At 71.6% G+C, this 100469-nt stretch carries 88 protein-coding genes; 37 read left to right on the plus strand and 51 right to left on the minus strand.

All coding sequences use genetic code 11. The features are described 5' to 3' along the window. Positions 1–671: 671 nt before the first annotated feature. Positions 672–1670: a tryptophan--tRNA ligase gene (gene trpS / locus ACFXOM_RS33230; RefSeq protein ID WP_384947071.1), complete on the plus strand. Its 999-nt coding sequence runs from the start codon at positions 672–674 to the stop codon at positions 1668–1670. Here trpS and ACFXOM_RS33235 read toward each other — a convergent pair. Continuing rightward, entirely contained in the window at positions 1637–2623 is a 987-nt protein-coding gene (locus tag ACFXOM_RS33235) for a GlxA family transcriptional regulator (protein ID WP_385041054.1), read from the minus strand. The two genes, trpS and ACFXOM_RS33235, sit on opposite strands and share 34 nt — an antisense overlap. An 86-nt stretch (positions 2624–2709) precedes the next feature. Between ACFXOM_RS33235 and ACFXOM_RS33240 the strand changes: the two genes are divergently transcribed. Continuing rightward, complete coding sequence (locus ACFXOM_RS33240; RefSeq protein ID WP_384940346.1) at positions 2710–3294, plus strand: cysteine hydrolase family protein; 585 nt, start codon at positions 2710–2712, stop codon at positions 3292–3294. A 4-nt stretch (positions 3295–3298) separates the two neighbouring features. Here ACFXOM_RS33240 and proC read toward each other — a convergent pair whose 3' ends face one another. The 6 genes from proC to ACFXOM_RS33270 all read right to left on the minus strand — a co-directional run bounded on the left by proC (position 3299) and on the right by ACFXOM_RS33270 (position 7990). Continuing rightward, positions 3299–4108 (minus strand): pyrroline-5-carboxylate reductase, encoded by an 810-nt coding sequence (gene proC / locus ACFXOM_RS33245; RefSeq protein WP_384940344.1) that lies wholly within the window; start codon positions 4106–4108, stop codon positions 3299–3301. Between the two features lie 167 nt (positions 4109–4275). Then, positions 4276–5052, minus strand: coding sequence for an ABC transporter permease (locus ACFXOM_RS33250; protein WP_384940342.1), 777 nt, complete (start codon positions 5050–5052; stop codon positions 4276–4278). Beyond that, entirely contained in the window at positions 5049–5831 is a 783-nt protein-coding gene (locus tag ACFXOM_RS33255; RefSeq protein ID WP_384940340.1) for an ABC transporter ATP-binding protein, read from the minus strand. The genes ACFXOM_RS33250 and ACFXOM_RS33255 overlap by 4 nt, the downstream gene beginning before the upstream one ends. 267 nt (positions 5832–6098) lie before the next feature. Beyond that, positions 6099–6974, minus strand: a complete 876-nt coding sequence (gene sigJ / locus ACFXOM_RS33260) for an RNA polymerase sigma factor SigJ (protein ID WP_384940338.1) — start codon at positions 6972–6974, stop codon at positions 6099–6101. Between the two features lie 106 nt (positions 6975–7080). Beyond that, positions 7081–7623: a hypothetical protein gene (locus ACFXOM_RS33265; RefSeq protein WP_384940336.1), complete on the minus strand. Its 543-nt coding sequence runs from the start codon at positions 7621–7623 to the stop codon at positions 7081–7083. 34 nt (positions 7624–7657) lie between these two features. After that, complete coding sequence (locus tag ACFXOM_RS33270) at positions 7658–7990, minus strand: SH3 domain-containing protein (protein ID WP_384940334.1); 333 nt, start codon at positions 7988–7990, stop codon at positions 7658–7660. 123 nt (positions 7991–8113) lie between these two features. Between ACFXOM_RS33270 and ACFXOM_RS33275 the strand changes: the two genes are divergently transcribed. Continuing rightward, the gene (locus tag ACFXOM_RS33275; protein ID WP_385041057.1) at positions 8114–10279 is read left to right on the plus strand and encodes a protein kinase; all 2166 of its coding nucleotides are present in this window, start codon (positions 8114–8116) and stop codon (positions 10277–10279) included. 138 nt (positions 10280–10417) lie between these two features. On the opposite strand, the gene ilvD is transcribed toward ACFXOM_RS33275, so the two are convergent. The 4 genes from ilvD to ACFXOM_RS33295 form a co-directional block, all read right to left on the minus strand. Continuing rightward, positions 10418–12268 carry a dihydroxy-acid dehydratase gene (gene ilvD, locus ACFXOM_RS33280; RefSeq protein WP_384940330.1) on the minus strand — a complete coding sequence of 617 codons (1851 nt, stop codon included), beginning with the start codon at positions 12266–12268 and terminating at the stop codon, positions 10418–10420. Positions 12269–12483: 215 nt separating this feature from the next. Next, on the minus strand, positions 12484–13095 hold the full coding sequence (locus ACFXOM_RS33285) for a TetR family transcriptional regulator (protein WP_384940328.1): 612 nt from the start codon (positions 13093–13095) through the stop codon (positions 12484–12486). Continuing rightward, the gene (locus tag ACFXOM_RS33290; protein WP_384940326.1) at positions 13092–13949 is read right to left on the minus strand and encodes a sugar phosphate isomerase/epimerase family protein; all 858 of its coding nucleotides are present in this window, start codon (positions 13947–13949) and stop codon (positions 13092–13094) included. Before ACFXOM_RS33290 ends, ACFXOM_RS33285 begins: the two co-directional genes overlap by 4 nt. A 23-nt stretch (positions 13950–13972) precedes the next feature. Beyond that, positions 13973–14905 carry a Ppx/GppA family phosphatase gene (locus ACFXOM_RS33295; RefSeq protein ID WP_384940324.1) on the minus strand — a complete coding sequence of 311 codons (933 nt, stop codon included), beginning with the start codon at positions 14903–14905 and terminating at the stop codon, positions 13973–13975. A 40-nt stretch (positions 14906–14945) separates the two neighbouring features. Here ACFXOM_RS33295 and ACFXOM_RS33300 point away from each other — a divergent pair, with 40 nt between their 5' ends. After that, positions 14946–15776, plus strand: a complete 831-nt coding sequence (locus tag ACFXOM_RS33300) for a hypothetical protein (RefSeq protein ID WP_384940322.1) — start codon at positions 14946–14948, stop codon at positions 15774–15776. A 176-nt stretch (positions 15777–15952) separates the two neighbouring features. Here the strand turns inward: ACFXOM_RS33300 and ACFXOM_RS33305 are convergent, their stop codons facing one another. Next, the gene (locus ACFXOM_RS33305; RefSeq protein ID WP_385041090.1) at positions 15953–17680 is read right to left on the minus strand and encodes a hypothetical protein; all 1728 of its coding nucleotides are present in this window, start codon (positions 17678–17680) and stop codon (positions 15953–15955) included. A 545-nt stretch (positions 17681–18225) separates the two neighbouring features. Here ACFXOM_RS33305 and radA point away from each other — a divergent pair. After that, the gene (radA, locus tag ACFXOM_RS33310; protein WP_384940320.1) at positions 18226–19635 is read left to right on the plus strand and encodes a DNA repair protein RadA; all 1410 of its coding nucleotides are present in this window, start codon (positions 18226–18228) and stop codon (positions 19633–19635) included. Between the two features lie 44 nt (positions 19636–19679). Continuing rightward, positions 19680–20813 (plus strand): DNA integrity scanning diadenylate cyclase DisA, encoded by a 1134-nt coding sequence (disA, locus tag ACFXOM_RS33315; RefSeq protein ID WP_384940318.1) that lies wholly within the window; start codon positions 19680–19682, stop codon positions 20811–20813. 170 nt (positions 20814–20983) lie between these two features. Here disA and ACFXOM_RS33320 read toward each other — a convergent pair whose 3' ends face one another. Further along, positions 20984–21808: a hypothetical protein gene (locus ACFXOM_RS33320; protein ID WP_384947065.1), complete on the minus strand. Its 825-nt coding sequence runs from the start codon at positions 21806–21808 to the stop codon at positions 20984–20986. Between the two features lie 551 nt (positions 21809–22359). Here ACFXOM_RS33320 and ACFXOM_RS33325 point away from each other — a divergent pair. From ACFXOM_RS33325 to cseC, 5 genes are all read left to right on the plus strand, one after another. Continuing rightward, the gene (locus tag ACFXOM_RS33325) at positions 22360–23310 is read left to right on the plus strand and encodes an A/G-specific adenine glycosylase (RefSeq protein WP_384940314.1); all 951 of its coding nucleotides are present in this window, start codon (positions 22360–22362) and stop codon (positions 23308–23310) included. Between the two features lie 168 nt (positions 23311–23478). Further along, positions 23479–24057 carry a SigE family RNA polymerase sigma factor gene (locus tag ACFXOM_RS33330; protein WP_384940312.1) on the plus strand — a complete coding sequence of 193 codons (579 nt, stop codon included), beginning with the start codon at positions 23479–23481 and terminating at the stop codon, positions 24055–24057. Beyond that, on the plus strand, positions 24045–24764 hold the full coding sequence (locus ACFXOM_RS33335; protein ID WP_384940310.1) for a hypothetical protein: 720 nt from the start codon (positions 24045–24047) through the stop codon (positions 24762–24764). Before ACFXOM_RS33330 ends, ACFXOM_RS33335 begins: the two co-directional genes overlap by 13 nt. A gap of 95 nt (positions 24765–24859) precedes the next feature. Further along, positions 24860–25564, plus strand: a complete 705-nt coding sequence (gene cseB, locus ACFXOM_RS33340) for a two-component system response regulator CseB (RefSeq protein WP_384940308.1) — start codon at positions 24860–24862, stop codon at positions 25562–25564. Between the two features lie 192 nt (positions 25565–25756). Then, positions 25757–27076 (plus strand): two-component system sensor histidine kinase CseC, encoded by a 1320-nt coding sequence (gene cseC, locus ACFXOM_RS33345; RefSeq protein WP_384940306.1) that lies wholly within the window; start codon positions 25757–25759, stop codon positions 27074–27076. A 339-nt stretch (positions 27077–27415) separates the two neighbouring features. On the opposite strand, the gene ACFXOM_RS33350 is transcribed toward cseC, so the two are convergent. Next, positions 27416–29071, minus strand: a complete 1656-nt coding sequence (locus tag ACFXOM_RS33350) for an MDR family MFS transporter (RefSeq protein ID WP_384940304.1) — start codon at positions 29069–29071, stop codon at positions 27416–27418. A 116-nt stretch (positions 29072–29187) separates the two neighbouring features. On the opposite strand from ACFXOM_RS33350, the gene ACFXOM_RS33355 reads away from it, so the two are divergent. After that, positions 29188–29754 (plus strand): TetR/AcrR family transcriptional regulator, encoded by a 567-nt coding sequence (locus ACFXOM_RS33355; protein ID WP_384940302.1) that lies wholly within the window; start codon positions 29188–29190, stop codon positions 29752–29754. Between the two features lie 5 nt (positions 29755–29759). Here the strand turns inward: ACFXOM_RS33355 and ACFXOM_RS33360 are convergent, their stop codons facing one another. Further along, positions 29760–30365: a M23 family metallopeptidase gene (locus ACFXOM_RS33360; RefSeq protein ID WP_384940300.1), complete on the minus strand. Its 606-nt coding sequence runs from the start codon at positions 30363–30365 to the stop codon at positions 29760–29762. Between the two features lie 954 nt (positions 30366–31319). On the opposite strand from ACFXOM_RS33360, the gene dacB (ACFXOM_RS33365) reads away from it, so the two are divergent. Beyond that, positions 31320–32933, plus strand: a complete 1614-nt coding sequence (gene dacB / locus ACFXOM_RS33365) for a D-alanyl-D-alanine carboxypeptidase/D-alanyl-D-alanine-endopeptidase (RefSeq protein ID WP_385041061.1) — start codon at positions 31320–31322, stop codon at positions 32931–32933. A 95-nt stretch (positions 32934–33028) separates the two neighbouring features. Here the strand turns inward: dacB (ACFXOM_RS33365) and ACFXOM_RS33370 are convergent, their stop codons facing one another. Then, complete coding sequence (locus ACFXOM_RS33370) at positions 33029–35557, minus strand: ATP-dependent Clp protease ATP-binding subunit (protein WP_384940296.1); 2529 nt, start codon at positions 35555–35557, stop codon at positions 33029–33031. A 429-nt stretch (positions 35558–35986) separates the two neighbouring features. Here ACFXOM_RS33370 and ACFXOM_RS33375 point away from each other — a divergent pair, with 429 nt between their 5' ends. Next, positions 35987–36634, plus strand: a complete 648-nt coding sequence (locus ACFXOM_RS33375; RefSeq protein ID WP_384940294.1) for an SCO3374 family protein — start codon at positions 35987–35989, stop codon at positions 36632–36634. On the opposite strand, the gene ACFXOM_RS33380 is transcribed toward ACFXOM_RS33375, so the two are convergent. The 10 genes from ACFXOM_RS33380 to ACFXOM_RS33425 form a co-directional block, all read right to left on the minus strand. Next, entirely contained in the window at positions 36565–36900 is a 336-nt protein-coding gene (locus ACFXOM_RS33380; RefSeq protein WP_384940292.1) for an Lsr2 family protein, read from the minus strand. The genes ACFXOM_RS33375 and ACFXOM_RS33380 overlap by 70 nt on opposite strands. A 167-nt stretch (positions 36901–37067) precedes the next feature. After that, a complete protein-coding gene (locus tag ACFXOM_RS33385; protein ID WP_384940290.1) occupies positions 37068–37607 on the minus strand; it encodes an amino-acid N-acetyltransferase in 540 nt (179 codons plus the stop codon). Between the two features lie 9 nt (positions 37608–37616). Then, a complete protein-coding gene (locus tag ACFXOM_RS33390; protein WP_384940288.1) occupies positions 37617–38066 on the minus strand; it encodes a BlaI/MecI/CopY family transcriptional regulator in 450 nt (149 codons plus the stop codon). Positions 38067–38182: 116 nt separating this feature from the next. Beyond that, on the minus strand, positions 38183–38371 hold the full coding sequence (locus ACFXOM_RS33395; RefSeq protein WP_384940286.1) for a hypothetical protein: 189 nt from the start codon (positions 38369–38371) through the stop codon (positions 38183–38185). Between the two features lie 14 nt (positions 38372–38385). Next, on the minus strand, positions 38386–39048 hold the full coding sequence (locus tag ACFXOM_RS33400; protein ID WP_384940284.1) for a hypothetical protein: 663 nt from the start codon (positions 39046–39048) through the stop codon (positions 38386–38388). A gap of 112 nt (positions 39049–39160) precedes the next feature. Then, positions 39161–39958 carry a type III pantothenate kinase gene (locus tag ACFXOM_RS33405; RefSeq protein WP_384940282.1) on the minus strand — a complete coding sequence of 266 codons (798 nt, stop codon included), beginning with the start codon at positions 39956–39958 and terminating at the stop codon, positions 39161–39163. Next, positions 39958–41001, minus strand: coding sequence for a carboxylating nicotinate-nucleotide diphosphorylase (nadC, locus tag ACFXOM_RS33410; protein WP_384947061.1), 1044 nt, complete (start codon positions 40999–41001; stop codon positions 39958–39960). Before nadC ends, ACFXOM_RS33405 begins: the two co-directional genes overlap by 1 nt. A gap of 2 nt (positions 41002–41003) precedes the next feature. Continuing rightward, entirely contained in the window at positions 41004–42836 is a 1833-nt protein-coding gene (locus tag ACFXOM_RS33415) for an L-aspartate oxidase (RefSeq protein ID WP_385041064.1), read from the minus strand. After that, entirely contained in the window at positions 42833–43831 is a 999-nt protein-coding gene (panC, locus tag ACFXOM_RS33420) for a pantoate--beta-alanine ligase (protein ID WP_384940276.1), read from the minus strand. The genes ACFXOM_RS33415 and panC overlap by 4 nt, the downstream gene beginning before the upstream one ends. Then, positions 43828–44781 (minus strand): Rossmann-like and DUF2520 domain-containing protein, encoded by a 954-nt coding sequence (locus ACFXOM_RS33425; protein ID WP_384940274.1) that lies wholly within the window; start codon positions 44779–44781, stop codon positions 43828–43830. Before ACFXOM_RS33425 ends, panC begins: the two co-directional genes overlap by 4 nt. 236 nt (positions 44782–45017) lie before the next feature. Between ACFXOM_RS33425 and ACFXOM_RS33430 the strand changes: the two genes are divergently transcribed. Continuing rightward, a complete protein-coding gene (locus ACFXOM_RS33430; RefSeq protein WP_385041066.1) occupies positions 45018–46223 on the plus strand; it encodes a threonine aldolase family protein in 1206 nt (401 codons plus the stop codon). A 61-nt stretch (positions 46224–46284) separates the two neighbouring features. On the opposite strand, the gene ACFXOM_RS33435 is transcribed toward ACFXOM_RS33430, so the two are convergent. Beyond that, positions 46285–46506 carry a hypothetical protein gene (locus ACFXOM_RS33435; RefSeq protein WP_384940270.1) on the minus strand — a complete coding sequence of 74 codons (222 nt, stop codon included), beginning with the start codon at positions 46504–46506 and terminating at the stop codon, positions 46285–46287. 101 nt (positions 46507–46607) lie between these two features. Between ACFXOM_RS33435 and ACFXOM_RS33440 the strand changes: the two genes are divergently transcribed. After that, positions 46608–47708 (plus strand): DUF5937 family protein, encoded by a 1101-nt coding sequence (locus ACFXOM_RS33440; RefSeq protein ID WP_385041069.1) that lies wholly within the window; start codon positions 46608–46610, stop codon positions 47706–47708. Positions 47709–47844: 136 nt separating this feature from the next. On the opposite strand, the gene ACFXOM_RS33445 is transcribed toward ACFXOM_RS33440, so the two are convergent. Both ACFXOM_RS33445 and ACFXOM_RS33450 read right to left on the minus strand, forming a co-directional pair. Further along, positions 47845–48522: a response regulator gene (locus ACFXOM_RS33445; protein WP_384940266.1), complete on the minus strand. Its 678-nt coding sequence runs from the start codon at positions 48520–48522 to the stop codon at positions 47845–47847. 48 nt (positions 48523–48570) lie between these two features. Beyond that, complete coding sequence (locus tag ACFXOM_RS33450; RefSeq protein ID WP_384940362.1) at positions 48571–49770, minus strand: sensor histidine kinase; 1200 nt, start codon at positions 49768–49770, stop codon at positions 48571–48573. An 87-nt stretch (positions 49771–49857) separates the two neighbouring features. Here ACFXOM_RS33450 and ACFXOM_RS33455 point away from each other — a divergent pair, with 87 nt between their 5' ends. Together ACFXOM_RS33455 and ACFXOM_RS33460 are read left to right on the plus strand one after the other, a co-directional pair. Beyond that, positions 49858–50862: an SAM-dependent methyltransferase gene (locus ACFXOM_RS33455; RefSeq protein WP_384940360.1), complete on the plus strand. Its 1005-nt coding sequence runs from the start codon at positions 49858–49860 to the stop codon at positions 50860–50862. A gap of 309 nt (positions 50863–51171) precedes the next feature. Then, positions 51172–52314: an NADH-quinone oxidoreductase subunit D gene (locus ACFXOM_RS33460; protein WP_384940264.1), complete on the plus strand. Its 1143-nt coding sequence runs from the start codon at positions 51172–51174 to the stop codon at positions 52312–52314. 312 nt (positions 52315–52626) lie between these two features. On the opposite strand, the gene ACFXOM_RS33465 is transcribed toward ACFXOM_RS33460, so the two are convergent. From ACFXOM_RS33465 to ACFXOM_RS33480, 4 genes are all read right to left on the minus strand, one after another. After that, the gene (locus tag ACFXOM_RS33465; RefSeq protein WP_384940262.1) at positions 52627–53673 is read right to left on the minus strand and encodes a hypothetical protein; all 1047 of its coding nucleotides are present in this window, start codon (positions 53671–53673) and stop codon (positions 52627–52629) included. Between the two features lie 123 nt (positions 53674–53796). Beyond that, the gene (locus tag ACFXOM_RS33470; RefSeq protein WP_384940260.1) at positions 53797–54771 is read right to left on the minus strand and encodes an ABC transporter substrate-binding protein; all 975 of its coding nucleotides are present in this window, start codon (positions 54769–54771) and stop codon (positions 53797–53799) included. A 27-nt stretch (positions 54772–54798) separates the two neighbouring features. Next, entirely contained in the window at positions 54799–55467 is a 669-nt protein-coding gene (locus ACFXOM_RS33475; protein WP_385041072.1) for an ABC transporter permease, read from the minus strand. Next, the gene (locus tag ACFXOM_RS33480) at positions 55467–56186 is read right to left on the minus strand and encodes an ABC transporter permease (protein WP_384940256.1); all 720 of its coding nucleotides are present in this window, start codon (positions 56184–56186) and stop codon (positions 55467–55469) included. Before ACFXOM_RS33480 ends, ACFXOM_RS33475 begins: the two co-directional genes overlap by 1 nt. Before the next feature lie 146 nt (positions 56187–56332). Between ACFXOM_RS33480 and ACFXOM_RS33485 the strand changes: the two genes are divergently transcribed. After that, positions 56333–57496, plus strand: a complete 1164-nt coding sequence (locus ACFXOM_RS33485) for an ABC transporter ATP-binding protein (RefSeq protein WP_384940254.1) — start codon at positions 56333–56335, stop codon at positions 57494–57496. On the opposite strand, the gene ACFXOM_RS33490 is transcribed toward ACFXOM_RS33485, so the two are convergent. Then, complete coding sequence (locus ACFXOM_RS33490) at positions 57483–58595, minus strand: alpha/beta hydrolase (RefSeq protein ID WP_384940252.1); 1113 nt, start codon at positions 58593–58595, stop codon at positions 57483–57485. The two genes, ACFXOM_RS33485 and ACFXOM_RS33490, sit on opposite strands and share 14 nt — an antisense overlap. A 146-nt stretch (positions 58596–58741) precedes the next feature. Here ACFXOM_RS33490 and ACFXOM_RS33495 point away from each other — a divergent pair, with 146 nt between their 5' ends. The 6 genes from ACFXOM_RS33495 (at position 58742) to ACFXOM_RS33520 (ending at position 63625) form a co-directional block, all read left to right on the plus strand. Further along, a complete protein-coding gene (locus tag ACFXOM_RS33495) occupies positions 58742–60580 on the plus strand; it encodes a phosphatidylglycerol lysyltransferase domain-containing protein (protein ID WP_384940250.1) in 1839 nt (612 codons plus the stop codon). A 93-nt stretch (positions 60581–60673) separates the two neighbouring features. Then, complete coding sequence (folP, locus tag ACFXOM_RS33500) at positions 60674–61471, plus strand: dihydropteroate synthase (RefSeq protein WP_384940358.1); 798 nt, start codon at positions 60674–60676, stop codon at positions 61469–61471. Continuing rightward, positions 61468–61929, plus strand: coding sequence for a nuclear transport factor 2 family protein (locus tag ACFXOM_RS33505; RefSeq protein ID WP_384940248.1), 462 nt, complete (start codon positions 61468–61470; stop codon positions 61927–61929). The genes folP and ACFXOM_RS33505 overlap by 4 nt, the downstream gene beginning before the upstream one ends. Positions 61930–62119: 190 nt before the next feature. After that, on the plus strand, positions 62120–62479 hold the full coding sequence (gene folB, locus ACFXOM_RS33510; RefSeq protein WP_384940246.1) for a dihydroneopterin aldolase: 360 nt from the start codon (positions 62120–62122) through the stop codon (positions 62477–62479). Beyond that, positions 62476–63063, plus strand: coding sequence for a 2-amino-4-hydroxy-6-hydroxymethyldihydropteridine diphosphokinase (folK, locus tag ACFXOM_RS33515; RefSeq protein ID WP_384940245.1), 588 nt, complete (start codon positions 62476–62478; stop codon positions 63061–63063). The genes folB and folK overlap by 4 nt, the downstream gene beginning before the upstream one ends. A gap of 76 nt (positions 63064–63139) precedes the next feature. Continuing rightward, the gene (locus ACFXOM_RS33520; protein ID WP_384940243.1) at positions 63140–63625 is read left to right on the plus strand and encodes a DUF3180 domain-containing protein; all 486 of its coding nucleotides are present in this window, start codon (positions 63140–63142) and stop codon (positions 63623–63625) included. A gap of 79 nt (positions 63626–63704) precedes the next feature. On the opposite strand, the gene folE is transcribed toward ACFXOM_RS33520, so the two are convergent. From folE to dacB (ACFXOM_RS33550), 6 genes are all read right to left on the minus strand, one after another. Further along, complete coding sequence (folE, locus tag ACFXOM_RS33525) at positions 63705–64310, minus strand: GTP cyclohydrolase I FolE (RefSeq protein ID WP_384940241.1); 606 nt, start codon at positions 64308–64310, stop codon at positions 63705–63707. 117 nt (positions 64311–64427) lie between these two features. Beyond that, positions 64428–66452 (minus strand): ATP-dependent zinc metalloprotease FtsH, encoded by a 2025-nt coding sequence (gene ftsH, locus ACFXOM_RS33530; RefSeq protein ID WP_384940239.1) that lies wholly within the window; start codon positions 66450–66452, stop codon positions 64428–64430. 149 nt (positions 66453–66601) lie between these two features. Next, entirely contained in the window at positions 66602–67141 is a 540-nt protein-coding gene (gene hpt / locus ACFXOM_RS33535; RefSeq protein ID WP_384940356.1) for a hypoxanthine phosphoribosyltransferase, read from the minus strand. An 80-nt stretch (positions 67142–67221) separates the two neighbouring features. After that, complete coding sequence (gene tilS / locus ACFXOM_RS33540) at positions 67222–68265, minus strand: tRNA lysidine(34) synthetase TilS (protein WP_384940237.1); 1044 nt, start codon at positions 68263–68265, stop codon at positions 67222–67224. A 185-nt stretch (positions 68266–68450) separates the two neighbouring features. Continuing rightward, positions 68451–69578 (minus strand): zinc-dependent metalloprotease, encoded by a 1128-nt coding sequence (locus ACFXOM_RS33545; protein ID WP_384940235.1) that lies wholly within the window; start codon positions 69576–69578, stop codon positions 68451–68453. A 65-nt stretch (positions 69579–69643) separates the two neighbouring features. Next, entirely contained in the window at positions 69644–71053 is a 1410-nt protein-coding gene (gene dacB / locus ACFXOM_RS33550) for a D-alanyl-D-alanine carboxypeptidase/D-alanyl-D-alanine-endopeptidase (RefSeq protein WP_384940233.1), read from the minus strand. Positions 71054–71162: 109 nt separating this feature from the next. Between dacB (ACFXOM_RS33550) and ACFXOM_RS33555 the strand changes: the two genes are divergently transcribed. Continuing rightward, positions 71163–71657: an inorganic diphosphatase gene (locus ACFXOM_RS33555; RefSeq protein ID WP_017949744.1), complete on the plus strand. Its 495-nt coding sequence runs from the start codon at positions 71163–71165 to the stop codon at positions 71655–71657. 216 nt (positions 71658–71873) lie between these two features. Continuing rightward, entirely contained in the window at positions 71874–73523 is a 1650-nt protein-coding gene (locus tag ACFXOM_RS33560) for a threonine/serine exporter ThrE family protein (protein WP_384947051.1), read from the plus strand. On the opposite strand, the gene ACFXOM_RS33565 is transcribed toward ACFXOM_RS33560, so the two are convergent. Then, a complete protein-coding gene (locus ACFXOM_RS33565) occupies positions 73520–74209 on the minus strand; it encodes a DedA family protein (RefSeq protein ID WP_384940229.1) in 690 nt (229 codons plus the stop codon). The genes ACFXOM_RS33560 and ACFXOM_RS33565 overlap by 4 nt on opposite strands. A 134-nt stretch (positions 74210–74343) precedes the next feature. Here ACFXOM_RS33565 and ACFXOM_RS33570 point away from each other — a divergent pair, with 134 nt between their 5' ends. The 3 genes from ACFXOM_RS33570 to ACFXOM_RS33580 all read left to right on the plus strand — a co-directional run bounded on the left by ACFXOM_RS33570 (position 74344) and on the right by ACFXOM_RS33580 (position 77721). Further along, entirely contained in the window at positions 74344–74709 is a 366-nt protein-coding gene (locus tag ACFXOM_RS33570) for a YbjQ family protein (RefSeq protein ID WP_384940227.1), read from the plus strand. Positions 74710–75011: 302 nt separating this feature from the next. After that, positions 75012–76283 (plus strand): ion channel protein, encoded by a 1272-nt coding sequence (locus tag ACFXOM_RS33575; RefSeq protein ID WP_384940226.1) that lies wholly within the window; start codon positions 75012–75014, stop codon positions 76281–76283. A 13-nt stretch (positions 76284–76296) separates the two neighbouring features. Further along, positions 76297–77721 (plus strand): glutamate decarboxylase, encoded by a 1425-nt coding sequence (locus ACFXOM_RS33580; RefSeq protein WP_385041075.1) that lies wholly within the window; start codon positions 76297–76299, stop codon positions 77719–77721. A 360-nt stretch (positions 77722–78081) separates the two neighbouring features. On the opposite strand, the gene ACFXOM_RS33585 is transcribed toward ACFXOM_RS33580, so the two are convergent. Beyond that, positions 78082–79590, minus strand: coding sequence for an alpha/beta hydrolase (locus ACFXOM_RS33585; protein WP_385041078.1), 1509 nt, complete (start codon positions 79588–79590; stop codon positions 78082–78084). 312 nt (positions 79591–79902) lie between these two features. Here ACFXOM_RS33585 and ACFXOM_RS33590 point away from each other — a divergent pair, with 312 nt between their 5' ends. Together ACFXOM_RS33590 and ACFXOM_RS33595 are read left to right on the plus strand one after the other, a co-directional pair. After that, entirely contained in the window at positions 79903–80781 is an 879-nt protein-coding gene (locus ACFXOM_RS33590; RefSeq protein ID WP_384940221.1) for an alpha/beta hydrolase, read from the plus strand. Continuing rightward, entirely contained in the window at positions 80778–82064 is a 1287-nt protein-coding gene (locus ACFXOM_RS33595) for an MFS transporter (RefSeq protein WP_385041081.1), read from the plus strand. The genes ACFXOM_RS33590 and ACFXOM_RS33595 overlap by 4 nt, the downstream gene beginning before the upstream one ends. Positions 82065–82262: 198 nt before the next feature. On the opposite strand, the gene ACFXOM_RS33600 is transcribed toward ACFXOM_RS33595, so the two are convergent. From ACFXOM_RS33600 to ACFXOM_RS33615, 4 genes are all read right to left on the minus strand, one after another. After that, on the minus strand, positions 82263–82487 hold the full coding sequence (locus tag ACFXOM_RS33600) for a hypothetical protein (protein WP_384940217.1): 225 nt from the start codon (positions 82485–82487) through the stop codon (positions 82263–82265). Between the two features lie 56 nt (positions 82488–82543). Further along, positions 82544–83095 (minus strand): DinB family protein, encoded by a 552-nt coding sequence (locus ACFXOM_RS33605; protein ID WP_384947042.1) that lies wholly within the window; start codon positions 83093–83095, stop codon positions 82544–82546. Between the two features lie 159 nt (positions 83096–83254). Beyond that, positions 83255–84715 carry an aldehyde dehydrogenase family protein gene (locus ACFXOM_RS33610; protein WP_384947040.1) on the minus strand — a complete coding sequence of 487 codons (1461 nt, stop codon included), beginning with the start codon at positions 84713–84715 and terminating at the stop codon, positions 83255–83257. A 63-nt stretch (positions 84716–84778) separates the two neighbouring features. Beyond that, positions 84779–85612 carry a helix-turn-helix domain-containing protein gene (locus tag ACFXOM_RS33615; protein ID WP_384947075.1) on the minus strand — a complete coding sequence of 278 codons (834 nt, stop codon included), beginning with the start codon at positions 85610–85612 and terminating at the stop codon, positions 84779–84781. A gap of 373 nt (positions 85613–85985) precedes the next feature. Between ACFXOM_RS33615 and ACFXOM_RS33620 the strand changes: the two genes are divergently transcribed. Further along, positions 85986–86498: an ATP-binding protein gene (locus tag ACFXOM_RS33620; RefSeq protein ID WP_384940211.1), complete on the plus strand. Its 513-nt coding sequence runs from the start codon at positions 85986–85988 to the stop codon at positions 86496–86498. A gap of 395 nt (positions 86499–86893) precedes the next feature. Here the strand turns inward: ACFXOM_RS33620 and ACFXOM_RS33625 are convergent, their stop codons facing one another. Then, on the minus strand, positions 86894–87130 hold the full coding sequence (locus ACFXOM_RS33625; protein ID WP_384940209.1) for a DUF397 domain-containing protein: 237 nt from the start codon (positions 87128–87130) through the stop codon (positions 86894–86896). 672 nt (positions 87131–87802) lie between these two features. Between ACFXOM_RS33625 and ACFXOM_RS33630 the strand changes: the two genes are divergently transcribed. Both ACFXOM_RS33630 and ACFXOM_RS33635 read left to right on the plus strand, forming a co-directional pair. Next, on the plus strand, positions 87803–88567 hold the full coding sequence (locus ACFXOM_RS33630; protein WP_384947038.1) for a GNAT family N-acetyltransferase: 765 nt from the start codon (positions 87803–87805) through the stop codon (positions 88565–88567). Between the two features lie 193 nt (positions 88568–88760). Beyond that, a complete protein-coding gene (locus ACFXOM_RS33635) occupies positions 88761–89252 on the plus strand; it encodes a hypothetical protein (RefSeq protein ID WP_385041084.1) in 492 nt (163 codons plus the stop codon). 157 nt (positions 89253–89409) lie between these two features. Here the strand turns inward: ACFXOM_RS33635 and ACFXOM_RS33640 are convergent, their stop codons facing one another. Next, positions 89410–90546 carry a DUF2786 domain-containing protein gene (locus ACFXOM_RS33640; protein ID WP_384940352.1) on the minus strand — a complete coding sequence of 379 codons (1137 nt, stop codon included), beginning with the start codon at positions 90544–90546 and terminating at the stop codon, positions 89410–89412. A gap of 190 nt (positions 90547–90736) precedes the next feature. Here ACFXOM_RS33640 and ACFXOM_RS33645 point away from each other — a divergent pair, with 190 nt between their 5' ends. Beyond that, positions 90737–91291, plus strand: coding sequence for a sugar O-acetyltransferase (locus ACFXOM_RS33645; protein ID WP_384940203.1), 555 nt, complete (start codon positions 90737–90739; stop codon positions 91289–91291). 326 nt (positions 91292–91617) lie between these two features. Continuing rightward, positions 91618–93303, plus strand: coding sequence for a bifunctional 3'-5' exonuclease/DNA polymerase (locus ACFXOM_RS33650; protein WP_384940201.1), 1686 nt, complete (start codon positions 91618–91620; stop codon positions 93301–93303). A gap of 38 nt (positions 93304–93341) precedes the next feature. Here ACFXOM_RS33650 and ACFXOM_RS33655 read toward each other — a convergent pair whose 3' ends face one another. The 3 genes from ACFXOM_RS33655 to ACFXOM_RS33665 all read right to left on the minus strand — a co-directional run. Further along, entirely contained in the window at positions 93342–96314 is a 2973-nt protein-coding gene (locus ACFXOM_RS33655) for a BTAD domain-containing putative transcriptional regulator (protein WP_384947033.1), read from the minus strand. Positions 96315–96686: 372 nt separating this feature from the next. Further along, positions 96687–96938: a hypothetical protein gene (locus tag ACFXOM_RS33660; RefSeq protein WP_384947030.1), complete on the minus strand. Its 252-nt coding sequence runs from the start codon at positions 96936–96938 to the stop codon at positions 96687–96689. Positions 96939–97363: 425 nt separating this feature from the next. Then, the coding region (locus ACFXOM_RS33665; RefSeq protein WP_385041087.1) for a type I polyketide synthase at positions 97364–100469 on the minus strand (3106 nt) is incomplete at its 5' end.

The following is a 100469-nucleotide window of genomic DNA, read 5'->3' on the forward strand; positions in this document are numbered from 1 at the left end:
CGTTGATTTTTGGCACGCTGTTGAGTTCTCAAGGAACGGACGCTTCCTTCGTACTCACCCTCTCGGGCTTTCCTCCGGGCGCTTCCCTTCGGTGTCTCCAGCCTAGCAGATCCGATTTCCGTTTCCGCCACCCGCTGGAGCGGGCTGCCGGACCGTTCCTCCGCTTTCGCGAATTCCCTTTCCGGCAGTTCCGACTCTACCAGACCCTTTCGGCCCTGATCCCCAGTCAGCAGGGGTTGTCTTTCCGACCTCCCGGCCGTTCCGACGAGTGAGACTCTAGCGGAATCATCAGGTCCGACGCTAATCGGCTGCATTCCTTCGAACGCGGATTCCTCATTTCGCAAAAGCGCACGGAAAGCGACGCGACAGCGCGTCGCTCGCTTGTGGTGGATCTTGCGGAATGGTTGTCCGGGGCCGACCTGGGCCGGTGCTCACGTCGGACAACTCGGAGAACACTACGGATGCGGGAATCCCATGTCAACCCGGGGCCACCGACGTACGCTGTCCCCATGACTTCGCACGCGTGCACCCTCCAGTGGTGGGCCGCCTGAGGGCGGCCGGCAGACACGCTTGCGTTCAGCGGCCGCCGCCTCGGCGGCCGTTCGTGCTTTCTCCCCCGGGGAGGCCGGTCGCTGGCCCGGCGGCTCCAACAGGAGAGGGAGAACGGACGGATGACACGGAGCTTCAGCGGCATCAAACCGACGGGGCATCTGACCCTGGGCAACTACCTCGGGGCCGTGCGTCGGTGGGCGGACGTCGACCAGTACGCATCCGACGCACTCATCAGCGTCGTGGACCTGCACGCGTTGACGGTCGAGCACGATCCTGCGCGGGTGCGCAGGCTCAGCAGGCAGGCGGCGTCGCTGTTGCTGGCGGCCGGGCTGGATCCGCAGCGGTGCACGGTATTCGTGCAGAGTCACGTGGATGAGCACGCCCGGCTGTCCTACCTGCTGGAGTGCACCGCCGCTGACGGCGAGATGCGGCGCATGATCCAGTACAAGGAGAAGGCTGCGCGGGCGCAGGCCATGGGGGAGAGCGTGCGCCTGTCACTGCTGACGTACCCGGTGCTGATGGCCGCCGACATCCTGGCGTACGGGACCGACGAGGTACCGGTCGGTCACGACCAGGTGCAGCACGTCGAGCTGACCCGGGACCTGGCGGTGCGGTTCAACCAGCGCTACGGGCACGTGTTCACCGTGCCGAAGGCGACACACCCCCGGGTCGCCGCGCGGGTGATGGATCTACAGGATCCGACGTCGAAGATGGGGAAGTCGCTCGGGAACGGTCCCGGGGTCGTGTTCCTGCTCGACGATGCGGATGCGGTCCGCCGCAAGGTGATGCGTGCCGTGACGGACAGCGGCCAGGACGTCGCGTACGACCGGGAGTCCCACCCCGGGGTGGCGAACCTCCTGGAAGTGCTCGCCGCCTGCGTACACGAAAGCCCACAGGTCCTTGCCGACCGGTATGCGTCGTACGGGGCACTGAAGAAGGACACGGCCGAGGCGGTCGTGGAGTTGTTGAGGCCCCTGCAGAAGCGCCATGCGGAGCTGGCGGCGGACCCGGCGTACGTGGACGAGGTGCTGCGGGTGGGTGCCGCGCGGGCAAGGGCCCTGGCCCGGCCCCTGGTGGACCGTGCCTATCGGGCCATCGGTCTTCTCCCGGCCTCCTGACGGAAGGCCGTCCGGTAGTCGCGCGGGCTGGTGGCGAGGTGGTTGGCGAAGTGCTGGCGCATGGTCACCTCGCTGCCGAAGCCCGTGCGACGGGCGACTTCCGGTATGGGGTGGTCGGTCAGCTCGAGCAGCTTCCGGGCAGCCGCGACGCGCTGGGTGATGAGCCAGTGCAGCGGGGTGGTGCCCGTGGTGGCCTGGAAGTGGCGGGCGAAGGAACGGGGGGACATACCGGCGCGTGCGGCGAGAGACGCGACGGTGTGCGGTTCCGCGAGGTGGTCGAGGGCGTAGGCGCGGAGTGCCGCCAGGGCGTCCGCGTCGCGGTCGGCGCGGGGCGTGGGGTGCTCGATGAACTGGGCCTGGGTGCCGGTGCGGAACGGGGCGGTGACCATCGACCGGGCGATGGCGGCGGCGGCTTCCGCCCCGTGGGTGGTGCGGACGAGGTGCAGGCAGAGGTCGATGCCCGCCGCGGTGCCCGCGGAGGTCCAGATGTCGCCGTCGTTCAGGAACAGCGCGTCGGGGACGACGGTGACGGCGGGATGGAGTTCGCGTAGGAGCTGGGTGAGGCCCCAGTGGGTGATCGCCCGCCGGCCGTCGAGCAGACCGGCCTGGGCGAGGGTGAAGGCGCCCGCGCAGAGTGCGGCGATCGGTGTGCCCCGGTCGTGGGCACGGCGGAGGGCGTCGAGGACCGCGGGGGGCGCCGGGGTGAGGTGGTCGTCGAGGCCGGGGACGACGATGAGGTCGGCACGGCCGAGCCAGGCGAGGGTGCGGTCGGGGCTGAGGCTGAGCCCGCCGCGCATGGGAACGGGGCCGTGTGCTGCGGCGACGCGGCGGAGTTCGAAGGCCGGTACCCCGCGGTCGGTGCGGTCGACGTCCCAGACCTCGCTGATGACGGCGACGTCGAAGGCGCGGATGCCCGGAGATGCGAGGAGTGCGATGCGCTGAGGTGCTGTCATGCCGGTCGCCATGCTGGCAGTAAACCATCGATCGCTGGCTTTCGTTCCCCTGTGGGTGCTGCCGCACCGGCAGCAGGATGGTGGCCATGGAGATCGCAGGGAACGCAGCGCTGGTGGTCGTCGACGTGCAGAAGGGCTTCGAGGAGGAGGATTTCTGGGGCCCGCGGAACAACCCGGGGGCCGATGGCAACATCGCCTCGCTGATCGAGGTGTGGCAGGCGACCGGGCGACCGGTCGTCTTCGTACGGCACGACTCGGTGGCCCCCGGGTCACCGCTGCGGCGGGGGTGCGCGGGGAACGGTTTCAAGGACTACGTGGAGCAGCGCAGGGGCCGGGGCGAGGGGCCCGAGCTGTTGGTGACCAAGTCCGTGAACTCGGCGTTCTACGGGACCCCGGACCTGCGGGAGTGGTTCGAGGCACAGGGTGTGCGGCAGTTCGTGGTGGCCGGGATCCAGACCAACATGTGTGCGGAGACGACGGCACGGATGGGCGGGAACCTGGGGTACGAGGTGCTCTTCGCGCTGGACGCGACGCACACCTTCGACCTTGCCGGGCCGTTCGGCTGGACGATGGGTGCGGAGGAGCTGGCGCGGGCCACCGCCGTGTCGCTGCACGGCGGTGGCTTCGCCACGGTGGTGACCACGGACGAGCTGGTCGCCGCCGCGGGGTGAGGCGTCAGCCGTTGCCGGAGGCGAGCTCGCGGCTGCGGTCGCGGGCTGCCTCCAGCGCGGCGATGAGGGCGGCGCGGACGCCGTGGTTCTCCAGCTCGCGGATGGCGCTGATGGTGGTACCTGCCGGGGAGGTGACGGCTTCGCGCAGCTTGACGGGGTGTTCGCCGGAGTCGCGGAGCATCACGGCCGCGCCGATCGCGGCCTGGACGATGAGGTCATGGGCTTGGGCACGGGGTAGGCCGAGGAGGATGCCCGCGTCGGTCATGGCCTCCACGAGGAAGTAGAAGTAGGCAGGCCCGGACCCGGAGAGCGCGGTGGCCGCGTCCTGCTGGGACTCCGGGACACGCAGGGTCTTGCCGACGCCGCCGAAGATCTCCTCGGTATGGACCAGGTGTTCGGAGGTGGCATGGCTGCCTGCCGAGATGACGGACATGCCTTCGTCAACGAGGACGGGCGTGTTCGGCATGACGCGCACGACGGGTGTGCCCGGCGCGAGCCGGTCCTCGATGGTGGCCGTGGTGATGCCCGCCGCCGCGCTGATGACGAGGCGTTCGGCCGTGACGTGGGGGGCCAGTTCGTCGAGGAGCTTGCTCATGTCCTGGGGCTTGACGGCCAGGATGAGGGTGTCGGCGCGCTTGGCGGCCTCGGCGTTGGTGACGGTGTCGACGCCGTAGCGGGCGCGGAGCTCCTCGGCACGTTCGGCGCGGCGGGCGGTGACCAGCAGCGCCGAGGCGGGCCAGCCGGCCCGGATCATGCCGCTGAGCAGGGCCTCGCCGATCTTGCCGGTTCCGAGGACTGCGACTGTCTGGGTCATGCGGGTCACCTCGCCGGGGGTGGTGCGTGTGCACGTACGAGTCGTCCACGTCCCGTGGACCGTTTCGTCCGGGGACATGAACATCCTTTCACCGGGTGCGGGCGGGCGTCGGCGGTGTCCGAGGGGCGGTCAGCGGCGCGCACCCCGGTCAGGCGGGGCTTACCCGGTCAGGCGGTGCGGCGGCGCAGCGTGGCCGCGCCGAGGCCGAGGACGAGGAGGGCGCAGCCGGCGACGACCAGGGTGTCGCGGACGAAGTCGGTGGTCATGTCGGTGTGCCTCATCACCTCGTTCATTCCGTCGACGGCGTACGACATCGGCAGGACGTCCGAGATGCCTTCGAGGACGGGCTGCATGCTGTCGCGCGAGGCGAACAGCCCGCAGAGCAGGAGCTGGGGGAAGATCACCGCCGGCATGAACTGGACCGCCTGGAATTCGGAGGCCGCGAAGGCGGAGACGAAGAGGCCGAGAGCGGTGCCGAGCAGGGCGTCCAGGAGGGCGACCAGGAGGAGCAACCACGGCGAGCCGATGACGTCCAGGCCGAGGAACCAGAGCGCGAGTCCGGTGGCGAGTGCGGACTGGATCACGGCGAGCATCCCGAAGGCCAGGGCGTATCCGGCGATCAGGTCGGCCTTGCCGAGCGGCATGGCGAGCAGGCGTTCGAGGGTGCCGGAGGTGCGTTCGCGCAGGGTGGCGATCGAGGTGATCAGGAACATCGTGATCAGGGGGAAGATGCCGAGCAGCGACGCGCCGATGGCGTCGAAGGTGCGTGGGCTGCCGTCGAAGACGTAGCGCAGCAGGAAGAGCATCACGCACGGCACCAGGAGCATCAGGGCGATCGAGCGCGGGTCGTGGCGCAGCTGGCGCAGGACGCGGGCGGCGGTGGCGATCGTGCGGGCGGTGGAGAACGCGGGGGCGGGCCGGTGGGTGGTGCTGCGGTCGTTCATCGAGTGCTCTCCTGGAGGGCGTTCGCCGCGTCGACGAGGTGGAGGAAGGCGCCTTCGACGGTGGGGGTGTCGTGTCGGCGCCGGAGGGCTTCGGGGGTGTCGTCGGCGAGGAGCTCGCCCAGCCGCAGGAGCAGCAGCCGGTGGCAGCGCTCGGCCTCGTCCATGACGTGCGAGGAGACCAGGATCGTGGTGCCGCGATCGGCCGCGATGCGATGGAAGAGGTCCCACAGGTCACGCCGGAGGACCGGGTCGAGGCCGACGGTGGGTTCGTCGAGCACGAGCAGGTCCGGGGTGCCGAGGAGGGCGACGGCGAGGGAGACGCGGCTGCGCTGGCCTCCGGAGAGCCTGCCGGCGAGGGAATGGGTGTACCCGGCGAGGTCGACGTCGGCGATGGCCCGGGTGACGTGCTGGCGGCGGCGCTCGGCGGCGGCGCGGCCGGGGTCGAGGACCGCGGCGAAGTAGTCGAGGTTCTGGCGGACGGTCAGGTCGTCGTAGACGGAGGGGGCTTGGGTGACGTAGCCGATGCGGGACCGCAGGGTGGCGTCACCGGCGGGGCGGCCGAGGACGTCAAGGGTGCCGGTGACCTTGGCCTGCGTGCCGACCACGGCCCGCATCAGCGTGGTCTTCCCGCAGCCCGAGGGGCCGAGGAGCCCGGTGATCTGGCCGCGCGGGACGTCGAAGTCGAGACCGCGCAGGACGGTGCGTCCGCCTCGGACGACGGTGAGACTCCGGCCGTGGACGGCTGCGGTAGGGGCGGCCTCCGGAGGGTTATTCATCATGCGGTGAATAATCCTCCGGCGTGGGACGGACCGTCAAGCGGTCGGACGGATTCCACGGACCGCCGCGGTGGGCGGCGGTGCACGCACCCCCTTGGACGGGCACGAGAGTCGACCGGCCCGGGAAGACCACCCCGGGGCTCCCCGGGACGTCGCCGAAACCCCCGACCCTGCTCCGGTGGAGCGCCCCGCACCGCGGAAGCGGCCAGGAGCATCCCCGTACCGGCCGCACGCGGCCGTCCTCGCGCCGCCCCGTACCGGACCCACCGGTCACGGCCTCGGCGGCGTCCCGGTCAGGTGGCGCAGCTTGTCGGGATTGACCACGGCACCGATCTCCGTGATGCGCCCGGCGTGCACCGCGAAGGCGAACACCGCGGACTGGCCACCGGCCTGATCGGCGAGGACGAGCCCCGGGGTGCCGTTGACGTCCCGTACGAGCACCTGGGCGGCCGGGTCGAGACCCCGGGTGAGGCGCAGTGCGAAGCGCGCGACCTTCTCGTGGCCGAGCACCGGCAGTCGTGCCGCCATGACCTTGCCACCGCCGTCCGAACGCCACACCACCTCGGGGTCGAGGACTTCCAGGAGCCCGTCGAAGTCACCTCCCGTGACGGCAGTGAGGAAGGCGTCGACGGCCCTGCGGTGCTCGTCGCGGTCGACGGACCGGCGCGGCGCCTCGGCGCGGACGCGTCGCCGGGCGCGCGACGCCAACTGCCGCACGGAGTCGGGGGTGCGCCCGACGACCTCGGCGATTTCGGGGAACGGCACGGCGAACACGTCGTGCAGCACGAATGCCGTGCGTTCGGCGGGGGTGAGTCGTTCCAGGACGGTCAGCAGCGCCATGCCGACCGATTCGTCGAGCGTCACCCGGTCCTCCGGACCGCCCTCGGTGACGACCGGCTCCGGCAGCCACGGGCCGGAGTACGACTCGCGACGGGCGCGGGCGGAGCCCAGCTGGTCGTAGCAGATCCTGCTGGTGACGGTCGTCAGGTACGCGCGCGGCTCCGCCGCCTCCCCGTCCTCCAGCCGCTCCCAGCGCAACCAGGCTTCCTGCACGGCGTCGTCGGCATCCGCGACCGAGCCGGTGATGCGGTAGGCGATGCCCCACAACCGGTCGCGCTGCTGCTCGAACAGGGACAGTTCTGCCATCGTCCGTCCTCCTCCTCCGTGGAGGGACCGGGCGGTGGTCCCCCTGGAGGAGGACGTCCCGGCGAGCCGGAACGTGACATCCGGGCCCGGAGAGCGCCAGCCGGAGCTACCGGCGGCCGGGCTTCTTCCTGCGTGCCGCCGGGTTCCCGGTGCGCCCACCGCGGCGCTTCGCGTACCGGGCGAGGGCCGCCTCGTACTCGGCGCGCAGCAGTTTCTCGCCGGGAGCCTCGACGAGCGACCGGCAGAAGTAGGCCAGTAGCGAGCCGATGAACCCGATGGCCTTCAGACTGCGCAGGGACTCGTCCCGGGCCGGATCTGCGGAGCGCCGGGTGAAGCCCTCCCAGGTCTTGCGGAATGCGATGGCACTGCAGATCGCGAACGTCACGATCATCAGGGTGTTGACGAAACCGCCGACCTGGGCGGTCTCCAGTCCCTGGTAGGCGAACCGCAGGACGAAAGCGCCGGCGGCTGCCGCGGCGAGCGAGCCGACGGCAACGGCGGCACGACGCAGCCCGTAGCCTCCGTCCCGGCTCACCCAGGTGGTCCCGAAGAACCGGATCGGCTCGGGCCGCGGGCCGGTGCCGACGGCGTCGGAGCGCTGCGGACCGGCGCCGGGGCCGCCCGGGGCGGCTCGGTGGTTTTCGCTCACGATGTCGATTATCCCCGGGACCGGTCGCGACGGATCAGGAACAGCGCGGTGCGACATAGCCGTCACGGCCCGTCTTCACGTACGCGTCGGAGACGTACTCGCCGTCGGCGATGTTGTCCCAGAGGACGCTCGTGCCGTACGGACCGGTGATCCGCTCGCCGGGCTTCTGGCAGTAGACCGGAACCTTGGCGCCATAGGGCAGGGTGCGGATCAGCCGGTACTGCCGGCCGGGACCCGATCTGACGTTGAGCCGGTAACCCGGAGCGACCGGGTACCTGACGACGCCACCGGAAGCGGTGCTGCGGACGGCGGTCTCCGCCTCCCCGGCGCCGGCACCGTCGTTCGCTTCGACTCCTTCAACGGCCATGTGGCCCTCCCCCGTTGGCGTTCATGCGTGCGACGCGCAGGCTAGCAAGCCGCCGGCGGCGGAAACGAGCCATCGAATAGGCTCCGTGAGTCGCGCTTGCAGGCGAGAACACGGGGGTGGGCGATGCCGCCGCTGCGAGAGAGCGGTACCGGCCCGGAAGCGGAACGTCCTCGCTACGCGGGACAGTACCGGCTCGAGGCGTGCCTCGGCTCCGGCGGCATGGGAGAGGTGCATCTCGCCCGCTCCGCGTCCGGCATGCGCCTCGCGGTCAAGGTGGTCCACGACCAGTACGCATCGGACCCCGAGTTCAGGGCCAGGTTCCGGCAGGAGGTCGCGGCCGTGCGCCGGGTGAGCGGGGCCTTCACCGCCTCCGTCGTGGACGCCGACCCGGATGCGGACAGCCCCTGGATGGCCACCCTCTACGTCCCCGGGCCCACGCTCGCCGACCATGTGAAGCGGAACGGCCCGATGTCCCCCGCCGAGCTGCGCAGACTCACCGCGGGTCTCGCCGAGGCACTCCGCGACATCCACCGTGCGGGGGTCGTGCACCGCGACCTCAAGCCGGGGAACGTGCTTCTGACGGACACCGGGCCGAAGGTCATCGACTTCGGGATCTCCCGGCCCATCGACAGCGACCTGCGGACCGAGACGGGGAAGCTGATCGGCTCGCCGCCCTTCATGGCGCCCGAGCAGTTCCAGCGGCCACGTGAAGTGGGGCCCGCGGCGGACGTGTTCGCCCTCGGGTCGGTGCTGGTGCACGCGGCGACGGGGCGCGGTCCGTTCGGCTCGGACAGCCCCTACATCGTGGCGTACCAAGTGGTGCACGACGAGGCCGATCTCGCCGGTGTTCCCCCCGAGCTCTCGCCGCTGATCGGCCGCTGCCTGGCCAAGGAGCCCGGTGACCGGCCCACACCGGACGAGATCATGGCGCAGCTGCGCCCACCGTCGTACGAGGCCGGGGCGTTCGTGCCGGCGCAGCGGCGGCGGCCGGCCCTTCCCCCGCGGGACGCCGGGACGTCGCGGGAACCCGCGAACGGTCCGGGGGACGGACGGCCGTCCGGTGACCGGCCGCCGCGGCGCCGGCGCCGCCTGCTCACGACGTGCGCCGCCCTGCTGCTGGTGCTCGCCGCTGCCGGCGGCGCCCTGGCCGTCCGCACCTACGGCGGGGGCACCGCCGGGGACGCGCCGGGTCCGTCGCCCCGTGCCACGGCCACCCCCTTCAGCCCCTGGCGGACCGCGCTGCGCGGGTCGGCGGGCTCCGTCCCCGCCTGCGCCTTCGCCGACGGAGCGCTGTACTGCTCCGCGCCCGGCGTGGGGACCGCACGGATCGATCCCGCCGACGGGCGGGTGGTGTGGACGGCCGCGGGGCCTGCCGCCCGCTCCGCGGAGGGCGACGCCCCGGCTGTCTCCGGGGGTCTGGTCCACACCCTCCCGGCGACGACGCGGACCGCGGACATCCGGACGTACCGCCCGGCCGACGGCACGCCGGGCTGGAGCGCCGACGTGTCCGCTTATCAGGGCGGCATCGGATACGCGGGCGACACCGTCCTGCTGCTGTCGCCGGACGGCCGGGTCAAGGCCCTGGACGGGGCCACGGGCGAGAGCCGCTGGCGCCGGGCGATCCCCGGGCACGGCCGTCCGGGGGTGGGCGCCTACGACGGGGCGACGGGACGGGTCCATCTCTTCGAGACCGATCCCGACGGTGGCCGCACCCTGGTCACCGCCGTGGACGTGAAGAGCGGCGCCGTCGCCTGGCAGCGCCGTCTCGCCGGGAACCTGGTGCCGGCGGTGGCCTCGGGGCACGTCCTCTTCCTGACGTCCACGGACCGGGACACCCAGACCGACGCGATCGTCCGCTACGACTCCGAGCGGCGTGCCGTCCAGCGTGTGCAGCTGCCGTTCCCGCTGGCGGAGCCGAAGCTCGCCGTGCGCGGCGACACGGCGTACCTACTGGCCCGGGGCGGCACGCTGTTGGCGATGGATGCCGGGCCCGTGCGGGCGGGCGGGAAGAGGGAGCTGTGGCGGCTCGAAACCGCGGCCGGGCGGGCGTCCCGCCCCGTGGTCGGTGGTCACGACCGCCTCTACTTCTCGACGGCCGACGGCCGACTGTTCGCCGTCGACACCGAGCGCGGCACGGTGCTCGGCCAGACGCGTCCCCGGCTGAAGGACGGCAGGCTGGGCTTCGCGGCGTCGGTGCCGCCACCGAACACCGCCCAGGGCAGGGTCTTCGGGACCGCCCCGGACGGGTCCGTCTTCGCCGTGGACGAGACGGACCCGGCACGCTGGTGAGATCGGGCCGTGGCGGTTCCGGACCGGGCGCGTCCCGGTGGAGGGGCCCCGCTCCGGGGCCCGGGGGAATCGGTCGGCTCCCCCCGAGGGTCGGTCGGCTCCCCCCGAAGGTCGGGCACGGCGGAGTTCGCCGGCCCCTCAGCCCAGCTTCGAGACGTCCCGGACGGCGCCCTTGTCTGCGCTGGTGGCCATCGCCGCGTAGGCACGCAGCGCCGCCGACACCTTCCGCTCGCGGTTCCGCGGGGCGTAGTTGCCGCCCAGGGCTTCGCGCCGGGCGGCCAGCGTGGCGTCGTCGACGAGGAGTTCGATCGAGCGGTTCGGGATGTCGATGCGGATGCGGTCACCGTCCTCGACGAGGGCGATGGCGCCGCCCGACGCGGCTTCCGGGGAGGCGTGGCCGATGGACAGGCCCGACGTGCCGCCGGAGAACCGGCCGTCGGTGATGAGCGCGCAGGCCTTGCCGAGGCCGCGTCCCTTCAGGAAGGACGTCGGGTAGAGCATCTCCTGCATGCCCGGGCCGCCCTTCGGGCCCTCGTAGCGGATCACGACGACGTCGCCCTCCGTGACGGCCTTGGAGAGGATCTTGTCGACGGCCTCCTCCTGCGACTCGCAGACGACGGCCGGGCCCTCGAAGGTCCAGATCGACTCGTCGACGCCGGCGGTCTTCACGACGCAGCCGTCCTCGGCGATGTTGCCCCTGAGGACGGCCAGACCGCCGTCCTTCGAATAGGCGTGCTCCACCGAGCGGATGCAGCCGCCCTCGGCGTCCACGTCGAGCGACTCCCAGCGCTCGGACTGGGAGAAGGCTGTGGCGGAGCGAACGCAGCCGGGGGCCGCGTGCCACAGCTCGACGGCTTCGGCCGACGGGGAGCCGCCGCGCACGTCCCAGGTCTTGAGCCACTCGGCGAGGGAGGCGGAGTGGACGGTGTGGACGTCTTCGTTGAGGAGGCCGCCGCGGTACAGCTCGCCGAGGATGGCGGGGATGCCACCGGCCCGGTGCACGTCCTCCATGTAGTACGTGCCGCCGGGGGCGACGTTCGGCGCGACCTTGGCCAGGCAGGGGACCCGGCGCGAGACGGCGTCGATGTCGGTCAGGTCGTAGTCGAGGCCGGCCTCCTGGGCGGCGGCGAGCAGGTGGAGGATCGTGTTGGTCGAGCCGCCCATGGCGATGTCGAGGGCCATGGCGTTCTCGAATGCCTCCCGGGTGGCGATGTTGCGGGGGAGGACGGACTCGTCGCCCTGCTCGTAGTAGCGCTTGGTGATCTCGACGACCGTGCGGCCCGCGTTCTCGTAGAGGGCGCGGCGCGCGGTGTGGGTGGCGAGCACCGAGCCGTTGCCCGGCAGGGAGAGGCCGATCGCCTCGGTGAGGCAGTTCATCGAGTTTGCCGTGAACATGCCGGAACACGAACCGCAGGTCGGGCAGGCGTTCTCCTCGATGCGCAGGACGTCCTCGTCCGAGACGCTCTCGTTGACCGAGTCCACGATGGCGTTGATGAGGTCGAGCTTGCGGACCGTGCCGTCGACGAGGGTGGCTTGGCCGGCCTCCATCGGGCCGCCGGAGACGAAGACCGCGGGGATGTTGAGGCGCATGGCGGCCATCAGCATGCCCGGGGTGATCTTGTCGCAGTTGGAGATGCAGATCAGGGCGTCCGCGCAGTGCGCCTCGACCATGTACTCGACCGAGTCGGCGATGAGGTCGCGGGACGGCAGCGAGTACAGCATGCCGCCGTGGCCCATCGCGATGCCGTCGTCCACGGCGATGGTGTTGAACTCGCGGGGCACCGCACCCGCCGCGAGGACGGCGTCGGAGACGATCCGGCCGACCGGGGCGAGGTGGGTGTGACCGGGCACGAACTCGGTGAAGGAGTTGGCGACCGCGATGACGGGTTTGCCGATGTCCGCGCTCGCTACGCCCGAGGCGCGCATCAGGGCGCGGGCGCCCGCCATGTTGCGGCCGTGGGTGACTGTGCGGGACCTCAGCTCGGGCATCGTCGCTCGCTCCTTCAGACAGTTCTGGCTCACTCGAGACTACGCCGGTGCTCCAGGATCCGGACAGCTGGTCCGGATCGCGGGACAGTAGTCCGCCTTTCGGTCATTCGCACGTCAGCCGGCGGATGACGACCGAGCGGGCCGACGCACGGGCCGGGACGCGCCCGGCTCCTCGCCACCGCACACCTCCCGCACGGCCCCGGTGAGCACCCGGCTCACGCCTCCGTCAGGTACCGCTGGAGCGTCGGTGCGACGAGCGCGACGATCTCCTCCGTGTCGACCGAGGCCAACGGCTCCGCCTTGATCACGTAACGCAGGACCGCGATGCCGATCATGTGGGACGCGGCGAGCTCCGCGCGGAACGTCGGATCCGGTACGTCCAGGTCTGCGGCCACCCGTTCCAGCAGCCGGCGCAGCACGACGCCGCGCAGCACCTTGGCCGCCGCGTCGTGCGTCAGCGCGGAACGGAGGATCGCCAGCAGGGGAGCGCGGGTCGCCGGGTTCTCCCAGACCCCGATGAAGTAGCGGGCCAGGCGTTCGCCGACGCCGTCCTTGCCTGCCCCGAGGATCGCCGGGACGACGAGCGCGGGCTCGAAGGAGACCTCGATGGCCGCGGCGAAGACCTCGTCCTTGGTACCGAAGTAGTGGTGGACGAGGGCGGGATCCACCCCGGCCGCCTTCGCGATGCCGCGGACGGACGTCTTGTCGTAACCTCGCTCGGCGAACTCCGTACGGGCCGCGTCGAGGATCCGCTCACGGGCGCCGGGGCCGGTGTCCGCCTCCGTGCGGGACGGGCGACCGCGCCGGCGGGGCGCCGCGCCGGTCACGACCCGGCCGCGGGATCCGCAGGGCCGCCCCGGCCCTGCACGGACGGACTCGGCGAGGCCAGGTGCAGCCGGGTGAAGGCCAGCGCCTCCGCGAGGTCCGCTTCGCGCTCCGCGGCGGACATCGCACGCCGGGTGTTGACCTCGATGACCACGTGGCCGTCGAAACCGCTCAGGGCGAGGCGCTCCAGCAGTTCGGCGCAGGGCTCGTCGCCCCGGCCCGGGACCAGGTGCTCGTCCTTCGCGGAGCCCTTGCCGTCCGCGAGGTGGACGTGGCCGAGCCGGTCTCCCATGCGGTCGACCATGGCCAGGGTGTCCGTACGGGACGTGGCCGTGTGCGACAGGTCCACCGTGAAGTGCCGGTAGTCCTCTTTGGTGACGTCCCAGTCCGGGGCGTACGCGAGCATCTCGCGGTCGCGGTAGCGCCACGGGTACATGTTCTCGACGGCGAACCGCACGTCCGTCTCGTTCGCCATCCGCCAGATCCCTGTGACGAAGTCCCGGGCGTACTGTCGCTGCCAGCGGAAGGGCGGGTGGACGACGACGGTCGAGGCCCCGAGCTTCTCGGCCGCTGCCTGCGCGCGCTGCAGCTTCACCCAGGGGTCGGTGGACCACACCCGCTGGGTGATCAGCAGACACGGCGCGTGGACGGCCAGGATGGGCACCTGGTGGTAGTCGGAGAGCCGGCGCAGCGCCTCGATGTCCTGGCTGACGGGATCCGTCCAGACCATGATCTCGACACCGTCGTATCCGAGGCGCGCCGCGATCTCGAAGGCCGTCGCCGTCGACTCCGGATACACCGAGGCCGTGGACAGCGCGACCTTCGCATCCGGGATGCGCACCACTGGTTCTGCCACGAAGGACAGATTACGGTCCCGCATCAGGGGGTGGGGAGGTGGTCCAGGCGGCGCAGGATCACGCCCTCGCGCAGTGCCCAGGGGCAGACCTCCAGCGCGTTGACGCCGAACAGGTCCATCGCCCCCTCCGCGACCATGGCTCCTGCCAGTATCTGGGCCGCCCGGCCGTCCGAGACGCCGGGCAGCGTGGCCCGCTGTGCGGAAGTCATGACGGCGAGCTTGGGAACCCACTGCTCCAGTGCGGCGCGGCTCAGATCGCGTTGGACGTACAGCCCCTCGCCGGAGCGTGCGGCGCCCGCGATCCGGGCGAGCTGCTTGAAGGTCTTGGACGTGGCGACGACGTGGTCGGGGCGTCCGAACCGGCTGAACTCGTGGACCGTGCGGGCGATCTCGGCCCTGACGTGCCGGCGCAGCGCCCTTACGTCCCCGGGGGACGGCGGATCACCCGGGAGCATCCCCGAGGTCAGTCGGCCCGCGCCGAGCGGCAGGCTGACTGCGGCGTCGGGTTCCTCGTCGATGCCGAACGCGATCTCCAGCGAGCCGCCACCGATGTCGAGGACGAGCAGCTTGCCGGCCGACCAACCGAACCACCGGCGAGCGGCGAGGAAGGTGAGGCGGGCCTCCTCCTCGCCGGTGAGGACCTGCAGGTCGACGCCGGTCACGGACTTGATGCGGGCCAGCACGTCGTCGACGTTGGTGGCCTCCCGCACCGCGGAGGTCGCGAACGGGAGCACGTCCTCGCAACCCTTGTCCTCGGCGGCTTGCAGCGCGCCCTCGACGGTGGCGATGAGCCGGTCGATGCCGTCGGGGCCGATGGCTCCGTCGGCGTCGAGCAGTTCGGCGAGGCGCAGCTCGGCCTTGTGGGAATGGGCGGGAAGCGGCCGTGCACCGGGGTGTGCGTCCACTACAAGCAGGTGCACCGTGTTCGAACCGACGTCGAGGACTCCGAGTCTCATGTACGGAACGCTACTGCGGCGGCGCGCATACGCTTGACTCGTGCCAAAGACGAAAAAGACGAAGCCGGGCAAAGTCTCGCCGGAGAAGCTCGACAGCAGCTCCCCGCGCGTCGAACCAGACGCTCCGGACGAGAAGGGGCTGGACTTTCCGCGCGCGTGGGTCGAATTCGCCGACCCCGCCGACGACGAACAGGTCTTCCGCTGCGACCTGACCTGGTTGACCTCGCGCTGGACCTGCATTTTCGGCAGCGGCTGCCAGGGCATCCAGGCGGGGCGGGCGGACGACGGCTGTTGCACGCTCGGCGCGCACTTCTCCGACGAGGACGACGAACAGCGGGTCGCTTCGCATGTGTCTCGACTCACACCCGACGTGTGGCAGTTCCACGACGTCGGCACGGGGTCCGGGTGGATCGAGGTCGACGAGGACGGCGAGCGCCAGACCCGTCGCTGGGAGGGCTCCTGCATCTTCCAGAACCGGCCGGGGTTCCCCGGCGGGGCCGGCTGCTCACTGCACATCCTGGCGCTGCGGGAGGGGCGCGAGCCGCTGGAGACCAAGCCGGACGTGTGCTGGCAGCTGCCGGTGCGCCGCACGTACGAGTGGATCGACCGGCCCGACGACACCCGCGTCCTGCAGGTGTCGATCGGCGAGTACGACCGCAGGGGCTGGGGCCCGGGAGGCCATGACCTGCACTGGTGGTGCACCTCTGCGACCTCGGCGCACGGCGCGGGCGACCCCGTCTACGTGACCTACCGCCCGGAATTGACGGAGCTGATGGGCAAAGCGGCGTACGACGTGCTGGTGGAGCTCTGCGAGGCCCGACTCGCATCGCAACTGCCGCTGGTCGCGCCGCACCCGGCGGATCCGCGCTGAGGCGCGCGGGAACCGGCGCCGTGTCGCGCGCGGCGGATCCGCACCGGCCCCCGCACGGCCGGCCACGGTATCGACCCGCGATCGCGCAGTTCTCACAGGGCAACGCGGAGAGCACCGGGTGGGCGGCACGGGCCCGCCCGGCCCTACGTAGACCGGCCTGACGCAGAATCGCTTCGTCAGTCGTTCGTCGCGGGGTCCGCGGACGGAGTGGCCGGCGGGGGCTCCGACGGGGACGGATCGGTGGCCGGCGGGGGCTCGGGGGGCGGCGACGGTTCCCCGGAGGGCTGCCCGGACGACGGGGAAGGATCCGGGGCGGGCGGCGGATCCGCCGACGGGGGCTGCTCCGGCTGCTGCGGAGGTGAGGGCGCGCCGTCGCCCGTGATCTGCACGACCGCCCCCGCGGGGTCGACGCCCACCCGCGCGCTCCACCGCCCGGACGGTTCCGCTCCGTGGTCCACGGAGATGCGGATGGTGACCGACTCCCCGGGACTCAGCGTGCCGTAGCTGGTGCTGGCGTGGAGCCAAGGGGCATCGCTCCACAGCGACCAGGAGACGGGGGCACCGCCGGACGCCGTGAGGGTGATCGACGTGACGTCGCCGAACGGTTGCGCCTCGACGGTGAGGCGGCCGGGTCCCCGCCCCGGAGCCGACGCGGTTCCCGGCGGTCCGGGGGGAAGGATCACCTCGACCGTGACTCCCCCCGCCCCGGTGCGCGGCATGCCGCCCGCGGCGTAGCCGAGCTCCTGCTCCTTGCGCGCGTTTCCCGCGTTCTCGTACTCCTCGTAGTCCTCGTAGTCCTCGTGCGGACTGCCGTGCAAGCCGTCGCGCCCGTCCGTCGCGCTCGCCGTCACCGAAGCGCCGTCGCGCCCCTCGCCGGCCTCCGGGGCACTCCGGTACGCCGCCCAGAGGGCGAGCACGGGCGCGGCCACGACCGTCGCGACGACGGTCGTCGTGATGGCACGGGCCCGGAGCCTGCCGCGGCGCGCGGCATGGTCTTTGGGGTCCATGGGGAAACCGTTACGGCCGAAGCGGGGGGTGTGGGCGCGGGCGCGGGGGACCCGCAGCATCGCCCGGTGGGCTTCGAGGCGAGGTGCGGCGACCAAGGGCAGTGGCGCCGCGGTCCCCGCGCCGGACGCGGCGGGCGCGACGCTCGATCCCGGCCAGGGGCCGGCCGCTCCGGCGTGCTCCGCGGCGCGGCGGCAACGCGGGCAGTCGTCGACGTGCCGGACGAGCTCGCGCCGCAGTGCGGCGGAGAGCAGCACCTGGTGGTCGTCGGCGAGCCGGGCGACGGACGGGCAGGTGCCGCTCTCGACGACGGCGAGCGCCGCGCGGGTGCGCTCCACCTCGCAGGCCGCGGAGGCGAGCAGTTCGCGCGCCGCGGTCTGCTCCATGCCGAGCACGGCGGCGACTTGGCGCGGGCCGAGCCGGTGGCGCACCGCGAGCTCCAGCGCCTCGCGCTGCTCGGGCGTGGTCCCCGCGGCCTCCGGCCAGGCCAACCGGGCCAGTTCGGCGCGGTGTCGTTCGGCAGCCTCGGCCGACGCCTGGGGCACCGTTTCTTCAGCCCGTGCGGAGGAGTCTGCGCCGTGCGTCCCCGCGCCCTGCCTCCGGCGGCGGCGCTGCTCGCTGAGCGCCCGCAGGCAGGACCACCTGGCGAGGGCGTACAGCCAAGCCTTGCCCTCGGCCTCATCTGCAGGGCAACGCCCCTGCTGTCGCTCGGAGATGGCCAGGACCTCACCGAGCACCGTCGTCGCCGACGCATGGTCACAGAGCACCGACAGGCAGTACGTGAACAGCCCGTCGAGGTGCTCCTCGTATCGCGCGGGCGGGGTCTGCCCGAGCGTCTGCCCGGGCGCACGGCGGTGGGCCCGGTGTGCGCCGGTGGTGTCCGCGGGGGGTTCCAGCATGCTGCTCGTCACTCGGTGACCGTAGGCAGTGCGAGGCACATTCTTCACGGCAGTTGGGGGCATTTAGCCCCTACGGGTGAATGTATCCCTCGAAAGAGGACAGGTGCACTTGCCGGCGAATCGGTAGTTGTGCTTACCGGTCGCCGACAGGTGTCCCAGACTCGGCTGAGGGTGTGATGCGGTTGGGTCGGTTGGGTGCGATCCACGGGGTGACGCCGACGGACAGCCCCGAGCCCCCGTGGACCCCGCAGGGGTGCGCACGCCGGTTCACGGGTCGGTCCGCCCGCAGCGCGGCCGTGGTGCGCCGACGAGCGGTCACGGCCGCGCAGCCCACGGGCCTCCCCGGCCGGACGGGACTCCGACGCGCGCCCGGTACCGCGCCGGTGCGGGAGCGAGGAACGACCGTCCACGCGTCCGCAACGCCGCCTGCTCGCACACGGCCACGGCGCGGGGCGATGTGGTTCGAGCAACGACTGGGGGCGGGGCCCGTATCCGGAATCGGCCGACCGCCACCGATGTCAGCGGGGCCCGCTACGGTTTCCCGCATGGCTGCCCGTACGAAGACTTCCAAGGACCGGCCGTCCTACCGTTGCACCGAATGCGGCTGGACGACCGCCAAGTGGCTCGGCCGCTGCCCCGAATGCCAGGCGTGGGGCACGGTCGAGGAGTACGGTGCGCCGGCGGTCCGGACGACCGCCGCGGGCCGGGTGACCAATGCCGCACTCCCCATCGGCCAGGTGGACGGGCGGCAGGCCACGGCCCGCACCACCGGCGTCGACGAGTTGGACCGCGTGCTCGGCGGCGGCCTCGTGCCGGGCGCCGTCGTCCTCCTGGCGGGCGAGCCGGGCGTCGGCAAGTCCACGCTCCTGCTGGACGTCGCCGCGAAGGCCGCGAGCGACGAACACCGCACGCTGTACGTCACGGGCGAGGAGTCCGCGAGCCAGGTCCGGCTGCGCGCGGACCGCATCAACGCGCTGAACGACCACCTGTACCTCGCCGCGGAGACCGACCTCTCAGCCGTCCTGGGCCATCTCGACGCCGTCAAGCCCTCGCTGCTCGTCCTCGACTCCGTGCAGACCGTCGCCTCCCCCGAGATCGACGGGGCGCCGGGCGGGATGGCCCAGGTCCGCGAGGTCGCCGGTGCACTGATCCGGGCGTCCAAGGAGCGGGGGATGTCCACGCTGCTGGTGGGCCACGTCACCAAGGACGGCGCGATCGCCGGTCCGCGCCTGCTGGAGCACCTCGTCGACGTGGTGCTGCACTTCGAAGGTGACCGGCACGCCCGCCTGCGCCTCGTCCGCGGCGTCAAGAACCGCTACGGGGCGACGGACGAGGTCGGTTGCTTCGAACTGCACGACGAAGGCATCACCGGGCTCGCCGACCCGAGCGGGCTGTTCCTGACCCGTCGCGACGAACCCGTCCCGGGCACCTGCCTCACGGTGACCCTGGAGGGCCGCCGTCCGCTCGTCGCCGAGGTGCAGGCACTGACGGTCGATTCACAGATCCCGTCACCCCGGCGCACCACCTCCGGCCTGGAGACTTCCCGCGTGTCGATGATGCTGGCCGTGCTGGAGCAGCGAGGCCGCATCAGCGCCCTCGGCAAGCGGGACATCTACAGCGCGACGGTGGGAGGCGTGAAGCTCTCCGAGCCCGCCGCGGACCTCGCTGTCGCCCTCGCGCTGGCTTCCGCGGCCAGTGACACCCCGCTCCCGAAGAACCTGGTGGCGATCGGCGAAGTGGGGCTCGCGGGCGAGGTGAGGCGGGTCACGGGCGTCCAGCGGCGGCTGGCCGAGGCACACCGCCTGGGCTTCACGCACGCCCTGGTTCCGTCCGATCCGGGCAAGGTACCTCTCGGTATGAAGGTCATAGAAGTCGCGGATATGGGTGATGCGCTCAGGGTCCTCCCGCGAGGGCGTCGGGCAGAGGCCCCACGGGGGGAGGACGCGCGCCGGTAGACTTTGCCCTGGTCTCGCCCATCCGTACGAGCCGGAGGAGTGCAGTGGCAGCCAACGACCGGGCAGCAGCACCCGGAAAGTCCGGCGGAGGCTCCGGGGGATCCGGCACGGAAGCGCTGATGCGCGCATCACTCAGTGCGGTCGCCCCGGGCACCGCGCTGCGCGACGGCCTGGAGCGCATCCTCCGGGGCAATACCGGCGGCCTGATCGTCCTAGGTATGGACAAAACGGTCGAATCGATGTGCACGGGCGGCTTCGTGCTGGACGTGGAGTTCACGGCCACCCGGCTGCGCGAGTTGTGCAAGCTCGACGGTGCCCTCATCCTCGACAAGGACATCACCAAGATCCTCCGGGCGGGGGTCCAACTCGTGCCCGACGCGTCGATCCCGACCGAGGAGACCGGCACCCGGCACCGCACCGCGGACCGCGTCTCCAGACAGTGCGGCTTCCCCGTCATCTCCGTGTCGCAGTCGATGCGGCTGATCGCGCTCTACGTCGACGGTGAGCGCCGGGTCCTGGAGGAGTCCGCGGCGATCCTGTCCCGGGCGAACCAGGCCCTGGCAACGCTGGAGCGGTACAAACTGCGGCTGGACGAGGTCGCCGGCACGCTCTCCGCGCTGGAGATCGAGGACCTGGTGACCGTGCGGGACGTCACCGCCGTTGCCCAGCGGTTGGAGATGGTGCGGCGTATCGCCACGGAGATCGCCGAGTACGTGGTCGAGCTGGGCACCGACGGCCGGCTGCTCGCACTCCAGCTCGACGAGTTGATCGCGGGCGTCGAGCCCGAGCGGGGTCTGGTGATCCGGGACTACGTGCCGGAGCCGACGGCGAAGCGGTCCCGCACCGTCGACGAGGCACTCGCCGAGCTGAACGACCTCACGCACGCAGAGCTGCTCGAACTGCCCATCGTGGCCAGGGCACTGGGCTACAGCGGATCGCCCGAGACACTCGACTCGGCAGTGTCGCCGCGCGGTTACCGGCTCCTCGCGAAGGTGCCCCGGCTGCCCGGTGCGATCATCGAGCGTCTCGTGGAGCACTTCGGCGGGCTCCAGAAGCTCCTCGCCGCGAGCGTCGACGACCTGCAGACGGTCGATGGCGTGGGCGAGGCACGCGCCCGCAGCGTCCGCGAGGGGCTGTCGCGCCTCGCGGAGTCCTCCATCCTGGAGCGCTACGTCTAGCTCTCACCCTGGAGCGCCACCTCTAGCACTCCGTCTGACGCTCCGTCTGAGGCTGGACCACGACACGGCTCGCGTCCGCCGTCGTGGTGTCGTACCGGTCCAGCCGGGCCGAACAGCGCCTCGTCGCCACCCTTCAGCTCCGTCAGGGGTCGGTTCCGACCGTCAGGCCGTCAGCTCTCCTCCAGGCGGAACGACGCGGGAGCCACCGTGACGCCCGGGAACGCGGCTTCCAGGAGGTACGACCCCGGGGCCGCGGCCCCGGGGGGCGGTGTGGCGCACTGCGGGGAGCTCTTGCGGCGGTCCCAGTCGATGGCGTGGGTGACGGTCCGGCCCGCGGGGACCTTGAGCAGCATGGTGCCGCTGCCGTCCGGGCAGTCCTTGGACGACCAGGTCCGGGCGTCCTTGCCGCTATTGATGGCCGACACCGTCAACACGGCTGTCTTCGGCCCGAGGTCGGCCTTGCAGGTGACCGTCGAGGTGTTGTGGACGGCGAACTCAAAACGCGGTTTCTCCCCCGGCCCATAGGTGGGTTGGAGGCTGCGCACCGTCAACTTCAGTGCACTCGGCGCGCATTCCGGGAGAGCGGATCCGACGGGAACCTGCTCCCCGACGCTCGTGCCGCCGCCGTTCGCCGCCCCTCCGGCACCCGGGTCGCCGTTCTTGCCGCCCGTGGTGCTCCCCGCGTTCGTACCCGCACCCGCGCCGGTGGACGTACCCGTGCCGCCGGTACCGCCGGAAGCACCCGACTCGTCCCGCCCGCCGGGCTGTTCGGTGATCGCGGTGCCCGAACTCTCGGGCCCGGGCGTGATGGAGGTCGCGGGTTTGCCGCCGCCCGGCTTGGCATCGTCGCCGCTCTTCTGCCCGCCGGTGTCGCCGGAAGTGACGGCCCATGCGATCAGCAGCGCGAGCAGCGCCAGCACGGACAGCGCTACGGCCCTCCGTCGCCAGTAGATGGAGGAGGGAAGCGGCCCGACCGGATTGCGCAGAGATCCCACGCACCGAACTGTACGAGAGATCGGCGCCAACTCCCGCCCCAACCGCCGCTCATGCGTCGCAATTGTGCCGATCATCATCACGGGCCGCCGGATTCGCCCCTTGCGAGTCCGGTTTCCGTCGCGCGACGCCACCGTGCACCCGCCCCCGCCCCACCCCGGCGGCTACGGCCGGCAGGGCCGTGTGCCGGAGGCTGCGCGGCACGGATGCCCGACGGGTGCCTCCCCGCCGACGCGGACGGAGCGCGCCAGGCCGCCTCCTCCCCCGCGGCCCGGCCGGAAGGGCCCGGCCGGGCCCGAGGAGAACGCGAACGGCGGCCGTGCTCACCACCGCACCCGTCTCGAGGGCCCCGACGACCCCGGTCGGGCGCGGGAGGCCGGACCCGCGGGGACACGTCCGCACCCTCCTGGTCGGTGGCGGCTCGTGGACCGCCCGGGACCGGTCGGCGGCGGTTCCTGGTCCGGCACCCTCCTGGCCGACACGCACGCCGCCCCGGCCGTCACGGAGCGCATACGTCGCGCACGGCGCTGAACATGCCAGGATCGGAACTGCCATGACTGCGACCGACATGCCCTCCCCCGCGACCGACGTCCCCTCCGACCCGGACGGCCTTGCCGGCGTTGCCGAAGCCGCCGCAGGCCTCCACGCCCCCGTCCTCGCCTGGTTCGACCAACACGCTCGTGACCTGCCCTGGCGCCGCCCCGAGGCAGGCGCATGGGGAGTGATGGTCAGTGAGTTCATGCTGCAACAGACACCCGTCAACCGGGTCCTGCCGGTGTACGAGCAGTGGCTGGCCCGCTGGCCCCGCCCGGCCGACCTCGCAGCCGAGGCACCGGGCGAAGCCGTGCGCGCCTGGGGGCGGCTCGGCTACCCCCGCCGCGCGCTGCGGCTGCACGGCGCCGCCGTGGCGATAACGGAGCGCCACGGCGGAGACGTACCGCGCGACCATGCGCAGCTGCTCGCACTGCCCGGCATCGGGGAGTACACGGCGGCGGCAGTGGCCTCGTTCGCGTACGGACAGCGGCACGCCGTCCTCGACACGAACGTCCGCCGGGTGTTCGCCCGCGTCAGCAGCGGTGTCCAGTACCCGCCGAACGCGACGACAGCGGCCGAACGCAGGCTGGCCCGCGCCCTGCTGCCCGAGGACGAGGCGACGGCGGCCCGTTGGGCTGCGGCGTCGATGGAGCTCGGCGCGCTCGTCTGCACGGCGCGCAACGAGGACTGCTCGCGCTGCCCGGTCACCCGGCTGTGCGCCTGGCGGGTGGCCGGGAAACCGGCGCACGACGGACCGCCCCGAAAGGGCCAGACCTACGCGGGTACGGACCGCCAGGTACGCGGAAAACTCCTGGCCGTGTTGCGCGAGGCGGTGGCGCCGGTCCCCCGTGCCACCCTTGACCGGGTCTGGGACGATCCGGTCCAGCGGGACCGCGCCCTGGATGGGCTGGTCTCGGACGGTTTGGTGGAGCCACTTGAGAATGATTGGTTCCGCTTGCCTCTCACCTGAGAATCACCGGCGACACGCCTGTTACACAACCGATGGATGGCCGTGCGCCCTCCGACGGCTTCTGCGCACAGCCCCGTGACAACTCGTCCGTAGCTTTCTTGCTCGTAAGAACGACCACGGAAACACACGGCTTGTCACGGGGCTTGGACGGGGACGGAGGCGGTTGGAATGGCGCACGGCGAGGTGCTCGAATTCGAAGAGTACGTGCGTACACGACAGGAGGCGCTGCTGCGCAGCGCACGGCGCCTCGTCCCCGACCCGATCGACGCCCAGGACCTGCTCCAGACCGCGCTGGTGCGCACCTACGGACGCTGGGACGGCATAGCCGACAAGTCCCTCGCGGACGCCTACCTGCGCCGCGTCATGATCAACACGCGGACCGAGTGGTGGCGTGCCCGCAAGCTCGAAGAGGTCCCGACGGAGCAGCTGCCGGACGCGAGCGTCGACGACGCCACCGAGCAGCACGCCGACCGGGCCCTGCTCATGGACGTGCTCAAGGTGCTCGCACCCAAGCAGCGCAGCGTCGTGGTGCTGCGGCATTGGGAGCAGATGAGCACCGAGGAGACAGCTGCCGCACTCGGCATGTCGACCGGTACGGTGAAGAGCACGCTGCACCGGGCGCTCGCCCGGCTCCGCCAGGAGCTGGAGAGCCGTGAGCTCGACGCCCGGACCCTGGAGCGCATGAACCGTACGGAGAAGACGCACGCACGTCGCGAGGAACGGGGGCGGGAGCGTTGCGCGGCCTAGCCAGTGACGACAGCAGCCCCGGGGACGGGATAGCCGCCGGCAGCGGCACCCGCAGGCGGGGAGGCTTCGGCCCGTGGGCGGCGAGTGGCACGGCGATGGCCGGGCTCGCCGCCCTCGGGCTGCTCACGGCCGGCTGCTCGGCGGGCGTCACGGGGGTACGCGACGAGGGCGTCGCCCGCAACGACCCGGTGGCGAAGTCGCCCGCGACCACGACGCCCTCGAGCTCCACCTCGTCGGTGAAGAAGGTCGACGTGGTCCGGCTCCTCAAGGAGGACCCGAAGGTCAGCAAGCGGGTGAAGGCCGACCTCAAGCCGTGCGTCGCGGACGCCTATCCGATCGACACGTCCTACGGGAGCCTGACCGACGGCCCCGTGCCGGACGTGGTGGTGAACGTGATGACGTGCGGTGACGCCGTGGGCGTTGCGACGTACGTTTACCGCAGGGACGGCGACGCATACAAGAATGTCTTCATGCAGGAGGAGCCGGCGGTCTACTCCACGATCGATCGCGGGGACCTCGTCGTCACCAAGCAGGTGTACGGCAACGGCGACACGGTGTCCTACCCCTCCGGCGAGATCGTGACCACCCATCGCTGGGCGGGCAGCAAGTTCACCGAAAGCGATCGGGTGGAGAACGAGTACAGCAAGGCGGTCGGCGGCGACGAGGAAGTGGACACGCCCCTACCGACCGCACAAAGCAACAATTGACCACCAGAAGATGATCGATGTCGATGGGAAAGTAATCGACTTTCGTCATCATTGATCATCACTGATCGAGAGAGAAGAACCGAGAGAGCTACGGGATGGCCGAGACACATGTCCTGTTCGTCGAAGACGACGACGTCATCCGCGAGGCCACCCAGCTCGCGCTGGAGCGCGACGGCTTCGTGGTGACCGCCATGCCGGACGGACTGACCGGTCTCGAGGCGTTCCGGGCGAACAGGCCGGACATCGCCCTCCTCGACGTGATGCTCCCGGGGCTGGACGGCGTCAGCCTGTGCCGCCGCATCAGGGACGAGTCCACCGTGCCGGTGATCATGCTGTCGGCCCGCGCCGACTCGATCGACGTCGTCCTCGGCCTGGAGGCGGGCGCGGACGACTACGTCACCAAGCCCTTCGACGGCGCGGTACTCGTCGCGCGGATCCGTGCCGTGCTGCGCCGCTTCGGTCATGCCGGAGGCGCGGCCGGCGACACCGGCGAGCAGGGCGAGTCCGATGAGCGCGGGGTGCTCACCTTCGGTGATCTGGAAGTCGACACCGAGGGCATGGAGGTACGGCGGGCCGGTGTACCGGTCGGTCTGACGCCGACGGAGATGCGGCTGCTACTGGAGTTCTCGTCCGCACCGGGCACGGTGCTGTCGCGGGACAAGCTGCTCGAACGCGTCTGGGACTACGGGTGGGGCGGGGACACGAGGGTCGTCGACGTCCACGTCCAGCGACTCCGTACGAAGATCGGCCAAGACCGCATCGAGACGGTCCGCGGCTTCGGCTACAAGCTCAAGGCATGATGCGACCCGCCCTGCAGACCCGGCCGCACGGCCCGGGGGCCGCACCCGCGCCCCGCGTCACCCACCGCCTTCCCCACACCCCAGAACAGGACCCCGCATGAAGCGCCTCGCCCTGCGCACCGGGGTCCGCCGGCTCCACCACCCGGGGGACACCCCCCGGCCCCCCGGCCACACCCCAGAACAGGACCCCGCATGAAGCGCCTCGCCCTGCGCACCGGGGTCCGCTGGAAGATCAGCATCGCCATCGCCGGGGTCGGCGCACTGATCGCCTTCGCTCTCAGCCTCGTCGTGCACAACGCGGCCCGCGTGTCCATGCTCGACAACGCGCGCGACCTGCAGATGAGCCGGCTGCTGCTGTCGCAGCGGATGTACGAGACCACCAAGCCGAAGACCGACCCCAAGCTCGGAGCCAAACTCAACGATCCCGACCTCCCCCGGCCGCTCCGCCACGTGCTGGCGGGTGGCCACCAGGCGACGTTCGTCCAAGAAGGCGGCGAAGCCCCCGAGATCTGGGCGGCCGTGCCGCTGGGCAACGGCGACGTGCTGTCGATGCACAGCCGCATCGCCAACCGCAGCACGGCAATCATGAATGATCTGGATCGTGCCCTCGTAATCGGCTCGGTGTCAGTGGTCTTCGGGGGCTGCGCGCTCGGCGTGCTGATCGGCGGCCAACTGTCCCGGCGCCTGCGGAAGGCCGCCGCGGCGGCGGGCAAGGTCGCGCAGGGCAACACGGACGTACGGGTACGCAAGGCGGTCGGCGGCGTCGTCCGGGACGAGACCGACGAGCTCGCGCGCGCCGTGGACGCACTGACCGACGCCCTGAACGAACGCATCGAGGCCGAACGCCGGGTCACCGCGGACATCGCGCACGAACTGCGCACGCCGGTGACCGGTCTGCTCACCGCTGCGGAACTGCTCCCGCCGGGACGCCCTACCGAACTGGTGCGCGACCGTGCGCGGGCCATGCGCACCCTGGTCGAGGACGTTCTGGAGGTGGCCAGACTCGACGGCGCATCGGAGCGGGCGGAACTCCAGGAGATCGCGCTCGGCGAGTTCGTCACGCGCCGCGTCACCGTGCTCGACCCCGACGTGCACGTGCGTGTGGTGCACGAGTCGTGGGTCAACACTGACCCGCGACGACTGGAGCGCATCCTCCTCAACCTGCTGACCAACGCGGCCAAGTACGGCCGGCCGCCGATCGAGGTGACCGTCGAGGGACGCGTGGTCCGGATCCGCGACCACGGGCCGGGCTTCCCCGAGGCACTGCTGCGCGAGGGCCCGAGCCGCTTCCGCACGGGTGCGAGCGACCGCGCCGGCACGGGCCACGGCCTGGGGCTGACCATCGCTGCCGGGCAAGCACGCGTCCTCGGAGCCCGACTGACCTTCCGCAACGCGGGCCCCAGCGGCGTCTTCGGCCCGGGCGAGGACCAGGGCGGGGCCATCGCCGTCCTCTGGCTGCCCGAACACGCACCGACGAACACCGGTAGCTTCCCGATGCTGCTCCAGGACTGACGCGCGGCCTTTCCCCCTCCGGGCCGTGCGGGAAGCATCGCCGTACGCCCTGCAGCGGGCTCCCCGGCGGGGTCCGGGGCTGCCACGGCACGTCGGAGCGGGTCCGCCACAACGCTGCGCGGTGCGACGTGGACGCACCGTGCAACCGCTGCCCCTCGTCGGGCGCGAACGTCGGCGAACGGCCGCACGCTTCAGGCGCCCGCCGATCCGCCGTCGCGCGGTCGTCGTCGCGTCCCGGCGGTCCGCCCCTTCCGGGCACCCACCGACAGCGGCCCCGGCGCCTGTGCACCGGGGCCGCTGTCCCGAGGGAACCGAGGGGCGGGGCCGAACCGCCAGAGGTCAGACCCGGTCGGCCAGCTCGGTGTCCGCCACCGCGCCGCCCTCCGGGTCCCGGCCGGCCGTACTGCTCTCGGCCGGCTTCGGCCCAGCGCCCTTCAGCGGCACCTCCTTGACGAAGAAGGCCGCCACGAAGCCGATCACCGCGACCGCCGAGCCGAGCAGGAACGCGGCGTGCGTTCCCGAAGCCACTGCGAACTGGTACGCCTCACGCACCTGCTCCGGCAGCTTGGCCAGACTCGCAGCGTCGAGTTGCGCGGACTTCGTGGTGATCGCGGCTCCGCCCCGGGCCGCCATCTCGTCCTGCACCCTCGAGGTGAAGAGCGCCCCCATGATCGCAACGCCGAACGACGATCCGAGGGTACGGAACAACGTGGTGGCGGAGGACGCCACACCCATGTCCTTCATCTCGACGCTGTTCTGTGCGACCAGCATCGTGATCTGCATCAGGAAGCCCATGCCCGCGCCGAGCACCGCCATGTAGAGGCCGGAGGTGAGCCGCGTGGTGCCGGTGTCCATCTGCGCCAGCAGGAAGAGGCCCACCACCATCAGGGCTCCGCCGACGATCGGGAAGATCTTGTACTTGCCGGAGTTGGTGGTGACCCGACCCGCGATCAGCGAGACGACCATCATCGACAGCAGCATCGGCAGGAGCAGCAGACCGGAGTTGGTGGCGGACGCGCCCTGCACCGACTGCTGGAAGAGCGGCAGGAACAGCACGGCGCCGAACATCACGAAGCCGGTCAGGAAGCCGATCGTCGACATGAGGCTGAAATTCCGGCTGCGGAAGATGTGCAACGGAATGATCGGCTCGGACGCCTTGGACTCCACGAGGACGAAGCCGACGAGCGCGGCGACGCCGATCGCGATGAGCTCCATGATCACTGCGGAACCCCAGGCGTATTCCGTACCGCCCCAGGTGGTGACGAGCACGATCGAAGTGATGCCGACCGTGAGCAGCACCGTACCCAGGTAGTCGATGCGCTGGGTGCCCCGCTGCTTCCTCGGCAGGTGCAGCACGATCGTGAGCATGGCCAGGGCGACGGCCCCCAGAGGCAGGTTGATGTAGAAGCTCCAGCGCCAGCCCCAGTGGTCCGTGATGGTGCCGCCGACCAGCGGCCCGCCGATCATGGCGAGGGCCATCACACCGGCCATCATCCCCTGGTACTTGCCGCGCTCCCGGGGCGGGATGAGGTCGCCGATGATCGCCATGACGCCGACCATCAGGCCGCCCGCACCGAGACCCTGCACGGCTCGGAAGCCGATCAGCTGCCCCATGTCCTGGGCCATACCGCTGAGCGCCGAGCCGGCCAGAAAGATCACGATCGAGGTGAGGAAGACGCCCTTGCGGCCGTACATGTCGCCGAGCTTGCCCCAGATGGGGGTGGAGGCTGCAGTGGCCAGGGTGTACGCGGTGACCACCCAGGACAGGTGCTCGAGTCCGCCGAGTTCACCGACGATCGTCGGCATCGCGGTGCCGATGATCATGTTGTCGAGCATGGCGAGCAGCATCGCGATCATGAGCGCGAGCAGGACGACGCGGACACTGCGGGCCTGCGGGGCGACGGTCACCCCTGCTGCTTCGGCTACGGACTCCCCGCCGGGTGCCCCGGGCACGCGCCCCGAGGGCACCGCCCCCTTCTCTTCGCGTCCAGCCATCGGCTCCACTCCCCCTACACGCACTTACTTGCCGCCCGGCAAGTTGACTACACTTGCGGACGGTAGCTTTGTAACTAGCCGGTCGTCAAGTAAGTATTCGTTTCAGGAGAGTCTCCATGGCCCGAGGCAACACCCGCCAGCGCATCCAGGACGTCGCCTTGGAACTCTTCGCCGAGCAGGGCTACGAGAAGACCTCGCTCCGGGAGATCGCCGAGAAGCTCGAGGTCACGAAAGCCGCGCTCTATTACCACTTCAAGACCAAGGAAGACATCGTCATCAGCCTCTTCGAGGACGGGACGCAGCCGATCGACGAGCTGATCGCCTGGGCCGGGGAGCAGCCGCACACCCTCGACACCAAGCAGGAGATCCTCCGGCGCTATCACGCGGCCCTGCTCGGGGCCGCGCCGCTCTTCCGCTTCGTGCAGGAGAACCAGGCGACCGTGCGCGAGCTGAGCATCGGCGACTCCTTCAAGGAACGCCTGTTCGCCCTGTTCCAGCTGATCCAGGAGCCCGAGTTCGCCACCGCCGACCGGGTCCGCTGCATCAGCGCCCTATTCACCCTGCACGCGGGCATGTTCTTCCTGCAGAACGTCGAGGGCGACCCCGAGGAGAAGCGCGAAGCCGTCCTCGAGGTCGCAGTCGATCTGGTGACCCAGGCCCATCGTCACGGGCGCCCGGAGTAGGTGAATCAGACCGTGACGCCCACGGAGCGCAGGAACGCCACCGGGTTGATGCCCGAGCCGTAGTTCGGAGTGGTCCGAATCTCGAAGTGCAGGTGCGGACCGGAAGAGTTGCCGGTGTTGCCGGACAGCGCGATGGTCTGGCCCGTCTTCACGCTCTGCCCGATGCTCACCTTGATCTTCGACAGGTGGGCGTACTGCGAGTACCGGCCGTTGGCGTGCTTGATCACGATGGCGTTGCCGTACGCGGAACCGTCGCCACCGCCGTACGGTCCGGCCTTGACGACCGTACCGCTGTGCGCGGCCTTGACGGTGGTACCGACCGGGACGGCGAAGTCCTGGCCGGAGTGCTTGTGGGACCACATGGCACCGCCCTGGTTGAAGCTGGCGGAGAGGGTGTAACCCACGACCGGCTTGACCCAGGACGAGCTCTTCTTGGCGGCCTTCGGCTTCGCGGCGGCGGCGGTCGCGGCCACGGCGGTCTTCGGCGCGTCGGCGGACGCGACACCGGCACCGGCTCCGACGACCATCACGGCGCCGAGACCGGCAGCGACGACGGCACCACGGGTACGGAGCGCGGACGGGCGGAAACGGTTGGTGGTGCGCTTCGACATGCGGGGGAACCTCCGGGCTGGACGGGCATGAATCGACCCGGCGCAGGAGCACCGGGCCAGACCTTGGTAACCCGGACCCACAATCCATCTCAAACCCCCCTGTCTACGACATTCCGTCGTAGACAGGGGAGTGTGACCGGAACCCTTGACGAAGACAAACCTTTAGTCCCGCAATGTCCGGAATCTACTGACACATAGCTGTTTAACCGCACGTAGCAGCCCTAGGGGCGCGACATCCGCCCCGGAAGGCGCCTCTGGCACATCACACAGGCCGAAGCCGCGCCCCGTCGGGGGCGCGAGGTCGTCCCGCGCCGCCCCACATTCCCCACTAAGCCGCCTAGTAGGGCCGGAATCGTCTGTGCGCCTTGTCACGGCCCGTGGGACCTAAGACCTTCCGATTCGGGACCTACGTCCCGTTGCTTTCGTTCGCCGCTCGGTGTGACGCAGGTCGCTCCACCTGTGCATTTCCACGCTTCTCGGGGCTTTCGACGGAGAAGGAGCCGCCCCCGTGGAGCCCGCCGACCGAGGCCGTTCCAGGTCCGGACCCGCCAGGTCACCGGGACGGAACTCCGAGGACGCCTCGGCGGGCCATCCGCCCTCCGCCCGCCCCTTCACGGGCAGCGCCCGCCAAGCGAGGAGGCGCTACACCGACGGTGTTCGGCGGCAACTGCGGTTCACGTCCGCGGCGCCCTCCCGCGGAGCCGAAATCCGAGACGGTGTGCGCTGCCCGCCCCCCTTCGGGAGGATCGGCGCCCCGATCCGTCCGGTCTCCACCGCCTCCGGAGCGTGCGCGTGCCCCACGGGCCGACGACAACCCGCCCCCGGCGAAAGGTCCGGTGACGGCCCACCCGGCGTCGGGGATAGGTTCACGGAATCGGCGTAGCGCCACGGGTCGGGCGTTCTTCCCGCCCCACCCCGCGTCCGTCATGCTCGTGAGGCATGAGCAGACCCGTGATGAGCACGAACCGCCGCGGGCACCGACCCCGCGGCCGTCTCCGCCGCACCTGGTCCTGGTCGCTGACCCTCGGCCTCGTGGCCGCCCTCACCTGGAACGCCGGCGGTACGCCCGCCGGAGCCGGCCCCTCGGACACCGGCCTCAAGGGCGCCATCGACGCGATCCTCGCAGACCCCCGCCTGGACGGTGGTGCCGCGAGCGTCGTCGTCACCGACGCGACCACCGGCCAGCGGCTCTACGAACACGCCGACGGCGACCGCCTCATGACCGCGTCCAACACCAAACTGGCCACGTCGACCGCGGCGATGGCCCTGCTCGGCCCCGACTACCGGTTCCGCACGGACGTCCTGACCACCGGCCGCCTCCAGCACTCCACCCTGACAGGCGACCTCTACCTCCGCGGTACCGGCGACCCGACCGCACTCGCCGCCGACTACGGTCGGCTCGCCGCCCGGTTGAGCGCCTTGGGCATCCGCAAGGTGACCGGGCGCATCGTCGCGGACGACACCCGCTTCGACCGCAACCGGCTCGGTTCCTGGGCGGCCGATGACGAGTCCGCGTACTACTCCGCGCAGATCTCACCGCTGACCGTCGCCCCCGACACCGACTACGACGCCGGTACGGTCATCGTCGAAGCCACCCCGGGCGCCAGACCGGGGGAGAGGCCGCGGGTGAAACTCACTCCGGCCACCGGATACGTGCGCGTCGACGTACGAGGCACGACGGTCCCCGCCGGGCAGGCCGACACCCTCTCCGTCGAGCGCGAGCACGGCACCAACACGATCGTCGTCAGCGGCGCCGTTCCCGTCGGTGGCGCCGCCACCAAGGAATGGATCAGCGTCTGGGAGCCGACCGGCTACGCAGCCGCCGTCTTCGCCGACGCCCTCGCCGGCCACGGGATCCGGGTCTCCGGCAGTCCGCGGCTCGGCAACGCCACGCCCGCCGGTGCGAAGCTCCTCGCCACCCACGCCTCCATGCCGCTCAAGGAGCTGATGCGCCCCTTCATGAAGCTGTCCAACAACATGCACGCCGAGGCGTTGGCCAAGGCGATCGGGTACGAGAAGTCCCACGTGGGCAGCTGGGACGCGGGCCTCACAGCCATCGGCGGATACCTGGAGGAGGAGGGTGTCGACATCGCCCAGCTCCGCCAGGTCGACGGCTCCGGGCTGTCCCGGAAGAACGTCTTCCCGGCCGAGCAGCTCACCCGGCTGCTGCTCACGGTCCGCAAGGCGCCCTGGTTCGCCGACTGGTACGCCTCACTGCCCGTCGCGTGCAACCCCGACCGCACGATCGGCGGCACCCTGCGCACCAGGATGTGCAACACCCCCGCCGCACTCAACGCCCGCGCCAAGACGGGCTCTTTGACGGGAGCCTCCGCCCTGTCCGGCTATGTCGACGACGCGGCCGGCCGACGGCTCGTCTTCAGCATCGTCCTCAACAACTACCTCGCTCCCTCCGTGAAGGGCATCGAGGACGCGATCGTGGTGACGCTCGCGAAGTCCGACACGGCCCGCGGGAAGATCGCCGCCGTACCGGTGCCCCACCCCCGGAGCGGCGCACACCCCGCTCCCGACGAGCTCGAATGCGCGTGGCGGAAGCCCGCGCCCTGCTGATCCGACCGCCCCGGCGGCACGACCACTCCCCATCACGGCGAAGGGGCTGTCCCGGACCAGAGGTCCGGGACAGCCCCTTCGAGCCTGGTGGCCGCTCAGGCGTCCTTGGAGAGGTTCGGCCCGGAGCCACCCGCCGCCGACTCGATCGGCGGGACGTCCGGGAGCGCGGACTTCTCCTCACCGCGGAAGGTGAACTTCTTCTCCTCACCCTCGCCCTCGGTGTCGACGACCACGATGTGACCGGGACGGAGCTCGCCGAAGAGGATCTTCTCCGACAGGACGTCCTCGATCTCGCGCTGGATCGTGCGGCGCAGCGGACGGGCGCCGAGCACGGGGTCGTAGCCCTTCTTGGCCAGGAGCGACTTGGCGGTCGAGCTGAGCTCGATGCCCATGTCGCGGTCCTTCAGGCGCTCGTCCACCTTAGCGATCATGAGGTCGACGATCTGGATGATGTCGCCCTCGGTGAGCTGGTGGAAGACGACCGTGTCGTCGACGCGGTTGAGGAACTCGGGCCGGAAGTGCTGCTTGAGCTCTTCGTTGACCTTGGCCTTCATCCGCTCGTATCCGGTCTTGACGTCGCCCTGGGCGGCGAAGCCCAGGTTGAATCCCTTGGAGATGTCCCTGGTCCCGAGGTTGGTCGTCATGATGATGACCGTGTTCTTGAAGTCCACGACCCGGCCCTGGGAGTCGGTCAAACGACCGTCCTCCAGGATCTGGAGAAGGGAATTGAAGATATCGGGGTGGGCCTTCTCGACCTCATCGAAGAGGACGACGGAGAACGGCTTCCGGCGGACCTTCTCGGTGAGCTGACCGCCCTCCTCGTAACCCACGTATCCGGGCGGGGATCCGAAGAGACGGGAAACCGTGTGCTTCTCACTGAACTCCGACATGTCGAGGGAGATCAGGGCGTCCTCGTCACCGAAGAGGAATTCGGCGAGCGTCTTCGAGAGCTCGGTCTTACCGACGCCGGACGGGCCGGCGAAGATGAACGAACCACCCGGGCGCTTCGGGTCCTTCAGACCGGCGCGGGTACGCCGGATCGCCTGGGACAGCGCCTTGATGGCGTCCTTCTGCCCGATGACGCGCTTGTGGAGCTCGTCCTCCATGCGCAGCAGCCGGGAGGACTCCTCCTCCGTCAGCTTGAAGACCGGGATGCCGGTCGCCGTGGCGAGGACCTCGGCGATCAGCTCGCCGTCGACCTCGGCGACGACGTCCATGTCGCCGGCCTTCCACTCCTTCTCCCGCTTGGTCTTCGCCGCCAGCAGCTGCTTCTCCTTGTCGCGCAGGGAGGCTGCCTTCTCGAAGTCCTGGGAGTCGATCGCGGACTCCTTGTCCCGGCGGACGCCGGCGATCTTCTCGTCGAACTCGCGCAGGTCCGGCGGCGCGGTCATCCGGCGGATGCGCATCCGGGAACCGGCCTCGTCGATCAGGTCGATCGCCTTGTCCGGCAGGAAGCGGTCCGAAATGTACCGGTCGGCCAGGGTCGCGGCCTGGACGAGCGCCTCGTCGGTGATGGAGACGCGGTGGTGCGCCTCGTAGCGGTCGCGCAGTCCCTTGAGGATCTCGATGGTGTGCGGCAGCGACGGCTCCGCGACCTGGATGGGCTGGAAGCGGCGCTCGAGGGCCGCGTCCTTCTCCAGGTGCTTGCGGTATTCGTCGAGCGTCGTCGCACCGATGGTCTGCAGCTCGCCGCGGGCCAGCATCGGCTTCAGGATGCTCGCGGCGTCGATCGCGCCCTCGGCGGCACCCGCACCCACGAGGGTGTGGAGCTCGTCGATGAACAGGATGATGTCGCCGCGGGTGCGGATCTCCTTGAGGACCTTCTTCAGGCGCTCCTCGAAGTCACCGCGGTAGCGGGAGCCGGCGACCAGTGCACCGAGGTCCAGGGTGTAGAGGTGCTTGTCCTTGAGGGTCTCGGGCACCTCGCCCTTGACGATGGCCTGGGCGAGGCCCTCGACGACCGCCGTCTTGCCGACGCCGGGCTCGCCGATGAGGACCGGGTTGTTCTTGGTACGGCGGGACAACACCTGCATGACCCGCTCGATCTCCTTCTCGCGCCCGATGACCGGGTCGAGCTTGGACTCACGAGCGGCCTGGGTGAGGTTCCGGCCGAACTGGTCGAGGACGAGGGAGGTCGAGGGGGTGCCCTCGGCCGGGCCGCCGGCGGTGGCGGCCTCCTTGCCCTGCTGGTATCCGGAGAGCAGCTGGATGACCTGCTGCCGCACCCGGTTGAGATCGGCGCCGAGCTTCACGAGGACCTGGGCTGCGACGCCCTCGCCCTCGCGGATCAGGCCCAGGAGGATGTGCTCCGTGCCGATGTAGTTGTGGCCCAGCTGAAGGGCCTCGCGGAGCGACAGCTCCAGCACCTTCTTGGCACGAGGGGTGAAGGGGATGTGCCCGGACGGGGCCTGCTGGCCCTGGCCGATGATCTCCTCCACCTGCTGGCGGACCGCCTCGAGCGAAATCCCGAGGCTCTCCAGGGCCTTAGCGGCGACACCCTCACCCTCGTGGATAAGGCCCAGGAGGATGTGCTCGGTGCCGATGTAGTTGTGGTTGAGCATCCGGGCTTCTTCCTGAGCCAGGACGACAACCCGCCGCGCGCGGTCGGTGAACCTCTCGAACATCGTTAATCGCTCCTCAGAGCGGTCAGTCAGTTAGGGGTCGATCCCCTCCCTGTCCTTCCGCAGCTTAGTCCCGCAAGCGGGGACCGCTCATTCCAACTGCCGACACCCGTCGCTGGCCTCCTGCCCCGAACGCCGACAAATGCTCCAACCTGATGGTGCGAGACGATGTTCCCGCAGGCCAGGCAGATACCCGCGCCATCAGTACGCCGATGGCGAACGCGAGACGCCGAAACCTGCGTGTCGCCCGTCCCCACAAGGGATGTCTTACCCGTAAGCGGGGACACTCCATGCCGAGCAGGGCGGTTCCCTCAGCTACGGGCGAACATCCTTGCGCCCCCGAACAGGCCCGGACTCCCCCTCATCCACCACTCCGTGCAACGCCCCACCCATCGTGCGTAACCACACGGGGGTCTGAGAAGTTCCCGGAGTATGGCCCACACCGTCCCACCACCCCGGATGCCGCTCGACAGCGGACGCAGGGCGCGGTGGTACGAGGACAGGCTCGGCTGGACGACGGCCGACGGGCCGCCGGTGCAGCTGTTCACCGGCCTGCACTTCGACGTTCTGGAGCTACCGGCCGACGCCGGTTTCCTGCTGCTGAAGCGCTGGGTAAGGACCGGCCCCGTGGCCCTCGAGGGGAACCGGATGCGGCTGCTGGTGGCCGCCGGCAGCGCTGAAGAGCTGCCGGGACTGCTGGGCTGGCTGGAGTGGGGCGGGATCGGCCTCGGCCTCTCCGCCCTCGGCCCGGGCGGGGTAATGGTCGCGCCCGCACCGCCCGGGATCACCGATCCTCACGCCCCCCGGGGGGCCGCGGTGTGGTTGCGGCCCCCGGAGCCGGGACGTGACGTGGAACCGTTGCTCCCGGCGCTCGCCCCCGTCGGGCACAGCGCCGGGCCCGGGGGCGGTGGGGGCACCCCCGACCTCGTGCGGCTGGTGGACGCGGCGGCGAACGCCTGCCACCGGGCCCGCCTGCTGCGCACGAACACGGCCCCGCCGAAGGCGCACGCTCAGGCGTTGGCCTTCTCGTATGCCTCTCGGATCTCCGCGGGAACACGGCCGCGGTCGTTGACGCTGTAGCCGTTCTCCTTCGCCCACTTGCGAATCTCAGCGGTGTCCTTGCTGCCTGTCGCGGCGGCACGGCCCTTTCCGCGGCTGGTCGTGGCACGACCGCCGGTACGCCGACCGCTCTTGGTGTACGGGTCGAGCAGGCCGCGGAGCTTGTCCGCATTGGCGGTGGTGAGGTCGATCTCGTAGGTCTTGCCGTCCAGAGCGAACGTCACGGTCTCGTCCGCCTCGCCACCGTCGAGGTCGTCGACAAGAAGGACCTGAACCTTCTGTGCCACCGGATTTCCTTTCATCGAAAATGCAGTACGCGGAAAGGAAACCGCTTTTCTCTGGAAAACACAAACCCTTGGCAGAGGTTCAGAACCTCGAGAACGCGGGAAACGTACGCGATTCGGACATAGGACTCCACCCCGGCGTTCGGCTCCGCTTCCCCGCGATGCGGCGGTCACAGGTGCAGAAGCATGCGACTGTTGCCCAAGGTGTTCGGCTTCACCCGTTCGAGACCGAGGAACTCGGCCACGCCCTCGTCATAGGAACGCAGCAGCTCACTGTAGACATCTCCGTCGACCGGAGTCTCCCCGATCTCGACGAAGCCGTGCTTCACGAAGAAGTCGACTTCGAAGGTGAGGCAGAATACGCGGCGCACACCCAGCCAGCGGGCCGTGTGGAGCAGCTTGTCCAGGACGTGGTGACCGACCCCGTGGCCCTTGAACTGGGGGTCGACGGCGAGCGTGCGCACTTCCGCGAGATCCTCCCACATGACGTGCAGGGCGCCGCATCCAACCACTCGGGCGTCGGAGTCCCGTTCCGCCACCCAGAACTCCTGGATGTCCTCGTAAAGCGTCACCGTTGCTTTGTCGAGCAGGATGCCTTCGCTCACGTACGGGTCCACGAGACGGCGTACCGCCGGTACATCACTGGTCCTGGCTCGCCGGACGGTGACGACATTTGCTGCGGCATTGGGAAGCGGAAGCACTGACGACATGACCGGACGCTATCGCCCCGTGCCGCCTCCGCCGTCGGCACCCTCGCTGTCCTGTTCGAGAGAGCCATCCGAGGCGACTTCGGGAGGCCCCTCGGGCGCGCGCCCCTGAACGACCCGGATCGCGTCCTGGAGCGCTTCGCGCTGCTCCGGGGACATCATGCCGAAGAAGGCGACAAGGGCTGCGGCCGGGTTGTCGCTCGTCGACCAGGCTTCGTTCATCAGTGCGGCCGAGTAGGCGGCTCGGGTGGAGACCGCGGTATATCGATAGGCGCGGCCTTCGACTTCCCTGCGCACCCAGCCCTTCTGATGGAGATTGTCCATTACGGTCATGACGGTGGTGTAGGCGATGGACCGTTCCTGCTGCAGATCTTCCAGGACTTCGCGCACCGTCACCGGGCGGTTCCATTGCCAGATGCGCGTCATGACGGCGTCTTCGAGCTCTCCCAATTGACGGGGCACAGCGCCACCATAGTAGGAGATGTCGTAATGGACGGCTATTGACGTAGTTCAGCTACGAAAAAGGACGTACGGCCGCGATGAGCCGTACGTCCTGGCGCAACCGGGTGGGTCGGGGCTCAGGCCTCGGTGGGACGTGCGTCCGGGGCGGGACTGCGGACGGCTTCCGCGCGCGCGATCGCCGCATCCACCGCGGCGTCTTCCTTGGCCTTGTTGGGGCCGCCCTGACTCTTGACGATCGTCACCACCAGGCCGATGAAGAAGGCGGCCATCACCACGGGGGGCAGGAGCGCGGATACGTATTCCATGCCCCCAAGAGTAGCTATCCGACGGCCTGCTTCTCCGGCGGGGGCGCGGGACGGCGGCGTGGCGGGAAGACCTCGCCGGGAGTCGGGATGGGCCGGTCCGGCCTCGGGGCCGGACCGGGGGCGGGCTTGGGCTCCGCGGGGCGGGGCTCTTGCTCGTCACCCGCCGCTCGGCCGCCGGGAAGCGCCCGCAGCCGGGTGCGCAACGGGGGCGCTGCGGGCGCGCCGGGGGCGACCGGGTCCGCGGGGTGGGTGTGCACGGACCGCTCGGCCTGCTCTCCGCAGTGCTCGAGCAGGACGATGGAGAGCGGCGTGCGGGGCAGCGAGCGCAGCGCGGAGAGGTCTTCCGGGCAGGGTTCGTACCCGGCGTCCAGCGCCTCCTGGAGGAGGCCCAGATAGCCGCGGGAGGCCCCGGGGAGGGCGTCCCGGTAGCGGGCGAGGTCGGCGAAGAGGAACGCGCGCAGGCGCCCCGCCTCACCGGCGGTCTCGTCCACGGACCGGGCGAGGTGCAGGCATGCGCGGACGAACCCAGCGGGACCGTCGGGGGCTTCGCCCGACTCTTCCGGCTCGTCGGTGCGGAACGGGGCGGGGTTGAGGGCGATGGCGAGGGCGCGGCGGAGCACACGCAGCTCCTCCGCGCTGAACGCCATGCCGCCGCGGGATCCGTATGGCGTGGGCATGGGCCGACGATACGCGCTAATCGGACAAAATTCGTTTAATGCCCTGCTTGCGGCGCGGCGGCAACCCCCGCCCCGCCCGGCGGCCGTCCGCGGCCGGACGGTCGGGACCCCGTCACCTACGCGAGACGTTCCGCTCGTACACCAGACGCAGACCGATCAGCGTCAGCCAGGGCTCGTGCTCGTCGATCGCCGAGGACTCGCCGAGGACCACCGGCGCCAGGCCACCGGTCGCGATCACGGTGACGTCGTCCGGATCGTCGGCCAGCTCGCGCTTCATGCGCTCGACGACACCGTCCACCTGGCCCGCGAACCCGTAGACGATGCCCGCCTGCATCGCTTCGACCGTGTTCTTCCCGATCACGCTGCGCGGCCGGGCCAGCTCGATCTTGCGCAGCTGGGCCCCCCGCACGCCGAGCGCGTCGACCGAGATCTCGATGCCGGGGGAGATGACGCCGCCGACGTACTCACCGCGCGCGCTCACCGCGTCGAACGTGGTGGCCGTACCGAAGTCGACGACGATCGCCGGGCCGCCGTAGAGCTCGACGGCGGCGACCGCGTTGATGATGCGGTCCGCCCCGACCTCCTTGGGGTGGTCCGTGAGGATCGGCACCCCCGTCTTGACACCGGGCTCCACGAGGACCGCGGGGACGTCGCCGTAGTAACGGCGGGTCACCTCGCGCAATTCGTGCAGTACCGACGGCACGGTGGCGCAGATGGCGATGCCCTCGATGCCGTCGCCCAGCTCCACGCCGAGCAGCGGGTGCATGCCCATCAGACCGTTGAGCAGCACCGCGAGCTCGTCCGCGGTGCGCCGCGGGTCGGTGGACACGCGCCAGTGCTCCACGATGTCCGCGCCGTCGAAGAGCCCCAGGACGGTGTGGCTGTTGCCGACGTCGATCGTGAGCAGCATCAGCCCCGTGCCTCTCCGGCGTCCGCGACGTCCCGCAGGTCGAGGCCGATGTCGAGGATGGCCGACGAGTGGGTGAGTGCCCCGACCGCCAGGAAGTCGACTCCCGTCTCCGCGTACGCGCGGGCATTGGCCAGGGTGAGCCGGCCGGAGGACTCCAGGACCGCGCGCTTCTTGACGAGGGCGACCGCCTCCTCGGTCTCGGTCGGGGTGAAGTTGTCCAGCAGGATCAGGTCGGCGCCGGCGTCCAGCACCTCGCGCACCTGGTGCAGGGTGTCGACTTCGACCTCGACGGGCAGGTCGGGGGTGCCCAGCTCGGCGAGGGTCTCGCGCACGGCCTTGAAGGCCTGGGCGACGCCGCCCGCGGCGACCACGTGGTTGTCCTTCACCAGGGCGGCGTCGGAGAGTGCCATGCGGTGGTTGACACCGCCGCCGCAGCGCACGGCGTACTTCTCCAGGGCGCGCAGGCCGGGCGTCGTCTTGCGGGTGTCGCGGACCCGCGCGTCGGTACCCTCGAGCGCGTCGGCCCAGGCGCGCGTGGCGGTGGCGATGCCGGAGAGGCGGCACAGGAGGTTGAGTGCGCTGCGCTCACCCGTGAGCAGATCGCGGGTGCGGGCGGTGACCGAAAGCAGCTTCTGGCCCGCTGACACGCGGTCGCCGTCCTCGACGTGCCGTTCCACCTCGAACTCGTCGGTACAGACGATGGACAGGACGGCCTCGGCGACGCGGAGGCCGGCGACGACGCCCGCCTCTCGCGCGGTGAAGTCACCGGTCGCGACGGCGTCCTCGGGGACGGTGGCGACGGTGGTCACGTCCACACCGCCGTCGAGATCCTCCTCGATCGCGAGGTGCGCGATGTCCTCGACCTGGACCGGGTCCAGGCCCGCCTCCGCCAGCAGTTCGGCCAGGGCGGGGTCCAGCCCGCACTCGTACACCTCGTCGGCGCAGCCGCAGTCGTCGCCGCAGCCGGTCTCGGCGGCGGCAGGCGCGCCGATCTGGATCAGCGGTACGTCCACGGGCTCCGGACGTTCTTCGGACGTGCTCACGGTTACGGCTCCCTGTCGGCGGTGAGGGTCGGGGTTGCGGGGGGAAATGCGGAGGTCGCGGTGCGGCGCACCACGAGACGGCGGTCCGGGGTGAGCCGTACGACGAGATGGCGCCGCCACTGAGCGTCGTCGCGGTCGGGGTGGTCCTCGCGCCAGTGACAGCCGCGGGTTTCGGCGCGGGCCCGGGCCTCCGCCACCAGCACCCGGGAGACGAGAAGGAGGTTGGCGGCCTCCCAGGATTCGACACCGGGTTCGGCCGTCTTGGGGCCCTCGACTTCCTCGGTGGCGGCCCGGGGGCTACCCGCAGTCCGGGCGTCCTCGGCGTCGTGCAGCGCGACCAGGTGCAGCGCTTCCAGCGCCCGCGCCGCGTCGTCGAGGCTCGCGGCGGAGCGGAGCACGCCTGCGCCGTGGGTCATGATCCGCTGGATCTGGTGCCGCGTCTCGGGCGCGAGCAGCGGCACGGGGGCGTCGTCCTCGGCGTGCTCCGGCCTCCCGTCGCCCACCGCGCGATCCGAGGCGTCCAGCCAACCGGCGTCGGTCGGGCCCGCTCCGGTGTGCGCCCAGGCCGCCCGGCAGTCCCCGGAGGCCGCCTCGGCTACGGCCGCCGCGATCCGCTCGGCGAAGACCAGACCCTCCAGGAGCGAGTTCGAGGCCAGGCGGTTGGCGCCGTGGACCCCGGTACAGGCGACTTCGCCGCAGGCGTAGAGCCCGGGGACCGTGGTGCGCCCGTGGAGGTCGGTGCGTACCCCGCCCGAAGCGTAGTGGGCGGCCGGGGCGACCGGGATCGGCTCGGTCACCGGGTCGATGCCGTGGCTGCGGCAGGCCGCGAGGATCGTGGGGAAGCGGTTCTCCCACATGTCCGCACCGAAGTGGCGGGCGTCCAGGTACATGTGCCGGGCGCCCTGCTCCTGCATCCGGCGCATGATGCCCTTCGCCACGATGTCGCGCGGCGCGAGCTCGGCCAGCTCGTGCTGCCCGACCATGAAGCGGGTGCCGGAGGCGTCGACGAGGTGCGCGCCCTCGCCCCGCACCGCCTCGGAGACCAGGGGCTGCTGGCCCTCGGAGTCCGGGCCCAGGTACAGCACGGTCGGGTGGAACTGGACGAATTCGAGGTCGCTGACCTCCGCGCCCGCCCGCAGGGCGAGCGCCACGCCGTCGCCGGTGGACACGGCCGGGTTGGTGGTGGCGGAGAAGACCTGGCCCATGCCGCCGGTCGCCAGGACCACGGCGGGCGCGTGCACCGCGCCGACGCCGTCGTGCTGGCCCTCCCCCATGACGTGCAGGGTGATGCCGGCGGTGCGGCCGGCGTCGTCGGTCAGCAGATCGAGCACCAGCGCGTGCTCGATGACCCGCACGGCACCGTCGCGTATTGCCGTGACCAGGGCGCGGGAGATCTCGGCGCCCGTCGCGTCACCACCCGCGTGGGCGATGCGGCGCCGGTGGTGGCCTCCCTCGCGGGTGAGGGCGATGCCGCCCTCCTCGTCCGAGTCGAAGCGGGCGCCCGTCGCGATCAGCCGGCGTACCGCGTCGGGTCCTTCGGTGACGAGGGTGCGGACGGCCGCCTCGTCGCACAACCCGGCGCCCGCGACCAGGGTGTCGTCCAGGTGCTGCTCCGGGCTGTCGCCCTCCCCGAGAGCCGCCGCGATTCCGCCCTGTGCCCAGCGGGTGGAGCCGTCGTCGAGCAGCGCCTTGGTGACCACCACCGTGCGCAGGCCCTCGGCCGTGCACCGGAGGGCCGCCGTCAGGCCCGCGACGCCGGATCCGACCACGACGACGTCGGCGTCGATGGCCCATCCCGGGGCGGGGGCGTTCAGCCGTATGCCGGTGCTCGTCACGAAGCGGCTCCGAAGGTCAGGTGGATGTTGTCGATCAGGCGCGTCGTGCCGACCCGGGCGGCGATCGCCATGATCGCCTCGCCGGTGTGACCGTCGGGAACCTCGGTGAAGTCGGCGGGGTCGACGAGCGCAAGGTAGTCCAGGGCCAGAGGTGACTCCGCCCCCGCCGCCTCGTCCAGTACGGCGAGGGCCGCGGCCCGTACGGCGTCGGCGCCCCCGCCCGGCTGGGCGGCCGCCACCGCGTGGGCGTCGGCGGCGGCACGGGCCTCGCCGAGCGCAGAGAGCGCGGCAGCGCGGGCAGTGGACGCGGGGGCGGACTCGGCGCGGGCCCGCAGGGCCTGCTGGGCCGCGAGCCGGTCGTGCGCCGCGAACAGCGCCCGGGAGAGCGCGAGCGCCGCCTCCCGCTCCCCCGGAGACAGGTAGCGGTTGCGACTGGAGAGCGCCAGGCCGTCGGCCTCCCGCACGGTCGGCACCCCCACGACCTCCACGGGGAAGTTCAGGTCCCGGGTCATCCGGCGGATCAGCGCGAGTTGCTGGGCGTCCTTCTGTCCGAACAGCGCGGCGTCCGGGCGGGTCAGGTGGAGCAGCTTGGCGACGACCGTGAGCACCCCGTCGAAGTGGCCCGGGCGGGAGGCGCCTTCGAGGAGCTCACCCACGGGACCGGCCGAGATCCGCACCTGCGGCTCGCCGCCCGGGTACACCTCCTCCACGGACGGGGCGAACACGACGTCGGCGCCGGCCTCCGCCGCCGTCTTCAGGTCCGCTTCGAGGGTGCGCGGGTAGCGGTCGAGGTCCTCGTCGGCCCCGAACTGCAGCGGGTTGACGAAGACGGTCACGACCACCTGGCCCTCGGGCCCGACGAGCGAGCGGGCCGCGCGGACCAGGGTGGCGTGGCCCTCGTGAAGGGCGCCCATGGTCATCACCACGGCCCGCCGGGCGGGGGCCGCGGGGGCGAGGGCGTGCAGTTCCGCAGCGGTGCGCAGCGGGGTGATCATCGGTTGCACTCTCCGTCCGCGTCCGAACCGTCCGCGAGGACCACCAGCAGGTCTTCGGCGAGCTCCGGCTTCAGCAGACCGTGCGCCAGGGCGCGGTCCGCGGTCGTACGGGCCATGGCCAGGTAGCCGGCGACCGTGGCCGGAGCGTGCTTGCGCAGCTCGGACACGTGCGCGGCGACGGTACCCGCGTCGCCGCGGGCCACCGGTCCGGTGAGCGCGGCGTCGCCCGAGCGCAGCGCGTTGTCGAGCGCGGCGCCCAGGAGGGGGCCGAGCATGCGGTCGGGGGCCGACACCCCGGCGGTGCGGAGCAGTTCCATGGCCTGGGCGACCAGGGTGACGAGGTGGTTCGCACCGAGTGCGAGGGCCGCGTGGTAGAGCGGCCGGGCCTCTTCGGCGATCCACTCCGGCTCCCCGCCCATCTCGATGACCAGGGCCTCGGCGGCCAGTCGCAGCTCCTCGGGCGCGGTCACGCCGAAGGAGCAGCCGGCCAGCCGCTGGACGTCCACGGAGGTGCCGGTGAAGGTCATGGCCGGGTGGAGGGCGAGCGGAAGCGCGCCGGCACGCCGGGCGGGGTCGAGGACTGCGGTTCCGTAGCGCCCGGACGTGTGCACCAGCAGTTGGCCCGGGCGGACCGCGCCGGTGCCCGCGAGACCCTCGACGAGACCGGGGAGGGCGTCGTCGGGGACGGTGAGCAGCACCAGCTCCGAGCGGGTGAGCACCTCGGCCGGGGTGACCACGGGCACGTCGGGCAGCAGCGCGGCGGCGCGGCGGCGTGACGCGTCGGAGACCCCGGAGACCGCGACCGGGCGGTGGCCGGCGAGCCGGAGGGACGCTGCGAGTACGGGCCCGACACGCCCTGCCCCGACGACGCCCACGGTGAGTCGGGCCGGACGGTCCTTGGGGTCGGCAGGCTGACGTGCCGGTGGTGGTACTGGCGGTGGTGCGTTCACTCGCGGCCTTCCCGTTCCAGTCCGCAGGGGGTACCGGACGATTCCTCGTCATGCTACGCCAGCGTTTCGACGGGCTCCCGCTCGTCCACAGGCCGTGGAGGCCACCGGGGTCCGCGAGGAGAAGGGCCTGTGGACAACGGCGTGCCGACGGCGGGCATGGGCGATGATCCAGGGGAGCGGACAACGCTGGGGACACCGGTCGGTCCGGGACGCCGAGCACGGGGAGGACGCACGACATGCAGAGCACGACGCGGACGGGCACCACGCTGGGGACGCCCCGGACGGCCGCCCCGTGGCCGGCTGACGAGCAGGCGCAGCGACGGCGCAGACTGGCCGCCTGGCGCGGTTCCGAGCGCGCGCTGTGGCGCGCCTCGACGGACGGGCTCATCGGCGAGCGCCTGGCTTCGCTCGCGGCCGACGCGGGCTCGGTCCACGACCTCGAGGACGGCGTGGACGTGTACGGGGACGGCGTGGTGGCCGAGTTGGAAGGCCGGGTGGCGGCACTGCTCGGCTTCCCGGCAGCGGCGTTCTTCCCGACGGGCACGATGGCCCAGCAGGTGGCACTGCGCTGCTGGGCCGGGCGCACCGGCAACCCCACGGTCGCGCTGCACCCCCTCGCCCATCCCGAGGTGCACGAGCGGGGCGCGCTCGGCTCGGTCAGCGGACTGCGCACGGTCCACCCGACCCGGGAACCGCGGATGCCGACGGCCGACGAGGTGCGAGCCCTCGACGAGCCCTTCGGGACGCTGATGCTGGAGCTGCCGCTGCGGGACGCGGGCTTCGTGCTGCCCGGGTGGGACGAGCTTGTGGAGGTCGTCCAGGCGGCTCGCGAGCGGGACGCCGTGGTGCATGTCGACGGCGCTCGGCTCTGGGAGTGCACCTCCCACTTCGGGCGGGCCCTCGACGAGGTCGCGGGGCTCGCCGACAGCGTGTACGTGTCCTTCTACAAGTCCCTCGACGGGCTGTCCGGGGCGGTGCTGGTGGGGCCCGATTCCCTGGTGGAGGAGGCGAGGGCCTGGCGGCACCGCTACGGCGGGCAGTTGTTCCAGCAGTATCCGGCGGCGCTGTCGGCACTGGTCGGACTGGACCGTGAGCTGCCCCGGCTGCCGCAGTACGTGGCGCACGCGAAGGTCGTCGCGGCGGCGCTCCGGGACGGGCTCGCCCAGGCGCCCGGCTCGCCGTGGTTCCGGGTGCACCCGGAACCACCTCACACCCACCAGTTCCAGGTGTGGCTGCCGTACCCTCCCCAGGTGCTGGACGAGGCCTCGGTGCTCCTGGCGGAGGAGACCGGCGTCAGCCTCTTCCGTCGGTGGTTCACCACCCCGGGCTGCCCGCCCGGCGTCTCCGTGACGGAGGTGACCGTGGCGTCCCAAGGCCTGTCCTGGACTCGGGACGACGTCCGTGCGGCGCTCGCCGGTTTCCTGTCCCGCATACCCACCTGACGGTGGCCGGCCCCGCCGCCTGCCCGGGGCGGCCGGCAGGGTGGGCAGGCCCCGGCCGTGGTCACGGACAGCGCGGCACCCGGCGCCTCCTCCGCAGCAGCCGGGCGAGCGCCGTGCGCAGGCTGGGGCGGACGGGGCATCCGTCCAGGACCCGGACGAATCGCTGGTGCTCGCGCACCGGCTTCAGCACGCTCAGGTCATGGCGACCGGGCAGGGGCGGCGCCAGTTCTCCGTGCTGGGCGGCACGGTAGGCGTCGATCATGTGTTGCTGGATGGCGTCCATGTGGTCCAGGCTCCGTCCGATCGGCGCCGGGTCGCGCACCGATTGACGATCAGCGTCAAACGGGGCGGCGAGCTACCGCGATCACCGCGCACCATGGGGGCGTGAGCGTCACCATCGACATCGCGGGACTGCCGCGGGAACGCATCGTCTTCGAGATCTCGCCCCTCGCCGAGCTGGGCGTGGCGCTGCATGCGCTGGCCACGCCGGGGCACCACCCCGGTCTACACGGCTGGGCCACGGCGACCGCCGCCGGCCTGAAGCCGCACCTCGCCGACCGGCTGCACGAGGCCGACTTCCTCTGGACGACGACATTCTCCGACGTGTTCATGCCCTACACCGGCATCCGCGGCGGCGACGGCCGCAGCGGCGCCACCCTGGCCGAGGAGCTGGACATGCTCGACCGCCTTGACGACGAGCGCTTCGTGGCGGCCACGCTGGAGTTCACGTGCTCCCGCACCTATGCGAGCGGCGGCGCCATCGACCGCGACCGCGCATTGGAGTTGGCGGCCACCCGCGGCCCGAAACAGCTCGACTTCGCGCGCCGGATCCTCGACGACCCCGCGGCCGTCCGCGCCTGGCTGCGTCGCCTGTTCGAGGACTGCGACCACGCGTTCTTCGCCGACACCTGGCAGCGGGTGAGCCAGCGGCTGGCCGCGGACGCCCGCCACAAGACGGAGCTGCTGCGCCGCAAGAGTCTGGCGGACGCGCTGCACGCCGTGTCCCCGGCGCTCACCCTCGACGAGGAGAACGGGCGGATAGCCGCGGACAAGCTGGCGGAGGGCCACACCACCGCGGTGGACCCGGCGGTCGGCGCCGGACTCTCGTTCATCCCCTCGCACTTCGGGTGGCCCCACCTGATGGTGCTGCACGCACCCGGCTGGCGGCCCGTCGTCCACTACCCCGTCGATGCACCCGACCTGCCCGGCGCCGCCTCGGTGCAGCTGCTCAAGCTGCGGATGGACGCACTGGCCCACCCGATGCGCATGCGGCTGTGCCGGAACCTCGCCCGCGCGCCGTACAGCACGGGCGAACTCGCGGATGCGCACGGCATCACCGCACCGGAGGTCTCCCGCCACCTGGCCGTGCTCAAGAAGGCGGGTCTGATCACTACCCGGCGGCGCGGCCGGTACGTGCTGCACCAGCTGGACGTCGCGAGCGTGGCCCGCCTCGGCAGCGACTTCCTCGAGACGGTCCTGCGCTAGGCGTTTCGGTCACGAGCGCCGAACGGCCGGGCGGACCTGCGGCACACGGTCCGGGACGCCGTGGCGCGGCGCCGGCCGGCGGCTCCGCCTCGGGAAGCGATCAGTTCGGACGACCGCCCGGCCGCCACTGCGCCCCTCAGGACGCCGCTCCGCCTCCGGCTCGCACCAGGCCCGTCTCGTAGGCGAGGACCACCACCTGCACCCGGTCCCGCAGACCGAGTTTGGTGAGGATCCGGCCCACGTGCGTCTTGACCGTGGCCTCGGACAGCACCAGCCGGGCCGCGATCTCGCCGTTGGACAGGCCCTGGGCCACGAGCATCATGACTTCGCGCTCGCGGTCGGTCAGCCGTTCCAGCTCCTTGTGCTGCGGCTCGTTGGCGGCCGAGGGGAGCATCGGCGAGAAGCGGTCCAGCAGCCGCCGCGTGGTGGAGGGTGCGACGACCGCGTCGCCGCTGTGCACGGCGCGGATGGCGCCGAGCAGGTCGCCCGGCGGCACGTCCTTCAACATGAAGCCGCTCGCACCGGCCTTCAGCCCGGAGAAGGCGTACTCGTCGAGGTCGAAGGTGGTCAGGATCAGGACCTTCGGCGCCCCTGGCCGAGCACAGATGCGGCGGGTCGCCTCCACGCCGTCCAGCCTCGGCATGCGCACGTCCATCAGCACCACGTCGACGGCCGTCGAGCGGAGCTGTTCGATCGCCTCGGCCCCGTCCCCGGCCTCCGCGACGACCTCCATGTCCGGCTGCGCGGCGAGCACCATCCGGAAGCCGGTGCGCAGCAGCACCTGATCGTCGACGAGCATCACGCGGATCGTCATGAACGAAAGTCCTTTGTCCAGGGAGCCGATGTCGGGGTTCCGGTGAGCCTAGTGGTCGGTCTTGAGGGGGAGCAGAACGCTGATCCGGAAGCCGCCTCCGGGCCGCGGCCCGGCGTCCAGGGTGCCGCCGACCATGCCGACCCGCTCCCGCATGCCGATGAGCCCGTGCCCCCGGCCGTCCGCGCCGCCGTCCTCGTAGAGTTCGTGGGCGGCGCCGCGACCGTCGTCCTCCACGAGCAGCCCCAGCCCGTCGTCGAAGTAGACCAACCGGACGCTCGCGCCCGCATCGGGACCGCCGTGCTTGCGGGTGTTGGTGAGGGCCTCCTGCACGATCCGGTACGCGGTGAGCTCCACTCCGCTCGGCAGCGGGCGAGGCGTGCCCTCGACCTTGAAGTCGACCGTCAGGCCCGCCCCCCGCACCTGCTCGACCAGCTCCTCGATCTGCTCGACGTCGGGCTGCGGCACGTACTCCCCGCTCTCCGGGTCGTCTCCCGTGCGCAGCACGCCGAGGAGCCGCCGCATCTCGGCCAGTGCCTGACGGCCGGTGCTGGAGATGGTCTCCAGTGCCTGGCGGGCCTGGTCGGGGGCGGCGTCCATCACGTACGCCGCACCGTCTGCCTGGACCACCATCACCGAGACGTTGTGCGCCACGACGTCGTGCAACTCCCGGGCGATACGGGCGCGCTCGGCGGCGACGGCAACCTTCGACTGTGCCTCGCGCTCCTTCTCCAGGCGGGTCGCGCGCTCCTCCAGCTGCGCGAAGTAGGCGCGCCGGGTACGCATCGAGTCGCCGAGCACCCACGCGAGGGCGAAGGGCACGGTCATCACGACGGTGACGAAGACCTGCCCGCCGACCCCGACGCGCGGCTCCGGCCAACGGATCTCGGCGATCGAGGCCGCGGCGAGCCCGCCGACCAAGGCGAAGCGCGAAGCCCAGCGCGGCCCGTCGTGGGCGGCGACGGTGTAGATGATCGCCAGCATGGCGAGGTCGGCCGGGTTGGCCGGAACGTCCAGGGCCACCTGGGCGACCCCCAGACCGGCCACGAGCAACAGCATCTTCTCCGGCATCCGGCGGCGCAGCGCGACGGCGAGGCAGAGGAGCGCGACGATCACGGCTGCGGCGGCCAGCGGCGCCACACCGGTCCGCTCCTGCGCGACCCACAGCGCGGAGAACCCGAGGAGCATCACAGCCCAGAAGCTGTCGACGCCCGTCGGGTGTCGGCGGAGGAAGTCGTAGAGGCGCTGCACGTAACCCAGAGTAGGCAAGACACATGGGTGTCCGGGTCAACCGGAGGGTCGATCCGGTCGCGGAACGCGTACTCCGCAAGGTGGAGACTGGGCGTCGTGACGTATGACGTGGCTGGTGGGACGGGCAGGAGCGGCGCGGGCGCATGGCTCACGTGGCGGGAGGCGACGGAACGGGCGCTGTACGGACCGGACGGCTTCTACCGGAGCCCGGAAGGTCCGGCGGGCCACTTCCGCACGTCCGTGCACGCCTCGCCGCTGTACGCCGCAGCGGTCGCCCGGCTGCTGGAGCAGACTGCCGAGTCGCTGCCCCGGGGCACGGACGAGGTCGCCCTCGTCGATGTCGGCGCGGGGCGCGGAGAACTGCTGACCGGGGTGCTCGCTGCGCTGCCCGACGGCTTTCCGGTGCGGGCCTACGCGGTGGAGCGCGCTGGGCGCCCACCCCGACTCGACGCGCGCATCGAATGGTGCGAGCAGCCTCCCGCGGGGGTCGCGGGGCTGCTGTTCGCCAACGAGTGGCTGGACAACGTGCCCGTGGACGTCGCCGAGACGGACGGCGCGGGCGTCACGCGCTACGTGCTGGTGCGCGAGGACGGCGAGGAGCGGCTCGGTGATCCGGTGACGGGCGCGGACGCGGCGTGGCTGGACCGCTGGTGGCCGCCGGCCGGCCCGGGCACCCGGGCCGAGATCGGGCGGCCGCGGGACGAGGCGTGGGCCGCCGCCGTCGCAACCCTGGACGCCGGTACCGCGGTGGCCGTGGACTACGCGCACGGCTGTGACGCCCGGCCCCCGTTCGGCACGCTGACGGGCTTCCGAGCGGGCCGGGAGACCCGGCCGGTGCCGGACGGCAGCTGCGACCTCACCGCGCACGTGGCACTGGACGCGTGCGCGGGGCCGGGCGCGGAGCTGGTCAGCCAACGGGAGGCGCTGCACCGCTTCGGCGTCTCGGGAGAACGACCGCCGCTCGCCCTGGCCTCGTCCGATCCCGCGGCGTACGTGCGCGGCCTGGCGGCCGCGGGTGAGGCGGCCGAGCTGACCGCACGGGGCGGTCTCGGCGACTTCACCTGGCTGCTACAGCCGGTGCCCGCGGGCTGACGGCCCCGCCGGCAGTGCCCGGCCGTCCCCGTCGCCGAGTGGCCTCCCGCGCTCGGGGCGCGGTCGCGGATCCCGCAGTCCTGGGGACACCCGGGGCGCCCCGCCCCGCCCGCCGCGCGTGCCGGCCACCGTGGAGCCGTAGTGACGCGGGAGCACTCTGCCGTAGGCGCCGGGACCCACCTCAGTCCGGCAGCCGGGCCGGCTGCGGGCGCGCGGGGTGATCTGCCGGCGGCGCCTCGCCCGGGCCGTGGCCGTCCACCCCTCGGCCCGGACCGCGGGCCCCGGCCCGGGCGGGGGATACTGTCGCCCATGACGGAGACGACGGTCGGCATCGGCGGCGCGGCGGAGAGCACCGACATGGTGCTGAACATCGGACCGCAGCATCCCTCCACGCACGGCGTGCTGCGCCTCCGTCTCGTGCTGGACGGGGAACGCATCCAGCACGCCGAGCCTGTGATCGGCTACATGCACCGAGGCGCCGAGAAGCTCTTCGAGGCGCGCGACTACCGACAGATCGTGATGTTGGCCAACCGCCACGACTGGCTGTCGGCGTTCTCGAACGAGCTGGGTGTCGTCATGGCCGTCGAGCGCATGCTCGGCATGGAGGTTCCGGAGCGGGCAACGTGGCTACGCACGCTGCTGGCCGAGTTGAACCGCGTCCTCAACCACCTGATGTTCCTCGGCTCGTACCCGCTCGAACTGGGCGGTATCACCCCGATCTTCCACGCCTTCCGGGAGCGCGAGGACCTCCAGCACGTGATGGAGGAGATCTCCGGCGGCCGGATGCACTACATGTTCAACCGTGTCGGCGGTCTCAAGGAGGACCTTCCCGCGGGGTGGACCGGCCGGGCCAGGGAGGCGGTCGCCGAAGTCCGTTCCCGGATGGACGTGTACGACCGGCTGGTGCTGGGCAACGAGATCTTCCGTGGGCGCACCCGCGGCGTCGGCGTGCTGAGCCCTCAGGTCGCGCAGGCCTACGGCGTCTCGGGGCCGATCGCACGCGCCTCGGGCGTCGACTTCGACCTGCGGCGCGACGAGCCCTACCTGGCGTACGGCGAGCTGCAGGACACCCTGAAGGTGGTCACGCGTGCCGACGGCGACTGCCTGGCGCGCTTCGAATGCCTGCTCGAGCAGACGCACAACTCGCTCGCCCTCGCGGACGCCTGCCTGGACCGGCTGGCCGAGCTGCCACCGGGACCGGTGAACCAGCGACTGCCGAAGGTGCTGAAGGCCCCCGAGGGCCACACCTACGCGTGGACCGAGAATCCGCTGGGCATCAACGGCTACTACCTCGTCTCCAAGGGCGAGAAGACGCCGTACCGGCTCAAGCTCCGTTCGGCCTCGTACAACAACGTCCAGGCTCTGGTGGAGTTGCTGCCGGGCACCCTGGTCGCCGACATGGTGGCGATCCTGGGATCGATGTTCTTCGTCGTCGGCGACATCGACAAGTAGCCCGAGTAGGTCCGGGTCGGCGCGCACACCCTCCGGGACGCGGCGCCGCCGGAGCGGCGGGCACCCCGCGCCCGGTGCGGGGGGAGCGCGGCGCCGGCACGCGCGGACCACACGGCGGAAACGGTGGTCGTGGCTCGTTGCGTACCGATCGCCGCACGAGCTACCCCGCGTCGGACACCTGCGACCCGGTGCCGGCGGAACCGCCGGTGCGCACCGCGTGTTCATCCGCCGGCTGCGGTGAGGAGCGGCGGCAAGACGCGTGGTGCCGCGCCCCGTGGGACGCGGCACCATGCTCCGACCACCAGGTCGTCTTCAGGAGATCGCGCTGCGCAGCTCCGCCACGTCCAACTGCTCGGTCTCGTCGTGCGCGGTGAGGTCGATGACCTCACCGACGGCGCGCTCGGCGGCGTTCCCCGGGAGCTTCACGCCGTCGGTACCGCCGGCGTCGGCGAGGGCTTCCTCGCCGACCACGTCGGCGAGGTCCTCCTCCTGGACCGAGGCGATCCGGGCCGGCTCCAGGGCTGCCACCGGCTTCTTGTGGTCGTCGGGCCGGGCGTCGGCCGCGGACTTGGTGCCGAAGAAGTCGAAGCCGCCCTGGGGACGCGGGGCCCTACGGCGCTCCGCGGAGTAGGGGACGATCGCCGCAGCGACCGGGACGCGTGCGGCGGGGACGGCGGACGACGGGTGAGCGTCCTCGGCTCCCCCGGCGGCCGCCGCGTGCTTCCCCTGCGGCTCGTCCCCCTCCCGTGCCCGGTCGGCGAGGTCCCGTCTACGGGCCTCCTCGACGGTGCGCCGGGCCTGCTGGGCGGCAGCGTTGCGCGGGAGGTCTTCCAGGGCCTTGGCCGCCCGCAGGTAAGCGGACGGCGTGGGCGTGGAACCCCCCGCGGTGAGTTCCTTGGGCGCGGAGGCTTCGATCGCGAGCTGCCTGCGGCCCTCGAGCGCGCTGGCCCGCTCGGTCTCCGCGGTGGCGTAGCGCCGCAGCAGCGCCGCGTGCTCGTTGCGCAGCCCGGCGAGTTCGACCCGTTTCGCGCGGAGCTTCGCATCGAGCTTGGTGCGCAGCTCGCGGGACTCCTCCAGGTCGGCTTCCAGCTCGGCTATGCGCTCCTCGGTCTTCCAGGCGTCGCTGGCGCGGGCGCGGGTCAGCTCGGCGACGCGCCGACCTGCGCTCCGGTCCCAACTGCGCATGAGGAACGCACCGGTGACGGCGCTGGCAGCAGCGGCCGCGACGAGGGTACGGAGCAGGATCGGATCCGAAAGGAGCCAGGCGCCCGCGGCACAGAGGATCGACGCTCCAGCGACCGCGGAGGGCGGGAGGAGCCTGTGCAGAGGTGGGGAATGGCGGTGGCGTCCACGTGGCATGGCCTGAAATTTACCGTGCGTAGGTGACGAATGGGGGGTCGGACCGGCAATCTCTTCGCAACGGGTCGGACGACACCGCTGAGCCGGGCCCACTCCCCTTCCTCGCCCCCTGTGTCGACGGGATCACTCGTCGATGAGGCCCTTGGACCGCAGGTACTCCCTGGCGGCGTCCTCGGGCTTCGCACGCTCCGCGTCGACCTTCCGGTTCAGCTCGACGAGGTCCTGCGTGGTCAGGGTCTTGGTGAGCTTGCCGAGGGCGTCGGCGATCTCCCGGGACCCCGCGTCCCTGGCGTTGACCACCGGCAGGACGTTGTCGGCGTTCTGGAGCTTCTTGTCGTCCTGCAGCAGCACCAGTCCGAAGGTGTCGAGGGTGGCGTCGGTCGTGGTGGTCAGGACCAGGTGGTCCTCACCGTCCTTCACCGCCTGCTTGGCCTGCGGTGTCCCGACGCCCTTGGGGTCCACGCCCGCGACGTCGATGCCGTAGGTCTTCTTCAGACCCGGCGCGCAGAACGGCCGCACCTCGCACTCGTCGCCCGCGGCGACCTTCACCTTGAGCTTCGACCTGCCCAGGTCGGACAGGGTCGTGAGCTTGTTCTTCTCGGCGAACTCCTTGCTCACGGCGAAGGCGTTCTGGTCGACGGCCTCACCGGCGGCGAGCACCTTCAGCCCGCGCGGACCGGCGAGCTTCTCCAGGGCGGCGACGGTGGCGGCGGCGTCGCTCGACGCGACCGGCTTCTCCTCCGGCGCCTTCGGCCCGTTCGCCTTCGCGTTGAGGAATTCGGCGATCGTCGCCGCGTATTCCGGAACGACGTCGATCTCGCCCTTCTCCAGCGACGGTTCGTACAGCTCGCGGTTCTTCACCGTCGTCACCGAGGCGTCGTAGCCGGCGCCCCGCAGCACCTGGGCGTAGAGCTCGGCCAGCACCTTGGATTCGGTGAAGGCGGCCGCACCGACCACCAGCGAGCCCTTGTCGCCTCCGCCGGAGCCGCCCGAGCTCGCCTCCTTCTCCTCCAGGCTGCCGCCGCCGCACGCGGCGAGCGAGCCGAGGAGCGCCATGCCGCCCAGCACCGCACCCGCGCTGCGCAGGGTCCTGCTCATCTGGTTCACCATCCAACGAAGTGAGTGTCATACGGTCTTGCGGAGGGGACTGCACAAGCGGTCCACCACCACCAGCACGGCCTCCACCAGGAGGGCGAGCAGAGCCACGAGCAGGGCGCCCGCGACCACTTGCGGAGTGTTGTACGTATTGAACCCGGCCGTGATGATCCGTCCGAGTCCGCCCTGACCGACCATCGCGGCGATCGTCGCCGTGGCGACGACCTGGACGGCTGCGGATCGCAGTCCGATCATGACCATCGGGTAGGCCAGCGGAAGTTCGACCCGGGCGAACAGTTGCCGTCCTGACATCCCCATGCCCCGGGCGGCCTCCACCACCGCGCGGTCCACCTCCCGCATCCCCACGTACGCGTTGGTGAGCAGCGGCGGCACGGCGAACAGGACCAGCGCGGCGATGGTGGGGACGTACCCGGCGCTGCGCAGCGGCGACACCATGAACAGGGCGAGCACCGCGAAGACGGGAACGGCCCGCCCGGCGTTGGAGATGTTGACCGCGAGGGCCCCGCCCCTGCCGACGTGGCCCAGGTACAGCGCCACCGGCAGGGCGATGAGGCACGCCAGGGCCAGGGCGAGCCCGCTGACGTAGACGTGCTCGCCCAACCGGTGCCAGGCTCCGTTCTCCCCCGACCAGTTGCCGCCCGTGGTCAGCCACGTCCAGCTCCTCGCCAGCACGTCCATCAGTGGCCTCCCAGCTGGTCGGCGGCCCCGGCTCCGGTCGGGCGCGGCCGTCGCACCCGCCAGGTCCACGGGGTGAGCAGCCGCTGCACGCCGAGCAGCATCAGGTCCGCCACCACGGCCAGGAGCACGCAGAGCACGGACGCCGTCAGCACCTGGGCCTTGAAGAAGCTCGGCAGAGCGTCCTCGATGAGATTGCCCAGGCCGCCGCGCCCGACGATCGATCCGACCGTGGTGAGGGCGACCGTCGAGACCGTGGCGATCCGCAGGCCGGCCATCAGCGAGGGGAGGGCCAGCGGGAGCTCGACCTCCCACAGCAGCCTCCCGGGCCCGTACCCCATCCCGCGGGCCGCCTCCCGTGCTTCGTCGGGCACCCCTTCCAGGCCGGCCACGATGTTGCGCACCAGGATCGTCAGCGAGTAGAGCACCAGCCCCGTGACCACCAGGGCCGCGGACAGGCCGAAGAACGGCAGGAGCAACGAGAACATCGCCAGCGACGGAATCGTGTAGAGCACCGTCGTCAGCCCGAGGACGGGGCCCGCGAAGCGCGGCCTGCTGCGCGCCAGCAGCGCCAGCGGGAAGGCCACGGCGAGACCGATCGCGACCGATGCGGCCGTGATCCAGACGTGCTGGACCGTGGCGTCGATCAACTCCTGGCTGCGGGAACGGAGATACTCGCCGCAGATCCAGTCGTTCGCCACCAGGCAGTTCCGGCCGGACATGCCCCACCCCCGCTCCGGCGCTCGTCGTGCTCCTCCGACTCCGAAAGACCGACCCTAACCCCCGCGACCGACAATCGCCGAAGGGCTGCGCAGTCCGGCGACAGGCCCGTCACGCGCGATCCGCCGCGACCCGCCACAATGGGGCCATGATCCGGTTCGAGCACGTCACCAAGCGGTACCCGGACGGCACGACCGCCGTCGACGACCTCTCCTTCGACGTCGCCGCGGGAGAGCTGGTCACGCTCGTCGGGCCGTCCGGCTGCGGCAAGACGACCACCATGAAGATGGTCAACCGGCTCATCGAGCCGACCGAAGGCCGGATATTCCTGGACGGAACGGATATTTCCACCGTCGATCCCGTCCAACTGCGCCGCCGCATCGGCTACGTCATCCAGCAGGTGGGGCTGTTCCCCCACAAGACCGTGCTGGAGAACACCGCAACCGTGCCGCGCCTGCTGGGCCGGCAGCGCGCCAAGGCCCGCGAGCGGGCCGCGGAGCTCTTGGACCTCGTGGGGCTGGACCCGTCCGTGCACGGCGACCGCTATCCGGCGCAGCTCTCCGGCGGGCAGCGGCAGCGGGTGGGCGTGGCCCGGGCCCTGGCCGCCGACCCTCCGGTCCTGCTGATGGACGAGCCCTTCGGCGCGGTCGACCCCGTCGTCCGCGAACACCTGCAGAACGAGTTCCTCAAGCTGCAGTCCACGGTCCGCAAGACCGTGCTGTTCGTCACCCACGACATCGAGGAGGCGGTGCGCCTCGGCGACCGCATCGCCGTCTACGGGCACGGCAAGATCGAGCAGTTCGACGCCCCTGCAGCCGTGCTGGGCGCACCGGCCACGCCGTACGTGGCCCAGTTCGTCGGAGCGGACCGCGGGCTGAAGAGGCTCTCGGTGACCCCCATCGAAGAGGGCGACCTCGAACAGCCCCCGGTCGTGCGCCTCGACGACCCGCTCCCCCGCGACCTGGACTCCCGCTGGGCCGTCGTCCTCGACGGCCAGGGCGCGCTGCACGGCTGGATCTCCGCCGAACACGCCGCCGGCGGTGGCTCGGTGGCGGAACACGCCAGGCGGATGGATGCCCGGTTGCCCGTGGGCGCCTCCCTGAAGCAGGCGTTCTCCACGATGCTTCAGCACGACGCCGGGTGGATCGCCGTCACCGACCGGGACGGTTCGGGGCGCTTCCTCGGCGTGCTCACCCCCGCGCGGCTACACGAGGCGCTGCGCCGCTCCGTCGGTGCGGACGCCCGCGAGGTCCCGCGCGACGACGTGGTCGTGGACAACGTGGACTCCGTGAAGCCGGCTACGCGGGGCTGAGCCGGCCACTCAGCCAGACCAGCGCCGACGGGATCTCCCGCCGCCAGGTGTTGAAGTTGTGCCCGCCGTTCCGGAGCGTGATGGACGACACGCGCGCGGGACTCCTCACCTTCCTCACGAAGTCGAGGGTGCCCTTGAGGTTCCCCTCGCCCTGCCTGGACGTGGTGACGAGGAAGGACGAGCGGCCCTGCGGCAGGTGGTCCAGGCTCCACAGCAGATTGGCCCGCTTCCGTTCCGCCTTGTTCCCCTGGAACAGGTCGCCGGTCGTGGGGTCCTCCGCGGCCTTGTAGTACGCGGAGAGGCCGGCGCCCGCCGAGAACTGCTCGGGGTGGTGCAGCGCGATCTTCAACGCGCAGTAGCCGCCGGTCGAGTTGCCGATGAATCCCCAGTTGCGGGCGTGCTTGCCGACCCGGTACGTCTCGGAGATGGCGACCGGCAGGTCCTTCGCGAAGAACGTCTCCGTCTGTGGTCCGCCCGGAACGTCGACGCACTCGGTGTCACGGGGCGGCGCAACCGTCGGCCGGAGCATCACCAGCACCATCGGACGCATCTTCCCGTCCTTGGTCTGCTGGTGCGCCGTCCTCGGGTACTTCAGTCCTTTGAACAGGTTCTCCGCCGTGCCGGGGTAGCCGGTCAGCACGATGGCCGCGGGAAAGGTCTTCTTGGCGTACGCGGGCTGGAAGTACTCGGGCGGCAAGTAGACATAGGCCGGGCTGTCGATCCTCGACGTCTCCCCGGCCACCACGACCTTCTGGATCTGCCCGCCGGCCGACGGCTTCGAGCCGCCGGCCACGTCCGGTTGCAACGTGTCGAGCACCTTGATGCTCTTGCTCCCGGCCGAATGGTCGACGACCACGCCCAACTCCTGCTCCTGGCCGAAGAGATCGGCCCAAGAGCCGTAGAACAGGAAGGACTTGTTCGCCGCCAGCCCGACCGAGGCGAACAGCGCCAGCTGGGTGGCCAGCAACAGCCCGACCCTGCCGAGCACCGCTCTCCAGCCACGGCTCGAAAGCCGGGGCCAGAGCCAGATCGTCGCGGCGAAGAGAGCCACGGCGGCCAGAACGGCCAGCGCCAGAACCTTGTTACTGGTGAGACCCATGAGGCGATCGAGCTTTCTTCCTTGAGAATTTCTGAGGGTGAATGAACCCGCCGCCTGGAAGTGCCGTCCTAGAGAGCGCAAATCGTCCAGGCCAGCTTGTGATGCGGCCTTGGACTCCACGATCTCTCTCGGAGTCACGGGAAGCGATGTCTGTGTCGATAGATGGTGATAAGTCGGGCTTGGTTCCGGCCCGAGTGCGCCGGATCCTGAGCGGCCCGCGCGCCGAATCCGTACCCTCGCTGGTCGGCATGGCCTGCACATTCATCGGCCTGATCGACATCGCCGCCGGCGTCTTCCCCCGCTTCCGGCACAGCCGGATGCACGCCCTCGCCGAGGTCCTTCCGGGCGCCTTCGGCCCGTTCGCCGCCGCCCTCTCGCTCAGCTCCGGCGTCCTGCTCCTCCTGCTCGCCCACGGCCTCAAGCGCCACAAGCGGCGGGCCTGGCGCGCCGCCGTCATCCTGCTGCCGGCGGGCGCCGTCGCCCAGTTCGTCTACCGGCACTCGATCATCGGCATGGTGCTGTCGCTGCTGCTACTCACCCTGCTGCTGCGGCACCGCAGCGAGTTCGCGGCCCTGCCCGACCCCCGCAGCCGTTGGCGGGCCCTCGCCAACTTCGTCCTGATGGGTGCCGGTTCCATCGGCCTCGGCCTCGTCATCGTCAGCGCCCACCCCGGCAAGGTCGTCGGCAACCCGAGCCTCACCGACCGCCTGGAGCACGTCCTGTTCGGCCTGTTCGGCTTCGAAGGACCGGTCGGCTACCACGGTGGCGTCGACTGGACCGTCGGCTACTCCCTCGGCGCCCTCGGCTGGCTCACCGCCGTCACCACCATCTACCTCGCGTTCCGCCCCGAGCACCCCGCCGCCCGCCTCACCGAGGACGACGAGGACCGGCTGCGCGCCCTGCTCGCCAAGCACGGCGCCCGCGACTCCCTCGGCCACTTCGCCCTCCGCCGGGACAAGGGCGTCGTCTTCTCCCCCAGCGGCAAGGCCGCCGTCACCTACCGCGTCATCTCGGGCGTGATGCTCGCCAGCGGCGACCCGATCGGCGACGTCGAGGCTTGGCCCGGCGCCATCGAGCGCTTCATGGACGAGGCCAAGGCCCACTCCTGGACGCCCGCGGTCGTCGGCTGCTCGGAGACCGGCGGTGAGGTGTGGACCCGCGAGACCGGCCTGGACGCACTCGAACTCGGTGACGAGGCGGTGGTGGACGTCGCGGATTTCTCGCTTAGCGGGCGCGCCATGCGGAACGTGCGCCAGATGGTGAAGCGCATCGAGCGCAACGGCTACGAAACCCGCGTCCGGCGTGTCAGCGACCTCTCCGAGGGCGAGCTGGAGCGGATACGCCGGGCCGCCGAGGACTGGCGCGGCACCGACACGGAGCGTGGCTTCTCCATGGCCCTCGGCCGGGTCGGCGACCCCCAGGACGGCGACAGCGTCATAGCCACCGCCCACAAGGCGGACGAGGGCGAGCCAGGCCCGTACGGCGATCTGAAGGCCGTCCTCCACTTCGTCCCGTGGGGTGCCGAGGGCATGTCCCTGGACCTGATGCGCCGCGACCGCTCCGCGGACCCCGGAATGAACGAGCTGCTGATCGTGGCCGCCCTGCAGGCCTCCGCCAAGCTCGGCATCGAGCGGGTCTCGCTGAACTTCGCGATGTTCCGTTCGGCGCTCGCCCGCGGCGAGAAGCTCGGCGCCGGTCCTGTCCTGCGCTTCTGGCGGGGGCTGCTGGTGTTCCTCTCCCGCTGGTTCCAGATCGAGTCGCTGTACAAGTTCAACGCGAAGTTCCAGCCCCGCTGGGAGCCCCGCTTCATGGTCTTCCGCAACACCCGTGACCTGCCGCGCATCGGCTTCGCGGTGATGCAGGCGGAAGGCTTCGTGACCCTCTCGCTGCCCCGGCCGTTCCGCCGTGGCCCGGCCCCGGCGCCCCGACCCTGCGCGCACATCCAGCCCGCCACGGGCGGTGGACACAACGTCCGCGCGGCGTAGCCCGCCGGCCCACGGGCCTAGTCTGTTCGTATGAGGACGTTGCGCGGACGGGGCACGGCCGTGGGCCTGCCGCAGTGGGACCGCTGTGCGGTCATGGGAGTCGTCAATGTGACGCCCGACTCCTTCTCCGACGGTGGCCGCTGGTTCGACACCACGGCCGCCGTCAAGCACGGGCTCGACCTGGTCGGTGAGGGCGCGGACCTCGTGGACGTGGGCGGCGAGTCCACCCGGCCCGGCGCCACGCGCGTCGACGAGGACGAGGAGTTGCGCCGCGTGCTCCCCGTCGTGCGGGGTCTCGCGGCCGAAGGCGTCACCGTCTCCGTCGACACCATGCGCGCCTCGGTCGCCGCCCGCGCGGTGTCGGCCGGTGCGGTGCTGGTCAACGACGTGTCCGGCGGCCTCGCCGACCCTCAGATGATCCCGGCCGTGGCAGCGGCCGAGGTGCCCTTCGTCGTGATGCACTGGCGCGGCTTCAGCGCCGACATGAACAGCAGGGCGGTGTACGGGGACGTCGTCTCCGAGGTCGTCACCGAGCTCCGCGACCGGATGGACGCCGTGGTCGCGGGCGGTGTCGCCGCCGAGCGCATCGTCATCGACCCCGGTCTGGGCTTCGCCAAGCAGGCCGAGCACGACCTCGCGCTCGTCGCCCACCTCGCCGAGCTGCACTCCCTGGGCCGGCCGCTGCTGGTCGCGGCCTCCCGTAAACGTTTCCTCGGCCACGTCCTGGCCGACGGCGCCGAAACTCCGCCGCCCGCCCGCGAGCGCGACGCGGCCACGGCCGCGGTGTCGGCCATCGCCGCGCACGAAGGCGCCTGGGCCGTCCGGGTCCACGAGGTGCGGGCCACCGCGGACGCCGTGCGGGTGGCGCGGGCCGTCGAAGGAGCGCGGTGACTCCGCGGACGGACGTCGAGGGGGTCGAGGAGGCCAACACCGCCTTCTACGAGGCGGTGGAACGCGGTGACTTCGAGGAGGTCTCCGCGCTCTGGCTGGACGGCGAGGGAGCGGACGACATCTCCGTCGTCCACCCGGGGTGGCCGGTGCTCTCCGGACGCGGAGAGGTCCTGCGCAGCTACGCACTGATCATGGCGAACACCGAGTACATCCAGTTCTTCCTCACCGACGTGCGGGTGAGCGTGGCAGGTGACACCGCCGTCGTCACCTGCACCGAGAACATCCTCAGCGGGGGGCCCGCCCAGGAGGCGGGCGAGCTCGGCCCGCTGGTCGGGCAGCTGGTCGTCGCCACGAACGTGTTCCGCCGCACCCCCTCAGGGTGGAGAATCTGGTCACACCACGGGTCGCCCGTCCTGGCGGAGTCCGACGACGACCAGGGCGGCGATTCGCCCTCCTGAGGGGGAAACGGGCTCGTGGGGGTTCGTTTTCCTGCACACGGGGTAGGCGCGGCCAACAGCCGCGGCCGAACCCGCCCGTGGCCCCTCGGGCGGGCGGTGTCGGTGCTCGCAGGTAGATTCGACTCCGTGCATTGCTGCCGCCCGCACGCGGCGCGTGCGCGCCAGCCCTACGAAAGCAGGAGTGATTCGCGTGGATCGTGTCGCGCTGCGCGGCCTCAGGGCCCGCGGGCACCACGGCGTGTTCCCCCGGGAGCGTGAGGAAGGCCAGACCTTCATCGTGGACTTGGTGCTCGGCCTCGACACCCGCCCCGCTGCGGCCGACGACGACCTGGCGAAGACCGTCCACTACGGCGTGGTGGCCGAAGAGGTCGTCGACGTGGTCCAGGGCGAACCCGTCGACCTGATCGAGACGCTCGCCGAGCGCATCGCCCAGCAGTGCCTGAAGCACCCCGGCGTCCAGGAAGTCGAGGTGGTCGTGCACAAGCCGGACGCCCCGATCACCGTGCCCTTCGACGACGTGACCGTGACGATCACCCGGAGCCGAGTATGAGCGACCCCACCGTGCAGCCCGTACCCGCCGCCGTGGTCGAGCAGGTCGACGCGGCGGACGTCACCCTGTCCAACCCGAAGCGGGCCGTGATCGCCCTGGGCTCGAACCTGGGCAACCGGTTGGAAACGCTCCAGGGTGCGGTCGACGCGTTGGAGGACACGCCCGGCCTGCGGGTCAAGGCGGTCTCCCCCGTGTACGAGACCGAGCCCTGGGGCGTCGAGCAGGGCTCCCAGCCGTCGTACTACAACGCGGTGGTGGTCGTGAAGACGACCCTGCCGCCGAGCTCCCTGCTGGAGCGCGGGCAGGCCATCGAGGAGGCCTTCTACCGGGTCCGCGAGGAGCGCTGGGGGCCGCGCACCCTCGACGTGGACATCGTCGCCTACGCGGAGGAGGTCTCCGACGACCCCGTCCTGACCCTCCCCCATCCGCGGGCGCACGAGCGTGCCTTCGTCCTCGCCCCGTGGCACGACGTGGACCCGGAGGCCCAGCTGCCGGGTCACGGCAGGGTCGCCGAACTGCTCGCCGACATCGGCCGGGAAGGCATCGCGCCGCGCGCCGACCTGGAACTCCGCCTGCCCGAGTAGTCGTTAGGCTCGTGGGGTCCGCGAGCCCGCAGACACCGCAATCCACGCCCCCACACTCCACGACGAAGGACTCTCGGTGAAGCAACTACGGCTCAGGATGTTGGCCGGGCTCTTCGTCGTGGCCGGGGTGCTGTCCTGGGGCGGCGCCAGGCTGTGGGACGCACTCGGCACCCTGCCCAGCGTCCCGCTCGCCGCGCCCATCGTGCTGGCCACGATCGCGGCGGTACTCGCCGCGACCGCGCTCTCCCTGCGCTCTCGGCTGCGCGCCCAGCGCGAACGCCGTCCTGAGGCGAAGGGCGTCGAACCCCTGATGGCGGTCCGCGCGGTGGTCTTCGGCCAGGCGAGCGCCCTGGTCGCCGCGCTCGTCAGCGGGATGTACGCGGGCGTCGGTGTCTTCCTGCTCGGCTCGCTCGACGTCCCTGCCCGCCGCGACCAGGCGATCTACGCCGGCTTCTCGGTCCTGGCGGGCATCGCCGTGGTCGCGGCGGCGCTGTTCCTTGAGCGGGTCTGCAAGCTGCCCGAGGACGAGGACGAAGGCAAGGGGCAGGTCCCGACCCCGTAGGACGCTTCCGTCGTACGGGCGGGGTGGTGCCGGTGCCGCGGGGGCGCGGAGCGAGCCCGGCACTGCAGCGGCACGGCGCTCATCGCGCCATTATCAGGCTCATCGCCTCCGAGCGGGTGGACGCCTCCCGCAGCTGTCCCCGCACCGCCGACGTCGTGGTCTTGGCTCCGGGCTTGCGGACTCCCCGCACGGACATGCACATGTGCTCCGCCTCGATGACCACGATCACGCCCCGCGCCTCCAGGATCCGCATCAGCGAGTCGGCGATCTGGGTGGTGAGCCGCTCCTGTACCTGCGGCCGCCGGGCGAAGACCTCGACCAGCCGTGCCAGCTTGGAGAGCCCCGTGATCTTGCCGCTGTCGGCCGGGATGTAGCCCACGTGTGCCACGCCGTGGAACGGCAGCAGGTGATGCTCGCAGAGGGACACGATCTCGATGTCCTTCACCAGGACCATCTCGTCGTGGCCCAGGTCGAACGTCGTCGTGAGGACCTCTTCCGGCTCCTGGCGCAGCCCGGCGAGGAGTTCCCGGTACGCCCGGGCCACCCGCGCCGGCGTCTCCCGGAGGCCCTCTCGGTCGGGGTCCTCTCCGACCGCGATGAGGAGCTCCCGCACGGCGTTCTCGGCGCGCTTCTCGTCGAACTCGCCGATGGTGCCCTCGCCGTCCAGCGTCACCGGGTCGGTCATCTGTGCCTCGTTCCTCGTGTCTGACTTGGCGCGAAAACGCCGCACTTCCCAGGTTAGAACCTGGGAAGTGCGGCGTTCATTCCGACGAGCGGTCGCCCGCGCCCGCAAACGCGCTGGTCAGGCTTCCGGTCGCTCGTCCTGGACTGAATCGGTCGGAGCCTTCGTGAGATCCGTCACCGCCGGCCCCGCGCCGTTCGCCGCACCGTTCGTCAGGGCGAGCTCCTTCGGGGAGAGCACCGGCGGACGGGTGGACGGAGTGCGGCGCGAGGAGCCGGTCCACGCCGGACGGGCCGGACGCTTCACGATCGGGGCGAAGACCTCGGCGATCTCCTCCTTGCCCAGGGTCTCCTTCTCCAACAGCGCGAGGACCAGGTTGTCGAGCACGTCGCGGTTCTCGACGAGGATCTCCCACGCCTCGTTGTGCGCGGTCTCGATGAGCTTCTTGACCTCTTCGTCGACCAGCGCCGCGACCTCTTCCGAGTAGTCGCGCTGGTGCGCCATCTCGCGGCCGAGGAACGGCTCGGTGTTGTCGCCGCCGAACTTGATGGCGCCGAGCCGCTCCGTCATGCCGTACTGCGTGACCATCGCTCGGGCCGTTGCCGTGGCCTTCTCGATGTCGTTCGCCGCGCCCGTGGTCGGGTCGTGGAAGACGAGCTCCTCGGCCGCGCGGCCACCCAGCATGTACGCCAGCTGGTCGAGCATCTCGTTGCGCGTGGTCGAGTACTTGTCCTCGTCGGGCAGCACCATCGTGTAGCCGAGGGCCCGGCCGCGAGACAGGATCGTGATCTTGTGCACCGGGTCCGAATTGGGGGAGGCCGCCGCGACCAGGGCGTGCCCGCCCTCGTGGTACGCGGTGATCTTCTTCTCCTTGTCGGACATGATCCGGGTCCGCTTCTGCGGGCCCGCCACGACGCGGTCGATCGCCTCGTCCAGCATCTTGTTGTCGATCAGCTTCTTGTCGCTGCGGGCCGTCAGCAGGGCGGCCTCGTTCAGCACGTTGGAGAGATCGGCGCCCGTGAAGCCGGGGGTGCGGCGGGCGACGGCCGAGAGGTCGACGTCCGGGGCGACCGGCTTGCCCTTCTGGTGGACCTTGAGGATCTCCAGTCGACCCTGCATGTCCGGACGGTCGACGGCGATCTGCCGGTCGAAGCGGCCCGGGCGCAGCAGCGCCGGGTCGAGGATGTCCGGCCGGTTGGTGGCGGCGATCAGGATGACGCCGCCCTTCACGTCGAAGCCGTCCATCTCGACGAGGAGCTGGTTCAGGGTCTGCTCGCGCTCGTCGTGGCCGCCGCCGAGGCCGGCGCCGCGGTGTCGGCCGACGGCGTCGATCTCGTCGACGAAGACGATCGCGGGGGCGTTCGCCTTGGCCTGCTCGAAGAGGTCGCGGACTCGCGAGGCTCCGACACCGACGAACATCTCGACGAAGTCGGAACCCGAGATCGAGTAGAACGGGACGCCCGCCTCGCCGGCGACGGCACGCGCGAGCAGCGTCTTGCCCGTACCGGGCGGGCCGTACAGCAGCACGCCCTTCGGGATCTTGGCGCCGACGGCCTGGAACTTGGCCGGCTCCTGCAGGAACTCCTTGATCTCCTGGAGCTCCTCGACGGCCTCGTCGGACCCCGCGACGTCGGAGAACGTCGTCTTCGGGGTGTCCTTGGTGATCAGCTTGGCCTTGGACTTCCCGAAGTTCATGACTCGGGAGCCGCCGCCCTGTGCCTGGTTCAGCAGGAACAGGAACACGACCACGATCAGGACGAAGGGCAGCAGGGTGAGGAGCACCGACAGGAACGGGCTCTGCCGCTCGGGCGAGACGGTGTAGCCCTTCTTGATCTCGCCGGCGTCGAACTTCTGCTGCAGGGTCTGCGCCAGCTGGACGCCCTGGTCGCCGATGTAGCTCGCCTGGACCTTGTCGCTGCCGTCGACCTTCTGGCCGTCCTTCAGCTCGACCTTGATCGTCTGCTCATCGCCGGTGGTCAGCTTGGCTTGCTCGACCTGGTTCTTGTTGATCGCCTGGACAACCTTGGCGGTGTCGACCGTCTTGTAGCCGCCCGACGAGCCGACGACCTGCATCAGCACGACCACGGCGAGGACGGCCAGCACGATCCACATGACCGGCCCACGGAAGTATCGCTTCACGTCCATCCATACGGAGCGATGTCGCCCCGTCCCTCCTGCCCGTAGGTAAATGCTGCTATGAGAAAAGACTGTTCTTCGGACGGTACCTCAGCATGGTGTCCCGCGACCGCCTTCCCATGCTCCAACGGCGGGAGGGCGGTCCGGGTTCCCGTGCTTCAGCCCCCGTAGACGTGGGGCGCCAGTGTGCCCACGAACGGAAGGTTGCGGTACTTCTCGGCGTAGTCCAGGCCGTAGCCGACGACGAACTCGTTCGGGATGTCGAAGCCGATCCACTTCACGTCGATCGAGACCTTTGCGGCGTCCGGCTTCCGCAGCAGGGTGCAGACCTCGAGCGAAGCGGGCTCCCGGGAGCCGAGGTTCGACAGCAGCCAGGACAGGGTGAGTCCGGAGTCGATGATGTCCTCGACGATCAGGACGTGCTTGCCCTTGATGTCGGTGTCCAGGTCCTTGAGGATGCGGACCACTCCGGAGGACTGGGTGCCCGCGCCGTACGAGGACACCGCCATCCAGTCCATCGTGACGGGGGTGGACAGCGCACGCGCCAGGTCCGCCATCACCATCACGGCACCCTTGAGGACCCCGACGATGAGCAGGTCCTTCCCCGCGTACTCCGCATCGATCTTCGCGGCCAGCTCGGCCAGCTTCGCGTCGATCTCTTCCTTGGTGATGAGGACCGATTTGAGGTCGGCGCCCATGTCCTTCTCGTTCACCCGCGTCGCTTCCTGTCTCTGCGCTAGCCGTGTCGGCACATCGGCCCGCTGGCACCGGTGCCGGCTCAGCCCTGCCGGATGACCAGTCTGCCACCCTGGCGGCGGGCCTCGACGCGGCCGGGCAGGTTCAGGGGCTTCTGACCACGCCAGCCGGTGATCAGTCGCTCGACCTCCTCGACGTGTCGTGCGAAGAGCGAACCGGCAGGTGAACCCGCTGCGACCAGGGCCCTGCGGAGCACCCGGCGGCGGACCGCACGGGGCAGTGCGTGCAGCTTCGAGCACTCGAGGAGACCGGATTCGTCACGAACGGTCTCGTCCGCCTGCGCGGCCCAGGAGTCCAGCGCATCGGCGTCGTCGCGGGAGAGCTGCGCCGTACGGGCGAGCGCCTCGACGACGCCCTTGCCGAGGGCCTTCTCCAGGGCGGGCAGACCCTCGTGGCGGAGCCGGGAGCGGGTGTAGGCGGGGTCGGCGTTCATCGGGTCGTCCCAGACCGGCAGGTGCTGTACCAGGCACGCCTTGCGGGCGGTCTGCCGGTCCAACAGCAGGAAGGGCCGCCGGTAGCGGCCCGCCCCCGAGACGGCCGCCATGCCGGAGAGGGACCGGATGCCGGAGCCGCGGGCGAGGCCGAGAAGGACCGTCTCCGCCTGGTCGTCGCGGGTGTGGCCGAGCAGGACGGCGGCTGCGCCGTGGCGCTCGGCGGCGGCGTCCAGGGCGGCGTAGCGGGCGTCGCGGGCCGCGGCCTCCGGTCCGCCGTCCCGTCCGACGGTGACGGCGACGGCCTCGACGGGATCGAGGTCCATGGTGGTGAGGCGGGCGGCGACTTCGGCGGCGCGGAGGTCCGACCCGGCCTGCAGGCCGTGGTCGACGGTGACGGCGCCGGCGCGTACGTCCAGCTTGCGGGCCTCGAAGGCGAGCGCAGAGGCGAGGGCCATGGAGTCGGCCCCGCCGGAGCACGCGACCAGCACCAGGGGCGGCCGGTCGGGGCTCCGTCCGGACCCGGGCCGGGTGCCGTCGGCGCCGGGAGGGACTTCGTTCCGTTCGGTGAGTAGATCGTGGAGTACGCGGCGGACCGCCAGGCGTATCGCCGCGACCGCAGGATGGGGACCCATGTCCGGTGCCCTTCGTGAAGTTGGGGGGTGCCTCGGTCGGAGTCGAGACGGGGGTTAGGTCACTCAGAGTGCGTCGATGGTGACAGAACCGCGCCGTTCCCCGAGCATTGCACGCCTACCCCTCGCCTACGGTCCCTCGGACGGGTGATTGGGGCGGAGTCGCTCTGCCGTCCGCCATTCGGCGCTCATGAGTCCGCCTTGCGGTGCACCCGCGCGATCCAATCCGCCGGTTTGGCGATCTCCGCCTTGGTGGGCAGCGTGTTCGGCGAGGTCCAGACGCGGTTGAAGCCCTCCATGCCGACCTCGCCGACCACGGCCCGGACGAACCGCTCGCCGTCGCGGTACTGGCGCAGTTTGGCGTCGAGACCGAGGAGCTTGCGCAGGGCGACGTCGAGGCGGGAGGCGCCCCGGGCGCGCCGCTGCTGGAACTTCTCCCGGATCTCCCCGACGGACGGCACGACCTGGGGGCCGACGCCGTCCATCACGAAGTCGGCATGCCCCTCCAGCAGGGACATCACGGCCGTCAGCCGGCCGAGGACCTCGCGCTGCTCGGGCGTCTGCACGATCTCGACGAAGGAGCGCCCCTCGTCCTGCTCCCCCTCGGGGCGTCCGCCGGCGAGGGACTGGGCGGCCTCGCGGAGCCGTTCCAGCACGGTCATGGGGTCGACGTCGGTCTCGGCGAGGAACGCCTGGATCTCGCCCTCCAGGTGGTCGCGCAGCCAGGGCACGGCGGTGAACTGGGTGCGGTGGGTCTCCTCGTGGAGGCAGACCCAGAGCCGGAAGTCGTGGGGGGCGACGTCCATCTCGCGTTCGACGTGGACGATGTTGGGTGCGACCAGCAGTAGCCGGCCACCACTCGCCGGTGCGCCGGGCAGCTCGCGGGTGGGCGGGGCGAAGGTCTCGTACTGGCCGAGGACTCGGGAGGCCAGGAAGGACAGCAGCATGCCCAGCTCGACACCGGTCACCTTGCCGCCGACGGAGCCGAGGACGGTGCCGCCCGCACTGCCCGCGCGGCGCTGCTGCATCTTGTCCAGCAGGGGTTTGAGCAGCTCGCGGAAGCCCGCGACATTGGCCCTGACCCAGCCGGCACGGTCGACGACGAGGACCGGGGTGTCCTCGGGCTCGTGGCCGTCGGGAACCATGCGGGTGAAGGACCGCACGTGTTCTTCGGAGGCCTTGGCGTGCCGCCGCAGCTCGGCGACGACTGCGCGCGCCTCGTCCCGGCTGACGTCGGGCCCCGGCCGTACGAGGCGGATCGCGGTCGCGACCGCGAGGTTCCAGTCGACCATCTCGGCACCACCGATGCTCGTCATGCGTCAACGGTACGTTGTCGACCGGGTGCACGGTGAGGTGTCGGACCTGCGCCGGCCCGGGCCGCTCAGGGCAGCAGGGCTCCTGCGAGGCGGTCCAGGGCTGGACGGGCGGCTTCCGCGGACGGGGAGCCGGCCGCGAGGAAGGCGAAGGCGAGTAGCCGCCCGTCGGAGGAGACCACCGTTCCCGCCAGGGTGTCGACACCGCTGAGGGTGCCCGTCTTGGCGCGGACCAGCCCTGCGGATCCGGCCGAGGAGCGGCCGCTGAGAGTGCCGGTGAACCCGGCGACGGGCAAGCCGGTGAGGACGGTGCGGAGTTCGGGGTGGCCCGGGTCGGCCGCGCGGGTGAGCAGGGTGGTGAGGCAGGCCGCGGAGACCTTGTCCGCTCGGTTCAACCCGCTGCCGTCGGCGAAGCGGGCCCCTGCCAGGGGGACCTTCAGCTGCTTGAGGCGTGCCGTGACGGCGGCTTCGGCCCCCGCGAAGCTCGCCGGACGGCCGGTGGCGAGCGCGGTCTGCCGGGCCATGGCTTCGGCGATGTCGTTGTCACTGTTCGTCAGCATCCGCTCGACGAGCGACGAGATCGGAGCGGAGTACGTCCGTGCGAGCGGGATGGCCTTGGCGGGGGCCTTGATCGGATCCGGGCCGGTCCTGGTGTTGATGCCGTGTTCGTTGAGCAGGCCGACGAACGCGCGGGCGGTGTCGCCCGCGGGGTCGGCGCTGCGGTCGGCGGGGCCGCTGGTCGAATCGTCGAGCCGCCCCTCGTCGAGCATCAAGGGACTGACGGGTGCGACGTTGCGGTTGGGGCTGATGGGGTGCAGGACGGGCCCCGTGTACAGCGAGGTGTCGTAGCCCAGGCGGACGGTGCTGACGCCGTGCTCACGCAGGGCGCGGGCGGTCCCGGCGGCCAGGGTGCGCAACCCCGCTTCATCGAGGGTGGGGTCACCGCCGCCGACCAGGACGACCGTGCGGAAGTCGGGAGAGGCCACGGCCGTGGTCGCGATCCGGTGGGTGGGTCCGGCGGCGGAGAGCACGGCGACCGCGGTGGCGATCTTGATCGTGGAGGCCGGAGTCATCGGGGTGCTCGCACCGTTCCCGTACAACTGTTCACCGGTGGCCGCATCGACGACCGAGGCGGTGTGCACCGCGCCGAGCCCGGGGTCGCCCATCAGCGGGGCGAGGGCCTTGGCGAAGACAGCGGCCGGCAGGGCCGGGGCAGCCGGCGTGGCGGGGCCGACGGCAGCGGCGAGCACACTCGGGGCACTGGGTGCGGGCACGGGCCCCGGGACCGCCGTCCTACCCCGCCCGCCGGGCTCGTGATGTGCGCCACCTGTGCGCCCGGCGGCAGCGGCGCGTTCACGCTCGGCCGTACGCTGACCGTTGTCCCAGGGGCCGGTCGCGGTCACCGCCGCGGCCGCCACGGCGAGGCCGACCACGGCCGCGCCTGCCGTGAGCTGCCACGTTCCTCGGTCGGGCACCATTGACCAGCCCCTTTCGCGATCACCCACCTGCGTAGGGGACACTTAATCACTGCGGATAGCGGATAGCCGCGTCACCTACATATGTGTTGATCATGGAGGAGTGCCACCCGTGGAGTTCGACGTCACCATCGAGATCCCGAAGGGTTCTCGGAACAAGTACGAGGTGGACCACGAGACCGGCCGGATCCGTCTGGACCGTCGCCTCTTCACCTCGACCAGCTACCCGGCCGACTACGGCTTCGTCGAGAACACCCTGGGCGAGGACGGCGACCCTCTGGACGCCCTGGTCATCCTGGACGAGCCGACGTTCCCCGGCTGCCTGATCAAGTGCCGCGCCATCGGCATGTTCCGCATGACGGACGAGGCCGGCGGCGACGACAAGCTGCTCTGCGTCCCGGCCTCCGACCCCCGTGTGGAGCACCTGCGTGACATCCACCACGTGTCGGAGTTCGACCGCCTGGAGATCCAGCACTTCTTCGAGGTCTACAAGGACCTGGAGCCGGGCAAGAGCGTCGAGGGCGCCAACTGGGTCGGCCGCGCCGAGGCCGAGGCCGAGATCGAGGCGTCCTTCAAGCGTCTGGAGGCACAGGGCGGCGCCCACTGACGCGCTCCTCGTGAACGGACCGGGCGGTGCACCCCACACGGGGTGCACCGCCTCGTCGCATACTGGCCGCACGCCCCCCGGCAGACGAGGTCGGACGACTGTTCGAACCCCCGGGAGGTGAGCGCACACGGTCCCGGGGTAGGCGGACGGGCATGATCGTCGACGCCCGCCGGAGCGGCGCGGCAACGGGGTCCACACGGGAGGAGTCGAGGAGCGGTGGTGGCGGAGCCCGAAGGTCCGGAGGCGGACCGGAAGCCGCAGTCGGACGAGGCGCGGAGCGCGTTCGTCCCGCCGGAGGGCGTGGACCGTCCCGGCCTGCCCGAGGAGGACCACCCGACCTCCGAGTTCGCCGTCCCGGATGGACTGATGACGGAACCCCCGGCAGAGCCGGAGGGGTCGGCCTTCGCTCCGCCGTCCACGTACCGCGCGAACGAGGCCCTGCCGGTGTTCACCCCGGCGTACGGCGTCCCGGTGGTCCAGCTCTCCAAGGACACCCCGTGGCAGGACCGGATGCGGACGATGCTGCGGATGCCGGTGAGCGAGCGGCCGGCGCCGGAGCCGGTGCAGCGGCCCGACGAGGCGGGCCCCGCCGTACCGCGCGTGCTCGACCTGACGCTGCGCATCGGCGAGCTGCTCCTCGCGGGCGGCGAGGGCGCCGAGGACGTCGAAGCCGCGATGCTGGCGGTCAGCAGCTCCTACGGGCTCGACCAATGCGAGCCGACCGTGACCTTCACCCTGCTGTCGATCACGTACCAGCGGTCGCTCGTGGACGATCCGGTGACCGCGAACCGGACGGTGCGCCGCCGGGGCACCGACTACACGCGCCTGGTCGCGGTCTACCAACTGGTCGCCGACATCAGTGCCGGGGACCACGAGATCAAGCTGGACGAGGCGTACCGGCGGCTGGCCGAGATCCGCCGCAACCGGCACCCGTACCCGGGCTGGGTGCTCACCACTGCGGCGGGCGTCCTCGCGGGGGCGGCGTCCGTACTGGTCGGCGGCGGGGTGCTGGTGTTCCTGGCGGCAGCCATCGGCGCGATGCTCGGCGACCGGCTCGCCTGGCTGTGCGCCGGGCGGGGGCTGCCGGAGTTCTACCAGTTCGTGGTGGCGGCGATGCCGCCGGCGGCGATCGGGGTGGCACTGAGCGCGGTCCACGCCGGGTTGCGCCCGTCGGCGGTCATCACCGGTGGGCTCTTCGCACTGATCCCGGGGCGGGCGCTGGTGGCGGCCGTGCAGGACGGCCTGACCGGCTACTACATCACCGCCTCAGCCCGGCTGCTCGAGGTCGCCTACTTCTTCGTGGCGATCGTCGTCGGGGTACTCACGGTGCTCTACGTGGGCGTGCAGTTCCATGCGAACCTCAATCCGGAGGGGGCCCTGGGCACCGTGCAGCGGCCCGTGGTGCAGATCCTGGCGTCCATGGTGCTCTGCCTGGTCTTCGCCGTGCTGCTCCAGCAGGACCGTTCCACCGTGCTGGTCGCGGCCGCGAACGGCGGGGTCGCCTGGGTGGTGTACGCGGCGATCGCGGTGACGGCCGGGGGGTCGGCGGTCCTGGCGACGGCGGTGGCGGCCGGGGTGGTGGGCCTCTTCGGGCAACTGCTCGCCCGGTTCCAGCACACCTCGTCGCTGCCGTACGTGACGGCCGCGATCGGTCCGCTGCTGCCCGGTAGCGCGACCTACTTCGGCGTACTGCACATCGCCCAGGCCGATACCGACCTGGGCTTCGCCTCGCTGGCCCGGGCCGCGGCGCTGGCCCTGGCCATCGCGATCGGCGTGAACCTCGGTGGCGAGATGGCCCGGCTGTTCCTGCGCAGCCCGGCCGTTGCCGGGCGTCGTCGCGCCGCCAAGCGCACCAGGGGCTTCTAGCGCTTCGCGTGGCGCCCGCGAGGGGCGGGCGGCGCCGGGACCCCGGGGTCGGCGGACGCTTTCTTCTTGCCCTTGGAACGGGCCCGCAGGAACTCGATCACGATCGGGACGACCGAGATCAGCACGATGAGGATGAGCATCAGCTCGATGTTCTTGTGGACGAACTCCACGTTGCCGAGAGCAGAGCCGAGCAGCGTGACGCCCGCGCCCCAGAGCATGCCGCCGATGACGTTGTAGGTGATGAACGAGCGGTAGTTCATCCGGCTCACACCGGCGACGATCGGTGTGAAGGTGCGCACGATGGGCACGAAGCGGGCCAGGACGAGCGACTTCGGGCCGTACTTCTCGAAGAACTCGTGCGCCTTCTCCACGTTCTCCTGCTTGAACAGCTTGGAGTCCGGGCGCCGGAAGAGGGCGGGGCCGACCTTGCGGCCGAAGAGGTAGCCGACCTGGTCGCCGATGATCGCGGCCAGCACGACGAGGGTGCAGACAAGCCACAGGGGCTGCTTGATCACATCGGTCGTCACCAGGAGCCCCGTGGTGAAGAGCAGCGAGTCGCCCGGCAGGAAGAACCCGATCAGCAGACCTGACTCGGCGAACACGATGGCGAGCACGCCGATCAGGCCGAACGTGGTGATCAGGTAGTCCGGGTCCAGCCAGCTCGGTCCGAGAGCAAGGGTGTTCACGAGATCCGGGCTCCTGTGGGTGGTAGTCGATGCGGCGTAACGGCTGCCCAAACGTATCAACGCATCCGGAGGGAGGCGGGTTCCACCTGCTCCCTCCGGATGCGGGGCGGACGGACGACCACGAAGCTGTGGCCATGGGTATCGATGACTACGGCGGCGGACAAGGCCCCCAGCCGGATGTGCTGGTCGTCACGACGAACGACGTGCCCGGCTTCCGGGTGGAGCGGGTGATCGGTGAGGTCTTCGGACTGACGGTGCGTTCGCGGCACCTGGGCAGCCAGATCGGTGCCGGACTGAAGTCGATGATCGGCGGCGAGTTGAAGGGGCTCACGAAGACGCTGGTGGAGACCCGCAACCAGGCGATGGAGCGGCTCGTCGAGCAGGCCCGCACCCGGGGCGCGAACGCCGTGCTGATGTTCCGGTTCGACGTGACGGAAGCGGCGGACGTGGGCACCGAGGTGTGCGCGTACGGCACCGCCGTGGTGATCGCCAGGCAGTGATGCCGCCCCCGCGCGGCGGGCACGGGCGGTACGGCGTTCTCCGCACGGCGTCGGGCCGACCACCGCGGTACGCAGGCCCCGCGGGCACGGGCGCCGCCGGCCGCACGCACCCCCGCGCCCGAGCGGCGTGGGGCGCTCGCGGGTTGGGCGGCAGCGGCGTTGGGGTGCGGTCGCTGGCCGCGGTCCTCGCGCCGCAGGCCGTCCTGCGCTTCTTCGTCCCGGCCCTCGAGGCGACCACGCCCGCCCGGAGCCGCCGAGCGTTATGACCGAAATACTAGAGTTAGCCCCGTTATCGTGAGGCCGTGACGACGACCGACGCGCCTCCGGCCGCCACCCCGGCCCGCGCGCTCCTGCCGCTGATCGTCCCCGCGCTCGTCGTCGGCGTCGCCTCGAGCCTCCTCCTGCTGGCCCTGACCTGGCTCGCGGACCGGCTCAAGGACGTCCTGTGGTCGATCGTCCCCGGCGCCCTCGGCATCGGCGGGTACTCGGCGCCCTGGACCATCGTGGTGCTCACGGCGACCGGTGCCGCGGTGGGGCTCGTGGTGTGGAAGGTGTACGGGCACGCCGGGCCCGATCCCGCAACCACGGGGCTCGTCGATCCACCGCTGCCCGCCCCGGTGGTGCCGGGACTCCTGCTGGCGGCCGCACTGGCGCTGGCCGGCGGGGTCAGCCTCGGGCCCGAGAACCCCATCACAGCCTCCAACATCGCGCTCGCCCACTGGCTGGGCCGCAAGGCGATGCCCGCGTCCCCCGCGCAGCTGTGGTTGTCGTTGGCCGGCGCGGGCACGATCGGCGCACTGTTCGGGACGCCCGTGGGCGCCGTGCTCATCCTGACCGAGAGCATCGTGGCAGTACCGGGTCCTGGGGCGCTCTGGGACAAGCTGTTCGGACCGGTCATCGCCGCGGGGGCCGGCGGGGCGACCACCGTCCTGCTCGCCCACCCCACCTTCGACCTGAACCTGCCCGTTCTCTCCACGTTCCACTGGGGCGACGTGCCGGCGGCGCTCGCGGTGTCCTCGCTCGGCGCCCTGCTCGGCATGGCGGCCGTGTGGGCCTTCCCCCGCATCCACGCCCTCTTCCGGCGGCTCCGGTACCCCGCGGTGATGATCACAGCCGGCGGCCTGGTGCTGGGACTCCTCGGCGCGCTCGGCGGGCCGCTGACCCTGTTCAAGGGCCTCTCGGAAGTCGGGCAGCTGGCCCGGGACCCCTCGGGTTGGTCGTCCGGGCAGTTCGCACTGATGACCGTGGTGAAGCTGGCCGCGCTCACCATCGCCGCGGCGTGCGGCTTCCGCGGCGGACGGATCTTCCCGTCCGTGTTCGTCGGGGTCGCCCTCGGACTGGGCGTGAGCGCCCTCGTGCCGGAGGTCCATCCGACGCTCGGCGCGGTCTGCGGTGTGCTCGGCGTGCTGCTGGCCATCACCCGGCACGGGTGGCTGAGCCTGTTCACCGCCGGCGTACTGGCCGCCGACCCCCATGTGCTCCCCCTGCTGTGCGTGGCCGTCGTACCCGCCTGGCTGCTGGTCACCGGACGGCCCCTGATGCAACTCCACCCCGACGGCACACCCCTGCACTGAAAGGCAGTCACCGATGGCTCTGCACAAGGGCGGCACCGGCCGCGAGGACAGCAAGGAGCTCCGCAGGCTCTCGATGAACCCGTTCTACGGGGAGGCGAACCCGGTCACCGACATGACCGCCGCCCCGCCCAAGCACCGGCTGCCGAAACGGCCGATGACACCGTCGACCGCGTACCAACTGGTCCACGACGAGCTGATGCTGGACGGCAACTCCCGGCTCAACCTCGCGACCTTCGTGACGACCTGGATGGAGCCGCAGGCCGGGATGCTGATGGCCGAGTGCCGCGACAAGAACATGATCGACAAGGACGAGTACCCCCGCACGGCGGAACTGGAGCGCCGCTGCGTCGCCATGCTCGCCGACCTCTGGCACGCGCCGGAGCCGGAGACGGCCGTCGGCTGCTCCACCACGGGGTCCAGCGAGGCGTGCATGCTGGCCGGGATGGCACTGAAGCGCCGGTGGATCAAGCGGAACGCCGACCGTTACCCGGGGCCCGGCGCCCGGCCCAACCTGGTCATGGGCATCAACGTGCAGGTCTGCTGGGACAAGTTCTGCAACTTCTGGGAGGTCGAACCGCGGCTGGTGCCGATGGAGGGCGACCGCTTCCACCTGGACCCGGAGGCCGCCGCCGCGCTGTGCGACGAGAACACCATCGGGGTCGTCGCCGTGCTCGGATCCACCTTCGACGGGTCGTACGAGCCCGTCGGCGAGATCTGCGCGGCACTGGACGCCCTCCAGGAGCGCACGGGCCTGGACGTCCCGGTGCACGTGGACGGCGCGTCCGGGGCGATGGTCGCGCCCTTCGTGGACGAGGAACTGGTCTGGGACTTCCGCCTGCCGCGGGTCTCGTCGATCAACACGTCGGGGCACAAGTACGGGCTGGTGTACCCGGGCGTCGGATGGGCGCTGTGGCGCACGCACGAGGACCTCCCCGAGGACCTGGTGTTCCGGGTCAACTACCTGGGCGGGGACATGCCAACCTTCGCCCTCAACTTCTCGCGTCCCGGGGCGCAGGTCGTGGCGCAGTACTACACCTTCCTGCGACTCGGCAGAGAGGGCTACCGCGCCGTGCAGCAGACGACGCGGGACGTCGCCCGCACCATGGCGGCGAAGATCGAGTCCCTGGGCGACTTCACCCTGCTCACCCGGGGCGACCAGTTGCCGGTGTTCGCCCTCACGACCGCGCCCGGCATCACGAACTTCGACGTCTTCGACGTCTCGCGACGGCTGCGCGAGAGCGGCTGGCTGGTGCCCGCCTACACCTTCCCGGAGAACCGCACCGACCTGTCCGTGCTGCGGTTCGTGTGCCGCAACGGCTTTTCCGCCGACCTGGCGACCATGCTGCTGGAGGACCTCGAGCGGATCCTGCCCGAGCTTCGTGCCCAGAGCGAACCGCTCAGCACGGACAAGTCGGCGGCCACGGGCTTCCACCACTAGCTTGTTGTGAAAGTAGCTCCGTCCGCCCGCAGGGCGGGGCCTGCGGCGTCTGGTGCGTGCGATCGCAAGGCGGAGGATCATCCTCGTACTGGACGTACTTGGATGACTCCGACAACGCAGCGAGCGTGCATGCCAGGCGTCGCGGGCCAGGAGGGACTTTCGCAACACGCCCCAGGCGGCCTCGGTCCCCCGCAGGCGCCGCCGGGGCCCGACCCCCGCTGCGCCCTCCCCCGGGACCCGGTGCTCCTGGGGTCCACGGCCACCTGGCCGGTGCCTGCGGACGGGCACCGGCCAGGTGGCCGCACCGCCGGACCCGCGGGGCTCGGTACCCGTTGCCCACCCGCGGCTCCGGCTGGTCCGCTAGCCGCAGCGGACGTCCCCGCGCGGGCGCTCGCCGGTCGCCAGGAACCGGGACACCGTGCGGTCGCCACACGCGTTCCCGTGTGCCAGGTAGGCGCCGTGCCCCGTGGAGTCCACCGTCACCATGACGGCGCGGGAGCCGAAAGCCGCGCGGAGCTTCAGGGCGCCGCTCAGCGGAGTCCCGACGTCCCGCGCGTTCTGTACGAGGAGGACGTTGGAGGGCCCACGCCCGGTGATCCGCACGGGAGCGTGCCGCGGCGGGTAGGGCCAGGCGGCGCAGACCAGCGCGTTGCGGGGCATGCCCGCGGTCAGCGGGTACTCCGCACGGCTCTTCCGGACGTCCGCGCGGTAGCCGGCGGCCGAGGTGGGCCACGCCACGTCGTTGCAGAGGGTCGCGGCAGCGACCGCGGCGCCGTTCTGCTGCAGCGCCTCGGAGGGGGCCGGGGGCGCGGGTGGCACCGTGCGGTGCTGCGCGGCGCGCACCAGCTTCGCCAGGGACGGGAAGCGGCTCGCCGGCGCGTAGAAGGCGTCGACCGCGGCTTGGCGCAGGACGTTGCCGTTCAGCTCCTCGGGGTTGGCGCCCGGCCAGGGGACCGGCTCGCGGTCCAACTGCGCCGCCAGGCGCAGGAACAGCGGCCGCACCTCGGCCGCGGTCCCGGCCAGACGGTCCGGGTTCCCGGGCGCGGACGCCCACGCCGCGAAGACCGGGAAGGTGTCCTCCACCCCGGTCTCGAAGCCCGCGAGCCAGGCACGGGCCACCCGGGTGGGGTCCGGGTCGTCGTTGCTGTCCAGCACGACGCGGTCGGTACGGTGCGGGAACAGCTGGCTGTAGACGGCACCGACGTACGTCCCGTACGACACGCCCCACGCGGAGAGCCGGCGTTCGCCGAGAGCTGCCCGGATCCGGTCGATGTCACGGGCTTCGTCGACGGTGCTGATGTGTCGCATCAGCTCACCACCGTTGCGTACGCAGGCGTCGGTCATCCGGCGGGCGGCGGTCATGTTCTGCGTGATGGAACCGTCCGCGGCCGGATAGGGCCGCAGCGTCGTCAGGGCCAGGTCGGCCCGGTCGAGCGCGCAGTCGACGGTGGTGGACGGGGCCAGCCCGCGCGGAGCGAAACCGATCAGGTCGTAGGCGTCCCGGACCTCCTGCGGAAGCTTCTGCCCCTTGCCCGAGGGGTCGTTGATCCCGGAGGTGCCGGGGCCGCCCGGGATCAGCATCAGGGCTCCACGTCGGGCGGCCGGCTTCTCGGCGCGGATGCGGGAGACGGCGACGGTGATCCGGGGACCGTCCGGGTGGGCGTGGTCCATCGGCACCTTGAGCCACGCGCATTCCTGTCGGGGGTCCAGCCCCCGGCCCGGGCAGGCGGTCCACTCCAGGGCGGGGGTCGGTGCGGCCGCCGGGGCGGCGACCGCCGTGCCGAGCGGGGCGGCGACCGCCAGGAGGGCCGCGGAGACGGCTGCGGAGACGGCGGTCCACGGGGTTCTTCTCTTGCCGGTGGGGTTCATGCACACGAGGCTCGCGGATCCGGCCTGCCACGCCACAGCCGGTCAACCTCCTTTTCCTGCGGGGGATTACCACCGGGCGGCTCCGCCGGCTCGAGTCGAGGACGGCCGGAGCACGGCCCGGCGGAGACGTACCGGACCGCGGCACCCGCACGCGGCCTGGGGCAGGAGCGGAGCAGGTGGTGCCGGGGCGCAGGGGCACCGGCTCCCGGCGACGAGGAACGGGCCACGGCAACGGGCCACGGAACGGCACAACGGAGGACTCCACGGCCTCGCCACGTCGCCGACCGGGCTCCCCGATGGTGAGGTAGGCCCATGACCGCAAGCCCACAGGCTCCGTCCCGGGGCAGACGCCCGATCAGTCTGGACGCCTCCGGCCTCGCCCTGTCCGCGCTGCTGCGCGAGCCGGAGGGTACGGCTCCACGGGCGACGGTGATCGCCTTGCACGGCGCGGGAATGAGCGCCGGGTACTTCGACGGCCAGGCGCACCCGGACCTGTCGCTGCTCGAGCTGGGCTCGGCGCTCGGCTTCACGGTCCTGGCCGTGGACCGGCCGGGTTACGGGCAGTCGGCCGAGCTGCTCCCCGAGGGGCAGACCCTCGTCGAGCAGACCGGCACGCTGCAGGCCGCGCTCGACGACTTCTGCTCGCGCTACGAAACCGGTGCGGGACTCTTCCTGCTCGCCCACTCCTTCGGCGGGAAGCTGGCGCTGACCACCGCGGCGGGCGATCGAGCGAACCGGCTGCTCGGGGTGGACGTCTCGGGCTGCGGGCACCGGTACGACGTACTGCCGGAGGACCTTCCCGACGCTCTCGAACGGGCGCACTGGAAGAGGAACTGGGGGCGGCTCTCCCTCTACCCGTCCGGCACGTTCCAGGCTCGCGAGGGTCTCTTCTCACCCATGCCGGCGCGCGAGCGCCTGGCAGCCGAGGAATGGCCCGAGTGCTTCGCCGGGCTGGCGCCGCGGATCCGGGTACCGGTCCGGTTCACCTTCGCGGAGCACGAGTACTGGTGGCGCCACGACCCCGGGACGCTCGCCGACCTCGCGTCCCGGTTGACCTCGGCGCCGCGCGTCGTCGTCGACCGCCAACCGGACGCCGGCCACAACATCAGCCTCGGCTACGCGGCACGCTCCTACCACCTGCGCGCGCTGGGGTTCCTGGAGGAATGTCTGCTGCGACGGGGCACCGTATGAGCGGATCGTTCCTGCACAAGGCCGTCACCACCGCCTTCCGGTCCCTGTCGGTGCGGAACTTCCGGCTCTTCGTGCTCGGTCAGATCACCTCCATGACCGGCACCTGGATGATGGTCGTCGCCCAGGACTGGCTGGTCCTCGGCCTCACCCGGGACTCGAGCGCCGCACTGGCCACGGTGACCGGCCTCCAGTTCACCCCCGTGCTGCTGCTCACCCTCTTGGGCGGCCGGCTCGCGGACCGCTTCGACAAGCGCGCCCTGCTCACCGCCGCGAACCTGGCCTCGGCGATGTTGAGTCTGTCGCTCGCGCTGCTGGTGCTGGCGGACGGGGTCCACCTGTGGCACCTGTACGTGTTCGCCGTCGCCCTCGGCACCGTCAACGCCGTCGAGGTACCGACCCGGATCTCCTTCGTCGGGGAGCTCGTCGGCACCGAACTGCTCCCCAACGCCTCGTCACTGAGCGGCGCGTACTTCAACGCCGCCCGCGTCCTCGGGCCCGCTCTGGCCGGGCTCCTGATCAGTGCCTTGGGCACCGGCCCGGTCATGCTGCTCAACGCGGCCAGCTACCTGGCGACCGTCGTCGCCCTGCTCATGATGCGGCCGGACGAGCTGCAACGCGGCGCCCGCCCCGCTTCCAGGGTCCGCGTCCTGGACGGACTCGCCCATCTGAGGGACCGTCGGGATCTCGTCCCCCCGCTCGTGCTGGTGGCGGTGATCGGGCTGTTCGGCCTCAACCTCCAGCTCACGCTGCCGCTCATGGCGAAGACGGTGTTCCATGCAGAGGCGGCCGCCTTCGGTCTGCTCACGACCGCGGTGGCCGCGGGTTCGCTGCTGGCCGCGTTCGCCGGTACGGCCCGGCGCGGCCGTCCCCCCGAACGGGTGGTGATCGGTGCCGCCTTCGCGTTCGGCGTGCTGGAGGCGGCCGCCGGGCTCGCCCCCGGCTTCGGCGCCGCCATGGTGCTGCTCGCCCTCACCGGCTTCGCCTCGATGTACTTCGCGCAGGCCGCCAACCACCGGATCCAGCTGGGCAGCGATCCCCGGTACCGCGGGCGGGTCATGGCCCTGTACACCCTGATCCTGCAGGGTTCCGCACCGCTCGGGGCTCTCTTCGTCGGCCTCCTCGCCGAGCATTTCGGCGCACGGTCCGGGCTGTGCGCGGGCGGCCTGATCTCGCTGAGCGCCGCTCTCGCAGCCGCGGCGGCCGAGCACACGAGACGCGGGCGCACCGCACCTGCTCCGGGCCCGGCCGTTCCCGGAAGGCCGACTGCGGGCAGCAGGTCCTGACCGCCCCGGGTCCCGAGGGCGGTGGACACGGTCAGGGTGCCGGCAGCAGGGCACGGCCGGGCGGCTTCGCCACCTCTGAGTGCAGCAAGGCGCCCCCGGCCGTGCACGGCCCCTGCTGCCGCACGCCCCGGCACCGTGCGCCGGATCGCCGGCCCCCGCGTCTCCCCGTCCCGCCACGCCGCCGGAGGGGCGGGCCCGCTACGGCGACCACTTGTACTTGCCCCCGCCGACCCACGTCACAGCCGCGGGATCGTCGAGGTCGAGGTGCTTCAGCCCCGCGCCGAGCGCCAGCTTGATCACATCCAGCATGTCGTGGGCGGTCCCCACCGTCTCCCCGTTGATCTCGACCAGCCGGAACGGCGGATCGCCGGGGATGACGGGGAGGACGACCACCGGGACCGGGACCACTCCGTCTTCACTCATGTTCCCTAGCGTGTGGCAGAGACACCGCGGACGCACGGGGAGGCTTCCTTTTCCGGTCAGTCGACCGCGCTCCGGCTGCTCTCGAGGTCGACGAGCTCGAAGGCCGTCTTACCGTCCAGCGACTCGCGGATGATGTCCGCGTGGCCCGCGTGGCGCCCGATCTCCTCGACCAGATGGACCAACAGCCAGCGCATCGAGACCCGCCCGTCCTCGGGGAACCACGGCGCTTCGGGCAACGGGAAGGTGTCGTTCATGCTCGGCACCGAGCGGATGAATTCCTCGGTCTCCTTGGCGACGCCGTCCCAGAAGGCCAGCATCTCCGGGACCGTCTCCTCCCCCACGAGCCGGAACCCTTCGCTCCACGTCTCTTCGGTGCGCTGCCGCTCGTTCGTCCGCTGCTGCGCCATCCGCAACCAGTTCAGCTCGCACTCCGCGACGTGCTTGAGGAGTCCGGACAGCGAGAGCTCGCTCGCGCTGGGCCGGCTCGCCGCCTGCTCCTCGGTCAGCCCGAGGACGGACCGGCGGATCGCGCCGCGCTGCGCCTCGACGAAGCCGAGCAGCGCCCCGCGCTCGTCGCCGTGCGCCTCTGCGGGAACGTGAGTGACCATGACGTCTGCCTTCCGGTAGCTGCCGGTGCGACGGCTCCTGCCGCCCTGTCACCACACACGCTACGGATCCTTGCGGTCAGCTTCTGTCCTCAAACCCACGGCACTCCGGTTCCCCCCGAACGAGCCGAGAACGGCGATCGCCCGTACTGGCGCCGACCGTCAGAACGGAACGACGGAACGCCCCCGCTGCACCGAGATCCACTTCCGCGAGGTGAACACCTCCACCATCGCCTCGCCGTTCAGCCGTCCGAGGCCCGATGCCTTCTCGCCGCCGAAGGGCACGATCGGCTCGTCGTGGACGGTGGAGTCGTTGACGTGGATCATTCCGGTGTGGATCCGCCGGGCGAGCGCGATACCCCGCTCGACGTCCCCGGTGTGGACGGCTCCGCTCAACACGTACGGGGTGTCGTTGGCGATCCGGACCGCCTCCTCCTCGCCGTCGAACGGCACGAGGAGCACGACCGGGCCGACGACCTCCTGTGCCAGGACGGAGGCGTCGGGGGCCAACCCGGTCAGCACGGACGGGGAGACCACGTTGCCGTCCGCGCCGCCCCGGAGCAACGCCGTCGCACCGTGCTCGACGGACTGCTCGACCAGGCCCATCACCGCTTCTACCTGCCGGAAGTCGATGAGCGGGCCGATATGGGTCCCCGCGTCGGCCGGGTCGCCCACCACGAGGGACCTCACCTTGGCAACCAGCTTCTCCGTGAACTCCTGCTCCACCGTGCGGTCGACCAGGATGCGGTTGGCCGCCATGCAGACCTGCCCCTGGTCCAGGTACCGGCTGAAGACCGCCGCTTCGACGGCATCGTCGACGTCGGCGTCATCGAGCACGATGAAGGCGCTGTTGCCGCCGACTTCAAGGACGGCGTGCTTGAGGTGGGCCGCGCAGACGGTCGCTACGTGACGGCCGACCCGGTCGGACCCGGTGAAGGAGATGACCTTGGGGACGGGGTGTTCGATGAGCGCGTCGCCGATCTCCGCTATATCGGTGATCACGACGTTCAACAGTCCGGGCGGCAGCCCGGCGTCCTCGAACACCTTCGCCACCAGGGAACCCCCGCAGACCGGCGTGTGCTGGTGCGGCTTGAGGACCACACCGTTGCCCAGCGCCAACGCCGGCGCGACGGACTTGATCGCCATCAGGAAGGGGAAGTTGAAGGGGCTGATGACCCCCACCACCCCTACGGGGAGCCGGTAGACCCGGTTCTCCTTGCCGTCGACCGGGGACGGGAGGACGCGGCCCTCCTGCCGGAAGGGCAACTGCATCGCCTCGCGCAGGAACTCCTTGGCGAGCTGCAACTCGAACCCGACCGTGCCCCGCGTGGCGCCCAGCTCGGCGACGATCGCGTCGGAGATCTCCGCCTCGCGGTCCTCGATGATCCGCAGGGCTCGCTCGAAGATGTCCCGGCGCACGTAGGCACTGGTCGCGGCCCACTTCATCTGCGCACGCTCCGCGGCCCGGTAGGCCAGGTCCACCTCCTGCGCCGTGGCGATGGTGATGGAGGCGAGCTTCTCCTCGTCGTACGGATTGAAGTCGATGACGTCCCAGGAGCCGCTGCCCGGGCGCCATTCACCATCGATGTACTGGAGTGCCAGATCGCTGAAGAAGGAGGACATGAGATCCCTAAGCGCCTCAGAAGCAGATGCAACTACCTGATGTCACGTCATCGTACTTGCGTCTCACGTGAGTTGGAGCAGACCACGGAGCAGGTCACGGCTCTCCGCGGCGCCGGGGCTGTCCTCTCCGAGCCGCTCCATGACCCGTTCGTACTGGGCGACGTCCTCGCGCTTGTCGAGGTACAGCGCACTGGTCAGCTGTTCCAGGTAGACGATGTCGGAGAGGTCCGACTCCGGAAAGCGGAGCATGGTGAAGGCCCCCGACTCGCCCGCGTGGCCGCCGAAGCTGAACGGCATCACCTGGAGCGTGACGTTCGACTGCTCCGAGACTTCGATCAGATGCCTCAACTGCCCCTGCATCACCGAGCGGTCACCATAGGGGCGGCGCAGCGCGGCCTCGTCCAGGACGACGTGGAGACGGGGAGCCCGTTCGGATACGAGCACCTTCTGGCGTTCCAGGCGCAGGGCCACGCGCCGGTCGACCTCGGCTGACGGTGCGCCCGGCATCCCGCGGGAGACGACCGCGTGGGCATAGGCCTCCGTCTGCAACAGGCCGTGGACGAACTGGACCTCGTAGATCCGGATGAGCGAGGCGGCACCCTCCAGCCCGATGTACGTCTGGAACCAGCCGGGCAGCACGTCACCGTAGCTGTGCCACCAGCCGGCGACGTTGGCCTCCTTCGCCAGGCTCAGCAGGGCGGCGCGCTCGGCCTCGTCCGTGACGCCGTAGAGGGTGAGGAGGTCCTCGACGTCCCTGGCCTTAAAGCTCACCCTTCCCAACTCCATGCGGCTGATCTTGGATTCGGACGCCCGGATCGAGTAGCCCGCGGCCTCACGGGTGATGCCGCGCGACTCGCGCAGACGCCTCAACTGCGAGCCCAGCAGGATGCGGCGCACCACTGACCCGCCCCCGGGCCCTTCGGACCGGGGGTAGCCCCACGACTCCACTGCGGTCACGTCTCCAACCCTCCCCATTGCCACCGGTGTCGGAGTCCCCCCGAACCCCAAGCTCCGGATTGTGCCACCAAAAAGCTTCAGCCCGTACTCGTTCGATTACGGAAATGGGAAGTCTTTGGGGAAGCCGACGCAAAAGCAAGAGGGAAGATATGGCCGTGAACCGTCAGCGGGAGGGGCACATCGGGCGCGTGCACGTGCATCTGCCCTTGCATCTGGTGTAGGCATTCGGAACCATGGAGGTCGCGTACCTGCGTACTCGTTCGTGCTTGTTCGTCTTGTAGCGCCACAGCCGCGATTCCCGGGAGTGCCTCGCATGGGAACGATTGGATCGACCGTGCTCGAGCCGTTACGGCAGGGGCTTCCCCCGATCGATCCCGCAGCCGTCTCCACCTCCGCCTCCTGCGCCCTTCCGGCCCGCTTCGAAGCCGTACGCGGCGCCAGGCAGTTCACCGGCAGAACCCTGGCCCACTGGGGACTGACCGAACGCTGCGACGACGTCGCACTCGTCGTCTCCGAACTCGTCACCAACGCCCTTCGCCACGCCCTGCCCGCGGACGATCCGCACGACCAGGAGCACCCCCGGTTCTTCGCCGAGGGGACCTCCCTGGTGAGACTCCACTTGATGCTCTGGTCGAACCGGTTGGTCTGCGCAGTGCGCGACCCCAGCCGGGAGAGCCCGGTGGCAGGTGAGGCAGAGGACTCCGCCGAATGCGGCAGGGGACTCTTCCTGGTCGACTCCTTCAGCGACGGCTGGGGCTGGCACCCCCTGGCAGGGCCCGCGACCGGGAAAGTGGTCTGGGCCCTGTTCCAACTGCCGGCCGGATAACGCGCCGGGACCGGCCCGACCGTCAATCGACGCCCGTCGGTCATGACACCGGCGACCCGTCGGTGGGGATCCGCCGGCACGGACGGACCGGCACCCCCTCCGGGGCGGCGCCGTACCGTCCACGGGAGCGCCCGCCCGCTCCCCGCGCGAGGCCGCGAAGTGCCCGCCACCCCGCCGCACCTCCCCGGGCCCTGCCGCACCCGCGCACCGGTCGGACGGCTCGGCCCCGTCGGGACGGCTCCCCGACCTCCCGGCACGAACGCCGCCCGAGACAACGGCCGTCCAGGGGCACGAGTGCGCTCCGGGGCCGGTGCGGTCGGGCCTGCCGCACCGGCCCCGGAGCCGCACGTCGCCCGCCGTCGGGCCGACCGTCCATGCCCTGGGCGCAGAGCGGTCTAGCCGAGGAGATGGTCGAACTCCCCGTCCTTCACCCCCAGCAAGAGGGCCGCTATCTCCGCCGGCGTATAGACGAGCGCCGGTCCCTCCGGGTCGCGCGAATTGCGCACCGCGACGTCCCCACCGGGCAGTTTGGCGAACTCCACGCACGCCCCCTGCGAGTTGCTGTGTCTGCTCTTCTGCCAGACGACCCCGTGAAGCTCCGTGGCCGCCATGCCGTTGTACACGTGGTGCACAGGACGCTCCCCGAGTTACAAGGTGCAAGTGTCAACTGTCTCGGATCATAGCGGTGTTTCACATGCGCATGCATGAGCAGATGCACGTGCATTTGACTGCGTTCCTTGATGGCGGCCCCTACCGGAAGTCTCCCGGAGAAGAGACGCGCCGGACGCCGTTCCGGCTCCGCGCCCCCGCCCGACCACCCCGTCCGGAACCTTGTGTCCGACGCGCCCTCAGACGACACATAGGCCCTGCTGACCGGCACTGCGGATGCGGAACATCCGCTCCCTGGCGGAAAGCGCCCCTCCGGACCGCCGCGGAGCCGAACGGCCGACTTCCTCGGCCCGGCGTCCCCTGTGCGGTCCGGCGGAGAACGCCTTCCCCAGGCGTTTTCCGCAGGGTCCACTCGCCCATATGGAGCTGTTCGCCTACCGCGGTGATGCGAGTTACTCCCGTCGAACGGATACGCCGCACAAAGGAGTTCCCAGCAGACAACCATCCAGTTTCCCAGCGCCATGCGCAGAGGTCCGACACCCCATCCGACGCACGACCACACGGTCGGGCAGCGGCACGTCAGCCGCCCGCCGGACGGAGCTCCCCACCCCTCCCACCGCCACCCCCGGACCGGGGGTCCACCGCCACCGCAAAATCCCGGGCCCCCCGGGCCACAGCCGCTTAGGCTCCGTCCCATGCCACGCTCCGAACGACAGCGGATCAACGCCTTCATATCCGCCTTCGCCCGCCGCCAGGCCGCACGCACGGCCGAGCTCCCCGGCGGGTTCGCCGTCTACGACGACGCCTACGCGCTCTCCCACGCGAACAACCAGGTGGTCATCGACGGGGCGGTCGACGCCGACGCGCTGCCGGCTCTCGTCGAGGAGTCCCTCGGGCATCTGCCGCACCGGCTGGTCCACGTCCTCGACGAGGAGGTCGGAACGGCCTGCGCCCCGGCCCTCGTCCGGGCCGGCTACACCCACTCCACCTACCTGATCATGCTGCACGACGGCCCCGCTCCGGCCGGTGGCGGCGGAGCCGGACCGGTGGGCCTCGAGGCGATCCGCGCCGCCGTGACCCAAAGCTGGCACGATCTGCTCCCGGACGCCGGTGACGAGGTCGTGCGACACCTCGTGGACCGGCGCGAGGCCCGCCGTCGCGGCGCCGACGTCGTGCACTTCATCGGCGCGCGCACCGAAGAGGGAGACATCGCCGCGTGGGCCGACCTCTACATGGACCCGGAGTCGGGCATGGCCCAGATCGAGGACCTCGTCACCGCGAAGAGCCGGCTGCGGCGCGGTCACGCCGATGCCGTCCTGACCACCGCCCTGTGCATGGCCGTCGATGCAGGCTGCGGAACGCGCTTCCTGACCGCCGACGCGGCGGACTGGCCCCGCCACTGGTACGAGCGCCGGGGCTTCACTGTCATCGGCCGCTCCCATTCCTTCGCCCGCAGCTGACCCGGATCGGCCGGGTCAGGACGCCGGGCGCGCGGAACCGGTCCTCCTGCTGAGGGTGCGGTCGGACGGGGGCACGGGCTCCCGGTTCCCCAGCCCTCCGCGCCCCCGTGCGGCACGGTCGTTTCGTCGCCCCGTCGGGCTGGTAGCTTGGCGCGGTCTCGGTCACCGACAAGCCGACTAGGGGGACAGACACGTGCACGAGCGCGTACGTACCGGTGTCATCGCGGCGGCAGGGCTCGCCGCCGTTCTCGCGCTGACCGGTTGCAGCAGCGACAAGGGCGACGGTGCGGGCAAGGACAAGGGCGCGTCCGCCGCACCCACCGCGGGCGGCGGCGAGGCCGGCGCGGACGCGGGCAGGGTCCGCGACATCGAGGGTTCCTGGGTCGGCACGTCCGCCAGCAAGCCGATCGCCCTGTCCGTCAAGAGCGGCAAGGCCCTGCTCGTCGTCGAACAGCGCGTCTGCAACGGCGAGCTGACGGAGATGGACGACAAGCCGATGCTGGCGCTGAAGTGCTCCGACGGCAACAAGGACCGCGCCATGGGCGCGATCGAGTCCAACGACGGCAGCACCCTGGTGATCTCCTGGGACGGCGGCACGAAGGACACCCTGAAGAAGACCGAGCCGGGCGCCCTCCCGCCGGGCCTGCCGACGGGTCTGCCGACCGCAGGACTGCCGGCCTCCTGACGTCCGCGGGCCTGGCGCCGTCCCCGTGTGGGCGGGGACGGCGTCGGCCGGTCCGTGCGGACCGGCCCATGCCCGTGCTCCTCGCCCCGCACGACCTCCGGCGCGCCCCGCGGGTCTTCGCCGGCACCCACCCGAACGGCCCGCCGGTGCGGCGGCGCTACCCGGACAGTTCGCCCCGCCCGCCCCGCGGCGGCATGCGCGCCCTGTCGGCCGCCTTGGTCCCGTGCTGCCAGCCGGCCGCGTCGGTGGCTCCGCGCACCCTGGTCCTCACCGTCTCCGGGAACAGCCGGTCGGCGTGCTCCGTCACCGCGACGTCGCGGGCGACGAGGACCGGGAGGAGGTCGCCACCGGTCCGCTCCCCCGCCGCGTGGGACGTCACCGAGGCGAGGCGGTCGCCCATGCGGTGGGCGTACGCGAGCAGGAACGACTGGCGGAAGGTCTTGGTGCGCTTGCGTCCGTCCGCCCTCTGTGCGGCCTCCGCGCGGGTCATCGCGGCGGAACCCTGCACCAGCAGCGAGGTGTAGAGCAGCTCGACAGCGTCCAGGTCGCCCTCGAAACCGACCACGGTGGAGAAACCGAGACCGCTGTTCCAGACCGCACGGCAGCGGTTCGCGGTGGCCACGGCGTCCAACAGGATCGCCTTCGCGGCCTCGTAGGGGGCGTCCACTCCGATACGGCAGGCGCCCGGGACGTCGGGACGGTGGGCCTGCGCCGCGAGCACCGCCTCGTCGATGCTGTGCCGCGCCATGAGCTCCTGGGCCTTCGCGCTGAGCGCCTCCGCCTCCTCCGGATATCCGGTGGCCTCGGCCTTGGCCAGCAGCCCGCGGATCCGGGTGAGCACGCGCGGCTCCGCCCGCGGTGAGACCGGCTGCCGGTGCGCCGGTGTTCCCGGTACCGGGCCGACCGGCTCGAGCGGAGGAAGGCGCACCAGCAGCCGGTAGAGCTGCAGGACCGCGGTGGCGTGGGAGAACCGGTCGGCGGAACGCGGGACGTCCTCCTCGGGCAGGTCCGCCAGCTGCGCGGCCCACCTCGGCGGCAGGGCCGAGCCGTACCGCCGGGTCTCCGCCGTGATCAGCCCGGCGACCAGCCGTACCTGCGCCTCACCGAGCTCTCGGCGGACGATCCGCACGACGTCGGCGGGCTGCCAGCCTCTTTCCCAGGCCCTGCGTACGAACTCGGCGCCACGACGGGCCAGCTCCGCGTCGGCCAACGGTTCTGCGGCGAGCAGCGAGGCGCCGGCGTCGAGCGCCTCGTCATCCTCGGCGTACAGCGCTCCGCCGAGTGCTCGCTCCACCACGTCCACGGCCACGGAGCCTACGCGAGCGGGGTGACACCCCGCCCGGCGACCGCCCCCGTCGGCCCTCGCAAGCGCGCCCGGCCCGTGCCCCGACCTCTGTCCACACCCTGTGGATATCGAACGACTGCACGGCCCGGGGCTTGCGGTTAGCGCTTCTGGGCCGCCCGGGGACCGTACGGTGGGGCCCATGGGCGAGAACAAGCAGCGCATGCTGGCCGGGGACTGGTACCTCCCCGACGACCCCGAGCTCGGCGCGGACACCGAACGGCGCTCTGCGCTCTGCGCCGCCTACAACGCCGCCGGCACCACATCCGCCGACCGTGCGGCGATCCTGGCCCAACTCCTCGGCTCGGTCGGCCCTGACGTACGGATCCGACCGCCGTTCCAGTGCGACTTCGGCCGTCACATCAGCATCGGCGCCGGCACCTTCGTCAACTTCGGCGCGGTGTTCCTCGACGCCGCCCCCATCACCGTCGGCGCACACGTCCAGATCGGGCCGAACGTCCAACTCCTCACCCCCACCCACGAGCTGGACGCCGCTCGGCGACGCGAGGGCTGGGAACGGGCCGTGCCGGTCACGATCGGGGACAACGTCTGGCTCGGCGGCGGCGTCATCGTCTGTCCGGGGGTGACGATCGGACGGGACACGGTGGTGGGAGCGGGCGCCGTGGTCACCAAGGACCTTCCGGCGGGAGTGCTGGCGGTGGGCAATCCGGCCCGGGTGGTGCGGACCCTGACATAGGGCCGGGGCCGGGTCGGCGCAGCCAGGGCTTGATCACCAACGTGCCCCGGGCGTCCCCCGCCCCGCTGCGCACGCCAGTGCGCTACCGTCCGTGCGCCCGGAACCGACAGGGCCCGGCACCACGCATACCGAACCGGCCCGACGGGTCGGCTCGACGGTCGAACGCCCCGGCAGAGGCCCCGTTGCGGCGCGAACCCCGGCGACGCCTCGCACCGGCCGGGGAACGTCCTGCACCGCACGGCCGCCGACGCCCCCTACGAGGATCCGCAGCGGACGCGCCGGGAACACACCCGCCGTTGTCAGCGCCGGGTGCCACACTCGCACCCATGAGCGAAAGGTGGGCTCTGGCCGCGACCGAGGGCGGCGGCGCGTTGCTCGCACCCCTCGCCCAGGACGGGCGGCCCGCCGGCGAGGTGCACCACGAGCCCGATCTCGCCGCGGCCGTGCGCGCCCGGCCGGGGGTCGGACGCTGGGTGTGGCGTTCCACCGCCGAGATCTACCCCCGGCTGTTGGACGCCGGCGTGCGCGTCGAGCGGTGCTACGACGTCGAGGACGCCGAGCAGCTGCTGCTCGCGCACCAAGGCCGCCTCGGCGAACCCCGTTCGGCCGCCGCGGCGTGGGCACGCCTGCACCACGCCCCCGTACCGCCCGACCAGCCACTGCGGGCGGCGGAGCCCGGCTCGCAGTCGTCGCTGTTCGACCCGGAGCCCGTACCCGTACCGTTCGACGGCTTGCTGGAGGTCTACGCCGACCAGCAGCGGCGGCACGACGCCGCCGAGCACCCGGGGCGGATGAGGTTGCTGACCGCGGCCGAGTCCGCGGGGATGCTCGTGGCCGCGGAGATGAACCGTTCCGGGCTGCCCTGGCGGGCGGACGTCCACCGGGAGGTGCTCCACGAACTCCTCGGGGACCGATACGCGGGCGGGGGCGAGCCGCGGCGCCTCGCCGAGCTGGCGGACGCCGTCTCCGCGGCCTTCGGGCGGCGGGTTCGACCGGCCCTCCCCGCAGACGTGGTGAAGGCGTTCACCCAGGCGGGCATCAGGGTCCGCTCCACGCGCCGGTGGGAGCTCGAAGGCATCGACCACCCGGCCGTCGAGCCGCTCATCCAGTACAAGAAGCTGTACCGGATCTGGACGGCCCACGGCTGGAGCTGGCTCCAGGACTGGGTCCGCGACGGCCGCTTCCGACCCGGCTACCTACCGGGGGGAACCGTCTCGGGCCGGTGGACCACCAACGGCGGCGGCGCACTACAGATCCCGAAGGTGATCCGGCGCGCCGTCGTCGCCGACGAGGGCTGGCGGCTCGTGGTCGCCGACGCCGACCAGATGGAGCCGCGTGTCCTCGCCGCGATCTCCCGCGATCCCGGGCTGATGGAGGTCGCCGGTCATCCGGACGACCTCTACGCACGGCTCTCGGACCGGGCCTTCTCCGGCGACCGGGAGCACGCCAAGCTCGCACTGCTCGGCGCGATCTACGGCCAGACCAGCGGCGACGGGCTGAAGAACCTCGCGGCACTGCGACGCAGGTTCCCCCTCGCCGTCGGCTACGTCGACGACGCGGCCCGCGCCGGGGAGGAGGGGCGACTGGTCCGCACGTGGCTGGGCCGCACCAGCCCGCGGGCTGCGGGGACCCGGGACGACGACGAGGCGGGCATCCCGCAGGAGGAGCCGGACGTGGGCCCGCCCCAGGGCGGGTTCGCCCCCGGCTACGCGTCGAGCGACGCGCGTGCCCGGGGCCGGTTCACCCGCAACTTCGTGGTGCAGGGCAGCGCTGCGGACTGGGCCCTGCTGATGCTCGCTGCGCTGCGCAGGGCCATCGCGGAACTCCGAGCGGAGCTGGTGTTCTTCCAACACGACGAGGTCATCGTGCACTGCCCGGCGGAGGAGGCGGACGAAGTGGTGGCGGCGGTCCGCGCGGCGGGGGACACGGCGGGGCGCATCACCTTCGGCGACACGCCGGTTCGGTTCCCGTTCACCACGGCGGTGGTCCGGAGGTACTCCGACGCGAAGTGACCACGCCCGGCCGGCGGGCGCCGACGGGAGGCCGCGGTTCAGACGGCTTGGCCGCCGTCCTGCTCGTCGAGGAATTCGCGGAGCTCCGGCAGCACCTTGGCGTCGGTCCCTTCCAGTGCCGCATGGGCACGCCGCCATTGCACCAGGGCCTCCCCGCCACGCCCCTCCGCGCGCAGCAACAGACCGAGTTCATGGCGGGCGAGGCCCTCGGTGAACAGGTCTCCCCTGGGCGCCGCGCGCTCCAGGACGAGCCTGCACTCACGGACGGCGGCGGCGTGCAGACCCTGCTCGCGCAGGGCACGGACCAAGCCGAGGCGGGCCTGCGACTGGCTCTGCCAGTCGCCGTCGTCGCCGGTGCCGACGATGTTCAGGCACGCCTCGAAATGGCACTGGGCCTGGGCGGGTTCGCCGAGCGTGAGGCGGGCGTACCCCATGTTGCAGTGGGCGCTCTCCCTCAACAGCATGCTGCCGAGCCTCATGCCGACGGCGAGACTGCGTTCGTGGTAGCTCAGGGCGAGACGGGCGTCGGTGTGCTCATGGAGGTTGCCGAGGTGGCTGAAGATGATGCCTTCCGCATAGTCGTCGCCGAGCCTGCGGGCGATGACGAGTGATTCCTCCAGGGCCCGGGCGGCCTCCGCGTAGCGTTCGAGGCGTTCCAGCAGCAGCCCCCGGTTGGACAGGCCCCGCTGGACCCAACTGTCCTCGCCCACCTGGCGCCAGAGGGCGATGCCCTCGTCGTTGAGGGCGAGCGAGCGCTCGCTGCGCCCGAGCATGAAGTTCACCCCGGCGAGGTCCGTGAGCGCGTGCGCCTCGGCCTGCGGGTCGCCGGACCCACGGGCGGCCTCCAGGGCGATCTCGTTGAGGACGCTGAGCTCCTGGAGTCGTCCGCGCCGCTGGAGGTAGGTGAAGGCGGCGCGAACCACCCGGAGGGCGGTGACCGACCGCGGCGCGAACGCCTGGACGAGGGCGACGATGTTGGGCAGTTCCCGGTCGCCCCAGGCGAGGGCCTCGGCCTCCCCGGCGAAGGGGACGGCTTCACCGATCTGCGGGGGCACCCGGGTTCCCGCCAGATGCGCCGGTACGAGCGCCAGCCCGACCTGCCGCGCCTTCTCCCCGTACCAGCGCAACGCCCGCTCCGCGGCCGCCGCGCGTTCCTCCTCCCCGTCGAGCCGCGCGGAGAGCTCCCGTGCGAAGTCCCGTACGAGGTCGTGCGGGGCGAACCTCCGGTAGGCCACCTCGTCGAGCAGGGCGACGTCGACGAGCCGCTCGACCGCGGCGACGGCCCGGCGTTCGTCGGTGGCGGACCCCATCAGCTGGGCGACCAGAACGGCGTCGTACACCGGAAGGTCGACCGCTCCCAGCCTGCGGAGGGCGAGTGCGGCGTCGGGGTCCAGCGCATCGTGCGCGACCGACAGCGAGCGGCGCACGCTGAGGTCGTCGTACTCGAGGTGGTCGAGGCGGTCGGCCTCGGCCGTGAGCAGTCCGGCGAGGGCGGAGGGAGTGAGCGCACGGCGGGCCGCGAGGCGGGCGGCGACGATGCGCAGGGCGAGCGGCAGGCGGCCGCACAGCTCGACGAGCCTTTCCATCGCGGCGGTTTCGTCGAGCTCGGCGGGGTCCGCATCGTCGTCGAGGCTCCGTCCACGGCCGGACACGGCCCGCAGCAGGGCGGTGCTGTCCCGGGCGCTCAGCGGTGCCAGCGCGAACCGTGCCGCGCCGTCGAGCGCGGTCAGCGGCGAACGGCTGGTCACCACGACGGCACAGCCCGGACCGGCAGGCAGCAGTGGTCTCACCTGCGCGGCGGACGCCGCGTCATCGAGCACCAGCAACGTGCGGGTGGGGGCGAGGGTGGAGCGCAGCAGTGCGGCTGCGGCATCCGGGTCCTCGGGTACGGCCCTGGGCGGGACGCCGAGGTCACCGAGCAGGGCGGGCAGGGACCGCCGGGGGTCCAGGGGGCTCACGCCCGGCGTCGCACCGTGCAGGTTGAGGTGGAGCTGGCCGTCGGGGAACGCGTCCCGGAGGGAGTGGGCGACGTGCAGGGCGAGGGCGCTCTTGCCGACGCCCGCCATGCCGCTGAGCACGGCCACCGCGGGACGCGTGGGGCCGATCAGCACCGCGCGCAGTTCCTTGACGAGCCGGGTGCGGCCGATGAAGTGGGCCGGGGCGGAGGGGAGTTGCGCGGGTCGCGGCGAGGAGCTGTGGCGGGGGCCGCCGCGCGCCGCCGGCGCAGGGCCCTGGAGGACTTCCTGGTAGGCCTCCTGGACCGCGGGTCCCGGGTCGATGCCGAGTTCCTCCGCGAGCGTGCGGCGGAGCGACTGGTAGGCGGCCAGTGCCTCGGGCTGCCTGCCGGTGCGGTGCAGAACGAGCATCAGCTGCCGGAAGAAGACCTCGCGCAGGGGGAACTGTGCGGTCAGGGCCGCGAGTTCGGGACCGAGCCCGTCGGGCCGGCCAAGGCCGAGGAACGCGTCGTACCGCCACTCGAGGAGCATCAGCCACGACTCCCGCAGCCGCTGTGCGGCGGCGGGAACACCGTCCTCGGGGTCGTACAGTCCGGTCAACGGGTCCCCGCGCCAGAGGTCGAGCGCCGCCCGCGAGCCGACGACGACGGTTTCGAGGTCGCGGCGGACCGCTTCCCCAGGCTGGTGCGGGGAACGCTCGTCGACGCGTGTGGCGCGGGCGTGTGCGGCGCGCACCGCGGCCACGTGCTGCTCGAACAGGTCCACGTCCAGTTCCCCCGGCTCGACGCGCAGCAGGTAACCGGGGGCAACGGCCCGCAGCCGGTCGGGCTCGGCGAGCAGCCGCCGCAGCCGCGTCACGTGGTTGTGCAGGGACGCCTGGGCGGAAGCGGGTGGCTCCCCGCTCCAGAGTGCGTACTTCAGCTCCTCGACGGGTACGACCCTGTTGGCACGCAGCAGCAGCGTGCCGAGCAACGTGCGGAGTTTCGCGCTGCCCACCGTGCGGATCTCATCCGCGGCATCGTGCACGGTCAGCGGACCGAGCAGGCCGAACCGCATGCCTTCCTCCTGCGCTGACCGTTGGCCACATGTTAGCGATCTGTTGGCGGAGGCTGGTTGGATATCCACGTCGGATCCGGTGAGACGGTGCTCGGCGTGGATGGCCACACTCGGGGGAGTGTCACCGCCGCAGCCGGATCCGAAGACAGAGAGAGCCTCGGTCGCGTGGGAGTGGCCGGGGCTTTCGTCGTGTGCGGTCGGGCCGTGCGCCTGGGGCGGATTCCGTCGGGGGCCGGTCGCCCGTCGGTCCCGCCTCGCCCGGACCGCGGACGGCACCGCCGATTCACCCGCCGCGCTGCCCGCGACGGCTTGCGCAGCGGGCGCCCCACGGAACATCCGCCGGACGTCCCGCAGTTACTGCGGTGCCGCGGATCACGTACGGGGCCTCCAGCCGCGCACGAGGCACCAGGCACCACCTCCGACGAAGAGGGCGGTCGCCCCACGCATGACCACGGTCGCCGTCAGCCGCACGCCCTCGGACATGTCCGCGACCTGGACCTGGGTCACCCGGATCAGGACGACGCCCAGGACGATCATCAGGAGTCCCCCTGCAATCCAGGCGGCTCTTACCGCCGCCGGGGGGCTGCTGCCCTGCGTGATCTGGTCGCGCTGCTGTGCCGTCATGACGGTGCCGCCTTCGTCGGGGGGGGCGGTGCCGGACTCCGGGCCCGTCACCCGCACTCTGGACTCGTCGAGGCACCCGGAGGCCCCGGTGCGGACCGACTCGGCTCAGGTGAGGCCCCGTTGGGCCAATTCTACGCGCATGGTCTCCCCCTTCGGTCATACGAGCGTGGCCCCCGACCCTCGGAAATGTGCCCGCCCTGCCGCGGGAAGGGCGGGCACCCCCGTCGCGGTCCCATCGGCCGTCGCCGACGTCGATGAGGACGCGGGCCACGGTCCTGGCCCCGATGCCGGACATCGGGGCCAGGACCTGGCACGTGCCCTGATGGGGCCGAAGTGGACCGCCTTGTCGGCGATGGCCCTGGCCCGGGAGAGCCGGGGCCCCAAGGGACCAACGGCCTTGGGGCCCCTACGGCACCTGATCGCCGCTACGACAGCCCGAGTTCGTTGTCGATGAACGCGAACATCTCGTCGTCGCTGGCCTCGTCGATCCGTGCGGCGAGCTCGCCGCCGGTGCCGCCCAGCGCGACCAGCAGGGTCTGCAGCCGCTCGGCGATCTCGCCCTTCTCGTCCTCGGCGACCGTGGCGCCCGCGACGGCCTTCTCCAGCCTTTCCAGTTCGGCGTGTACCGGAGAGGGTGCCGCCGCCGCTTCCGTGAACGGCAGTTCTCCGACGACGAAGCCGGCCAGCGCGTCCGCCGACGGGTAGTCGAAGATCAACGTGGCGGGCAGCCGCAATCCCGTGGCCGCGGTGAGCCGGTTGCGCAGTTCGAGCGCGGTCAGCGAGTCGAAGCCGAGCTCGAGGAAGCCGCGGTCGGCGGCCACCGCGCGCGGTCCGGCGAAGCCGAGCACGGCGGCCACGTGGGTACGCACAAGGTCGAGCACGGCCTTGGTCCGTTCCTCGGCCGACAGTGCCGCGAGCCGCTGGAGCAGCGCCTCGGCCTCCGACCGGGACAGCGCGGCCTGGGCCTGGCTCCGGCGGGACGGCAGCCTCACGAGGTCCCGCAGCACGGCGGGGGTGCCGTGCTCCACGAGCCTGGCGCGGACGGCCGGGAGGTCGAAGCGCACCGGAACCAGGACGGCCTCCTCCCTTCCGAGTGCCGCGTCGAAGAGGGCGAGTCCCGCCTCCGACGGCATCGCCGTCACCCCTGAGCGGTTCATCCGGGCGACGTCTGCCTCACCGAGCCGTGCGGTGAGCTCGCTCCGCTGCTCCCAGAAGCCCCACGCGAGGGAAACGGCGGGCAGTCCGGCGGCGCGGCGGCGGGCGGCGAGCGCGTCGATGAAGGCGTTGGCGGCGCCGTAGTTGGCCTGCCCCGGGCTGCCGATCGTGCCGGCGGCCGAGGAGAACAGCACGAACGTCCCGACGCCCGGGTGCCGTGTCAGCTCGTCCAGGTGGACGGCCGCGTCGACCTTCGGGCGCATCACCGCGTCCAGGCGTCCCGCATCGAGGGCGGCGACGACGCCGTCGTCGGTGACTCCCGCCGTGTGGATGACAGCGGTCAGCGGGTGCTCGGCCGGGATGCCGTCGAGCAGTCGCCGCACCGCCCCGCCGTCGGCGACGTCGCACGCGGCAACCGTCACGGTCGCGCCGAGGCGGGTCAGTTCGTCCCGCAGCTCGGCGGCGCCCTCGGCCGCGGGGCCGCGGCGGCTGGTCACCAGGAGCTGCCGCACGCCGTGCCGGGTGACGAGGTGCCGGGCGAGGAGCGCGCCCAGCGTGCCCGTACCGCCGGTGAGGAGCACGGTGCCGGACGTGTCGAAGGCGGGGCGCGCGAGGGCGGCTGTGCGTGCGGAGTCCCCCGCCTCGGCGATACGCGCCGAATCCGCCGCCTCCGCGGTAGGTCCGGAGTCCGTCGGCTCGGTGGTACGTGCGGAGTCCGTCGGCTCGGCGGTCCCTGCCGCGCCCTTCGGCGCCCCGTGGGTCACCGCGTGCAGGCGCCGGCCGAGGAGCCGGCCACCGCGCACGGCCACCTCGGGTTCCCCGGTGGTGAGCGTCACCGGGACCGCCTGGCGCGAGGCCGGGTCGTCGTCGAGGTCGACGAGTACGAACCGCCCGGGGTTCTCCGCCTCGGCGGCTCGTACGAGCCCCCATACCGCGGCAAGCCCCAGGTCGTCCGGCGCGCCGCCGGGCTCCGTCGCCACCGCGCCGCCGGTGACGAGTACCAGGCGGGACTCGGCGAACGTCTCCTCCGCCAGCCACTCCTGGACGAGCGTGAGCGCCTGGCCGGTGGCGGCCCGCACGGCACCCGGGACGTCGGCCCGGGCATCGGCGGCCGCCAGGACGGTGCCGCTCGTGGCGAGGGGGGCGAGCACGACGGCCGGTGCGGGAGCGCCTGCGACGACCGCCGCAGCGAGCCCGGCCAGGTCCGGGTGGTGCGCTGCGTCCTCACCGCCGGCCTTGAGGGCCTGCTGGAGGCCGGGCGCGTCGGCGCCGACGACCGCCCAACCGTCGTACGCAGCGGAGACGCCCGGTGCGGTCTGGAGCCCGACCCAGTCGGTGCGGTACAGGGTGTCGCCCGCCGTCCCGGCGGCCGCGGACAGCTGCTCGGCGGATATCGCCCGCAGGACGAGCTCCTCGACGGTCGCCACCGGAGCCCCGGCCCCGTCGAAGACCCCTACGCGCACCCGGTCGCCGGCCGGCTCCGGGGTCAACCGCACCCGCAGGAACGTGGCACCGGCCGCGTGGACCGACACTCCGTTCCACGCGAACGGCAGCCGCACCCCCTGGGAGGTGTCCGCTCCCTCGGTCGCCCCGACCGTGCCGAGGGCGTGGAGCGCCGCGTCGAGCAGCGCGGGGTGAAGGGCGAAGCCGTTGACGGAGGCGCCCTCGGGCAGCGCCACCTCGGCGTAGATGTCGTCGCCGTGCCGCCAGGCCGCTTTCAGGCCCTGGAAGACGGGGCCGTACTCGTATCCCTGCGCCAACAGGTCGTCGTAGCCACCGCCGAGCTCGACCGGCTCGGCCCCGGCGGGCGGCCAGGAGGCCGGGCCGGCCGACGGTGCGACCGGCTCGGCGGCCAGCACGCCGGTTGCGTGCGTGTTCCAGGAGCCGAAGCCGTTGTCCTGGTCCGCCGCCCTGGAGTGGACGTCCACCTGCCTACGCCCGTTCTCGTCGGCCGCACCGACGGTGACCTGCACCTGAACGGCCTCCGACGGCTCGAGGACCAGCGGTTCGAGGAGGGTCAGCTCGACGATCTCGGCGCAGCCGACCTCGTCACCGGCACGGACGGCCATCTCGACGAAGGCCGTCCCCGGGAGCAGGACCGTGCCCGTGACGGCGTGGTCTGCGAGCCACGGATGCGTACGAAGAGAGATCCGGCCGGTCAGCACCACGCGGTCGGACTCTGCCAGCGGCAGGGACGCGGAGAGCAGGGTGTGCTCGGTGGCCTCCAGACCGGCGGAGGTGACGTCACCGGCGCTGCCGGTGTTCTGCAGCCAGTAGTGGGTGTGCTGGAAGGCATATGTCGGCAGGTCGACGACACGAGCGTCGGCGGGGAGGGTCTGCTCCCAGTCCACGGCCGCACCAGCGGCATACGCCTGA

The organism is Streptomyces sp. NPDC059169 (assembly GCF_042755225.1).
Taxonomy (GTDB): domain Bacteria; phylum Actinomycetota; class Actinomycetes; order Streptomycetales; family Streptomycetaceae; genus Streptomyces.

Bases quoted from the DNA above. Each gene is read 5' to 3' on its own strand.
- trpS (WP_384947071.1), top strand. From the start codon at position 672: ATGACACGGAGCTTCAGCGGCATCAAACCGACGGGGCATCTGACCCTG.
- ACFXOM_RS33235 (WP_385041054.1), bottom strand. From the start codon at position 2,623: ATGACAGCACCTCAGCGCATCGCACTCCTCGCATCTCCGGGCATCCGC.
- ACFXOM_RS33240 (WP_384940346.1), top strand. From the start codon at position 2,710: ATGGAGATCGCAGGGAACGCAGCGCTGGTGGTCGTCGACGTGCAGAAG.
- proC (WP_384940344.1), bottom strand. From the start codon at position 4,108: ATGACCCAGACAGTCGCAGTCCTCGGAACCGGCAAGATCGGCGAGGCC.
- ACFXOM_RS33250 (WP_384940342.1), bottom strand. From the start codon at position 5,052: ATGAACGACCGCAGCACCACCCACCGGCCCGCCCCCGCGTTCTCCACC.
- ACFXOM_RS33255 (WP_384940340.1), bottom strand. From the start codon at position 5,831: ATGATGAATAACCCTCCGGAGGCCGCCCCTACCGCAGCCGTCCACGGC.
- sigJ (WP_384940338.1), bottom strand. From the start codon at position 6,974: ATGGCAGAACTGTCCCTGTTCGAGCAGCAGCGCGACCGGTTGTGGGGC.
- ACFXOM_RS33270 (WP_384940334.1), bottom strand. From the start codon at position 7,990: ATGGCCGTTGAAGGAGTCGAAGCGAACGACGGTGCCGGCGCCGGGGAG.
- ACFXOM_RS33275 (WP_385041057.1), top strand. From the start codon at position 8,114: ATGCCGCCGCTGCGAGAGAGCGGTACCGGCCCGGAAGCGGAACGTCCT.
- ilvD (WP_384940330.1), bottom strand. From the start codon at position 12,268: ATGCCCGAGCTGAGGTCCCGCACAGTCACCCACGGCCGCAACATGGCG.
- ACFXOM_RS33295 (WP_384940324.1), bottom strand. From the start codon at position 14,905: ATGAGACTCGGAGTCCTCGACGTCGGTTCGAACACGGTGCACCTGCTT.
- ACFXOM_RS33305 (WP_385041090.1), bottom strand. From the start codon at position 17,680: ATGCTGGAACCCCCCGCGGACACCACCGGCGCACACCGGGCCCACCGC.
- radA (WP_384940320.1), top strand. From the start codon at position 18,226: ATGGCTGCCCGTACGAAGACTTCCAAGGACCGGCCGTCCTACCGTTGC.
- ACFXOM_RS33325 (WP_384940314.1), top strand. From the start codon at position 22,360: ATGACTGCGACCGACATGCCCTCCCCCGCGACCGACGTCCCCTCCGAC.
- ACFXOM_RS33330 (WP_384940312.1), top strand. From the start codon at position 23,479: ATGGCGCACGGCGAGGTGCTCGAATTCGAAGAGTACGTGCGTACACGA.
- cseB (WP_384940308.1), top strand. From the start codon at position 24,860: ATGGCCGAGACACATGTCCTGTTCGTCGAAGACGACGACGTCATCCGC.
- cseC (WP_384940306.1), top strand. From the start codon at position 25,757: ATGAAGCGCCTCGCCCTGCGCACCGGGGTCCGCTGGAAGATCAGCATC.
- ACFXOM_RS33350 (WP_384940304.1), bottom strand. From the start codon at position 29,071: ATGGCTGGACGCGAAGAGAAGGGGGCGGTGCCCTCGGGGCGCGTGCCC.
- ACFXOM_RS33355 (WP_384940302.1), top strand. From the start codon at position 29,188: ATGGCCCGAGGCAACACCCGCCAGCGCATCCAGGACGTCGCCTTGGAA.
- ACFXOM_RS33360 (WP_384940300.1), bottom strand. From the start codon at position 30,365: ATGTCGAAGCGCACCACCAACCGTTTCCGCCCGTCCGCGCTCCGTACC.
- dacB (WP_385041061.1), top strand. From the start codon at position 31,320: ATGAGCACGAACCGCCGCGGGCACCGACCCCGCGGCCGTCTCCGCCGC.
- ACFXOM_RS33370 (WP_384940296.1), bottom strand. From the start codon at position 35,557: ATGTTCGAGAGGTTCACCGACCGCGCGCGGCGGGTTGTCGTCCTGGCT.
- ACFXOM_RS33375 (WP_384940294.1), top strand. From the start codon at position 35,987: ATGGCCCACACCGTCCCACCACCCCGGATGCCGCTCGACAGCGGACGC.
- ACFXOM_RS33385 (WP_384940290.1), bottom strand. From the start codon at position 37,607: ATGTCGTCAGTGCTTCCGCTTCCCAATGCCGCAGCAAATGTCGTCACC.
- ACFXOM_RS33395 (WP_384940286.1), bottom strand. From the start codon at position 38,371: ATGGAATACGTATCCGCGCTCCTGCCCCCCGTGGTGATGGCCGCCTTC.
- ACFXOM_RS33400 (WP_384940284.1), bottom strand. From the start codon at position 39,048: ATGCCCACGCCATACGGATCCCGCGGCGGCATGGCGTTCAGCGCGGAG.
- ACFXOM_RS33405 (WP_384940282.1), bottom strand. From the start codon at position 39,958: ATGCTGCTCACGATCGACGTCGGCAACAGCCACACCGTCCTGGGGCTC.
- panC (WP_384940276.1), bottom strand. From the start codon at position 43,831: ATGATCACCCCGCTGCGCACCGCTGCGGAACTGCACGCCCTCGCCCCC.
- ACFXOM_RS33430 (WP_385041066.1), top strand. From the start codon at position 45,018: ATGCAGAGCACGACGCGGACGGGCACCACGCTGGGGACGCCCCGGACG.
- ACFXOM_RS33435 (WP_384940270.1), bottom strand. From the start codon at position 46,506: ATGGACGCCATCCAGCAACACATGATCGACGCCTACCGTGCCGCCCAG.
- ACFXOM_RS33445 (WP_384940266.1), bottom strand. From the start codon at position 48,522: ATGACGATCCGCGTGATGCTCGTCGACGATCAGGTGCTGCTGCGCACC.
- ACFXOM_RS33460 (WP_384940264.1), top strand. From the start codon at position 51,172: ATGACGGAGACGACGGTCGGCATCGGCGGCGCGGCGGAGAGCACCGAC.
- ACFXOM_RS33465 (WP_384940262.1), bottom strand. From the start codon at position 53,673: ATGCCACGTGGACGCCACCGCCATTCCCCACCTCTGCACAGGCTCCTC.
- ACFXOM_RS33470 (WP_384940260.1), bottom strand. From the start codon at position 54,771: ATGAGCAGGACCCTGCGCAGCGCGGGTGCGGTGCTGGGCGGCATGGCG.
- ACFXOM_RS33475 (WP_385041072.1), bottom strand. From the start codon at position 55,467: ATGGACGTGCTGGCGAGGAGCTGGACGTGGCTGACCACGGGCGGCAAC.
- ACFXOM_RS33480 (WP_384940256.1), bottom strand. From the start codon at position 56,186: ATGTCCGGCCGGAACTGCCTGGTGGCGAACGACTGGATCTGCGGCGAG.
- ACFXOM_RS33485 (WP_384940254.1), top strand. From the start codon at position 56,333: ATGATCCGGTTCGAGCACGTCACCAAGCGGTACCCGGACGGCACGACC.
- ACFXOM_RS33490 (WP_384940252.1), bottom strand. From the start codon at position 58,595: ATGGGTCTCACCAGTAACAAGGTTCTGGCGCTGGCCGTTCTGGCCGCC.
- ACFXOM_RS33495 (WP_384940250.1), top strand. From the start codon at position 58,742: ATGTCTGTGTCGATAGATGGTGATAAGTCGGGCTTGGTTCCGGCCCGA.
- folP (WP_384940358.1), top strand. From the start codon at position 60,674: ATGGGAGTCGTCAATGTGACGCCCGACTCCTTCTCCGACGGTGGCCGC.
- folK (WP_384940245.1), top strand. From the start codon at position 62,476: ATGAGCGACCCCACCGTGCAGCCCGTACCCGCCGCCGTGGTCGAGCAG.
- folE (WP_384940241.1), bottom strand. From the start codon at position 64,310: ATGACCGACCCGGTGACGCTGGACGGCGAGGGCACCATCGGCGAGTTC.
- ftsH (WP_384940239.1), bottom strand. From the start codon at position 66,452: ATGGACGTGAAGCGATACTTCCGTGGGCCGGTCATGTGGATCGTGCTG.
- hpt (WP_384940356.1), bottom strand. From the start codon at position 67,141: ATGGGCGCCGACCTCAAATCGGTCCTCATCACCAAGGAAGAGATCGAC.
- tilS (WP_384940237.1), bottom strand. From the start codon at position 68,265: ATGGGTCCCCATCCTGCGGTCGCGGCGATACGCCTGGCGGTCCGCCGC.
- ACFXOM_RS33545 (WP_384940235.1), bottom strand. From the start codon at position 69,578: ATGACGAGCATCGGTGGTGCCGAGATGGTCGACTGGAACCTCGCGGTC.
- dacB (WP_384940233.1), bottom strand. From the start codon at position 71,053: ATGGTGCCCGACCGAGGAACGTGGCAGCTCACGGCAGGCGCGGCCGTG.
- ACFXOM_RS33570 (WP_384940227.1), top strand. From the start codon at position 74,344: ATGGGTATCGATGACTACGGCGGCGGACAAGGCCCCCAGCCGGATGTG.
- ACFXOM_RS33580 (WP_385041075.1), top strand. From the start codon at position 76,297: ATGGCTCTGCACAAGGGCGGCACCGGCCGCGAGGACAGCAAGGAGCTC.
- ACFXOM_RS33585 (WP_385041078.1), bottom strand. From the start codon at position 79,590: ATGAACCCCACCGGCAAGAGAAGAACCCCGTGGACCGCCGTCTCCGCA.
- ACFXOM_RS33590 (WP_384940221.1), top strand. From the start codon at position 79,903: ATGACCGCAAGCCCACAGGCTCCGTCCCGGGGCAGACGCCCGATCAGT.
- ACFXOM_RS33595 (WP_385041081.1), top strand. From the start codon at position 80,778: ATGAGCGGATCGTTCCTGCACAAGGCCGTCACCACCGCCTTCCGGTCC.
- ACFXOM_RS33600 (WP_384940217.1), bottom strand. From the start codon at position 82,487: ATGAGTGAAGACGGAGTGGTCCCGGTCCCGGTGGTCGTCCTCCCCGTC.
- ACFXOM_RS33605 (WP_384947042.1), bottom strand. From the start codon at position 83,095: ATGGTCACTCACGTTCCCGCAGAGGCGCACGGCGACGAGCGCGGGGCG.
- ACFXOM_RS33610 (WP_384947040.1), bottom strand. From the start codon at position 84,715: ATGTCCTCCTTCTTCAGCGATCTGGCACTCCAGTACATCGATGGTGAA.
- ACFXOM_RS33620 (WP_384940211.1), top strand. From the start codon at position 85,986: ATGGGAACGATTGGATCGACCGTGCTCGAGCCGTTACGGCAGGGGCTT.
- ACFXOM_RS33630 (WP_384947038.1), top strand. From the start codon at position 87,803: ATGCCACGCTCCGAACGACAGCGGATCAACGCCTTCATATCCGCCTTC.
- ACFXOM_RS33645 (WP_384940203.1), top strand. From the start codon at position 90,737: ATGGGCGAGAACAAGCAGCGCATGCTGGCCGGGGACTGGTACCTCCCC.
- ACFXOM_RS33650 (WP_384940201.1), top strand. From the start codon at position 91,618: ATGAGCGAAAGGTGGGCTCTGGCCGCGACCGAGGGCGGCGGCGCGTTG.
- ACFXOM_RS33655 (WP_384947033.1), bottom strand. From the start codon at position 96,314: ATGCGGTTCGGCCTGCTCGGTCCGCTGACCGTGCACGATGCCGCGGAT.
- ACFXOM_RS33660 (WP_384947030.1), bottom strand. From the start codon at position 96,938: ATGACGGCACAGCAGCGCGACCAGATCACGCAGGGCAGCAGCCCCCCG.